97 protein-coding genes, 3 tRNA genes and 2 pseudogenes (1 of these 102 running past the window's edge) are annotated in these 115,343 nt (G+C 35.5%); 61 read left to right on the top strand and 41 right to left on the bottom strand.

Annotated elements, in window-relative coordinates; all coding sequences use genetic code 11:
- Together C8P65_RS07610 and C8P65_RS07605 are read left to right on the top strand one after the other, a co-directional pair.
- Positions 1-1,586 carry the 3' portion of an N-6 DNA methylase gene (locus C8P65_RS07610; RefSeq protein ID WP_107782288.1) on the top strand. The gene continues 613 nt to the left of window position 1, outside the view, so the window shows 1,586 of its 2,199 coding nt (coding positions 614-2,199); its start codon lies off the left edge, out of view; the stop codon is at positions 1,584-1,586.
- Complete coding sequence (locus C8P65_RS07605; protein WP_170069090.1) at positions 1,573-3,153, top strand: restriction endonuclease subunit S; 1,581 nt, start codon at positions 1,573-1,575, stop codon at positions 3,151-3,153. Before C8P65_RS07610 ends, C8P65_RS07605 begins: the two co-directional genes overlap by 14 nt.
- Here C8P65_RS07605 and C8P65_RS07600 read toward each other — a convergent pair.
- On the bottom strand, positions 3,150-3,749 hold the full coding sequence (locus C8P65_RS07600; RefSeq protein WP_170069089.1) for a restriction endonuclease subunit S: 600 nt from the start codon (positions 3,747-3,749) through the stop codon (positions 3,150-3,152). The two genes, C8P65_RS07605 and C8P65_RS07600, sit on opposite strands and share 4 nt — an antisense overlap.
- A gap of 69 nt (positions 3,750-3,818) precedes the next feature.
- On the opposite strand from C8P65_RS07600, the gene C8P65_RS07595 reads away from it, so the two are divergent.
- The 6 genes from C8P65_RS07595 to recN all read left to right on the top strand — a co-directional run bounded on the left by C8P65_RS07595 (position 3,819) and on the right by recN (position 10,281).
- Positions 3,819-4,418, top strand: a complete 600-nt coding sequence (locus tag C8P65_RS07595; RefSeq protein WP_107782285.1) for a master DNA invertase Mpi family serine-type recombinase — start codon at positions 3,819-3,821, stop codon at positions 4,416-4,418.
- Between the two features lie 92 nt (positions 4,419-4,510).
- Complete coding sequence (locus C8P65_RS07590) at positions 4,511-6,043, top strand: helicase HerA-like domain-containing protein (protein ID WP_107782284.1); 1,533 nt, start codon at positions 4,511-4,513, stop codon at positions 6,041-6,043.
- On the top strand, positions 6,043-6,591 hold the full coding sequence (locus C8P65_RS07585; protein ID WP_107782283.1) for a hypothetical protein: 549 nt from the start codon (positions 6,043-6,045) through the stop codon (positions 6,589-6,591). Before C8P65_RS07590 ends, C8P65_RS07585 begins: the two co-directional genes overlap by 1 nt.
- Before the next feature lie 16 nt (positions 6,592-6,607).
- Entirely contained in the window at positions 6,608-7,732 is a 1,125-nt protein-coding gene (gene ribB / locus C8P65_RS07580; protein ID WP_107782282.1) for a 3,4-dihydroxy-2-butanone-4-phosphate synthase, read from the top strand.
- 3 nt (positions 7,733-7,735) lie between these two features.
- Entirely contained in the window at positions 7,736-8,617 is an 882-nt protein-coding gene (porD, locus tag C8P65_RS07575) for a type IX secretion system protein PorD (RefSeq protein WP_107782281.1), read from the top strand.
- Between the two features lie 5 nt (positions 8,618-8,622).
- Positions 8,623-10,281, top strand: a complete 1,659-nt coding sequence (gene recN, locus C8P65_RS07570) for a DNA repair protein RecN (RefSeq protein ID WP_107782280.1) — start codon at positions 8,623-8,625, stop codon at positions 10,279-10,281.
- Positions 10,282-10,381: 100 nt separating this feature from the next.
- Here the strand turns inward: recN and C8P65_RS07565 are convergent, their stop codons facing one another.
- Positions 10,382-12,727, bottom strand: a complete 2,346-nt coding sequence (locus tag C8P65_RS07565; protein ID WP_107782279.1) for an ATP-dependent helicase — start codon at positions 12,725-12,727, stop codon at positions 10,382-10,384.
- A 57-nt stretch (positions 12,728-12,784) separates the two neighbouring features.
- Positions 12,785-13,255, bottom strand: coding sequence for a helix-turn-helix domain-containing protein (locus tag C8P65_RS07560; RefSeq protein ID WP_107782278.1), 471 nt, complete (start codon positions 13,253-13,255; stop codon positions 12,785-12,787).
- 377 nt (positions 13,256-13,632) lie between these two features.
- On the opposite strand from C8P65_RS07560, the gene C8P65_RS07555 reads away from it, so the two are divergent.
- The 21 genes from C8P65_RS07555 to rsmG all read left to right on the top strand — a co-directional run bounded on the left by C8P65_RS07555 (position 13,633) and on the right by rsmG (position 36,226).
- A complete protein-coding gene (locus C8P65_RS07555; RefSeq protein WP_107782277.1) occupies positions 13,633-14,691 on the top strand; it encodes a M14 family zinc carboxypeptidase in 1,059 nt (352 codons plus the stop codon).
- 94 nt (positions 14,692-14,785) lie between these two features.
- A complete protein-coding gene (locus C8P65_RS07550; RefSeq protein ID WP_107782276.1) occupies positions 14,786-15,265 on the top strand; it encodes an Lrp/AsnC family transcriptional regulator in 480 nt (159 codons plus the stop codon).
- A 218-nt stretch (positions 15,266-15,483) separates the two neighbouring features.
- The gene (locus C8P65_RS07545) at positions 15,484-17,181 is read left to right on the top strand and encodes an AAA family ATPase (protein WP_245887368.1); all 1,698 of its coding nucleotides are present in this window, start codon (positions 15,484-15,486) and stop codon (positions 17,179-17,181) included.
- Positions 17,162-18,478, top strand: a complete 1,317-nt coding sequence (locus C8P65_RS07540; protein WP_107782275.1) for a 5-methylcytosine restriction system specificity protein McrC — start codon at positions 17,162-17,164, stop codon at positions 18,476-18,478. Before C8P65_RS07545 ends, C8P65_RS07540 begins: the two co-directional genes overlap by 20 nt.
- A 12-nt stretch (positions 18,479-18,490) precedes the next feature.
- On the top strand, positions 18,491-19,186 hold the full coding sequence (locus C8P65_RS07535; RefSeq protein WP_107782274.1) for a class I SAM-dependent methyltransferase: 696 nt from the start codon (positions 18,491-18,493) through the stop codon (positions 19,184-19,186).
- Between the two features lie 77 nt (positions 19,187-19,263).
- Positions 19,264-20,898: an ABC-F family ATP-binding cassette domain-containing protein gene (locus C8P65_RS07530; protein ID WP_107782273.1), complete on the top strand. Its 1,635-nt coding sequence runs from the start codon at positions 19,264-19,266 to the stop codon at positions 20,896-20,898.
- 96 nt (positions 20,899-20,994) lie between these two features.
- Positions 20,995-23,229 carry an AAA family ATPase gene (locus tag C8P65_RS07525; RefSeq protein ID WP_107782272.1) on the top strand — a complete coding sequence of 745 codons (2,235 nt, stop codon included), beginning with the start codon at positions 20,995-20,997 and terminating at the stop codon, positions 23,227-23,229.
- A 204-nt stretch (positions 23,230-23,433) separates the two neighbouring features.
- Positions 23,434-23,574: a hypothetical protein gene (locus C8P65_RS12080; protein ID WP_170069086.1), complete on the top strand. Its 141-nt coding sequence runs from the start codon at positions 23,434-23,436 to the stop codon at positions 23,572-23,574.
- 70 nt (positions 23,575-23,644) lie between these two features.
- Entirely contained in the window at positions 23,645-24,085 is a 441-nt protein-coding gene (locus C8P65_RS07520) for a GyrI-like domain-containing protein (RefSeq protein ID WP_107782271.1), read from the top strand.
- Positions 24,086-24,107: 22 nt separating this feature from the next.
- Positions 24,108-25,166 carry a Fic family protein gene (locus C8P65_RS07515; protein WP_107782270.1) on the top strand — a complete coding sequence of 353 codons (1,059 nt, stop codon included), beginning with the start codon at positions 24,108-24,110 and terminating at the stop codon, positions 25,164-25,166.
- A gap of 21 nt (positions 25,167-25,187) precedes the next feature.
- The gene (locus C8P65_RS07510) at positions 25,188-25,772 is read left to right on the top strand and encodes a hypothetical protein (RefSeq protein WP_107782269.1); all 585 of its coding nucleotides are present in this window, start codon (positions 25,188-25,190) and stop codon (positions 25,770-25,772) included.
- Between the two features lie 12 nt (positions 25,773-25,784).
- A complete protein-coding gene (locus C8P65_RS07505; protein WP_107782268.1) occupies positions 25,785-27,134 on the top strand; it encodes a tetratricopeptide repeat protein in 1,350 nt (449 codons plus the stop codon).
- Positions 27,135-27,139: 5 nt separating this feature from the next.
- A complete protein-coding gene (locus C8P65_RS07500; RefSeq protein WP_107782267.1) occupies positions 27,140-28,588 on the top strand; it encodes a lipopolysaccharide biosynthesis protein in 1,449 nt (482 codons plus the stop codon).
- A 139-nt stretch (positions 28,589-28,727) separates the two neighbouring features.
- Positions 28,728-29,255: a hypothetical protein gene (locus C8P65_RS07495; protein WP_107782266.1), complete on the top strand. Its 528-nt coding sequence runs from the start codon at positions 28,728-28,730 to the stop codon at positions 29,253-29,255.
- 14 nt (positions 29,256-29,269) lie between these two features.
- Positions 29,270-30,433, top strand: coding sequence for a hypothetical protein (locus C8P65_RS07490; RefSeq protein WP_245887367.1), 1,164 nt, complete (start codon positions 29,270-29,272; stop codon positions 30,431-30,433).
- Positions 30,434-30,563: 130 nt separating this feature from the next.
- On the top strand, positions 30,564-32,039 hold the full coding sequence (locus tag C8P65_RS07485; RefSeq protein WP_107782264.1) for an SLC13 family permease: 1,476 nt from the start codon (positions 30,564-30,566) through the stop codon (positions 32,037-32,039).
- Between the two features lie 3 nt (positions 32,040-32,042).
- A complete protein-coding gene (locus C8P65_RS07480) occupies positions 32,043-32,723 on the top strand; it encodes an SDR family NAD(P)-dependent oxidoreductase (RefSeq protein ID WP_107782263.1) in 681 nt (226 codons plus the stop codon).
- A 16-nt stretch (positions 32,724-32,739) separates the two neighbouring features.
- A complete protein-coding gene (locus tag C8P65_RS07475; protein ID WP_107782304.1) occupies positions 32,740-33,027 on the top strand; it encodes a YciI family protein in 288 nt (95 codons plus the stop codon).
- A gap of 281 nt (positions 33,028-33,308) precedes the next feature.
- Complete coding sequence (corA, locus tag C8P65_RS07470) at positions 33,309-34,397, top strand: magnesium/cobalt transporter CorA (RefSeq protein ID WP_107782262.1); 1,089 nt, start codon at positions 33,309-33,311, stop codon at positions 34,395-34,397.
- Positions 34,398-34,429: 32 nt separating this feature from the next.
- The gene (locus C8P65_RS07465; protein WP_107782261.1) at positions 34,430-35,593 is read left to right on the top strand and encodes a class I SAM-dependent methyltransferase; all 1,164 of its coding nucleotides are present in this window, start codon (positions 34,430-34,432) and stop codon (positions 35,591-35,593) included.
- A gap of 12 nt (positions 35,594-35,605) precedes the next feature.
- Entirely contained in the window at positions 35,606-36,226 is a 621-nt protein-coding gene (rsmG, locus tag C8P65_RS07460) for a 16S rRNA (guanine(527)-N(7))-methyltransferase RsmG (protein WP_107782260.1), read from the top strand.
- A gap of 76 nt (positions 36,227-36,302) precedes the next feature.
- Here the strand turns inward: rsmG and C8P65_RS07455 are convergent, their stop codons facing one another.
- From C8P65_RS07455 to C8P65_RS07445, 3 genes are all read right to left on the bottom strand, one after another.
- Positions 36,303-36,827: a tetratricopeptide repeat protein gene (locus tag C8P65_RS07455; protein ID WP_107782259.1), complete on the bottom strand. Its 525-nt coding sequence runs from the start codon at positions 36,825-36,827 to the stop codon at positions 36,303-36,305.
- A 61-nt stretch (positions 36,828-36,888) separates the two neighbouring features.
- Positions 36,889-37,641, bottom strand: a complete 753-nt coding sequence (gene truA, locus C8P65_RS07450; RefSeq protein WP_107782258.1) for a tRNA pseudouridine(38-40) synthase TruA — start codon at positions 37,639-37,641, stop codon at positions 36,889-36,891.
- 92 nt (positions 37,642-37,733) lie between these two features.
- Positions 37,734-38,993 carry a tetratricopeptide repeat protein gene (locus C8P65_RS07445; RefSeq protein WP_107782257.1) on the bottom strand — a complete coding sequence of 420 codons (1,260 nt, stop codon included), beginning with the start codon at positions 38,991-38,993 and terminating at the stop codon, positions 37,734-37,736.
- A 433-nt stretch (positions 38,994-39,426) separates the two neighbouring features.
- Here C8P65_RS07445 and C8P65_RS07440 point away from each other — a divergent pair, with 433 nt between their 5' ends.
- The 4 genes from C8P65_RS07440 (at position 39,427) to C8P65_RS07425 (ending at position 44,477) form a co-directional block, all read left to right on the top strand.
- Positions 39,427-40,143, top strand: coding sequence for an ABC transporter permease subunit (locus C8P65_RS07440; RefSeq protein ID WP_095912825.1), 717 nt, complete (start codon positions 39,427-39,429; stop codon positions 40,141-40,143).
- A complete protein-coding gene (gene gldG, locus C8P65_RS07435) occupies positions 40,140-41,822 on the top strand; it encodes a gliding motility-associated ABC transporter substrate-binding protein GldG (protein WP_107782256.1) in 1,683 nt (560 codons plus the stop codon). Before C8P65_RS07440 ends, gldG begins: the two co-directional genes overlap by 4 nt.
- Before the next feature lie 63 nt (positions 41,823-41,885).
- Positions 41,886-43,079 carry a tRNA 2-thiouridine(34) synthase MnmA gene (mnmA, locus tag C8P65_RS07430; protein ID WP_107782255.1) on the top strand — a complete coding sequence of 398 codons (1,194 nt, stop codon included), beginning with the start codon at positions 41,886-41,888 and terminating at the stop codon, positions 43,077-43,079.
- A 117-nt stretch (positions 43,080-43,196) separates the two neighbouring features.
- Entirely contained in the window at positions 43,197-44,477 is a 1,281-nt protein-coding gene (locus C8P65_RS07425; RefSeq protein WP_107782254.1) for a glycosyltransferase family protein, read from the top strand.
- Positions 44,478-44,700: 223 nt separating this feature from the next.
- Here the strand turns inward: C8P65_RS07425 and C8P65_RS07420 are convergent, their stop codons facing one another.
- Complete coding sequence (locus C8P65_RS07420; RefSeq protein ID WP_107782253.1) at positions 44,701-45,963, bottom strand: site-specific integrase; 1,263 nt, start codon at positions 45,961-45,963, stop codon at positions 44,701-44,703.
- A 448-nt stretch (positions 45,964-46,411) separates the two neighbouring features.
- Here C8P65_RS07420 and porV point away from each other — a divergent pair, with 448 nt between their 5' ends.
- A complete protein-coding gene (porV, locus tag C8P65_RS07415; protein ID WP_107782252.1) occupies positions 46,412-47,512 on the top strand; it encodes a type IX secretion system outer membrane channel protein PorV in 1,101 nt (366 codons plus the stop codon).
- A gap of 75 nt (positions 47,513-47,587) precedes the next feature.
- Here the strand turns inward: porV and C8P65_RS07410 are convergent, their stop codons facing one another.
- From C8P65_RS07410 to C8P65_RS07370, 10 genes are all read right to left on the bottom strand, one after another.
- Entirely contained in the window at positions 47,588-52,192 is a 4,605-nt protein-coding gene (locus C8P65_RS07410) for a hypothetical protein (protein ID WP_107782251.1), read from the bottom strand.
- A 30-nt stretch (positions 52,193-52,222) separates the two neighbouring features.
- Positions 52,223-53,881 carry a hypothetical protein gene (locus C8P65_RS07405; RefSeq protein WP_107782250.1) on the bottom strand — a complete coding sequence of 553 codons (1,659 nt, stop codon included), beginning with the start codon at positions 53,879-53,881 and terminating at the stop codon, positions 52,223-52,225.
- A 7-nt stretch (positions 53,882-53,888) separates the two neighbouring features.
- Positions 53,889-55,241 (bottom strand): PKD domain-containing protein, encoded by a 1,353-nt coding sequence (locus C8P65_RS07400; protein ID WP_107782249.1) that lies wholly within the window; start codon positions 55,239-55,241, stop codon positions 53,889-53,891.
- A gap of 188 nt (positions 55,242-55,429) precedes the next feature.
- Positions 55,430-56,485 carry a hypothetical protein gene (locus tag C8P65_RS12265; RefSeq protein ID WP_245887365.1) on the bottom strand — a complete coding sequence of 352 codons (1,056 nt, stop codon included), beginning with the start codon at positions 56,483-56,485 and terminating at the stop codon, positions 55,430-55,432.
- Position 56,486: 1 nt separating this feature from the next.
- On the bottom strand, positions 56,487-56,795 hold the full coding sequence (locus C8P65_RS07390) for a chaperone HtpG (RefSeq protein WP_107782248.1): 309 nt from the start codon (positions 56,793-56,795) through the stop codon (positions 56,487-56,489).
- The gene (locus C8P65_RS07385) at positions 56,779-57,798 is read right to left on the bottom strand and encodes a hypothetical protein (RefSeq protein ID WP_107782247.1); all 1,020 of its coding nucleotides are present in this window, start codon (positions 57,796-57,798) and stop codon (positions 56,779-56,781) included. The genes C8P65_RS07390 and C8P65_RS07385 overlap by 17 nt, the downstream gene beginning before the upstream one ends.
- Before the next feature lie 3 nt (positions 57,799-57,801).
- On the bottom strand, positions 57,802-63,003 hold the full coding sequence (locus C8P65_RS12260) for a hypothetical protein (RefSeq protein ID WP_245887363.1): 5,202 nt from the start codon (positions 63,001-63,003) through the stop codon (positions 57,802-57,804).
- A 5-nt stretch (positions 63,004-63,008) separates the two neighbouring features.
- A complete protein-coding gene (locus C8P65_RS07375; protein ID WP_245887362.1) occupies positions 63,009-66,134 on the bottom strand; it encodes a T9SS type A sorting domain-containing protein in 3,126 nt (1,041 codons plus the stop codon).
- A 175-nt stretch (positions 66,135-66,309) separates the two neighbouring features.
- Positions 66,310-66,465, bottom strand: coding sequence for a hypothetical protein (locus C8P65_RS12075; RefSeq protein ID WP_170069088.1), 156 nt, complete (start codon positions 66,463-66,465; stop codon positions 66,310-66,312).
- A gap of 18 nt (positions 66,466-66,483) precedes the next feature.
- The gene (locus tag C8P65_RS07370) at positions 66,484-68,526 is read right to left on the bottom strand and encodes a fibronectin type III domain-containing protein (protein ID WP_107782245.1); all 2,043 of its coding nucleotides are present in this window, start codon (positions 68,524-68,526) and stop codon (positions 66,484-66,486) included.
- A 260-nt stretch (positions 68,527-68,786) separates the two neighbouring features.
- Here C8P65_RS07370 and C8P65_RS07365 point away from each other — a divergent pair, with 260 nt between their 5' ends.
- On the top strand, positions 68,787-72,410 hold the full coding sequence (locus C8P65_RS07365; RefSeq protein ID WP_107782244.1) for a YobI family P-loop NTPase: 3,624 nt from the start codon (positions 68,787-68,789) through the stop codon (positions 72,408-72,410).
- 867 nt (positions 72,411-73,277) lie between these two features.
- Here C8P65_RS07365 and C8P65_RS07360 read toward each other — a convergent pair.
- Positions 73,278-73,351, bottom strand: a tRNA-Ala gene (locus C8P65_RS07360).
- A gap of 86 nt (positions 73,352-73,437) precedes the next feature.
- Here C8P65_RS07360 and C8P65_RS07355 point away from each other — a divergent pair.
- From C8P65_RS07355 to recQ, 18 genes and pseudogenes are all read left to right on the top strand, one after another.
- Positions 73,438-74,208, top strand: coding sequence for an enoyl-CoA hydratase/isomerase family protein (locus C8P65_RS07355; RefSeq protein ID WP_107782243.1), 771 nt, complete (start codon positions 73,438-73,440; stop codon positions 74,206-74,208).
- Positions 74,205-75,311: an alanine racemase gene (gene alr, locus C8P65_RS07350; RefSeq protein WP_107782242.1), complete on the top strand. Its 1,107-nt coding sequence runs from the start codon at positions 74,205-74,207 to the stop codon at positions 75,309-75,311. Before C8P65_RS07355 ends, alr begins: the two co-directional genes overlap by 4 nt.
- Before the next feature lie 73 nt (positions 75,312-75,384).
- Positions 75,385-75,457: transfer RNA gene (locus tag C8P65_RS07345), tRNA-Met, on the top strand.
- Positions 75,458-75,692: 235 nt separating this feature from the next.
- Positions 75,693-76,160, top strand: a complete 468-nt coding sequence (locus C8P65_RS07340) for a hypothetical protein (RefSeq protein ID WP_146162926.1) — start codon at positions 75,693-75,695, stop codon at positions 76,158-76,160.
- A gap of 116 nt (positions 76,161-76,276) precedes the next feature.
- Positions 76,277-76,492, top strand: a complete 216-nt coding sequence (locus C8P65_RS07335; protein WP_198539592.1) for a hypothetical protein — start codon at positions 76,277-76,279, stop codon at positions 76,490-76,492.
- A gap of 15 nt (positions 76,493-76,507) precedes the next feature.
- Positions 76,508-76,606, top strand: a pseudogene (locus tag C8P65_RS12405) (guanylate kinase); the annotation flags it as partial.
- A 57-nt stretch (positions 76,607-76,663) separates the two neighbouring features.
- Positions 76,664-77,170, top strand: coding sequence for a hypothetical protein (locus C8P65_RS07325; protein ID WP_095912809.1), 507 nt, complete (start codon positions 76,664-76,666; stop codon positions 77,168-77,170).
- Between the two features lie 279 nt (positions 77,171-77,449).
- Positions 77,450-77,863 carry a hypothetical protein gene (locus tag C8P65_RS07320; protein ID WP_245887361.1) on the top strand — a complete coding sequence of 138 codons (414 nt, stop codon included), beginning with the start codon at positions 77,450-77,452 and terminating at the stop codon, positions 77,861-77,863.
- Positions 77,864-77,926: 63 nt separating this feature from the next.
- Positions 77,927-78,484: a hypothetical protein gene (locus C8P65_RS07315; RefSeq protein WP_107782240.1), complete on the top strand. Its 558-nt coding sequence runs from the start codon at positions 77,927-77,929 to the stop codon at positions 78,482-78,484.
- Between the two features lie 113 nt (positions 78,485-78,597).
- The gene (locus tag C8P65_RS07310) at positions 78,598-79,008 is read left to right on the top strand and encodes a hypothetical protein (protein ID WP_107782239.1); all 411 of its coding nucleotides are present in this window, start codon (positions 78,598-78,600) and stop codon (positions 79,006-79,008) included.
- Between the two features lie 492 nt (positions 79,009-79,500).
- The gene (locus C8P65_RS07305) at positions 79,501-80,064 is read left to right on the top strand and encodes a hypothetical protein (protein ID WP_107782238.1); all 564 of its coding nucleotides are present in this window, start codon (positions 79,501-79,503) and stop codon (positions 80,062-80,064) included.
- A 142-nt stretch (positions 80,065-80,206) separates the two neighbouring features.
- Positions 80,207-81,061 (top strand): YicC/YloC family endoribonuclease, encoded by an 855-nt coding sequence (locus C8P65_RS07300; RefSeq protein ID WP_095912807.1) that lies wholly within the window; start codon positions 80,207-80,209, stop codon positions 81,059-81,061.
- Positions 81,061-81,627 (top strand): guanylate kinase, encoded by a 567-nt coding sequence (gene gmk, locus C8P65_RS07295; protein ID WP_107782237.1) that lies wholly within the window; start codon positions 81,061-81,063, stop codon positions 81,625-81,627. The genes C8P65_RS07300 and gmk overlap by 1 nt, the downstream gene beginning before the upstream one ends.
- Positions 81,624-82,211 carry a nicotinate (nicotinamide) nucleotide adenylyltransferase gene (gene nadD, locus C8P65_RS07290; RefSeq protein WP_107782236.1) on the top strand — a complete coding sequence of 196 codons (588 nt, stop codon included), beginning with the start codon at positions 81,624-81,626 and terminating at the stop codon, positions 82,209-82,211. Before gmk ends, nadD begins: the two co-directional genes overlap by 4 nt.
- A 24-nt stretch (positions 82,212-82,235) precedes the next feature.
- Positions 82,236-82,703 (top strand): low molecular weight protein-tyrosine-phosphatase, encoded by a 468-nt coding sequence (locus C8P65_RS07285; protein WP_107782235.1) that lies wholly within the window; start codon positions 82,236-82,238, stop codon positions 82,701-82,703.
- A 1-nt stretch (position 82,704) separates the two neighbouring features.
- Positions 82,705-83,325 carry a recombination mediator RecR gene (gene recR / locus C8P65_RS07280; protein WP_107782234.1) on the top strand — a complete coding sequence of 207 codons (621 nt, stop codon included), beginning with the start codon at positions 82,705-82,707 and terminating at the stop codon, positions 83,323-83,325.
- A 15-nt stretch (positions 83,326-83,340) separates the two neighbouring features.
- Entirely contained in the window at positions 83,341-83,919 is a 579-nt protein-coding gene (locus tag C8P65_RS07275; protein ID WP_107782233.1) for a DUF3109 family protein, read from the top strand.
- 101 nt (positions 83,920-84,020) lie between these two features.
- The gene (recQ, locus tag C8P65_RS07270) at positions 84,021-86,210 is read left to right on the top strand and encodes a DNA helicase RecQ (RefSeq protein WP_107782232.1); all 2,190 of its coding nucleotides are present in this window, start codon (positions 84,021-84,023) and stop codon (positions 86,208-86,210) included.
- Between the two features lie 67 nt (positions 86,211-86,277).
- On the opposite strand, the gene C8P65_RS07265 is transcribed toward recQ, so the two are convergent.
- Together C8P65_RS07265 and dnaA are read right to left on the bottom strand one after the other, a co-directional pair.
- Positions 86,278-87,453: an alanine dehydrogenase gene (locus C8P65_RS07265; protein ID WP_107782231.1), complete on the bottom strand. Its 1,176-nt coding sequence runs from the start codon at positions 87,451-87,453 to the stop codon at positions 86,278-86,280.
- Positions 87,453-88,874: a chromosomal replication initiator protein DnaA gene (gene dnaA / locus C8P65_RS07260; protein ID WP_095912800.1), complete on the bottom strand. Its 1,422-nt coding sequence runs from the start codon at positions 88,872-88,874 to the stop codon at positions 87,453-87,455. The genes C8P65_RS07265 and dnaA overlap by 1 nt, the downstream gene beginning before the upstream one ends.
- 213 nt (positions 88,875-89,087) lie before the next feature.
- Between dnaA and C8P65_RS07255 the strand changes: the two genes are divergently transcribed.
- A complete protein-coding gene (locus C8P65_RS07255) occupies positions 89,088-89,507 on the top strand; it encodes an acyl-CoA thioesterase (protein WP_009392848.1) in 420 nt (139 codons plus the stop codon).
- Positions 89,508-89,635: 128 nt separating this feature from the next.
- Here C8P65_RS07255 and C8P65_RS07250 read toward each other — a convergent pair whose 3' ends face one another.
- Positions 89,636-90,538 carry a GYDIA family GHMP kinase gene (locus C8P65_RS07250; RefSeq protein WP_107782230.1) on the bottom strand — a complete coding sequence of 301 codons (903 nt, stop codon included), beginning with the start codon at positions 90,536-90,538 and terminating at the stop codon, positions 89,636-89,638.
- A 69-nt stretch (positions 90,539-90,607) separates the two neighbouring features.
- Here C8P65_RS07250 and pdxA point away from each other — a divergent pair, with 69 nt between their 5' ends.
- From pdxA to hemW, 6 genes are all read left to right on the top strand, one after another.
- Positions 90,608-91,666 carry a 4-hydroxythreonine-4-phosphate dehydrogenase PdxA gene (gene pdxA / locus C8P65_RS07245; RefSeq protein WP_107782301.1) on the top strand — a complete coding sequence of 353 codons (1,059 nt, stop codon included), beginning with the start codon at positions 90,608-90,610 and terminating at the stop codon, positions 91,664-91,666.
- 7 nt (positions 91,667-91,673) lie between these two features.
- Positions 91,674-92,564 carry a Ppx/GppA phosphatase family protein gene (locus C8P65_RS07240; protein ID WP_107782229.1) on the top strand — a complete coding sequence of 297 codons (891 nt, stop codon included), beginning with the start codon at positions 91,674-91,676 and terminating at the stop codon, positions 92,562-92,564.
- Complete coding sequence (locus C8P65_RS07235; RefSeq protein WP_009392855.1) at positions 92,561-93,523, top strand: KpsF/GutQ family sugar-phosphate isomerase; 963 nt, start codon at positions 92,561-92,563, stop codon at positions 93,521-93,523. Before C8P65_RS07240 ends, C8P65_RS07235 begins: the two co-directional genes overlap by 4 nt.
- A 145-nt stretch (positions 93,524-93,668) precedes the next feature.
- Positions 93,669-94,202, top strand: a complete 534-nt coding sequence (locus C8P65_RS07230; protein ID WP_009392857.1) for a hypothetical protein — start codon at positions 93,669-93,671, stop codon at positions 94,200-94,202.
- A 3-nt stretch (positions 94,203-94,205) separates the two neighbouring features.
- Positions 94,206-94,751, top strand: a complete 546-nt coding sequence (gene ruvC, locus C8P65_RS07225) for a crossover junction endodeoxyribonuclease RuvC (RefSeq protein WP_034540318.1) — start codon at positions 94,206-94,208, stop codon at positions 94,749-94,751.
- Positions 94,752-95,903, top strand: coding sequence for a radical SAM family heme chaperone HemW (gene hemW, locus C8P65_RS07220; protein WP_107782228.1), 1,152 nt, complete (start codon positions 94,752-94,754; stop codon positions 95,901-95,903).
- Here hemW and C8P65_RS07215 read toward each other — a convergent pair.
- The 20 genes from C8P65_RS07215 to C8P65_RS07125 all read right to left on the bottom strand — a co-directional run bounded on the left by C8P65_RS07215 (position 95,877) and on the right by C8P65_RS07125 (position 114,288).
- Positions 95,877-96,344 (bottom strand): hypothetical protein, encoded by a 468-nt coding sequence (locus C8P65_RS07215; protein WP_107782227.1) that lies wholly within the window; start codon positions 96,342-96,344, stop codon positions 95,877-95,879. The genes hemW and C8P65_RS07215 overlap by 27 nt on opposite strands.
- Positions 96,337-97,665 carry an exonuclease domain-containing protein gene (locus tag C8P65_RS07210; RefSeq protein ID WP_107782226.1) on the bottom strand — a complete coding sequence of 443 codons (1,329 nt, stop codon included), beginning with the start codon at positions 97,663-97,665 and terminating at the stop codon, positions 96,337-96,339. The genes C8P65_RS07215 and C8P65_RS07210 overlap by 8 nt, the downstream gene beginning before the upstream one ends.
- Positions 97,666-97,740: 75 nt before the next feature.
- Positions 97,741-98,088, bottom strand: coding sequence for a 50S ribosomal protein L19 (gene rplS, locus C8P65_RS07205; protein WP_009392866.1), 348 nt, complete (start codon positions 98,086-98,088; stop codon positions 97,741-97,743).
- A gap of 130 nt (positions 98,089-98,218) precedes the next feature.
- Positions 98,219-99,073 (bottom strand): glycosyltransferase family 2 protein, encoded by an 855-nt coding sequence (locus tag C8P65_RS07200; RefSeq protein WP_107782225.1) that lies wholly within the window; start codon positions 99,071-99,073, stop codon positions 98,219-98,221.
- Positions 99,073-99,756, bottom strand: coding sequence for an ABC transporter ATP-binding protein (locus C8P65_RS07195; RefSeq protein WP_107782300.1), 684 nt, complete (start codon positions 99,754-99,756; stop codon positions 99,073-99,075). Before C8P65_RS07195 ends, C8P65_RS07200 begins: the two co-directional genes overlap by 1 nt.
- A 26-nt stretch (positions 99,757-99,782) precedes the next feature.
- Positions 99,783-100,367: a non-canonical purine NTP diphosphatase gene (locus C8P65_RS07190; protein WP_107782224.1), complete on the bottom strand. Its 585-nt coding sequence runs from the start codon at positions 100,365-100,367 to the stop codon at positions 99,783-99,785.
- 67 nt (positions 100,368-100,434) lie between these two features.
- A complete protein-coding gene (locus C8P65_RS07185; RefSeq protein WP_107782223.1) occupies positions 100,435-102,252 on the bottom strand; it encodes a DUF349 domain-containing protein in 1,818 nt (605 codons plus the stop codon).
- A gap of 153 nt (positions 102,253-102,405) precedes the next feature.
- Positions 102,406-103,557 (bottom strand): cysteine desulfurase family protein, encoded by a 1,152-nt coding sequence (locus C8P65_RS07180; protein WP_107782222.1) that lies wholly within the window; start codon positions 103,555-103,557, stop codon positions 102,406-102,408.
- A 15-nt stretch (positions 103,558-103,572) separates the two neighbouring features.
- Positions 103,573-103,848: a DUF6722 family protein gene (locus tag C8P65_RS07175; RefSeq protein WP_107782221.1), complete on the bottom strand. Its 276-nt coding sequence runs from the start codon at positions 103,846-103,848 to the stop codon at positions 103,573-103,575.
- 56 nt (positions 103,849-103,904) lie between these two features.
- Positions 103,905-105,767, bottom strand: a complete 1,863-nt coding sequence (locus C8P65_RS07170) for an SLC13 family permease (RefSeq protein WP_107782220.1) — start codon at positions 105,765-105,767, stop codon at positions 103,905-103,907.
- Between the two features lie 23 nt (positions 105,768-105,790).
- Positions 105,791-106,291 carry a phosphoribosyltransferase family protein gene (locus tag C8P65_RS07165; RefSeq protein ID WP_009392882.1) on the bottom strand — a complete coding sequence of 167 codons (501 nt, stop codon included), beginning with the start codon at positions 106,289-106,291 and terminating at the stop codon, positions 105,791-105,793.
- Positions 106,292-106,424: 133 nt separating this feature from the next.
- Positions 106,425-107,474, bottom strand: a complete 1,050-nt coding sequence (queA, locus tag C8P65_RS07160; protein ID WP_009392883.1) for a tRNA preQ1(34) S-adenosylmethionine ribosyltransferase-isomerase QueA — start codon at positions 107,472-107,474, stop codon at positions 106,425-106,427.
- 62 nt (positions 107,475-107,536) lie between these two features.
- Positions 107,537-107,609 (bottom strand) — tRNA-Pro (locus C8P65_RS07155).
- A gap of 127 nt (positions 107,610-107,736) precedes the next feature.
- Positions 107,737-109,089, bottom strand: a complete 1,353-nt coding sequence (locus tag C8P65_RS07150; protein ID WP_034540320.1) for a peptidylprolyl isomerase — start codon at positions 109,087-109,089, stop codon at positions 107,737-107,739.
- 121 nt (positions 109,090-109,210) lie between these two features.
- Positions 109,211-110,359, bottom strand: coding sequence for a hypothetical protein (locus C8P65_RS07145; RefSeq protein ID WP_107782299.1), 1,149 nt, complete (start codon positions 110,357-110,359; stop codon positions 109,211-109,213).
- A gap of 58 nt (positions 110,360-110,417) precedes the next feature.
- Positions 110,418-111,590, bottom strand: a complete 1,173-nt coding sequence (locus C8P65_RS07140) for an AIR synthase related protein (RefSeq protein WP_107782219.1) — start codon at positions 111,588-111,590, stop codon at positions 110,418-110,420.
- 144 nt (positions 111,591-111,734) lie between these two features.
- Positions 111,735-112,343 carry a hypothetical protein gene (locus tag C8P65_RS07135; RefSeq protein ID WP_146162925.1) on the bottom strand — a complete coding sequence of 203 codons (609 nt, stop codon included), beginning with the start codon at positions 112,341-112,343 and terminating at the stop codon, positions 111,735-111,737.
- A 47-nt stretch (positions 112,344-112,390) separates the two neighbouring features.
- Complete coding sequence (locus tag C8P65_RS12070; protein WP_170069087.1) at positions 112,391-112,534, bottom strand: hypothetical protein; 144 nt, start codon at positions 112,532-112,534, stop codon at positions 112,391-112,393.
- A 2-nt stretch (positions 112,535-112,536) separates the two neighbouring features.
- The gene (locus tag C8P65_RS07130; RefSeq protein WP_107782217.1) at positions 112,537-113,400 is read right to left on the bottom strand and encodes a hypothetical protein; all 864 of its coding nucleotides are present in this window, start codon (positions 113,398-113,400) and stop codon (positions 112,537-112,539) included.
- Between the two features lie 27 nt (positions 113,401-113,427).
- A complete protein-coding gene (locus C8P65_RS07125; protein WP_107782216.1) occupies positions 113,428-114,288 on the bottom strand; it encodes a hypothetical protein in 861 nt (286 codons plus the stop codon).
- A gap of 137 nt (positions 114,289-114,425) precedes the next feature.
- On the opposite strand from C8P65_RS07125, the pseudogene C8P65_RS07120 reads away from it, so the two are divergent.
- Positions 114,426-115,260 (top strand): annotated as a pseudogene (locus tag C8P65_RS07120) (IS982 family transposase).
- Positions 115,261-115,343: the final 83 nt, after the last annotated feature.

The following is a 115,343-nucleotide window of genomic DNA, read 5'->3' as shown; positions in this document are numbered from 1 at the left end:
GACACCTCAATCCTTCAGAAGCTTTTGATGAATTGGATAAGCTCATATTTTGTAAAATTTGGGACGAGAAAAAAGATAGAAAAGAAGGAGATCCTTATGATTTTCAGATTATTACAGTTGATGCTTCTGAAATTAAGAATTTTGAAAAATTGGGTGAGGACGAGTTGATAAAATCTATTCAGGAAGAGGAAAACAAACGTTTGTTTAATAGAGTAAAAGAATTGTATGAAGAGGGGAGAAAAAAAGACCCTGAAGTTTTTAGAGATAATATCCGTCTTACATCTGAAAAAATTAGAACAGTAGTGGAATATCTACAAGATATTAACATTGGTGAAACTGACTTAGATGCCAAAGGCCGTGCTTTTGAGACCTTTATGAATTCTTTTTTTAGGGGTAATTTTGGTCAGTTTTTTACTCCTCGTGAAATTGTGAAATTTATTGTAGATGTATTACCTATTACAAATGAATCTCTTGTTTTGGATACCTCGTGTGGTAGTGGAGGCTTTCTATTATATGCTCTTAATAAAGTAAGACAGCAAGCTGATGAATGGTATCCTAATTATAAAACAAATATAAAACAATACCCAAAGCATTTTAGCCATTGGCATGACTTTGCTGAAAAAAACTTGTATGGTATAGAAATTAATGAGCAGATTTCAAGAGCTGCCAAAATGAATATGATTATTCACGATGATGGACATACTAATGTGATCACTTCTGATGGGCTTTTACCTCCTGAAGAAATAGAAAAAAAGACAGAAAACAGAGGTTTTAAATATAATCATTTTGATTTTATCATTACCAATCCCCCTTTTGGTAGTATAGTTCGCCAGACAGAAAAAGCCTATTTAAAAGAGTATAAATTAGGTAAAAAAGAAGAAGATTGGTTGGCTGTAAAGTCAGCTCCTGAAACTGTACGCGAAAACCAAAGTACTGAAGTCTTATTCATTGAGCAATGTTATAATTTTTTAAAAGCAGGAGGCTATTTGGCTATCGTTATTCCCGATGGCATCTTAACCAATAGCTCTTTACAATACGTTCGTGACCATATAGAAGAAACTTTTAGAATAGTAGCGGTAGTTTCTTTGCCTCAAACAGCTTTTGCTGCTAATGGGGCAGGTGTGAAAAGTTCTGTGCTATTTTTGAAAAAATACACTAAAGATGAAACGCAACAAATTAGAGACTTAAAGCAAAATTCAAAACATAGCTTACTATCTTCATATCAGTACAAGGAAAAGGTAAAACAATTAGAAAGTGAGAAAAAACAAGCTATAAGTGCCCTTGAAAAACAATATAAAGAAAAACACCCTTCCCTTGATAAAAAGGGGTTAGCCCCTCTTATGGCTGAAGAGAAGAAAGAAATACAAGAGGAGTTTTCAGAAAAAGTAAATAACCTTAAAGAGGAATTGCAAGATGCTTTCTTAACAGAAAAACAGAAAAAGCTAAAGGACTATCCTATTTTTATGGCAATAGCCGAAGAGATAGGTTATGATGCTACAGGCAAAAAAATTGCAGTGAATGAATTGGACGTTATAGGGGAAGAATTGGAACGATTTATAAATGCTATCAACAATGAAGAAATTTAAGCTATCAGAAAATATTAACTCTAACAAGGTTTTCATTATTAATCGTTTGGAATTGGGGGGGAGACTTGATCCTCACTTTCATAAAAAGGAGTATAATATTATAAAAGAAAAACTATCATTAATACCAACTTCTTCAATTAGAAATGAAAGTGTTAAAATATTTTCAGGAATAACTCCTTTAAGCGGAGGAGACGCATATACTGATAAAGATAATGGAATCCCTTTTGTAAGAAGTGGAGATTTTTCAGAAGATAATATTATAGATTTTAATAATTTAAATTTTATAAAACCCGAAATACATAATAAACTTATGAAAGGCTCCAAAATCTTAAGAAATGATTTACTTATTGCAATTGTAGGGGCTACAATAGGAAAAGTAGGTGTTTATAATTATGATTTTGAAGCCAATATAAACCAAGCGATTTGTGGTGTAAGATTTAAGGAAAATATTAACCCTCATTTTATCCATATTTTTTTTCTAACAGATTTAGGACAAAAAATATTAGATAGAATAAAGAGACCTGTAGCTCGAGCCAATATTAATTTAGAGGAAGTAGGATCTATTCCTATTCCATTACTAGATATTATAACTCAAAAAAAGATAGTTTCTTACTTCTATAATAAAATAATACAAAAGCAACAAAAAGAAGCTGAAGCTCAAAGGTTGCTGGATAGTATTGACGATTATCTTTTAGGAGAGTTAGGTATTACACTACCCAAAGAAGAAGAGTTTTTACCACAAAATACTGATAAAAATAGTAGCTATAACTTAGATAATGACAACCCGTTAGTAAAAAAGGGGCGTTTGTTTTTGACAAATCTATCAGAAGTAACTGGGAAAAGAATTGACTCCAAAGGTTATGATATTAAGACAAAATTACTAAAAAATAGTATTGATAATATTGATTCTAAAAAGTTCATTGCACTGCCTTTGAAATCATTCATTATTCAAAGTATAGCAGGTAATTGGGGAATTGATGAAAATGAAGAGATTGAGGAGAATGAAAAATATCAAAAGTGTTTAGTAATTAGAGCTACTGAATTTGATAATCAATATAATTTGAATTTAGACAATTCAAGAGTAAAATATCGTTTAATAAAGAAAAACATTTTATCTAAAATAGATTTAAAAGAAAATGATTTACTAATAGAAAAATCAGGTGGTAGTCCAGACCAACCAGTTGGTAGAATAGCCATTATAACACAAAATATAATTAAAAATAATATTTTGTGTTATAGCAATTTTATTCATAAAATAAGAGTTGATAATAAAAAAATCAATCCTAAATATTTGTTTTGCTTTTTAAAGATGATGCATAATATTAGACTCACGGAAGCGATGCAAAGCCAAACTAATGGGATTAGAAACCTTATTATGAGTACTTATCTTAACCAAAATATTGTTATTCCTATTTCTGAAAATGGAATAATAGATATTCAGAAGCAAACAGAAATTGCTAATAGAATTACAGCTATTAGAGAGGAAGCTAAAAAACTACAATTAGAAGCTATTAATATATTAGAAACAGCAAAAAGAGATATTGAACAAATGATATTAGGTGATTAATTACCTAATATCATTCGCTCTACTTCTTGCTTAGCTTGTTCCAAAATTTCTTTTCCTTCTTTCTTTAATGCGTTAGCTTTACTTCGTATTTTTGAGATATGCACAGCTATTTCATTTTGTTTTTGTAGTGAAGGAATAGGAATATTTATCTTTTCCAAATCTCTTGCATACACGTGAGGTTGTCCAGCTCCTTGTTGCAAATTGTAAATTTCCTTTTGTTTTAGTTTCAATATTTCAGATAAATATAAAGTTGTTATCTCTGATTCTTCTTTTGAAAAAACAACTGTGCAATCTGAAGCAAAAATAGGATAATTATGATACCAAACATATCCTGAATAAGCACCTGAAGCACTTATAGTAATAACATTTCCTTTAAAATTATACCGATTATGAGTATAAGGACTTATTTGTCCTCCTGCTATTACAGGATAATCGCCTTTTTTTATTTCATTTGAAGTAACACTTTGTCCTTTTAATAAATATGCTAAATGTTTCAATGTTTTATTAGGATAATTTCCATCTCCTAATTTTAGTTTTCTATTTTTTGTTTCAAAAGCATTCCAACGTTTCCCAGTTACTTCTGATAGATTTGTCAAAAACAAACGCCCGTCATTGTTTCATTGTTTTTGATTATATTTATTAGTTTAATCAAATTAATTTATACAATGATTTATGGATATATTCGGGTGAGTTCCGATAAACAAACTGTAGAAAATCAACGTTTTGAAATTAGTAATTTCTGTGAGAAAAACAGCCTAACTATTGATGTTTGGGTAGAAGAAACTATTTCGGGTATGACAAGAGTAGAGAATAGAAAACTCGGCAAACTCCTCAAAAAAATGAAAAAAGGCGATGTGCTTATTTGCTCAGAATTGTCGCGGTTAGGGCGTAACCTCTTGATGATTATGGGGGTACTTAATGAGTGTATGAACCGCGATATTCAGGTGTGGACAATTAAAGATAATTATCGCTTGGGGAGCGATATTAATAGCAAAGTGTTGGCGTTTGCCTTTGGACTCTCTGCTGAGATTGAACGTAACCTTATCAGTCAGCGTACCAAAGAGGCATTGGCACGCAAGAAAGCAGAGGGAGTAGTTCTCGGTCGCCCTAAAGGTAGTAAGTCCGCCAAAACAAAACTCACCGGACAAGAAAAACAGATTAAGGAGCTTTTAGAGAAAAAAGTATCGTATTCGGCTATTGGACGTATATTAGGAGTACACCGTCTTACAGTAAGTAGTTTCGTGAAAAAAATTGCGGATAGTTAGTTGTTATTTGAGATTTATTTTGTACCTTTGTGCCTTGAATTGTGCATTAACTATTCCTTACCCATTCTTAATCACAAAATCACTAACATCTGATGACTAAAATAGACGCTTTTAAAGAAACTATGATAGCAGGGTATACCTGCAAAGGGGAGTATATCACCGTAGGAGGGGCTGTGTATGAAGGGCAGCCGCTTGAAAATGTATACGTAAATATTCCTCTGAAAACCCTTAACCGTCACGGTCTGATAGCAGGAGCTACAGGTACAGGTAAGACAAAAAGCCTACAGGTGATGGCTGAACACCTTTCTAAAAAAGGAGTGCCTGTGCTGCTGATGGACCTTAAAGGCGACCTTAGTGGTATAGGTGAGTCGGGTGAGGTGAAGCCTTTTATATTAGAGCGACTTGGCAAAATAGGCTTAGACTTTCAGCCGCAAGCTTTCCCTACTGAATTGCTTACTATCTCTGAACAAAATGGGGTGCGTATGCGCGCTACTGTATCGGAGTTTGGGGCTACTCTCTTATCGCGTATCTTAGACCTTAGTGAGGTGCAAGAGGGGGTGTTGGCCGTAGTTTTTAAATATTGCGACGACCACGCTTTACCACTTTTAGACCTCAAAGACCTTAAGAAAGTATTGCAATATGCCACAGAAGAGGGTAAGTCGAGCTTTGAAAAAGAGTACGGAGCAGTATCAAAATCGTCTACTAGTGCTATTCTGCGCAAGATAGTAGAGCTTGAGCATCAAGGGGCTGAACGTTTCTTTGGCGAAGTGAGTTTTGACCCTGCTGATCTATTGCGTACTAATGGCAAAGGTGAGGGGTATGTGAATATCATACGCCTAACAGATATACAAGACCGCCCTAAAATGTTCTCTACCTTTATGTTGAGCTTATTGGCAGAGATCTACACCACTTTCCCAGAGGTAGGCGACCTACCTAAACCTAAATTGGTGATATTTATAGATGAAGCGCATCTTATCTTCAACGAAGCTTCGCGCACACTGCTCAACCAGTTAGAAAATATAGTAAAACTCATACGTTCAAAAGGGGTGGGGCTTATTTTCTGTACCCAAAACCCTACAGATATACCTGATGCAGTACTTTCGCAGTTGGGTATGAAGATACAGCACGCTATTAGGGCTTTCACCGCTAAAGACCGCAAGGCTATTAAGCTAACGGCTGAGAATTACCCCAGCTCTGATTTCTACGATACTGCGGAAACGCTTACTTCGCTTGGTACAGGTGAGGCTTTGGTAACTGCCCTTAACGAGAAAGGTATCCCTACGCCATTGGTGGCTACGATGATGCGTGCCCCTATGAGTCGTATGGATGTGCTTACTCCCGCAGAGATTGATGCACTTATAGCGCACTCTGAACTGGCACGCAAGTACAATGAGGTGATAGACCGTGAAAGTGCTTATGAGTTGCTAAACAAGAAGATAGACGAGATTCACACTGAAGAGGCAAAACAAAAAGAGGCTACTGTTACCGAAAAACAGTCCGCACCCAAGACTATCCAGACTAAGGGAAGGCGTTCTTCGGCACAAAATCCGTTGATAAAAATGGTTACCAGCGCTACCTTTGTAAGAGGGGTATTAGGAATATTAAACAAAATTATTAAGAAATAATGAGAAAGTACTTTATCGCAACTATGGTTATAATGAGCCTCATAGGCTGTAGTGATAACAAAAATGAGTTTTTAATTAGCAATGATAGAGTAGGGGGACTTCAGAAAGATACTCCTATACAGAAATTAGATTCTATTTTTGCTAAAGATTCTATTGTAAACTCTAACTTAGAGGGAGAATTGCGCTATGCAAGTACCGAACGCATCACTATTTTTAATAAAGAAGGGAAAGAACTGTTAGAAATAACTCCTAAAACCAATGATAAGGACGAAAAAGTAGTAGAAAGCGTCTTTATACTGTCGGAATTATACACTACAGATAAAGGAATATCGCTTAAAAGTACTTTTAAAGACGTAAAAGAGAAATACCCTGAGTTGGATATAGAACCTTCTATTAGCAGCGTAATAGTAACTCCTAAGGGGCAAAATTTCTATTTTACGTTTGATAAAACAGCCTTAAAAACCAATAATTTAGGGCTTTCTGATACTGTGACAGCTAATGATATAGACGATACCGCTAAAATCACTCGTATCAGTATTAATTTTTAGGAAAATAATAAAAAAAATGAACCATATTAAACTTAACAGCATTGAAGAAGCTGTAGAGGATATAAAAAAAGGGAAAGTAGTCATCGTAGTAGATGATGAAAACCGCGAAAACGAAGGTGACTTTATAGCCGCTGCTGAAAAGGTAACCCCTGAGATGATCAACTTTATGATTACTAATGGTAGGGGGTTAGTATGTGCACCGCTTACTGAAAAGCGTTGTGCAGAACTTGATTTGCCAATGATGGTACAAAACAATACTGTACTGCACGAAACACAGTTTACTGTATCGGTAGACCTCAAAGGCAATGGTTGTACTACAGGTATTTCAGCTTTTGATCGCGCTAAGACTATACAAGCCTTAGTAAACCCTGATACTAAGCCTTTTGATTTGGGTAGACCAGGGCATATATTTCCGCTTCGCGCTAAAGAAGGAGGAGTATTGCGTCGTACAGGGCACACAGAAGCTGCTATAGACCTTACTCGTATTGCGGGACTTTATCCTGCTGGTATTTTGGTAGAAATCCTAAATGAAGATGGTACTATGGCACGCCTACCACAGTTGGTAGAAGTAGCTAAAAAATTTGACCTTAAAATCATCTCTATAGAAGACCTTATTGCCTACCGTATGCGCAAAGATACTTTGGTGATTAAGAAAGAGGATTTTGCGCTACAAACTCCGTATGGAGAGTTTCGTTTGCGTGCTTATGAGCAAACTACTAATAAACAGATACATTTAGCCTTTACTAAAGGTTCTTGGAAGGCAGATGAGCCAGTGCTTACCCGAGTACATTCGTCATTTATCAGTAATGATATTTTGGAGGTATTAGCGGGTGATAAGGACAATCCGTTAGAGCGTATCTTTAAGAAAATCAACGAAGAAGGCAAAGGGGCTGTAATTGTAATCAACAAAGAAGGGTATTCTCAGAACCTGTTGCAGCGTATTACAGAGATGAAAGAGCACCAAAATGGACACCCACTGCCGCAACTAAACAAAGATACTAAAGATATAGGTATGGGGGCTCAGATACTCAACGATTTGTCTATTAGAAAGTTGCGTTTGCTCACTAACTCTAAGAGTGCTGCCAGCTACGTAGGTATGTCGGGCTACGGATTAGAAATTACAGAGGAAATACCTTATTAATATATGAAGAAAATACTATTTGTAGGGGCTTTGCTGTGCTGTATGTTTACTAGGGCTCAAGAACTTAATGCCTTAGTGACAGTCAATACACAACAGGTAAACCAAAGCAATCGTTCGGTATTTAAGACTTTAGAAAAATCATTACAGGAGTTTATCAACCAAACTCGCTGGACAGACCTAAAAGTACGTGAAAACGAACGTATACGCTGTAGTTTTACCTTAATAATCAATAAGTTAGAAAATTCACATTATGAGGCAAGTCTGTTAGTGCAGTCATCACGCCCTGTGTATAACACTGCTTATTACACACCAGTATTCAACCTACAAGACAAAGAGGTAGCTTTTGATTATCAAGAGTTTGCTCCTCTTACTTTCAACGAAAACACTTTTGAGTCAAATCTTACTTCAGTAGTAGCCTATTATGTCTACCTGATATTAGGGTTTGATGCAGATACTTTTTCTGAGAAAACAGGTCATCCATATTTTCTAAAAGCTAAACAAATAGCCACTGCTGCACAGAATAGTGCTTATGCAGGCTGGGCTGATAATGGTAAGAATAATCGTTATTTGCTGATAAATGAACTTATATCAGAAAACTATGATTTATACCATAAGGCTTATTATCAATATCACCGCTTAGGTTTAGATGTGATGAGCTCACAAGAAAAAGAAGGCAAAGAGACTATACAAAACGCTATATTGCTTTTGGAGAAAATACCGAGCTTAAGGCTTAATTCTTACGCTATGGTAGCCTTTTTTAGTGCTAAAACTGATGAAATAGCTGCTATTTTTTCAGGAGGAGCTATTTTTGATACTAAACAGCTGAAAGAAGCCTTGGTGAAGCTATCGCCAGCGCAAATGACCAAGTGGAATGAAATAAAATAAAGACTATGCTCACAGCACTATCTATAAAAAACTATGCGCTTATTGACGACCTAAAAGTTGATTTCCCTGAGGGGTTTATCATTATCACAGGTGAAACAGGTTCGGGTAAATCCATTATGCTTGACGCTCTTTCTCTAATATTAGGCAAACGCGCTGATATGTCGGCTTTGCGCAATAAAGAAGAAAAATGTATCATAGAAGCTGAATTTTCATTGCAAAACTATGAATTTCAGTCTTTATTTCAGGAGTTAGACATTGATTACGACCCACAGACAATTATAAGGCGCGAGATATTGCCTTCAGGTAAGTCGCGTGCTTTTGTAAATGATGTGCCAGCTACTTTAGAGGTGCTTTCTCGTTTAGGACAGGTATTGGTAGATATTCATTCGCAGCATCAAACGCTTGCTCTTAGTGATACCTCCTTTCAGTTTGCTATTATTGATGCAATGGCAAATAATAAGTCATTGCTAACAGAGTACGTACAACTACACCAGTTACTCAAAAAAGAGCAGAAAAAGTTAGAAGAGCTTATTGAATTTCAGAAAAATGCTAAAAAAGAGTACGATTATAATCTGCACCAGCTTAAAGAGCTCAAATCGGCTACTTTAGAAGAGGGTATTTTAGAAGAATTAGAAGAAAGTTATGAGGAAGCCTCTAATATAGAGGATATAAAAGAGAATGTATCGGAGAGTCTTTACTTACTAAATGATGAGAATATAGGTATTCTTAATAATTTGTGCGAACTTAAGCGAGCTTTCTCATCGCTTACTGAGTATAAACAGCTTTACCGCGATTTATATGAACGTATAGAGTCTGCTTTCTTAGAATTAGAAGATTTGGCTTCAGAAATCAGTGATATAGATGAGAGCATAGAGGCCGACCCTGATAACTTAGAGCAAATCTCTAAGCAACTAAATAAGATTTACTCTTTGCAAAAGAAGCATAGTGTAGCAACAGTAGAAGAACTGATAGCTATTCAGCAAGAGTTAGAAGAAGCAGTATCAAAAACAGAAAGCGTAGATATAGACCTTACTAAGCAAAAGAAGATAGTAGAGGAGCAGCATACAGCAACCCTCAAGAAGGCAAACCAGCTACACAAAGCGCGCGAGAAGGTTATCCCAACTCTCGACAAAAAGCTCACTAATTTTATGCACGAGCTTGGTATGCCTAATGGGCGTTTTTCGATTACCCTTACCACTGTTGATACTTTCTTTGCTAACGGCAATGACGAGCTTTCATTCTTGTTTTCTGCTAATAAAGGCGGGGATTTTGGACAGTTAAAAAAGGTAGCTTCTGGAGGAGAACTCTCTCGTATAATGCTGGCAGTCAAGGCTATTATGGCAGAACATACCGCTCTTCCTACTATTATGTTTGATGAGATTGATACAGGGGTTTCTGGTGAAATCTCTCAGAAGATGGGCGATATTATGAAGCAAATGAGCCAAAACCGACAAGTATTTGCTATCACGCATTTGCCGCAAATAGCAGCTAAAGGGGCTTACCATTTTAAGGTCTTTAAAGAAGATAGCAAAGGAAAGACCACAACTCATTTAAAACTCCTTACAGAAGAAGAACGTATTATAGAACTTTCTGAAATGCTTGAAGGTAAAAACAGCGGTGCTTCAGCTCGTAATCACGCTATAGAACTATTAAGAAAAGGATAGAAAATTTGATAATTTGTCAATTAACAAATAAAAAAGAGTCTATTAGTTTAAAATCTAATAGACTCTTTTTTATTAACTCATTGGCTAATTTACAAATTAGCTAATTGACTATAGTTAGCTTTGCAAATCTCAGCAGGATATTTTTAAGACCTCCTACCTCGAAGTTTATTTGTGCTTTTTTATCGTTGCCACTACCTTCTAAGCCAACCACTTTACCTTTGCCAAAACGCTCGTGATAGACATTAGTGCCTATATCTAAACCATTATAAACATCTTTGATAGCTAAGTTTTGCATAGCATTGATAGGCTTTAATTTGCGTAGCTTCTGTTGTTCTTCACCTGTAGGTGCATTTTTAGCAGGAGGTGTACCACTAATAGGCTTTTGTAGGCGTAACTTACTCTTATCTACTTCTCCAAATATATCTCTATTCACCAAAGGCTTATAACGATAGTTAGGATTAGATAGAGTAGGAGTGAGGTAACTCAAGTATTTCTCTTCTATTTCTTCTATAAATCTACTAGGTTCAGAGGGCGAAAGCTGTCCCCAGCGATAACGATTCTCTGCATAAGTGAGGTAGGCCTGCTTCTCGGCGCGTGTAAGTGCAACGTAGAATAAGCGCCGCTCTTCCTCTAACTCCTCACGCGATTGTATACTCTTAGCCAAGGGGAAAAGGTCTTCTTCCATTCCCACCACATATACGTATGGGAACTCCAATCCTTTAGCTAAGTGTATGGTCATCAGGGCTACACGGTCTTCATCACCTATCTCTTTATCAGAATCAGTGGCTAATGACACATCTTCTAAATACTCTGTTAGGCTGCCTGTGCTATCGGCTATATCCTCTTGTCCTGCAACGAAATCCTTAATACCATTTAGCATCTCCTCGATGTTTTCCATCTTAGCAATTCCCTCAGGAGTACCATCTTTCTTAAACTCTTGCAGCAATCCTGTTTTCTTAGCTACTTGTTCTGCTACCTCAAAGGCATTAGCCTCTTTGTTAAGCGCCTGAAAGTTGAGTATCATCACCACAAAGTCAGTTAGTTTCTGTCGAGTGGTGCTATTAATGTGCAAATCAGGTAGTTTATTGATATTGTACATCACCTCAAACAGCGATTTTTTATAATGATTAGCCGCTAAAGTCAGCTTTTCCATTGTAGTTTCGCCTATACCACGCGCTGGGAAGTTAATAATACGTACTAAAGCCTCTTCGTCATTGGGGTTAATGATAAGCCTGAGGTAAGCCAACACATCTTTTATCTCTTTTCGCTGATAAAACGAAAGCCCGCCATAAATACGATACGGAATATCCCGCTTTCTCAGCGCATCTTCTATAGCACGCGACTGCGAGTTAGTGCGATATAGCACTGCAAAACTGCCGTTGGGCAACTGATGCTGCATCTTATTCTCAAAGATAGACCCTGCCACAAATCGTCCCTCATCAGCATCGGTAGCACTGCGATGCACCTTTATAGGTTCACCCAACTCATTTTCAGTAAATACCACCTTATCTAAGCGTATTTTATTATGCTCAATTACGCTGTTGGCAGCCTCTACGATATTCTTGGTCGAGCGGTAATTCTGCTCCAATTTGTACTCCTTGGCTTCAGGATAGTCGCTTTTGAAGTTCAGAATATTGTTGATATTCGCCCCGCGGAAAGCATAAATACTCTGTGCATCGTCGCCTACTACGCATATATTGTGAAAACGGTCAGCTAAAGCCTTGACAATCAGATATTGAGAGTGGTTAGTATCTTGGTACTCATCTACCAATATATACTGAAATCTATTTTGGTATTTAGCTAATACTTCAGGGAAAACATTTAGCAACTCATTGGTTCTGAGCAATAAATCATCAAAATCCATTGCTCCTGCTTTGAAGCACCTATCTACATACTCTTGATAAATATCTCCAAAGCGCGGTTGTCGCCTAGCTGCATCTGCCTCAATCAGTTCCGGACTATTAAAATAAGCCCGTACAGTGATAAGATTATTCTTTAAAGACGATATTCGCTGCTGTATTTGCTTATATTTATACACATCTTTGTCTAATTCCTTCTCTTTTATAATACCATTGATAAGACGTTGCGAATCTTGCGTATCATAAATGGTAAAATTCTGCGGAAAACCCAACTTATCAGCTTCAAATCGCAATATTCTAGCAAAAACGGAGTGAAAAGTACCCATCCATAGGTTCTTAGCCTCGTTATTGCCGACTATATCGGCAATTCGCTTCTTCATTTCGTTGGCAGCCTTATTCGTAAAAGTAAGAGCAAGTATGTTGAAAGCGTCTACCCCTTGGCGCATAAGATTGGCTATGCGATAGGTCAGCACACGCGTTTTGCCCGAGCCTGCGCCTGCTATTACAATGATAGGTCCTTCTTTTTGAAGCACTGCCGCTCGCTGAGGAGCGTTGAGTCGTTCTAATTCCTTTGAAAATAAGTCCATAAGTAGTGTGTTCTAAAAGGCTGCAAAGATAGCAAAACAATTCCCAATTCGCAATGTTTAATTGTCAAAAACCTCAAAGTGATTGTCCTCGTAAAAGAAAATAATCCGTTTAATCTTCTTGTGCGTATCTGCCAGTGCAGAAAGTTTTTCTTCTACTATAGGAGCTGTAGCAGACACTTGTACAGCTTTCTCTTGCGCTGAAGCAGCTACAGTAGGCGAGGGGGTAGGAGCCATCTCTATTTCGGGTATATCACTAAATAGGTCTGGTTGCTTTCGAGGAGAAATGCTATGCGTCTCTTCCTTGCGCGGAAAACTTCCTTTGCCTTGTGTAATCCAATACATATCTACCTCAGGGAATTTTTCGATAAGCTTCAGAATAAAATCTAAGCTGGGCTTATTGCGCTCTGATAGTAAATGCGAAATGCCTGAACGCTGAATTTCTAAGCTATCAGCAAAGGCAGCTGCATTAAGTCCGTAATAATCCATTACTTGTTGTAACCTTTGTGCAAAATCTGTTGTGTTTAACATTGTAATTATTGTTTAAAAAGTTAAGAATGCACAAATGTAAATCAAAAAAATGAGATACACAACTATAAACATGACTATTTTTTAAAGGTATAAAGTATTAATTTACAAAACATATGTAACTAACTGATATAAATAAAGATACATTTTAATTATAAAAATAATCTATCACATTACAGTCTAATAAAATTCAGTAGTTACGACGCTAATCTATAGTTAATAATACTATCACTATTTTAAAATCTCCCGTAGGGCAAATAATTATAAATTACAATTGTAAAATATTATGAATTACAGTGTTTTACTTTTGTAACTTATATTTAATACAAAAATAATCAGTATATTTGCCTCATTTAATAGCTTATAAAATTTCAATAACTATGGTAACAGAACTTCACGGACGCTATATTAACTATCAGATGATAGCTCCTCTGCTTGCAGCATACCCCTTTCAGGAGGTTATTCCCCTTGGAAAATCAGTAAAAGGTACGCCTATCAATCTTTATAGAATAGGAAAAGGGACTAAAAAAGTGCTTATATGGTCGCAAATGCACGGTAATGAATCTACTACTACTAAAGCTCTTTTTGATGTTTTTGAGCAACTAAAAACAGCTGATTTTACCAAAAATCTGAGTATTTACGTTATCCCAATGCTCAATCCTGACGGCGCTGAAGTGTTCACACGTGTAAATTACAATCAAATCGACCTAAATAGAGATGCTTACGAGCTTACCCAACCTGAAAGCAAATGTTTGCGCAAAGCTTATGATTTAGTACAACCTGATTTCTGCTTCAATTTGCACGACCAGCGCACTATCTTCAGTGTAGCACAAACCTCCAATCCAGCTACAGTCTCTTTTTTAGCCCCAGCTTACAACGAAGAACGTAGTATAAATTCAGTCCGCGAGGCGGCTATGAAGCTAATTGTACTGATGTACCAATCCCTTGATATTCCTAATCAAATTGCCCGTTTTGACGATGCTTTTAATATCAATTGTACAGGCGATAGATATACAGCTCTCAGCACTCCTACCATACTGTTTGAAGCAGGGCACTTTCCTATTGATTACAACCGTGAACAAACTAGAAAATATATCGCGCAAGCTATTTTCGTAGGATTAAAAGGTATTGCTAATGATAGTTTTACAAATGTAAATCATAAAGATTACTTTTGTATACCTGAAAATGATAAGTGTTTTGTAGATATTTTGCTGCGCGATAATAATGCACATACAGCAGAGGTAGCCATTATGTATAAAGAAGTGCTAAAAGACAACCGTATTTACTTTGAGCCTTATATAGCTGAAATAGGAGATTTGTCGCATAAATACGGACATAAAGAAGATTTCTTAACGAATTTCGTAAAACCTCCTTTTGATAAAAATAGCATTGAAAAGCAGTTAGATTTGCATAATCCTTACTTCAAAGTAGCAGAATGATACGATTTATTTGAAAAATTATCTTATTTTATTTGGAATATTAAAAAAATAACTGTTACTTTGCGCATTATAAAATCATCAATCTTTAATAACTATGGCAAGATACAAATTAGACGAGGTAGATCATCAAATATTAGATTTGATGATAGACAACACCCGCACTCCTTTTACCGATATTGCTAAGCAATTAAATATTTCGGCTGGTACAGTGCACGTGCGTGTGCGCAAAATGGAAGAGATAGGCATCATTACGGGCTCTACCCTTACAGTCGATTATGACCGATTGGGGTATACTTTTATCGCTTATGTAGGTATTTTTTTAGAGCGTAACCATCAGGCGCAGTTCGTATTAGAGCGATTAGAAGAAATACCTTTTGTAACGGTAGCGCATATTACTTCGGGTAAGTACAATATTTTCTGCAAGATTAGAGCGAAAGACACCAAACACGCCAAAGAGGTGATTTATATGATTGATGATATACAAGGCGTAGCCCGTTCAGAAACAATGATTTCTATGGAAGAGGCCATCAACGACAAACGCCGCTTGCTACATAAAGCATTCCGCGAATTGTAAGTTTTTTTGAATCATATTTAAACACTTTGCCAGAGGTCGTAATTTATGACTTTTGGCAAAGTGTTTTTTTGTAAAGACATTTTTCTCCTGCTTCTTTACCCTTTACATTCGATATAAGATAGATATAGGATGGATATAGGAAGAGCGAAGGATAAGCGTCTTTTTCTTGTATATTCTAAAATAAATCGCTACCTTTGTTGCTTTAAAAAGTGAATACTATGATAGTTTATCAAAATATGAATAAGGAAAATGAAGATACTAAACATTATTGGCTATATAGCCCTGGAGAACAGGCTTCTAAATGGGAGGAGTTTTATAATGAAGGTATTATGGCTATTGGCTGGGACAAATTGGGAGATTTGGAAAATTACACGGATAGAAAATCTATTCTCGAAGCCCTAATAAACAATTATGGAGGAGGAGAAGACCAACGTAATAACGTTTCTGCTCTTGATGATTTTTGCAACGGAGAAAATAAAATAAATATAGGCGATATTGTCATTGCTAAAAAAGGAACAAAAACTTTATTAGGCTATGGCTGTATAACTTCTGATTATTATTATGACGAAGATAGGGAGGAATTCTTACATTGCCGTAAAGTTAAATGGCTTAAAAAGGGAGAATGGCAAACAGACGATAACTTAGTTCTAAAAGTACTTACAAATATAAAAAATAATCAAAAAGGCAAAAAATATTTGGATATTATGAATAAACAAGAGAATAACAATATAATAAACCTTCTCCGCTATAAACCTCAAATCATTCTACAAGGTCCCCCTGGTACTGGTAAAACTCGTGAGGCTAAACGTATTGTTAAAGCGTTATTAGGTTTAGGTGAAAATGATAGTTTAGAGGGCAATGAGCAATTCAAACTCATTCAGTTTCACCCCAGCTATTCTTATGAAGATTTTGTAAGAGGAATAGTCGCTAAACCTAACGAAGAGGGAAATGGTATTGTATATACTGCTGAAAATAAAATATTAGGGACTTTTGCTAAAGAAGCTTTTAATAATTGGCATAAAGCGCAACAAAGTACACAGACACTAAAAGAAGATGAGGTTTTTGAGGCTTTTATTGAACATATCAAAGAAGAATTAGCTCAAAGTGAAGACTACAAATATCCATTAACAGAAGCTGTTTATCTTTTTGATGCTGATGATAAGCGTTTTAAATATAAAGGTGATAATTGGGAAGTTCATAGTAATGGTTTGAATATGAATTATGCTGAAATTAAGCGTATTATCGAATCTGGTGTAAGAGATAGACAGGGGGTAACCAAATTGACGACTATAGGTGGTCAAGCCAGACAACACGCTTCTTATTTTCTGAGAATTGTAGAAAAATACTATGAGTTTAGAGAAAACTATAAGCCTACAGTTGATAAAATACCTCTTAAAAACTACGTTCTTGTCATAGATGAAATCAACCGCGCGAACTTATCAGCTGTACTCGGTGAACTTATCTATGCCTTAGAATACCGTGGCGAAGCAGTACAAAGTATGTACGCTATTGACGGAGAAAACAACCTTATTTTGCCCCCTAATCTCTATATCATTGGTACAATGAACACCGCTGACCGCTCCGTAGGACATATAGACTATGCCATTTGTCGCCGCTTTGCCTTTGTTAATATCTTACCTAAAGATTTAACAAATGAATTAGGCGACCAGTTTGAGAGTGCACTATTTGCTAAAGTGACTAACTTGTTCAATACTAATTTATCTCCTGAGTTCAAAAAGGAAGAGGTTCAATTAGGGCATTCATATTTTATTACTAAAAATACTCCTATCGACATCCGTTGGGAATACGAAATCAAACCTATTTTGTTCGAATATGTGAAAGATGGTATCCTCGTAGGAGAGGGAATAGAAACTACTATAAATAACCTTATCAACGATGAAAATAACGCTTTTTGAACATAAGCCTTATAGCATCAAAAAGGAGGGGGAGCCGCTAAAAATCTTTGAGGCAATACCTCAGATTTGTCCGTATATATTGAAAAAAGATCGACAGGGTAATCCTGTCTATCCTTTTGAAATTAAGCGTACAAATGAGGGTGAAGTATGTTTGCAGGCAGGCTATTATATAGGGGCGTTGTGGTTGGTAAAACATCACAAATTTGTATACATAGAGCCTAAAATGAATAAAAAAAAGGTAGCCGAAGGCCCTCCTATTCAAGAGGAAGAATGGGCAGAAATCGACTATTTAAAAATGCTTCTAAGTATTACAGGGCTTGATACTAAAAATACACAAGACCTCATCAAAATCTATTGGGACGAACCTCCAATTACTATCGAACAGCAAAAAGATACGCTCACGCCTTTTCTAATGGTGCAATTCCTTTTGCTACTGAAGCGTATTGTGCGCAAAGGACTTAAAAAATCGTATTACACGGTTGAGGAGAATCTTAATAGCCGTATCAAAGGTAAGATACAGTTAGCTAAACACCTCAAACAAAATGTTTTTAAAAACAAACTCACAGCCCACGTATGTAGGTATCAAGAGTTTGGAATGGATAACCTCGAAAATCGCTTTTTAAAGAAAGTTTTACAATTTATCATCAGTTTTAAGAATACGCACCCCAATTATTTTGCAGGTAATGACAAATCTATTTGCGAATTGATTACCTATTGTAGCCCACATTTTGAGTTGATTTCGGAAGAAATTGATGTTGAAAACCTCAAAAAACTTACTCCTACTACTTTTTTTAAAGAATATGAGGAAGCCATTCGCATTGGGAAGCATATCTTAAAGCGTTTTTCGTATAATATCACCGAAACAACCCAACAAAAAGTCACTATTCCACCTTTTTGGATAGATATGCCCAAACTTTTTGAACTATATGTCTATAAAAAGCTACAAGAACAGTTTAGAGATAGGGAAGAGGTACTCTATCATTTTATTGTCGATTATACCGAATTAGATTTCTTGCTCAACACTCCAGAATACAAAATGGTCATTGATGCCAAGTATAAGCCTATTTATGAAGATAGTAGAGTGATAGACGACATCCGCCAAGTGAGTGGTTATGCTCGCTTAGAAAGAGTTTATCAAAAACTTGGTTTAGAGGGTAGTAGTGAACTCATAGATTGCCTTATTATCTACCCTTCTTTAGATGAAAATACAAACTTTAACCTAAAAGATAAGAAAATCGCTGGATATAGAAATATCTATAAAAAAAGTATATCCATTCCATTAATTACTAATCTTTAATCATTCATTATTATGTCAAAATTCTACAACGAAATTGCGGAAAAATACGATTATATTTTTCCGCTATCACCAGCTCACCAAACCTTCTTTGCTAGTGAACTATGTGGCAAAACCGTTCTTGATGTAGGTGCTGCCACGGGCAACCTCACCGCTTACTTATTATCACAAGATTACGAGGTTACCGCTATTGACCTTAGCGAGCGACTCATTGCCGAAGCAGCCAAGAAAGGCATTGTGGTACAACCACTTAATATGCTTGATATTGAACAGCTGGCTATCTTCGACAATATCGTTTGTATTGGTAATACATTGCCGCACCTCGATAGTAAAACATCTGTACAGCTCTTTTTGCAAAAAGCCTATGGACAACTTGCTCAAAAGGGTAAACTTATCTTGCAAATAGTCAATTTTCAGAAGTATTTTGCCCAAAAGCAAGGCAATTATTTAGGTAATTTACCTCTGATAGCCAATGATAAGGTAAAATTTGAACGATTTTACTATCTAAATGACAGCGATAAAATCATCTTTAAGACTATTTTAGACGATACTATAGAAAATGAAGGGCTACTACAGTCTATTTTTGCTAACGAACTCACCGATTGGCTTATCAAAATAGGGTTTAAAAACCTTAAACTGTATGGCAATTTTAAGAAAGATCCTTTTGAGGCTGAAAAATCAATGGCGTTGATTGTCAGTGCTGAAAAATGAGTTTTGAACTAAGATTTTCGTATCTTACAAATATTGCGTATATTTGCACTTTTAAAATAATTAATAACAACTAGAAAATGTTATCAGTATCCAATTTATCTGTACAATTCGGCAAGCGTGTCCTCTTCGATGAGGTAAACGTAACCTTTACTCAAGGCAACTGCTACGGCATCATCGGTGCCAATGGAGCAGGAAAATCTACTTTCCTTAAAATTCTTTCAGGCAAGCAAGAACCTACTTCGGGGCGCGTTATCCTCGAACCTGGTAAACGTATGTCGGTGCTTGAGCAAGACCACTACGCTTATGACGATTACACCGTACTCGACACTGTCATTATGGGCAACAAAGTTCTTTCTAAAGTCAAAAAAGAGATGGACGACCTCTATGCTGACTACTCTGATGAGCACGCCGAGCGTATAGGTGAGCTACAAATGCAGTTCGACGAGATGAATGGCTGGAATGCCGAGAGTGATGCTGCTGCTTTGCTCTCTAACTTAGGTATTGCTGAGGATATGCACTACACTCTAATGTCCGAAATGGACGGCAAACTCAAAGTGCGGGTACTTTTGGCACAAGCCCTCTTTGGCAACCCCGATGTACTCATAATGGACGAGCCTACCAACGACCTCGACTTTGAGACTATTGGTTGGCTGGAGAACTTTTTGGCTAATTACGACAATACGGTGATTGTAGTCTCTCACGACCGTCACTTCCTCGATGCCGTTTGTACCCATATCTCGGATATTGACTTTGGAAAAATCAACCATTATTCGGGTAACTATACTTTCTGGTACGAAAGTAGTCAGTTGGCAGCCCGTCAGCGTGCGCAACAGAATAAAAAGGCGGAAGAGAAAGCCAAAGAGTTACAGGAATTTATTGCGCGCTTTAGTGCCAACGTGGCAAAATCAAAACAAGCGACCTCTCGTAAGAAGATGTTGGAGAAACTCAATATCGAGGAAATCAAACCGTCTTCTCGCCGTTACCCTGCCATCATCTTCGAGCGCGAGCGCGAGGCAGGCGATCAAATCCTACATGTGGAAAACCTTGCTGCGTCTATTGACGGGCAGGTATTGTTCCAAAATGTGGATATTAACCTTGCCAAAGACGACAAAGTAGCCGTGATTTCTAAGGATTCACGCGCCACTACTGCCTTTTATGAGATTCTTAACAACAACCTTAAGCCCGATGCAGGTACTTTTGCGTGGGGTATCACCACTTCGCAGTCTTACCTTCCCGTGGATAACTCCGATTTCTTCACCCAAGACCTTTCCTTGGTGGATTGGTTGCGCCAATGGGCAAAAACAGAGGAAGAGCGTGAGGAAGTATATGTGCGTGGCTTCTTGGGCAAGATGCTTTTCAGTGGCGAGGAAGCCCTCAAAAACTGCAAAGTACTTTCAGGAGGCGAGAAAGTGCGCTGTATGCTCAGCCGTATGATGATGTTGCGCGCTAATGTGCTAATGCTCAACGAACCTACCAACCATTTGGATTTGGAGAGCATCACCGCCTTCAATAACTCGCTGAAAAACTTCAAAGGCACAGTGCTTTTCACCACCCACGACCACGAATTTTCGCAAACCGTTGCTAATCGTATCATCGAGCTTACCCCTAGTGGCATTATCGATCGCTATATGACCTTTGATGAGTATATGGACGACAAAAATATTCAGGAATTGAGGGAAAAGATGTATAGTGCGAGCCGCACAAGCAATTAATAATAGCAATTACAATTGACTTTGACAAAGTTCTAAAGCTTTGTCAAAGTCAATTGTAATGAAAAATATGTAGTAAGAATTTAAAAGAACGATTTTATGATAAACTCTATTACAATAAGGAATGTAGCAACCTATGATAATGAAGGTATTCAGATCTATAATTTAAAAAAAGTAAATTTTATTTATGGAGCTAATGGAACGGGGAAAACAACTATCTCTAATTATCTTGCTAGTGATATTAAAATTAAAGAAGGTGATAGGTATAAAGAATGTTCTATTGAATGGAGAAATAATACTCCTATAAAAACACTCGTGTATAATAGAAAATTTCGTGAATTAAATTTTGGACAAGAAAAATTAAAAGGAATTTTCACTCTTGGTCAAGCTACTACAGAACAAATTGCTGAAATCAATACTCTAAAAGAAAAATTAAATTCTATTAGAGAGCAGGGGGTAATAAGAAGGGGACAATTAGAACAAACAGAACAAGAAAAACAAAATCTTGAAAATGAATTTGATGAGGATTGTTGGAATAACTTAAAAAAAGAATATGAAGATGATTTTTCAGAAGCTTTTTCAGGGTGGATAAAAAGCAGAAATAAGTTTAGAAACAAATTGGAAGATGAATTTAAAAGTAATAATTCAGACATATTGACTTATGAACAATTAAAAGAAAAAGCTAATATTCTTTTTAGAAAACATCCTCAAATGATAGAGTTAATAAATACTATTTCATTTGATACTATTTTAGAAATAGAAAATAATCCTATTTGGAAAAAGAAAATAGTAGGAAAAGCTGATATTGATATAGCAGGATTGATAAACCATTTAAATATTAGTGATTGGGTATATGAAGGAAAAAATTACTTACAAGAGGAAAGTGATATCTGTCCTTTTTGTCAAGAAAGAACAATTACAGAAGATTTTAGAGAAAAATTGAATAGCTTTTTTAATGAAAATTATATCAGTGATATCGCTTGTTTAAAAGAATTAAAACAAAAGTATGAGATGTCAGTCCAGAATCTTATAGATCAATTAAATATTATTGAAGCTAACCAGAAGAATATCAATTCTTCAAAATTAAATTTGGACATTTTTTCCACATATATAAGAACTTTAATTAGTCAATATAATAGCAATAAAGAATTATTAAATAGCAAACTAAAAGAACCTAGTAGAAGTATTGATTTAGTTTTTCTAAGAGAGCAATTAGAACTTATATTAAACTTAATCGTTTCAGCTAATAAAGAGATAGAAAATTATAATCGTACGGTTGAAAATTTTCAAACAGAAAAAAATAAATTAATAACTTCAGTATGGAAATATCTTGTAGAAGAATATAAATCAAAGATAGAGTCTTTTCACTCAAAAAGGAATGTCTTAGAAAAAGAAATAATAGGATTAAATAGTTCTTTAGAAAAAAATAGAAATGATTATAGAGAGATTGACAAAAAGATAAAAGAATTAAATCAAGATATAACAAGTATACAGCCTACTATAGATGAAATTAATAGACTTTTAAACTCGTTTGGATTTCTTAATTTTAAAATAGTACCTTCTACAGAGAATGGTTTTTATGAAATTCAAAGAGAAGATGGCTCTGACGCACAAAAAACGTTAAGCGAAGGAGAAATAACCTTTATCACTTTTTTATATTATTATCAAAAGGTTAAAGGAGGAGATTCTCCAGACGTTGTAAATGAGGATAAAATTTTAGTGATTGATGATCCTATATCAAGTTTAGATAGTAATGTATTGTTTATTGTTAGCACTTTGATAAAAGATTTGATAAAGGAGATGAAAGACAATGAATATAAAGGAAATATTAAACAAATTATTTTATTGACACATAATGTTTATTTCCATAAAGAAGTTTCCTATATGGATAGAGGAGCAGAAAGTGATAAATTAAATTATTGGATCTTGAGAAAAAATGGAAATATTAGTTCTATAGAACCATATGATAAAAAAAATCCTATAAATTCTTCTTATCAATTATTATGGAAAGAATTACAATCTAAAAGTGTAACATCTACAATAACAATACAAAATATAATGCGAAGAATTTTGGAAAACTATTTTAAAGTTTTGGGTTCTTATAAAGATGAAGAAAAAATTATAGAAGAATTTCCTAATTTCGAAGAACAACAAATATGTAGATCTTTATATTATTGGATAAATGATGGTTCTCATTGCTTTTCTGATGCTTTAGAAATAGATACACAAGATACAACTACCGAAATATATCAAGAAGTATTTAGAAAAATATTTGAATACTCAGGGCATATAGCTCATTATAATATGATGATGGGTATTTCTAAAAATAATTAATTATAAATTATTATACAATTCTTTTATTAACCCCATAGAACAAAAAATAAAGTCCGTAGAATACAAATTTAATTTTTTAGAATACAATATCAACCCTGTAGAATGCAATATTAACTCGGTAGAAACCAATATCAACCCCGTAGGACACAATATAAACTAGAAATTTACTAAAATTATTTTTTTAACCATTAAAAAGATTAGAAAATGGCAACAAGATTTATTTCATTTGAAAAATTCAAGAATTATTCCTTCATTTTTGAGAATATTTCCAAGAATGATGTCCTGAAAAAGGAATTAGCTGAGTACGGCTATGGTGATAAGGAAATCGCACAAGGCAAAGCCTAACTTTTAAAAAGTACCGACAAGTTTGTAAGGAGTTAGAGGAGATTTTTTTAAGAATAAAAGCACATAAAAAATGAAAATCATAGGAATTAGTGTACGTACTACCAATCAGAACGGACAAGCGATGCAAGACATCGGAAACCTTTGGCAACGCTTTTTTAGCGAGCAACTTTTGGCAAAAATACCCAATAAGGCAAGCGATGCTATTTATAGCATCTATACCGATTACCAAAAGGACTATACCGAGCCTTACACTTGTATCATAGGAGTAGAAGTTACCACACTCAGCACGATTCCCGACGGCTTAGAGGGCAGGGAATTTCCTAAACAAACCTTTCAAAAGTTTGTAGCCAAAGGCGCAATGCCTCAGGCAGTAGGGGCAATTTGGCAACATATCTGGGACAACGACGCTACACTCAATCGCACTTATCTATATGACTATGAGCGCTATACCGAGAAATCTCAACAAGATGATACCTCCGAAGTAGATATTTTTATAGGTGTAAAGGATTGATAAAAATTGGAAAAATAGTACAATGAATGACTTCGAGCAATATATAAGGGAAACTGAACCCCATCGTCGTGAAAAAGGTGAGGCGTGGCAGACAGCTATTGGCTTGCAGGCAGTAGATGGACTGAAACCCTCAGCTTATCTCGTACAAACGGCTAAGCAACATATTGAGGGAGATATTACTATTGAGGAAGCTAAGCATCTCATTGATAGTTACTACCAATCCAAAACCTTACGTCTTGATGATACAAAAGAACGCACCGAAGAAGCTGACAAAGTCTCTGCTCGTATCACTGAACTGCTCACTGAGTCAGCTTTTAGCTTTTCTCCAGTGGCATATATAGGCATTCATCGCAAGTTATTCACCGGTATTTACAAGTTTGCAGGCAAATTGCGTGACTACAATATCACCAAAAAGGAGTGGGTACTCGGTGGAGATACAGTTCTTTACGCCAGTGCACACAATTTGCGCGAGACTTTGGACTATGATTTTGAGCAAGAAAAGCATTTTTTTTATCAAGGCTTGCCTGTGGAGGAAGCTATCAAGCATATAGCCAAATTTGTCTCAGGACTCTGGCAAATACACCCTTTTGGTGAGGGAAATACGCGTACGACGGCGGTTTTCACGATTCAATATTTGCGTACCTTTGGCTTTGCGATGAGCAACGAAGCCTTTGCCTATCATTCTTGGTATTTTCGTAACGCATTAGTTCGTGCTAATTACAACAACCTTACTAAAGGGATAACAGCAACTGCTGAATACATAGAACGTTTCTTTAGAAACCTAATTTTAGGCGAGGAAAACGAGCTTAAAAATAGGTATTTATTAGTAGGGGATGAACTTCAAAGTGCAAAAGAACAAATTCCAAAGGGCAAAATTTGCACTTTGAATTGCACTTTGGAGGAAATGGCAGTGCTACAATACTTACAACAACACCCTACCGCTACCCAAAAGGTAATAGCTGTGCATATAGGAAAATCTGAACGTACAGTAAAGACTATTACAGCAAATCTGGTAGGAAAAGGACTTATCGAACGTAAAAATGGTAAACGTAATGGCTTTTGGGAAGTGAAAACAAATTAGAAACTACAAAATAATGAAACTATGGATTTAATGAAGGATTGGAATACCTACAAAGAGACTGAAGAGGCACAAAGGGTGATAGAACTTTTTGAAGAGGGAAGTCTGAATGATATTCTTCACACTTTTGTAAAGGAAGGGGCAGCTGAATTTCCTCTTTTTGAACATACTATTAAAAATGTGTTTGAATATTCGCTTATACCTTATGATGTGCCTATCAAAGACCTTTTTCTTTACCTTATCGATAGTGGATTAAAGGGCTATTTGGTAGCTTCAGACTTTGTATTCGACATCTTTTTGGCTGAAGAATACGATTTTCTCATCGAACGAATGATTCCTACTTCTATAGGTCTTTTTGGCTTGGATAGAGAGGAGGATAACGACTGTTATGTACCTTATCTTTTTTATCACAACTTTAGCAAAATCAAAAAGATAGCAGCCCTCTCGCAGGTGGAAATGCCCCCAGTACCCACTAAAGAACAAGAGAGAGAACGTGTGCTATATTATTTAGATTTTTGTAATGTATGGAACACCTTTCGCAAAAATAATAACCTCTCAATGGCTGAATTATGCACTTTTCTTTATAATTTTGCACCCCAATATATTTAATATACCAGTACGATGTATTTAGAAAACAACGAAGAAAGCTACGCGGTTGCCAAATTTGAATCGATGTTGAAAGAGAATAATATTCTCTTTTTTGACGTAGATGAATTTGAAGAAATAATAGAATATTACTTACAATACGGGCGTATTAGCAAGGCTAAGCGCGCCTTAGATATAGGACTTTCTCAGCACCCTTATGCCTCTTCTCTCAAACTTTTATACGCTGAAGAATTGGTGTTTGAAGATCGTTTAGACGAGGCTACCCAGTTGCTTAGCGAACTCGAAGGTATTGAGCCTATGAATGCAGAGGTATTTGTACAGAAAGCTAATCTATACTCTAAACTCAATCAACATCAGAAAGCTATTGAACTGCTTGTACACGCTGCTTCACTCACCGATGAGCTATCAGATGTATATGCGCTCATCGCTATGGAATACACCTACATAGAAGATTATCCACAGGCTAAATATTACTTCACCAAATGTTTAGAGTGCGACCCTCAAGACTATACTGCCCTGCAGCAGTTGCTCTACTGCTATGAGGTTTTAGGACAGACTGCTGAGGCTAAAGCTTTCTTAAATGACTACTTAGATCAAAATCCTTATTGCGAGATAGCGTGGTACTGCTTAGGTAAGCTCTACATTACTGATGATGACCTCAAAAATGCTCTTCGCTGTTTTGATTTTGCCATTATCAGCGATGATACTTTCACAGGGGCTTATTTTGAGAAAGCACGCATATTAGAGGCTATGGAGCAGTATGAAAAAGCTATAGAAAATTATAAAATCACTCTTACTTTAGACGACCCTTCTGCCTTAGTTTATCTACATATAGGGCGTTGCTACGAGAAAATGCGCAACGACCAAAAGGCAGAAGAATACTATTTTAGAGCTACTCACGAAGACCCTCAGCTCGGCAAAGCGTGGATTACTTTGGCAGACTTTTATTACCTGCGCCGCAAGCACGATAAAGCCCTTAAATACATTCAGAAACTGCTCTCTTTTGAACCTAACGAACCTTATTATTGGCGTAGATATGCTGAACTGAATTATTTTGAACTCGGAAATATAGATGAAGCTGAATATGGTTATCGCAGAGCCGTACAAAATGGTGATTACTCGTATGCTACCCTGATAGAATGGATAGACTTAATGCTACTTACAGAAAAATATCAAGATGCGCTACCTATCATCTCTGATGTGGTTTTTATTTATCCTACTGAATTGGACAACTATTACCGTATTGCCTTGGCCTACTATGGAACAGGTGATGAAGATAATGCTGAAAAATACTATCAGTTAGGGGTAACAAAAGCACCTCAATGGCAATCCTTTTTCGAAAGTAAATTTAATTTTAAGATGTAGTCATTATGGGAATAGTGCTCCGTCAATCGTTTAAGAATGTAGTGGCTACCTATTTTGGGTTTGCCATAGGGGCACTTAATACCCTTTTCTTGTTTATTTACTTTCTATCTAAAGCTCAATACGGCTTGGTAAGCTATGTTACTTCCACTGCTACTATTCTTTCTCCGTTTATTTCCTTTGGCGTACATAATACCTGGGTACGCTATTACTCCGCTTATACCGATAGGCAGGAGCAGGCTAAGCTCAATCTGATGCTTTGTTTCTTACCTTTACTCGTTATCTTACCTGCTACGCTTTTGGGCAGTATGGCTTACGAGCAAATCGCTCAGTGGCTTTCAGCTAAAAATAGTGAAGTACGTCCGTATGTATGGCTTATTTTCCTTACAGCAGTAGCAATGGCTTACTTCGAGATTGCCTACGCGTGGATGCGAGTGCAACTCAAAACAGTCTTTGGCAATTTTCTAAAAGAAGTATTCCATAGGGTAGGGGTGATGCTTTTATTAGTAGCTATTTACTTTGGTACTATTGATTTTCATCAGTTTATGTGGGGGGTATTCGGGGTGTATGCTTTGCGTATGCTTCTGATGATGGTCACCGCTTTCTATGTGAGGCGACCTGCCTTTGCGTGGGGATTGCCACAAGGTAGAAAGGAAGTCTTCTTATACAGTTTATTCATTATTCTATCAGGGTCGGTAGCTTCTTTGCTGATGGATATAGATAAGTTTATGCTGAATCAGTATTTGCCTATTAGTGAGATAGCCGTGTATAATGTGGCTATTTTTACGGCTACAGTAATTGCCATTCCCTACAGAAGTATGTACCAGATTGTAAGTCCGTTGACGGCTCAATTTATGAATCAAGGTAAGGCAGAGGAGTTGTCAGACTTATACAAACGCAGTACAATAAATACTTATTTTGTGAGTATGGTTATTTGTGTGCTTATCATTGTGAATGCTCAACAATGTTATGCTTTATTGCCTGATAAAGAGTACAGCACAGGGCTTGGGGTGCTCATTATCATATCTGTAGTAAAACTCTCTGACGCTTTAGTGGGATTTAACAATGCGGTATTACTCAATTCGCCTTACTATCGCACTGTGCTATTTTTGGGCGTTTTTTTGGTCATAGGCACTGTTTTGATGAATATGTGGCTTATTCCTCTTTACGGCATCAATGGGGCGGGAATAGCGACTCTAATTGCTTTCACTTCATACAATCTACTCAAGTCGGTTTTTGTGTATCGCAAATACGGCTTACAACCTTTTTACAAGGAAACGCTGCAAACCAGCCTCTTTGGTATTATAACTATAGGAGGTTTCTTCTTTTGGGATTTTCCATTTCACCCTCTTGTAAATATCAGCTCAAAATCATTGCTTGTAGTGGGGCTAAGTATTTTTTTTCTTCTTAAATTTAACCTTTCAGAAGAGCTTGTAAAGCTGATTAGACAACACTGATCCTACACTAATCTTACACTCATCCTATACTCATTGTTTGGTGGTGGTAAGGAATGGGTGGGGTTAAAAATTATTGTTTTTCCCTTTGGTAATTATTTATTATTTTGTAGTTTTGTGTAATGAAACTAACTATAACAAAATGACTTCAGAAGAAATAAAAGCCATTGTGTATTATATTCAAGGCTTACAAGTCCTTTGGAAAGAGGGTTATAATGCAGAAAAAGTAGCCCTTTACAGCTATCAATTTAACTTAAGAGCAGGAATGGATATGCCAGATGAGTTGCTTGATGTTATCGAAATGTTGGAGATGTGGGACGATAATTGGATATATGGGGCAGTTCCTCTTACTGAAAAAGAAGCAGCAGCGGTTATTCAAGAGGAATTAAACATTGATATATACCACCCAGAGAAAGATATTATAGCGTTGGTTACCAATGAATTCATTAATCAGCTAAAAAATGAGTGTTCCTCAAATAGAATAGTCGCTAAAGCCCTTGAAAATGCCCAAGAACTCATCACCTATAATGAATATCTTATAGCCCTTCAAAATGTATTAAACGAATTGCTCACTCATCACATCCGTATTCCAGCTCATATTTTAGCTATTATTGATGTAGTGGAAGACCCTCATATTCAGAGATTACAGGCTTCATTATGGGGAATATAAAAACATTATTGATTATGAAAAACATCACTACTTTAGAACTTCTTAGATATATGAAATATCGAGCACCAATGTATATTGGGAAGTATGATATATTTTACCTCAAAACTTTTTTCAATGGATGGACTCTTCGCTATAAAGGGGAAGATGTAGGGCTTCGATTGCTGCAACAAGGATTTTTCCCTTGGTTACAAGAAAAATACCCAAAGGATATTGATAATTGGGCAGAAAAGCTTTTTGTTATGTGGAAAAGTGAAAAAACAGCTTTGCTCTACTTCTTCCTATTATTCGATGAATTCTATAATAAGTATTTTTCTGAACATTCTCAGGATTTATCAATAGAGGAACTGATAGCTTTTATAGAACCTCACCCTGAGCTACATATTAGCAAAAAGAGTATTTTCGCTTTGGAAATATTTCTCAATGATTGGCAAGAAGCACACCCTGCAATACAAACAAAAGTATTAGGCGACTTTTATCTTTGGCTACAACAGATATATCCTAATGAAAAAACTAATAACTGGGCAAACTTGCTGTTTTCAGTTTTCAAAACAGAAGAGAATGCCTTAAAGCAGTTTTTCGAACTCTTTGGTGATTTTTGTTTAGAAAACAGTAAAAAAGGGAGCAACTCTTTGACATTGATTGAGCTAATTGAGCTTGTGAGAACTTCACCTGAGAAGTATATAGAGAAATATGATGTTGAATGTTTTCACGTTTTTCTAATAGGATATATGTTGCGAGATAACACCAAAATTCCTGGTGAAAAAATATTAACTGACTTCTACCATTGGTTACAGAAAAGGTATATTATTTATGATAGTAGAGGATGGTCAGGTATACTTCTGTTGGAAGCCAAAACAGGAGAAAAAGCATTAGATATGTTTTTTGAATTGTTTGATATTTTTCTTGGAAGAACTACAGAAGTAGTACCTCCTCCTCTAACACCTAAAGAAGTTGCCACTAAAGCAAAATATATACGAGGTTTGCAAAAAGTCCTAAAAAAGAAAGAATACAAACAAGGGGATGCTGAAACTTATACCTTATTCTTTGCAAGTAACCACAGAAAAACTGCAAGAGGATTACAGGTCATTATAGCTGATTTGTGTACGGATTATGAAAAGAAAAGAGATAAAGAAGAAATTGTACTTCTTGTTAGTGAGCGTTTAGGAATAGATATATAAACCTATCTTTATTGGGAACAACAAAATCCTATAATAAAACTATCACTTTTCTTTGGTAGGTTATTCTTTTTTATCTATCTTTGTCGGTGCTATTTGAAGAGTAATTAAATTTTAAACTTACCAAAATATTATGTCTAAAGAATTAGAAAATGTAATGACCAATCACTTTGAAAAAAAACACCTTATCGCCTTGGTGTGTATAGTGATTGTAACTGCTGTGGTGTGGAATCTCCCTACCGGAATTTTCCATATCAACGGATTGACAGTGGTTCACCAGCGTATTATCGCTATTTTTGTATTTGCTACCCTTATGTGGATTAGTGAGGCTATTCCTTCGTGGGCTACTTCACTGGGTATCATCACTTTAATGTGTTTGACGGTTTCTAACCACAGTTTGTTCTTCTTTAAAGGAGAAGAAAATGAGGTGTTTGGAAAACTGCTCAGTAGTAAGGAGATTATGGCAACCTTTGCCAATCCTGTGATTATACTCTTTTTGGGTGGTTTTTTCTTGGCTATTGCTGCTACTAAATCGGGATTAGATGTCCTGCTTGCAAAAAATCTAATACGTCCGTTTGGGCGTAAGAGTGAGAATGTGCTATTGGGCTTTTTGCTTATTACTGGGGTTTTCTCGATGTTTGTGAGTAATACGGCTACGGCAGCTATGATGCTCACCTTTCTCACTCCGGTTTTTGCAGCGTTACCAGCTAGTGGTAAAGGGCGTGTAGCACTAACGATGAGTATACCAATTGCGGCCAACTTGGGTGGTATGGCTACCCCTATTGGTACGCCTCCTAATGCAATTGCTCTACAAGCCCTCAACAACCCAAAAGGACTAAATATGGGCATTGATTTTGGAGAATGGATGGCGTTTATGTTTCCTCTGGTGCTTTTGTTGCTTTTCATTTCTTGGCGACTTATATTAAAATTCTTTCCTTTTACTCAAAAAACAATTAACTTACACATTCTGGGTAAAGTACATCACGGTTGGCGTATGTGGGTAGTAAGTGGCACTTTTATCCTTACCATTCTTTTATGGTTGATACCTAGTAATATGAGTGGTATTGATGCTAATACTGTTGCTTTAGTGCCTATGGGTGTTTTTGCTGCAACAGGAGTGATTACAGCTAAAGATCTACAGTCAATTAACTGGAGCGTTATCTGGATGGTAGCAGGAGGTTTTGCCTTAGGTTTAGGTATTCAGGATTCAGGATTAGCTAAATTGGCGATTGATACCATACCATTTGGGTCTTGGTCGCCTATTATAGTATTGATTGCCTCAGGATTTATTTGTTATCTTCTTAGTAACTTTATTTCTAACACGGCTGCAGCGGCCTTATTAATTCCTATTTTGGTAACTATTTGTCAAGGAATGGGGGATAGCTTAGGTGAAATAGGAGGTACTTCTACAGTGCTTATTGGGATAGCTTTGGCAGCCTCATCAGCGATGTGTTTGCCTATATCGACGCCGCCTAATGCTATAGCTTATTCTACGGGATTAGTAAAACAAAACGATATGCTGAAACTAGGACTTATAGTAGGGATAATAAGTATGGTAATAGGTTATCTTGTTTTGTTCTTAGTAGGTAAAACACACTTCTTAGAATAATAAATGAAAAACATTATCATCACAGGTACTAGCAGAGGCATAGGCTATGAACTAGTACAACAGTTAGCTGCGGGAGGGCATAATATTTTAGCTCTTTCGCGGCATAAAGCTACTATAGAGGCACTTAATCTGCCTAATGTGCATTGTATTCCTTTTGATATTACGTTAGCTTCTGATAGGGAAGCAGTAGGGCATTTTGTGAAACGACAATGGCAAAAGGTAGATATTCTTATTCATAACGCTGGAAAACTCATCAATAAACCTTTTGAAGAGCTTACTGAAGAGGATTTTTGGGAAGTGTATAAGGTGAATGTATTTGGGGTGGCTCAACTTACTCGACAACTATTACCCTTTATGGAGAAGGGCGCACACGTGGTAAGCATTAGCAGTATGGGCGGTATACAAGGAAGTTTGAAATTTGGCGGTTTGGCAGCTTATAGCTCGTCTAAAGGCGCTCTTATTACCTTATCGGAGCTTTTGGCAGAAGAATATAAAGAACGAGGTATTATCTTTAATACTTTAGCTTTAGGGGCTGTACAAACAGAAATGCTTGCTGAGGCTTTTCCTGACTATAAGGCTAATATTAGTCCCCAAGAAATGGCGCATTATATTGCTGATTTTGCCCTCAATGGTGGTAAAGTATTTAATGGAAAGGTGTTACAAGTTGCTAATACAACACCGTAATTATAAAAATAAATTTATGTATATCATTATTTTAACGTATCAAAAAGGCCTTTCAGAGGTTGAAAAACACTTAGAAGCACATCGCACTTATTTAGACAAGCATTACGCTTCAGGACATTTTATTGCATCAGGCGCACAAGTACCTCGTATAGGAGGTGTAATTTTGTGTAAGGCTGGCAGTAAAGGAGAGGTAGAGACTATCATTGCCCAAGATCCTTTTTATCAACACCAAATAGCAACCTATCAGATTATTGAATTTATTCCTACAAAATATTCTGAGGATTTTGGTAAAATACTTTTATAGGTAGTATCTAATATTTTATAAATATATTACACTGAAATAAAGTGTTTTACGATAAAAATATAAAGTGTTTGTTTAATGGTATATCTGTTTATAACCTTTATTCTGTAGTAAATATAGTTAAATTATATTGATAATCAGTTGTTTATATAGTATTTTGAGGAAACGAAAGGACTGTAAATAAAGATTAGTAACTATTTCATATAGGTTTTATTACTTATATTATCACTTTAAAATATTTATATAAATGTTTTATAACCAGTATTTTAATACAATAATAATATATGGGTAAAAATATTACTGCTACCACTAAGAAAAAACGCAGAACTAATCGTGCTAAGAAGGTCGGATTACCTGCTGGAAGTTTGGTGTATTTTGGCAACAAAGAAAAAGAAATTCATATAGATGTTATCACTTATAACGAGGCTTTCTGTCAGACTAAAAAAGTGAGTACTACAGAAGAGGCTATTGCTTGTATTGATGGGCAACACTTCACGTGGATAAATATCAACGGACTGAACAATATAGCTGAAATTAAAAAGATTGGAGCTTATACCCAACTAAACGACCTGCTATTAGAAGATATATTAGACACAGAGCATCGCCCCAAAGTAGAGCTTTTGGAAGATAGTTTATTAGTGATTATCAAGATGTTATACTATAGCAAAGAGGAATTGGTATCAGAGCATTTAGCCTTATTGCTCGGTAAAAACTATTTAATTTCTTTTCAGGAAAGTGAAGGTGATGATGTGTTTGAGCCTGTGCGCAAACGATTACAGTTTGCTGATAGCAGTCTGCGAAAAAAGAAAATGGACTATCTGTTATTCAGCTTATTAGATAGTATAATAGATAACTATTTAGTAGTGTCGGACAGTGTGAGTGATAAGATAGAAGCATTAGAAGATGAGATTATCACCCACCCGCGTGAAGAGATGATATCAGAAATACAAGAATTGAAGAAGAAATCTATTGTATTTTTGCAACGGACTATCATTCCGGCAAGAGAGGTAGTAAATCGCATAGAAAAAACGCCTCATCATCTTATAGAGGCTGATACTAAGCATTATTTTCGAGACCTCCACGACCATACTGTGCAAATAGTAGATACTCTCAGCACTTATCGGGATATACTTTGGGGTCTTACAGATACCTATATGGGGGCAATGAGCAATAAGATGAACAATATTATGCGTTTGCTAACCCTTATTTCTACAATTTTTATTCCGCTTACCTTTATTGTGGGCGTATATGGTATGAATTTTGACTTTATGCCAGAGCTGCGATGGTGGTGGGCATACCCTGCTGTATGGGTAGTAATGCTTGCTATTTCATTAGCGATGATAGTCTATTTTAGGCGGAAGAAATGGTTATAATAAGATTACAAATGGCAAATAAAGACTGACAAATGAGTACATTTACTGATTTATTAAAAAATGAAATACAGCTATTTATAAAAGAATATCAAGGAGTTACCACTGATTTACTGTTAAAGAGTAATGTGTTTACAGAAGTAACCAACAAAGAGTTAGTACAACAAATACAAGGTAGACGAGTGGCTGTTAAGAAATTGCCTTTTTTACTACGAGAAGGAATTATTTATCCTAAAAATTTAAGTTTAGAACAAGCCTCTTCTGAAGCTACCGCTCGTTATAAAGCACAAGAGTTACACGGAAAACGTTTTGCAGACCTTACTTGTGGTTTTGGTATTGATGCTTATTTTTTATCAGAGCAGTTTGAGGAGGTAACTTTAGTAGAAGAGCAATCTGAATTGCTCAGTATTGTGCAGCATAATTGGGAAGTATTAGGGCGTAAGGCTACTTTTGTAAATAAAAAGGCTGAAGCGTTCTTAGCAGATGCATCTCAACACTATGATGTTCTCTATCTAGACCCAGCCAGACGCGATGCACAGCAACAAAAGAAGTTTCTGTTAGAAGAGCTATCACCTAATATTTTGGAGTTGCAGTCTTTATTATTAGAAAAAGCTGACAAGGTGATTACTAAGCTTTCCCCACTAATTGATATACACTACTTACTTAATACCCTTAACAAGGTAGTGCGTATAGAAGTAATAGCCCTGCGCAATGAGGTAAAAGAAGTGTTAGTTATACAAGAGTCACACAGCGTTATTGATAAAGTAGTGATAAGATGTGTAAATTTGGAAAGTGAAGACCCAATTCTCTCATTTACAAATAGAGAATTATCAGCATCAGAAGTGAATTATAGTAGCCCAAAGAGTTATTTGTATATTCCTAACAACGCTTTGCTAAAATCAGGGGCGTTTAACTATATAGCAATGTATTTTGGATTAGAAAAACTAGATATAAATACTCACTTATACACCTCTACAGAACTGAAGAAGCCTTTCCCTGGGCGTATTTTGGAGGTAACACCGATTCATCATAAACAGATAAAGGCAAAAAGCCATTATAATATTATAGCCAAGAACTACCCGCTTTCGGTAGCTGAGCTAAAGAAAAAGTATCACCTACAAGAAGGAGGTAGTGATTATTTGATTTTTACTCGTTCTGTTTCTGGAATGGAAATGCTTTTAGGAAAGGAACAAAAATAATATATAGCAAATATGGAAATAATCAATAAATACTTTCCTCAATTGAGTGAGGAACAACAACGACAATTTGCACAACTTAAACCTCTTTACGAGGAATGGAATGCTAAAATAAATGTCATCTCGAGAAAAGATATGAGTGACTTTTATGAGCGGCACGTGCTACACAGCTTAGCTATAGCTAAACGAATTAACTTCTGCAAAGGTACTGATATATTGGATGTGGGGACTGGTGGGGGCTTCCCTGGGATACCTTTAGCAGTACTTTTCCCTGAATGCAATTTCACTTTGGTTGATTCGATAGGAAAGAAGATTAAAGTAGTGCAAGAAGTAGTAAATGCCTTGGGACTAAAAAATGTAACTGCTATGCAGATAAGAGCTGAGGAGCTAAAAGGCAGTTATGATTTCGTAGTAAGCAGAGCCGTAACCCAAATGCAGGACTTTGTGCCTTGGGTGAAAGGGAAGTTTAAGAAGCAATCGAAGAATGAGTTAGCTAATGGTATCCTCTACTTGAAAGGAGGCGACCTTACTAATGAGTTGGCTCCATTCCCTAAAGCAGAGGTAACTGCTATTAGTGAGTATTTTGAGGAATCTTTTTTTGAGACAAAGAAAGTAGTATATTTGATTTGTCAATGAGGCGATTTGCTGATTTAACTAATAAGAAAATGAAAAAGTGGTTAAGTACCGATATAGGTGCTAACCACTTTTTCATTTAAATCTTTTTGAGTTGTTGTTGTAACATCTTGATTTGCTCAGTCATCATATTTTGTTTGTCGAGCTTTTTAGCTTCTGTTAGTAGTTCTTGGGCTTCACGCTTTTTGCGTTTCTGAATCATTATGCCGGCTAAACTCATCTTAACCATTGCCTTGTCGTAATCCATAGTGAGACCTAATTGGAGCGCTTTGCGGAAGTACTTTTCAGCTTGGGTAAGGTTCTTGCGAGTGTAGATAACTCCGTACATATAGTTGTAATACCCCTGCTGTTTGCGCAATAAGGCAGTTTCAGGATCAACTATTTTGCTAAGCCATTTTTCCATTCCTTCAAAATCTTGTTTGCGCAAGCGCAAGAAAGTGAGAAGAATAAACTCGTTGCGAAAATAGAGCAATATAGGGAAAAGTGATAACAATATCAAGGCGATACCATTGCCTATATTGCCTTGTACAAACTGATATACAGCCCAAACTACTATAAGGGCAGCTACTACTAATTTCAGATATTTGTTCTGTAGATATTTCATTTCTATATAATTTTCTTAAAAGTTTGCAAAAGTACTCATTTTAGTTGAATAATGCTAATATTTAGTTACTTTTTTGTAAGAAGATCTCTTCTGGGTAGGTTACTTGAGCGAGGAACAGTCCACAAGCAGGTACTGAGGCTCCCGCCTTGCTACGGCTTTTGCTGATGATAATATCCTCAAAACCAGTGAGAGAGAGCTTTTGTAATCCGACATTGATAAGTGTACCCACGATAGCACGCACCATATTGCGCAGAAAACGATCGGCCGTAATGGTAAATACAAGTTCACCCTCTACCTTTACCCAATGAGCTTCATAGATTTTACAATTAAACGTCTTTACATCGGTATGGGTTTTAGAAAAACACTGAAAGTCAGTATAGTCAAAAAGTATTTGGGCAGCCTCATTCATCACATCGACATTGAGAGGGAGAGTGAGAGGCATACTGTAATCATACCTAAAAGGCGATTTTTCAATGCTTATATGGTATTGATAGGTGCGCTTTAGAGCATCAAAACGGGCGTGAGCATCGGTTTTTACCGCACGAATGCTATGTACTGCTATATCATACGGCAAGAAAGCATTGAGTTTCCGCACTAAATCATCAGAAAGTTCGCGTTCAGTATCAAAATGAGCGAACATCTGCAAGGCGTGTACACCGCTATCGGTACGACCTGCACCTATCACACTGATTTCTTCTCTGAGAATAGTAGTCAGAGCGTTTTGCAGTACCCCTTGCACAGTGATAGCCTTGGGCTGTAGCTGCCAGCCGTGATAGTTTTTGCCGTTATATGAGAATTCAATAAAGTAACGCATATCTCTTACAATTGTAATAAAAAAAGTAGGAATTGAGTTTATTCCTACTTTTTATTTTTAGGTATTACTAAAATAGTAATTCCTTTGATTTATTATTGTCCTAATAATTTTTTAACACGTTGGAAGTTAGCGCTATCGCCTAAAGCACCATAGATATTCTTAAGTTGCTCTAAGATATTTTCTACATTTCCGTTAGATTTAGTGAAATTCTCTAATATTTCAGCACCTTTTTTGAACAAATCATCTTTTTGGTCGCGTAACTCATTGAACTTCTTAATGTCAGCAGTAGAATTACCTAAAGCATTCATTTTCTCAATAAGTCCGTTACCTTCGTTGATATAAGTAGTTGAAATATTGAGGGCTGCATCGGCATAGCTTGGTTTAATTTTTAGAGCTTGTTCAAAAGCCTTACGCGCTTCGAGTACGTTGCCTTGTTGCATATTGATAACACCTATATTATAGTGTAAGTCAGCATTATTAGGGTCGAGCTGTGCAGCTTCTTGCATTAGTTCTTTGAACTTGTCTTTATTATCTAATTGCAAGTATACGTTAGCTTCTGCAAGGATGATGTTAGCATCTTTTGGATATGCTTTTTTAGCATCTTCGAAAGCTTTGATAGCGTCTTCAGTTTTGTGTTGCTCTACGTAGATAAACGCAATATTCTTAACGATGTCAGCGCGTTTAGAAGGTGTTTTTTCGGTACGTGGTTTTTCGTGTGTATTGGCTTTCACCATTAGGTCGCGTTGGTTTTTATCACCGAAAGTTTCTTCTTTTTTAGTTTGCTTATTAGTAGCAATATAAAGGGTTTCGCTACCATCGTATCCTAAATCTTTAAGCTCTGTATAGAGTTTTACAGCCTTGTCATAATCTTTACCTTCTACAGATACTACAGCAGCATTGTATAAGAAAACAGTATCTTGAGGGCTTAAACGGTATACTTGCTCGAAAGCGATAGCAGCATTCTTATAGTTTTTGCTTTTGTAGTTTTGGTCAGCTTGTTTGGCAGCGATATTGATAACATCATTAGACAATTCTTTTAGCTGAGAGGTGTATTTACCTTTACCACCTTCGAGTTGTCTTACTTTAGTAAATGCTTGCCCTGCTGCTTGTAAAGAGCCTATTACATTGGTATTTTTCTTAGCCATTTCAACATTGGCTTGCGCTTCTAAGAAGTAGTACTGAGGAGCAAACTCGGTACCTTCTACCGCTGTTTTTAGGGATTTTAAGCCAGCTTGAGCAGTAGTTAAATCGCCTTTACGGATTTGTTTTTCAATCTCTTTGAGTTCTTTTTTCTGTGCGAAAGCTGCTACTGAAATAAGTAGAGAAGCAGCAATTAATAATGGTTTTTTCATATTGTTTTGTAATTTTAACCTTGTTTTATACGTATTTCGAGTGGCAAATGTATTACATTTTTTTGAAAGTACCAAATTTTAATTAGGAAATTTGTCGATTTGCTGATTTGCTACTTAGGTTAATGGGAGGGCTGAGAGAATTGAGAAGTTTGAGAGGATAGGGTAAATAGGGTGGAGGTAGCATATTTTTCTGGTTTGGGGAGGATAATTAGACGTTTATACTTCGCTCATCTTTCGCTAATTGTTCGCTCTTCTTGTATCTTTCCTATATCTAAAGTAAAGGGTAGGTGTAAATAGAAAAATTTTCTGAGAAAGAGATTGGGAAGGCTGGAGTAAATTAGCAAATGAGCAAATTAGCCAATTGGAAAATGAGTAAATTTGCTCATTTGCCAATTAATTACTACTTTTGCAGCGCAATAGAATATTGATAACTATGTATGCATTATTCAAAAAAGAAGTCCGTTATTTTTTTACTTCGGCTATTGGGCTCACCATTATAGGGCTATTCGTAGTGCTTAACGGGCTGTTCTTATGTGTTTTCAAAACTGATTATAACCTTTTTAACGCTGGGTTTGCTGACTTACTACCCTTTTTTCGCCTCTCATCGTGGCTGTTCGTTTTCTTAGTACCTGCCCTGACGATGCGCAGTATTTCTGAAGAAAAACGCAGTGGTATGCTATCTCTGCTCTTCACTAAACCTGTTAGCACCCTGCAAATAGTACTCGGTAAGTATTTGGGCGTTCTCTTTTTGCTCTTTATCACCTTATTACCTTCTGTAATTTTCGTATATATGCTATGGGTGTTGGGTAATCCTGTGGGTAATTTGGGTATCGCTGAGACAGTAGGCTCGTATATCGCTCTGTTCTTGCTTATCGCTACTTTTGCCGCTATAGGGCTATGGGCTTCAGCTATTGGTAGCAGCCAGATGGTATCGTTTGTACTGGCTGCCTTTTTGTGCTTCTTTTTCTTCTTTGGCTTTGACCAATTGCTAAGTTTGCTGCTGCCTGATGCTACGGGTTATGGGCTGCAAGTGCATTTTGACGCTATTTCGCGTGGGGTACTTGACACTCGTAATATTATCTATTTTTTGTCTATTATACTATTTTTTATATATCTCACTACCTTATCACTCAAAGCCTATAAACGATGAAAAGATACTTTAATAATACGTTCAGTAGGGTAGGGGGGGCACTACTTTTGCTACTGGTTATCAACTATATAGCCCAACAATGGCACAGCCGTATCGACCTAACACAAGACAAGCGTTATACCCTATCGGAAACTACGCGCAAGACCCTAAGCCAAATACAGCAACCTTTAGTAATAGATGTGCTGCTGAAGGGTAATATTCCTACTGAATTTAAAAAACTACAGACTGAGGCGATACAGCTATTAGAGGAATATACGGCTGCTAATGACCACTTAATCGTGAATTTCGTGAATCCGCTTGAAGATGAACCCAACGCTGATGCTGCTATACAAAACCTTATAAATAACGGACTGCAACCGCTGCAGATAGCACAAACAGAAGCCGGTAAATCGTCAGTAGAATATATATTCCCTTGGGCTGTAATAAGCGATGGCAAGCGAGTAGAAAAAGTACGCCTATTTATCGACAAACTTGGCACTACTGACCAAGAGCGAGTGCAGAACTCGGTACAGCGATTAGAGTACAACTTGACTGATGCTCTACACAAATTCACTGTAAAAAAGCAAAAAAAGATAGCTATACTAAGAAGTAATGGGACTTTGGAGGACGTTTATCTATACGATTTCCTAAAAACAGCACGCGAATACTACTTTATTGCCCCTTTTACACTCGATTCGGTGGCTACTAATGCCGAAAAGACCCTAAAAGATTTAGAAAAGTTTGACTTGCTATTGGTAGCTAAGCCTACAAGTCCTTTTTCGGACGAACAAAAGCAGGTAATAGACCAATATATAATGAACGGAGGGCGAGTGCTATGGCTAATAGACCAAGTGAATGTATCATTAGAAGATATGTACAAAACAGGTGGGGTGACTATGGCAATGCCTCTTGACCTAAACCTTACTGATATGTTTTTTCAGTACGGTTTTCGCCTCAATTACACCTTAATAAACGACCTTTATTTTTCTGAAATAGTAGTGGCTACAGGAGATGGCTCGCAATCGCGGTATATGAATATCCCTTGGGTGTATAATCCTATGGTGCTATCGAGTAACAACCACTTAATAAACAGTAATTTAGATGCTGTAAGGCTACAGTTTGCCAACGGTATAGACACACTTAAAAACGGGGTGAAAAAGACGGTACTGCTCAGTAGTTCGCCTTTCTCTAAAGCTGATGGCACGCCGCGCGAAATCAACTTGCGTATAGACCCAAAAGCGATGAACAAAGAGCTTTACAAAAAGGGCAATATTCCTTTGGCTGTGCTATTAGAAGGGGAGTTCAAATCGATGTATAAAGACAGGGTACGCCCATTAGAACTGAAAGAAAACGCGACCCTAAGTCGCCCTACTAAAATGATAGTGGTATCGGACGGCGATATTATTAAGAACGATTTTGACAGTCAGCACAAAATGCCTTTAGAACTCGGTTTTGACCGTTGGACAAGTAAATACTATGACAATAAGGCTTTTCTGCAAAATGCCATGAACTATCTGTTAGACGATACCGAGTTTTTGACATTGCGCAACAAGAAAGTACAATTGGCATTTTTAGACAAGGAAAAAGTAGCTGAAAGTGCCCGAGCTTGGCAAATAAAGGTTTTCTTATATCCGCTTTTAGCATTAGTGATAGTGATGTTATTGTCGGGGTATTTTTATAGAAAGAAAAACAAGAGATAATTTGGCGATTTGACGATTTGACGATTAGGAAATTAGAGGACGTAAATAATTAAAATAAAAAATATGAAAAGAGTAGTAGTAGGACTTAGTGGAGGGGTGGACAGTAGTGTGGCGGCGTATCTGCTTAAAGAGCAAGGTTATGAAGTGATTGGGCTCTTTATGAAGAATTGGCACGATGATTCGGTAACCATTTCGGATGAATGTCCTTGGTTAGAAGATAGTAACGATGCCCTGTTGGTAGCTGAGAAATTGGGTATCCCTTTTCAGACAGTGGATATGAGTGAGCCCTATAAAGCACGCATTGTGGACTATATGTTTAACGAGTATGAGCACGGCAGGACTCCGAACCCTGATGTGCTGTGCAACCGCGAAATAAAATTCGACGTATTTATGAAACTCGCCCTTAGCTTAGGGGCTGACTATGTGGCTACAGGGCATTATTGCCGAAAAGAAGAAATCAGTGTAAATGGACAGCCCATATACCGACTATTAGCGGGTAAAGACGCTAACAAAGACCAATCGTATTTTTTATGCCAACTCTCTCAGGAACAGCTAAGTAAGGCACTTTTCCCGATAGGAGAACTGCAAAAATCGGAGGTGAGAGCTATCGCTAAAGCACAAGACTTAGTAACTGCAGATAAGAAAGATTCGCAAGGACTATGCTTTGTAGGAAAAGTACGTTTGCCAGAATTTCTACAGCAAAAACTACAGCCCAAAGAAGGCGACATTATAGAAATACCTAACGACTGGGAAGGTTATGCTGCTTTTGACCGTCCACGAGCTTTTGATACTTACGAGGGCGAATTGAAATACCAATCGCAACGCTTTGTGTATAAGCGAGAAGACGGCAAAAAAGTAGGTACCCACTCAGGAGCCCATTATTTTACTAAAGGGCAACGCAAAGGGCTGAATGTTGGTGGCACCAAAGAACCACTATTCGTTATTGAGACAGATATAGATGAAAATATTATCTATACAGGACAAGGGCACGCACATCGCGGGTTGTTTCGCAATGCTTTGTTTATAGCTGAATCTGACATTCATTGGATACGCGAAGATTTAGCCCTTAAAGAAGGAAAAACAGCTACGTATATGGTAAGGATACGCTACAGACAACCGCTACAACGGGCTGTGTTATACCGCGCTCCTAATGGCTTGTACATACACTTTGAGGAACCGCAAAGCGCTATCACTGAAGGACAATTTGCGGCGTGGTATACTGATGATGAACTTATAGGCAGCGGGGTTATTAATTAAAGATTAACTTAAGGCAGCAAGCTGTTCAGCCTAATTTCGGGCTATCTACGATTAATCTATAATGTATATTATGTAAAATAGTGAAGTAGAAAAGAGGGCTTTGCCTTAATAGCATATATGAAAAAAGTATTAATCATAACTTACTACTGGAAACCTGCAGGTGGCCCTGGAGTACAACGATGGCTGAAGTTTGCCAAATATTTGCGCGACTTTGGCATTGAGCCTATAATATACACTCCTGAAAATCCTACTTATCCGCTTATTGATGAGGCTATAGCAGATGATCTGCCGGAAGACCTACAAATTATCAAGCAGCCTATATGGGAGCCTTACGGCTTAGCATCGCTCTTTTCTAAGAAGAAAACCCAAAAAATTAGCGCTGGTATTATACCTCGCAAGAAAGTATCGGTATTAGAAAAGCTGATGCTGTGGATACGTGGCAATCTGTTTATACCCGATGCGCGCAAGTTTTGGGTAAAACCCTCAGTGAAATATCTCGCTGCTTACATACGCGAACAGCATATAGAAACGATTATTACCACTTCGCCCCCCCATAGCGTGCACTTAATAGGTTACCAACTAAAGAAACAATTACCTTATTTGCAGTGGATTAGCGACTTTCGTGACCCTTGGACTACTATTGGTTATTACAAAGACTTGCGGCTAACCCGATGGGCTGATGCACGTCAGCATTATTGGGAAAAGGAAGTGCTACAACTCTCAGACAAAATAATAACGACTAGTTTTAAGACTAAAAGAGATTTTCAGAAGCTGACTGATACCCCTATAACGGTGATTACCAATGGTTATGACCTTGAAACAACGGTAACCCCTCCCCTATCAGAAAAGTTTCTTATCGCCCATATAGGTTCGCTATTATCTGACAGAAATCCCAAAATACTATGGAAAGTATTGGCTGAAATGGTGCGTGAAGTACCCCATTTTGCTGAAGATTTTAGCCTCTGTTTTGCAGGTAAGGTAAGTGAAGAGATAGAAGAGGAAATTCATAATCAGGGGCTTACCCCCTATTATACTTATAAGGGATACATAAGTCATCAGCAGGCTGTACAATTGCAGAAATCCTCGCAGGTACTGCTACTCATAGAGATAGATTCGGAAGACACTCAGGGGATTATAGCCGGTAAGCTATTTGAATATATAGTTTCGGGGAGACCCATTATAGCCATAGGCCCTAAGGACTGGGATGTGACCCCTATACTTACAGAAACACAGACCGGCACCTTTGTAAGCTATGAGGATAAAACCCTGCTGAAACAACAATTAGAGGCTTATTACAAACAGTTTAAGGCAGGCACCCTTAGCACAACTCCCCAAGGCATAGAACGATACAGCCGAAAAGCCTTAACAGAGCAATTAGCAAGGCTGATAAATAATTAATAGCAAGATTTATAGTATAAAAATAAGGGACTAAATGCAATATTTAGTCCCTTATTTGTGGAGAAGATGGGACTTGTTCTCAATATCAATAAGGTTTAATAAAATACAAAATATCTAATTTTCAGTAAGTTACAAAAAATAAAATATCAATAAAGATTAATAAACAACAATGAACACAAGTATTTTTAGTCCCTACTTTTTTAATATGGGACTAAAATAAATACTATAATAAATTAAATTTTGACATTGCATTAGCTTTAGTTTCATCGGCTATATCAATATAGGGTTTCATAGCTTTATAATCACTATGTCCTGTCCATTTCATTACTACTTGAGGTGGTATACCTAATGAAAGTGCATTACAGATAAATGTACGTCTTCCTGCATGCGTACCTATCAATGCATATTTAGGAGTTACTTCATCAAAGCGTTCGTTTCCTATATAATAGGTCTCTCGAATTAATTCATTAATACCTGCTAGTTCAGCTAGTTCTTTTAGGTACTCATTCATTCTTTGATTAGTAATGACAGGTAAAGCTCTTCCTTTGCAGTCCTTATAGTCTTTATATTTATCTAAAATAGCCCTACTATATTGATTTAATTCTATTTTTAAACTATCACTTGTTTTCAGTGTAGTCACTTCTATAAAATCATCTTTTATATCATTTTTCTTTAGGTTTTCAACATCTGAATAACGTAGTCCTGTAAAACATTGAAACAAGAATACATCACGCACCCTTTCAAGGTATTTCTTTTGCTGAGGGATTTGATATTCTCTAAAATGTTTAAACTCTGTAGGAGTTAAGAAGATAATCTTTTTTTGAGTGTTTTTTAACTTAGGTTTAAAGCTCTCAAAGAAAGTGTTAGTATTATATCCTTTCTTATAACTCCATCGTAAAAACCATTTCACAAAGGATATATTTTTTGTAACAGTAGCATTCTTAAATTTTAGTTCTCCTTGTAAATAACTAAGATATTCAACTAATTTTTCTTCGGTAAATTTTTCAAACGTAAGTTTAGGGTTAAAATTAAATAAATGTTTTTTTATAACGCGAAGTTTCTTTTTGGTGCCAGCTGTCCACTGATTAAAAGTCCCTTCCTCAGCCATAAAATCATCATAATATTGAAAAAATGATTTTTCTAATACTACTTTTTTCTCCCTTCCAACATTAGAATTAAAAACAGATTGGAACTCCTCTTTAGTTGGTATTACATTTTGTACTTCAAAATATTTTATAGCATCTTCACAGGCTTGTTCAAATTGTTGCAACTTCCTATTAATTATATTGGCAGGAACTTTCTTTTTTCCGTGTGTTGTATTAGCTTTACATCGTTGAGTATCTTCGCTCCATTTATCTATATCTACACGATACCCTATATTAAAAGCGATAATATTCCCTTGCCACTTTATGCGATAACGTACACGGGCATCAGGTTTGTTTTTTTCTTTATCTAACAGAAATTGACAATGGTATTTTGATTTCATATTTATTGTTATTTTCTAACTTACACCTCTATTTTGCTTATTATACAAAAAAACTTTATTTCTAAAATATTGCACTACAATATTCCAATTGTTAATATTACAGCTTTTATAAAATAGAAATCATAGGTTGCTATAATACTCGGTTATATACTCTATCTATTGTTGATTTACCTAAATAAATTTAAGTATTAAGATAACATTTTTAGAAATTAAATTGAAATACTTTTAAATCTAAAATACAAATACATTTCTATTTGAATTGCAAATATAGAAATAAAAAAGGAACTAAGATATAAATTATTTTTTCTTTTTTTTTTCCTGTAAGAAAACGTTTTTTCATTATTCAAAATCACTAAGCAAACAGTATATCTTTTATCAATTTTAAATAAAACTATTAGAGGGTATATCAAAAAAGTGTAATTTTGCAAGATAAATATTTTTATCAACGATGAAGTATAAAAAACATTTAAAGTTCTATGCGCTTATAATCTTACTAAACTGGTTTAATAGTTTTTCACAAGAGAAAGAACATCCTATTATTACAGCATTTCCTTTTTTACTCATAAGCCCTGATGCTATAGCCTCAGGCAGAGGAGATATAGGGGGTGCTTCTTCTCCTGATATTTTCTCACAATATTGGAATTCATCAAAATATGTTTTCTCTCTGCCAAAATCAGGGATAGGAATGAGTTATACACCTTACTTAAATAAGTTATCACGTGATATTTTTCTAGCTAATTTGAGTTATTATAGAAAGGGGAACAGAAGTGCTTGGGGAGGTAGTTTTCGTTATTTTAGCATAGGAGCAATCCAACAGACTCAACTTTTCGGGAGTGAGATATACCGATTAGGCAGTTTTTTACCGTCAGAATGGCTGTTAGACTTGTCTTATAATCTGAAATTAAGCGAATATTATTCGATGGGAATTACGGCTCGTTACCTGCATTCTAATTTGCGATTACCTACAGAAGAAAAATCTACTGCACAAGGGATAGCTTTTGATATTTCAGGTTACTATACTTCTGAAAAACATCTTATAGGTAATTATTTGGGAAATTACTTATTTGGATTTCAAATTTCAAATATAGGAAGTAAAATAAAATATGAGGATTTAGGACAATCGTTTTTTCTACCTACAAACTTTAAAATCAGTGGAAGTTATACTCTATCTATAGATAATGAGAATGATATTTCTTTACTTTTAGAACTCAATAAATTATTAGTTCCTTCTGATACACAAAAACATAAAAAGACTGATTTTCTAGAGGGTATTTTTACTTCGTTTACAGATGCTCCCAATGGTTTTTCCGAAGAGATGCGAGAAATTTCTTGGGCTTTAGGGTTTGAATATAGCTATTTACAACACTGGTGTTTGCGTACAGGCTATTTCTATCAGCATAAAAACAAAGGGGATAAAAAATATTTTACTATTGGCACAGGCTTTAATATGCAACATTGGCAACTTGATTTTTCTTACCTTTTTTCTACTGTTTCAACGGTTAATCCCTTGAGTAACTCTCTTAGAATTTCATTACAGTACATTTTTTAATTACATTTCTCTTTTGATAATATTACAAAAACTCCTGCAAATAACAGGAGTTTTTGTAAAAATAAAGGAGTTATACTAATCATCAATAGGATTTTTAAACATCTGTAATGCTTCTGATGATTTTTTATCACCTGGTAAGGTATATGTAAGCTTGATATAATAATCACCTTTTCTCATAGGTGTAAAAGTATTTTTTAGAAATTGATGGGCAGGGCTTGAGAAAGATATCATTCCTTTGCTTACATCATTAGAAATTTGATTGATAATATCTACAAAATCCATCTTATAAGCCAATGCTAAATCATATTGATATGGAAAGTAATTATCTACTCCTTGCGAGAAAATTTCATTTTGTACACTAGTTAGGTAATGATTATCAATAGAAATTGCCTTTGAGGGTATTTGTCCCCACTCTTTTGTATCTCTTCTTAATTGATATTTTCCAGCAATTGGTAATTGGCTATACAAAGTAGGATTTATGTATTGTTTAAAATAAGCATCCTGTAAAGTAGCTTCTACTGCAATTAGAGGTTTTTTCTTAGAGTACTCATTACCTACAAGGTCTACTACTTCAAAAGGTTCTGATTTTTGAAGGTTATTAGCAAGAGAAATTACATCAGAGTAATGTATAATAAAGTTGTAATAAGAAACTTTGATAGCTTTTATTTTTTCATTAAACGTTTTATACTTACTAGTACTAAAATCATACGCTAATCGTTCTATTTCGCCATCTTTACTTAATGATTGAGCTTGTTTTTGTAAAACCTCATAATCATTACCCTCTTCCTGAGTTCTCTTTACATTTTCAGTAACTTCTCTCTTCTCATCTTTTGCATTAGTTTTTACAAGTTTACTGAAAAAGCTAACTTTATAAGCTGACTTTGTTTGTATTTTAGGCATAGCGAAAGTAATCTCATTAGCATCATTGTTATAAACAAATGCCACCTCTTGTGCTTTATGAGTTTGATTATCTATAATTTTCACTCCATTTTCCCATTGATTACCTTCAAATAGATAGTCTTGTCCTTGTTTAAGTTTTACATACCCTTGTTCAAACTCATCTTTTAAGAAAAATTTTTGTGATACTACGGGGTAAGCATATTCTATATTTTGTAATGGAATATAATTAGGAGCTGTACCTGTTGTAAATGTGCGTTCTTCAAGTTCTTTAGCTACTTGTCCGTTTTGGGTGATAGGTCTGAATATACCTCCCTCTTGTTTTTGGAAGCTAACTTCTACTTGCACTTTAAATTTCTTTTGAGGAGGTAAAATATCTTCAGGAATAAAGTTAGCTCTATCTTTTAAGTGTGACCACTCTAATCTACCTTTAACTTGTTGATTTTTATCATCAAGGACATTAAATTTTTCAAGTACTACTCTATAAGTACTTTTTCCATTATCTTCTGGAATTTCAAAAGGTTCATTTACTTTCATTGAAAATGTAGCCTGAGGTACAGCAAATACATCTACATCATTACTATTATTTTTAGGAGATACATCGGCGATGAGCTTCATTCCTTCAAAAGCACCAGCTGCTCCCCCGAAGTCACATTGTTCACCTATAGTTACTTTGAAATTGAATTTTCCTTTGATAAGTCCTCCTAATACATTCATTTCACCTCCTACATAACCTCGCAACCATACAGGATTAGGCAATTTAGCTTGCATTAATACAGCTGCTCCAGCTGAAATGATAGGGACTCTCATATTAACAAAAAGCAATTTTACACGCACTCCTAATTCACCTTGCAAATAGGCATAAGATTGTCCGTTAGCATACCAACCATCTATACCTACCTGTTCCCCTGTATTTCTACACGCTGCTTCTCCATAATTCTTAAGCATTATATCATATCCAACACCTGCTTTGAAATTAGCATAGAAAATTAGGAATGATAAATCACCAGTATCTATACTTAAATCTGAACCAAAGGCAAAACCTCCTGCATTAGCTAATGCATTTTCATCCCGCATATAATTGAGTTCCTGTGCTTCTACTCCTAAAATACTTGCTACATTGGCAGGAGGCGGTGGAGAAGCAGGTAATTTTGTACCTGTCATAAGATAAGAAGTCGTTCTAAGCGAAACACCTGCTACCCCCATTTTTATACCTATTCTATCATCAGGTGTACCAATGTGTAAATACCAATCATTAGGGTCTTTATGAAAAACAGCCCATCCTGCTCTACCTCCTTCACCTACACCTGATATGAACCCAGCATTGATATACACATCAAGAGTACCGTGCGTAGTTTGATTGGCTATATCAAACTGAATAGCTGTCTTAAATTGAATAGTAGCCTTATTATCAGCAGTAGTAGGTATTGCTTTTTCAGCAAGGGGTAAGAAGCGTTTTTCAAAACTACTGCGTTTTTCATTATTAGTTTCTAAACCTAAGAAGGCTGCTTTATTTTCTAAACTCTTTGATACTTTTGAAACTAAATTCTGTATGTTTTCCATTCCTGGAATATTAGCCAAAATATTTCCTTTTCCATAAATAGCAGAAAAATCTAATCCTCCATTTTTGTTGAATAACATTTCAAAAGCAGCTTCTCCATTGAAAGCCTTGTCTGAACCTATTGCAAAACTCACTAATGCTTTTAGTCCTAATCCTCCTTCTTGATAAGGTTCATACGTAAGTCCTGAGGGAGAAAATTCAGTAGGGGCAGCGAGTGCATTTCGTTTCATATTGTAATAAGCACCGCCTCCAAAGCCATTGATAAAATAGCCTGTTGAAATCTTAGCACTAGCATCAAAATACCAATATCTAAATTCTTTTTTTCCGAAAATAGCTTTAGCTTTTACCTCACAAGCCCCTTTGATTTCTACTTTTAAATCGGCATTAAATCCGTTACCATATATAGGGTGATTTTCGAGTAAATCAAGCTGACCATCCATAGAAAATCCACAAAAAGAACCTTTTATAGCTATAGCTGAAAGGTCTAAGCCTTTGAATTTATAGTTGTAGGTATGATTTTCTGAAGTTAGCTCTCCTAAAATACCAATATTAGCTCGAGCAGAAAGTTCACTTTTATCCATTAGGTTTAGTGCTACATCAAAATACACATCCGCTCTATTATCTAAAGTTCTCACTTCTATACCTTTGATACTTACGGGAAAATTACTAAAAGAAGCATCATTTTTATACCCCATACTTCCTACTGAAATCATAGGAGAAATGGTTTGCAATTTCAAGTTTTCAAAAGTAATTCCTTTAAAATCTACAATATTATTTGCCTGCTGATTTTCTTGTGTTTCTTTTTGTACTGTTTTGTTGGCAGCAAAGTTCATATTACCGTGTAAAACAGCTTTAGGAATAAAATGATTATTTTCTACTTTGAACTCTATGGAACTATTTTTATAAAGAGAGGCTTTAGCTTGCCAAAGGTCAAATTGTATCTCATCAGTTGTTATTACATTTAAACTATATTTTTCCTCTGAAATCAACCCATTGTATTGCAAGCCCAATTGCTCTATATTTTTGTTTTCAGAAGCATTGGTAATAGGGAGCAGTATTTTTCCATTAAAATTAGCTTTTACAAACTCACCTGTTTCTATTTGTATCTCAATATGGTCTAATGAATATGCCCAAGCATTATTTTTATCAGTAATACCTTCTTTCAAGGGGAATATATTATCTCCAGAAAAGACCCCTGAAACACCAAACTTATCAATGATAAGACCTTTAGCTGAAAATTCAATACGCTTTCCACTTTCAGCTGTTGATTTTGTTTTAAATTCAGAAGGAAGTCCTATTGAAAAATTATCAATATACACTCCTTTCCAACTCTCTTGTGCTGGAAATAACAAACCTTTGGTGTTGTACACATTAGGAAAAACAACAGAAGGGTCATTTTTTATATCACTTACATCAAGTACAGCTTTTGAGACTAAAAACTGAAAATTGCCATTGTAGTCTGTTCCATTCTGTTTTTTAGCCAATACAAAAGGAGAGAGAGATACATTCATTATCAAGTCATTCCAAGCAGATGCTGTAATACTAAAATCACCTCTTACTCTGTTAGGAGCTTCTATAACACGTCCATTAGACAAAGTTACTGCTACGGTTTGTTTAGCTTCATTCACTATTCCATTTTCTATAGGGAGAATGAGCTCTCTTGAGAACTCAACGGCTCCTGATAGGTGAAACTCTTTAAACCCATCACAGTCTATTATTGCATAAGTTAAATCTTCACTTTGTCCTGTTTCTTTATTAAAACCTCCGTAAAGAGTAAGTTGCCAAGCATCTTTATGGATAGGAATAGCTATGTCGCCGAGCAAAGCTAATTTGGCATCTCCTATGATACCTCCACTGTGAGAAAGTTTGACATTGTTTGCTCCAAAAAATAAAGAAATAGGACGACCATCCTCTCCTTTTTGAGGAATATCTACTTTAGCAAATACCTGTAATTCAGTATAGTCAGAATGTAGTTCTGCCTTTATAATCCCTATTGAGTAGGTAGCATTATCACCTCCCTTACGAGTTTTTATACCAATAGGTAGAGAGGTAATATTTTGAGAAGATAAATTATCTACCCACAATCCTTTCCTTTCTATTTTCTGCATTTGTTGAGCAGCATTCTCAGGGGTAAGGTCATTGTTATTAGTATTCTGCCCCAAGAGTAAAGAACACCATAGACTAAAAAAAACAAAAGATATAGATGAAAATATATTTCGCATTGTATTCTATTTTTTTAAGGTGAAACCATTTTAAAAACTATAACTATAATTTACATTTAGTGTTATATCTTCAGCTGATTTTTGCTGAGAACTTCTAAACATCTGCATTCCATAAAATGAAAAATTGTGCTTTTCAAGCAGTACATACGATACATTGCACTTGATTCCTAAAACACTATTCCCTAAGGAATCATTCGTTCGATTATAAAGAGTTCCTAAACTTGTATTAAGTTTATTTTCGAAAAACTTTTTGGCTACTGTAACACTTCCTCCATAAAAATTGGTACTATCTCTACCCACTTTATTTTGAGTGTAGTTAGCAGAGGTATTCACATTCATTTGCAGAGAAGAAAAGCTAATGGTATGAGCTGCATTATAATTTTGCACTAAACTAGCTTGCCCTCTACCTATAATACCTCCTTGTTCATTGGCTTGTCCTGCAATAGAATAGTTGAAATTAACATTCTGATTTTTATCTTTTCCAAAAACATAATTCATATTCACATTTCCGTTTTGAGAAAGCTGACGATAAGTAAGTGTATCGGCAGGATTCATATTCGGGTTGTTGATATAATCGAACTCGTTTAAACGACGGTTAGTAGTGGATGTAAAATTAGAGTATGAACCTGATACGTTTAGTTTTTCTGAAATCTTTGCGTTTACATTAGCACTTCCTACTAATCTCACAGCTGTTTGATTTTTCTGTTCTTTTAAATTGTCGCGTTGGTATCCTAATTGTGTGGTAATACTCACTCTGTCTTTGAAAAACGGACGGGCAAAGGTAAGAGAGATATTCTCCAAATCATTATTGAAATACATAGCTCCAAAAGTACGATAAGTAGGATCGATATTCTCGTATACAATTCCTACATTTGCTTTTCCTATCAGATAGTTTAAATGAGCATCAAAAGCCCTACTTTTGGAGGTGGAAAGCAAATAGTCTAATGAATTATCCTCAGCTCTAAGAGGGGTCTTTTCCTGAATGATAGAAAGCGCATATTGTACTTCTAAGCTCAAGTTTTTTATAAAAGTTGTAGCAAACTTTAACGTATTAGCATAATTAGACTTAGGAGAAATATCAGTAGGATGTTCTAATGAATTTTTAGCATCCCAAGCATATAAGCTACTGTATTCTACCTTATATTTTTCTTTGTCAAAATTGACCTTTATAGCTGAACCATATCTCTCAAAAACTGCTGCTTGCCCTATATTTTTATCTTCTTCTACCGCTTTGAGTAAGCGTCCTCCCATTGTACTAAATTTCAACGCTCCTTTAGGTGTTAATTCTATTCCTACTCCACGAAAAGGATGTCCGTTGAGCGTATAAGGAGAGTAAGTGAGCGTGTGGTCGCCTAAGTACAATTTTATCCATTTGTATTTAGGAGCAATACTAAATCTATTAAAGTCAAAAGGGACTTTATAGTTCAGAGCATTTCCTTGATTGGTAATAGAGTAACTCACTGGCATTGAAAAGGTAAGAAAACTAAAATTCAAACTTCCTGTAAGCATATAAGTAAAGGTACTTTTTTCAGCGGAAGAACTGAAAAACATAGCATCAGCATTGATGCCTCCACTTACTTTAAACTTTGTATCTTTAGTCATTGCCTCTATGTCTAAATCTTGTGCATTGCTACCAAAAGATATACATAAAAGTCCTCCCAAAAGCATATACTTTAATAATAGTTTCATTATCTATTTATTTTTGAACTTTTATATCACACAAAATATATGAATTTTCTGCACCTTTGCTTACAAATTGCTTTATTTTGATAGCTCCTTTTCTACCATCGTGGGTTTGAAATAACACTATTCGAGGCAGCGTATTGGTAAATGCTTGTGCTCCCGCTGCCGAATGTGTAATGGAAAGTGCACGTAAAGGGGTATCATTTGTCATTGCATTGAAATTTTCTTCAGTAAAATTGAGCCCGCAATTACATATTTCTTGTGAATTGACAAAAACAGTTGTTTTTGCTCCTGTAATAGGAAAGAAAGCATATTTTTGTGCCTCAGTTGGAGATACAAATTTATTGCTTGTAAAAGTAGGGCTACCTCCTTGAAAAACTATATCTATCAAAGGCGCATTTTCAGCTGTAATATCTTTAGAGAAAAAAGATTTCTTCAGTTTTGTGGAATAGAAAGCTGCTACTTTTTCGCTGTTATGGGCGTAATTAATTCCTAATTTCACATTTTCTAATACATAAATACCAGTATCAGGATATACTGTAATTTGTTTCTGTAAAGTTTGAGTTGTTTTACCATTAGAGGCTACAAGTATTATAGTATAAGTACCAGCATTAGTATAGGTTACTTTAGGATTTACTTCAGTAGAAGTATTAGGAGTGCCACCCTGAAATGTCCATTGATATGAAATAGCATTTTCAGTTCTATTTTGCAAGGTGATATTTACAGGCACTTGTAAATCCTCATCCTCAATAGGTGTCTGCCAAGAAAAAGCAGGTTTAATAGCAGGTTTTACCTCTACAAAATCTGAAAAGGTTTGACGATCATACCCATTAGAAACTTCTAAAGTTATTTCGTGTTTGCCTTCTGTAGAAAAGACCACTGTAGGAGGTGTTTTACCTTCAAAAGTTTCAGGGATGCCTCCTTTAAAAAGCCATTTATAAGTGAGGTTCTCTCCCTGAGTAGTATTAGTAAACTGCACCGTTACAGGAGGGTAGCTATTCATTACAATCTCTTTTGTAAAGCTTGCTTTTTTGATAGCATCTTTTATTGTGATAGTTTGCTCTTGAGTATCTGATTCTTTATATTCGTTAGTAACTGTTAGCTTTACTTTGTATGAGCCGTGTTGTGTATAGAGCACTTCAGGAGATTTTTCAGTAGAGGTACTAGGCGTACCACTTTCGAACTCCCACTGGTAATGCTCTCCCCCTGAAGAGGTGTTGTTCATCTTTACATAAACGAGTACTGATTCATCGCCATTTTTAAAACTCATTTGAAAAGAAGCCTTTACAGGAATTTCTGTCTCTCGATAACAAGAAACTACTACAAAAGCTATTAAACAAATGGTAAAATATCGGTATAAACTCATAGTTATTGTTTTTTGATTTTATTTGTTATTTCTTTTGTCCGTTCTAAAATTAGTTAGTCCGTAGATTTTCAAAGAAGTAGTAAGCTACTTTCTTTGTTTATTGTATATCTTTAGCCTTTGCTTTTAAGACTTATCACTGTAATCTTATTTCAGGACAAGACGCTTTATATTGTCCTAAGTTTTGGTAGTTATTCTTCTCTTTCAAAAATGTACAAATTATCTTTTATATCTTTGATATACAACTTATTACCACTCATATATAAGGGTTGGGGGGCAACTAAACGATTGCGAGTAGCTTTTCTTTCTTCAAAAGGAAGAAGTTCGTATTCCCATACTAACTTTCTCGCCTTGTAATCAAAAATACCTATCCAACCTATCCCTCCATATTCTTTATGTTTAGAACCTAAAAAGGTGAAATAATCACCTTGAAGGAGAGGGGTGTAAACAGACTCATATTGCACCATTCCTTCGGGGTCTTCCTCGCGAAAATTATATTCTTCTTTTATGGCAAATATTTGAGTATCTATAATGGTAACCATATTATATGACATACAATACAAATTTCCGTCTTCTTGTTTTATATAAATGTATCCAAAAGCTTTGTTTAAATGATAATTATATTTCTCATCTGTTGTATGAGGAGAGGCTACTTTTTGGACTTCCCCTGTCTGTATATCTAAGGCAATAAGTCGACCTAAGTTGGTTACTATCCATAGATAATTGTTAGTAATGCCTAAAAATTCTCCGATTCTATCCTCTTCATCAGGATAAGGAGAACCGCCTAAGGAAGCAATGGTAAATTGCCAAAGAATTTTATCTTGAAAATTTAGCTTTAACACTTTATTTGTGTCATAAGCAAAACCGCAATCTTCTGCTATTATATTAAAAAAGTAACTTGATGAAAATAGATTTTTGAAAGATAAATCTTTATAATAATATATGTCATTTTCATCATCATATATCAAGATATTATCTTTTAATGCTGTTATTTGCTGATTTTCTTCTATTTGTGTTACTTCTCTTGTGTTTATGTTGTATGAAAAGCTACCTTTCTCTCCCCATTTATTGAAAAGTATAGTATCTTTCATAAAAAAATAATCTGAAAGACCTTTTAAGCCTATAAGTTCATTATTCATAAACAATATATGCTCTTGCAATTGTTTTCCTGAATCAAAGAACAAAAAGTTGTCTTTTAAGAAATAAGTAGACACATTATTGATAGTGGAAATTTTTGAATATTTCATATTACTTTGTTATTAAAATTGAATCAAATAGCTTGTAACTTTTGTTATCTATAGAGTTTGTAAAATCTTTCAGTGCTTTCTCTCTTTTACTATTATTAAATAATGTGGTTCTTAAATTTTCATTTTTCCAGATTATTTCAAAAACATCATTTATTTCTTTTTTAATAGCACTTTGTAATCTTTTTACAACATCCTCTCTAGTAACACCTCTACCTCCTTGTTGGATAATATATAGCTGGTCAAAGTTATTAATCTCTCTTAAATATGCTTTATATTGCCCTAAGTTTTTGAAGCTATTCTTCTCTTTCAAAAATGTACAAGTTATCTTTTATATCTTTGATATACAATTTATTACCACTCATATATAAAGGTTGGGTAGCCGCTAAGTGATTGCGAGTATTTTTTCTTTCTTCTTCAGAAATGAGTTCGTGTTCCCATACTAATTTTCTCGCTTTGTAATCAAAAATACCTATCCAACCAATACCCCAATGTTCCTTAGGTTTAGAACCTACAAATGTAAAATAATCTCCTTGCAGTAAAGGGTCAAATATAGATTTATATTGTCCCATATTGGGGTCTTCTTCTGAAAAGAAGTAACTCTCTTTCACTGTAAGTGTTTGAGTATCTATAACTGTCCAACCGTTTGAAGCGATAGAAAAAATATTTTTAGTAACTTCATCTAACTGAACGCCAAAGCAATCAGTATGGTATTGTACATTTCCTGTTTCAATATCTAAGGCAATTAAACGATACAAATTGGTATAAACCCATAGATTTCCGTTTGCAATACCTACTATTTTATCTATTCTATCCTCCTCATCAGGATAAGGAGAATCCCCTAAGGAAGCAATGGTAAATTGCCAAAGTGTTTCTGTATCGGTATTGATACGCTTTATCTCTCCCTCGAAAATATCATACGCTATAATGATATTTTTTTCTACATATAGCTTATATGGGATATACTCTTTGAAAATTAGCTGGTTGATTTCTAAATCAAGAATATTGAAGTAATTTTTGTAATCTTTTTTATCAAGATAATACTTCCAAACCCATTTATCATTAGAAGGAGATAATAAATCTGCTTTTTCAATAGTTTTTAAAAGTATCCCATCTTGCCATATTTTTAAACACCTTGCTCCATCTACTGTGAAGATTTTTTGACCTATTGCTATTATGTCTAATGGTACTTTTTCTAAAGGTATAAAGACCTCATTAAAAAGTATTCCTTTAGTAGGTTCATCTACTGAATACACCTCTGTTTTTGGGTCAAAAGCTTTTACTTTTTGGATTTCTTTTATTTTTCTAAACTTCATAAATTAAAATGTTACTTTAATACTTTCTTGAAATGAACTATATTTAGTAGAAGTTGATAATTTTTTAGTTTTTGCGAAGTCTCTTAAGTCTTCGGCTGATTCAATACCCATATTTAACCAAATAGATTTTTTAGCATCAAATACAGCTTCAGCATCTTTAGCTATAGCACTTTCAAGTTTTTTAATGATATCTTCTTTTGTAATACCTCTACCTCCTTGTTGAATAATATACAGCTGATCAAAGTTATTAATCTCTCTTAAATATGCTTTATATTGCCCTAAGTCTTTAAACATATTGCCTACTTTAGAATAGTTTTTAGTATCTATGAAGATACTAATTTCTCTCTCTTGATTAAATTTATCCAAAGTTTTAGCCTGCCACTTGATATCAAACCTAAAATCACCTGCCTCATCTGCATAAGAAATAAGGTCTTCTAATTCTAATTTTTGCAGGGTGCTATGGAATTTAGCGGGTAGGTAGGATTTGATATTTCGGATTACCTCTAAAGAGGTAGCACCTGCTTTAAACTTATCACCAGTTTCTAAAAGCTCGTTTAAGAAAGCTACTAATTGTCCTTCAGGAATCTCATCTATGTGGTCTGTAAATAGATGCTTAAGGTCGTCCATAAGGTCATCTATAGCTTTTACGGAATTTTTATGTACTTTTTGATAGAGTTCTTCAAAACGTTTTGCAAAATCATCTACCTTGTTGAACTTAGCGTTTAGCTTCTTAATCAAGCTCACCAGACGGGCATCATTGGTTAAAAAGTCTTTTAACCTATCAACATCTTTAATATCATCTACAAAGCCTAATAATTTCCAGCCCTCTTCTTGCCCTTCTAACAACTTCTTTTCATTATCAGCAAGTTTCTCAAATTTCTTTGATGTCTTGAGCTGTCCTATTCTTCTTTTCCAATCTTGATAACTTTTAACGAGTTGAGTTCTTAAGTTTCCATTCTTCTGGAGAAGATTTTTTGTAGTTTGTGGTAGGTTCTTCGCAAACTTATAACCTACTTGTCCGAGATTCTTGATCCCGATAGTTCCCATTGCAATATTATAAATATCGACAATTTCTCTTAACTCTTTATTATCTCCATTTATTTCTTTAATTGTATTTGCTGTTATATTCCCGACAGCTCCTACTACTTCTGCCAGTGCCCAAGCACGACGTACCCAATGCACTTTGGTTGCCAAAGCGGTTCCTCCACTAAGCGCTATTGTTGCTATATCTAAGGTAGTGAAAACTCCTGTCTCTATATAATCATTGAGAATCTTATCATCATTATACTTTAAGAAAATTGCAGGTACTATATATACTTCATTCCCTAAATCATTCCCTTCCAATGCTGTTTGTATCAAAGGAACTTTGTTCTTATCAGGGATGATAATAAGTGGTGTTAATGGAGAAACTTCTCCTATAGGTTCTTCCTTCGAAGTGGAAAATTGTCCCGTTCCTTTGCTGTCAAAAGTATTATAAGTATGGGTATCATAAACATCATAAAGCTTAATCCTTCCCGTCGAAGCTATGTATTCTCCCTTATTATTTTTTAAAGTATACTCAAAATGCCAAGAGGATTCCATATCTTTACTATAAGTAATAGGGTTTAAGTTGAGTGTTCTTTTGACAAAATCATCTTCATTTTTACCCCACCTATCTTCAATAGAGGCTGGGTTATGGTTAAACATCCACACCAAAGCTCCTATAAAGTTAGTGTAGTTTTTCCCTCCACTATTTCCTCCTGCTGAACCTATAAAAAAGTAGCTATCATCTATTTGATCAATAAGATGTCTTATTAAGTAGTTGTTATTAGCCTCTAAATGATTGAAAAAGTTGGCATAATCACTTTCAGAAAGAGCATTCATCAAACGCAAGATAGCTAATTCTGAAATGTTTTTCAACTTCTCTTGTGAAGCTATAAGGTCTATAAAGTATTGTTTCTTTTGATAAGATAGATTTCTCAAGGCTGACAGACAGCTATTATTTATAATGTCTACCGCTTTTTCAGGAGTTTTAATAGATTGATTTAATATTTTTGATACTTCATCTATTTCTTCTTTAGAGCATTCTTCTCTATCTTTTTCTAATATATCTAATATGAAATTCTTTGTGCAAGATTTTTCTGCATCAAGAAGGTATTTAGTTTTCCATTTAGACGATTTTATTTCACCAATACTATCTGAAGGTTTATAATCTATCTCTGCAAACCGATATTTACAATCATCTATGACTTGATAAATATAGGTTTTGACAGATTCTTTAGCAGAGTTATACACAAGTTCTATAGCACTTGTCTCTGCTATACTTTTAGAGGTTGCAGTGTTTACAAAATCTGTCCCATCCCAAATGTATGACTCGTTTTCAACACTATTACCAGCCTCATCATATAGTTTAATACCATGAATGTAATAATCTCCATATTCAATGCCAAAACGAGCTTTATACCCAGTTTTAGTAGTGTTGATCTCAACTATAACTTTTCCATTAGGGGCAATTCCTTTATTATGTCCTGATATAAAATATTTTTCGGAGACTCTTAAACCATCTTTCTGTCCTTGAAATATTCCCACTTTAAACGCAGGATCATTGATTTGCTTCCAATCAGCAAAAAGTAAATCCTCATCAGTGGTGTAGTCCATTAATGAGGGGACATTGCCTTGTTGTTTTTTCTTGAATGGGTGTGCTAGTTTAAATATTCCGTGACCCAATTCGTGAGCAAGGGTTCTTTCGGTTTGGTCGAATACAAAACCAAACTGTCCACCGAGTGCCATATAGCCTCCTTGTCCGGTACTGCTTTTGGCATTGGTAATAAATACGTAATAGGTATCATTGGCTACCTCACCTGTGGCTTTATAGGCGTTGATAATCTTTTGTTGCGACAAACTGTAGTCGGTAAGGTCGCCAAATACATCTTTGGTTTCCAATACACCATCACTCAAATAAGGGGTAATGTCAAAAGGTGCTGCCCAAGTGATATCTAAAGTTACTCCTATTTTGCTGTAAATAGCCTTTACCCTATCTGTATCGATAGAAAGGTTTTTGGCAGTAGGTACAAGGACTACTTTAGCAGTTTTAGGTGAAAGATGTACCAAGTTAAACACCCCTGCGATTTGATACTTTTTACCTTGTTTGATAGTAGCTTGTACTTGTTCTACAGCAAAGCTATGGAAACCTTTGAGGGTAAGCAAAAAGTCGTCAGAACCTTCTATGCGTTTAGATTCGATGAGTGCGCCTTTATCGGTTTTGAAGATAAGACTATCAGCGCTAATATTCTTATCGGTGATATGTATTTTGGCTAAGAAAGGTTCTGTTTCGCCTTTTACTACTGCTTTAAATGGAATGTACTTACCATCCATCTTTTGGTAGTCCTTACTATAGGCTTTGGTAGGAACTTCATAAGCGTATTTAGAGTCGGCTGTATTTTCAAAAGTTACCTCAATACCTTTGGCGGTAAGGGCTGTTACTTCGCCTTCTTTGGTAACACCATTGGTATTTTCTTTGGTAGGTTTACCTCCTTGTGCTACAGCTTGGGGAGTAGATACTTTACCGTCTTTATCTATGTGATATATCTTTTCTTCGGTAGTGGTTACTCCATTGGTAGTAGTGGTAACTTTTCCTTTAACAGAAGAATCATTACCTGCAAATGGAAATACTTCTTTGCGACCGTCTTTACCTATAACTACTATTTCACCATTGCGAGTTTCTACCTTTTCAATCTCGAAAGGTACATCAATATCTTTGGATTTTTCACCTTGACCTATGAGGTTTTCTGCAAACTGTACACCTTTCCAATCGCTATCATAGGTAGTTTTTACAACACCATCGGTAAGTTGATAGTCGGCATTGATTTTTATATTTTCAAACTCTACAGCTAACTTTGTATCGTTCAGGTAAGGAACTTTTATAAATCCTTTACCTGAGAAAATACCATTATTACCACTCACTTCCAAAATGGTAACCGAGAAATCACCTGCTACAAACACTTCATTTGTTACCAAACTGCCCAAAGGTTTTTGATTGGTAATCGCTATTTTAGGTACAATACCACAGTTGTAGGCTGATTCGGTAGTACTTTGTGTTTTTTCTATTTTAAAAGTCTGTATATCAGAATACACATAGCTGGGGTTTATACCATAGCGTTCTGTTTCACAAGTTGCTCCTACACGAAACTCGTACTCTCCCGCCTCTAAGTCGGTGATAAGAGTTTGGGTATTGCGGGTAAAGGCTTCAAACCATTGAGCATTAGCTACTCCTTTTTTGCGGTATTGAATATGGTATTTTTGGTGCAGTGTATGACCTTGCCATAACAGCTTTGTACGGTTTTTTCCCTGTTGTTGGCTGAGTAAGAAGAGCGGTTTGCTACAATTTACTGCATAGACAAACGAATGTACCTCGCTATAACCATTGTTTTTAAAGACACTATTTTCTGCCAATCCTCCTGTGGAGATAGCTCTTACTCGCCACGCATAGCGTCTGCCAGGGATGAGGTTAGGTTTACTCACATCATAGACGAAAGTGGTCATTCGCAAATCCTCTTCTTTGAGTATGCGTCGGCTTACTTCGAAAGCAAAACGAGGGTCGAGGGCAGGGTCTAAAATCTCACGTAATTCAAAGGAATAGGTTATATTAGTTGCATTAATTTGACGCGGTGTCCAACTAAAAATAATGTTTTGAAAGTCGGTTACAGCTACTTGCTCATTATCAGTAGGAATATTCAGTATTGGAGGGTCATTGAGCATTAGATAGGCAATAGCACAATGACTTTGTGAGAGCCAGCGACCACTAAGCACATCCTTTACCCTAAAACAGAACGAGTACATCCCATCGGGCAAGGCGGAGGTGTATTGTTGTGAGGTGATACCTTGCAAGTTGCGCAACTGAAAGTAGCTTGCCAGCTCGGCATTGGTCAGGCGGAGAATTTCGCCTCCATTGATACGCAAAGGTGAAACACCTGAAAGCACAGGGGCTGAGGCTGCTGTAAGTCCATTGCCTTTAATCTCTACATATAATTGCACGGAGCGGTTCTGCACACTCAAGTCAGTAGTGATGAGTTGCAGTTGTACCCTATTAGCCATTGGGTTGGCATAGTCGGCAATCTTACTGCTATACGGAGGTGTGAGCATAGGTACTACCTGCACAGGATAGGTTTGTGCTATAAGTTGCCACGTTGTGAGCAGAAAAAGGAATATGTAAGAGAATAAACGCATCGTACTTAAGGAATGATAATGATTTTTTTACTTAATCGTTGGTAAGGTGTTTCTAAAACCAATATATAGGTAGCCGCAGGTAGCGGGTCTTGAAAATCAACCCAGTGTTCAGTAGCTGAAGCTGAGTTTTTCTCGTTTACTAATTGTCCTGTGATACTATATAAGCGGAATTTGATAGCCCCTGCTTTTTCTAAAACTACTTTGGCTTTGAACTTACCATTGTTAGGGTTAGGTGCTACTTCAAATTCTCTTACATAAGCCTCATTAGTTTTTTCAGTTTTAGGTAAATCTGTAGCGGGTTCTACAATAATATTCTTGTAGAATAACTCAAAGCAATTACCTTGTGTTTGCTTGATACCTATGCGGTATTCACCTTTTGCTTTGAAGATAAGAGAGATATAGTCATCACTTTTATTGGTGATTTCAATGGCTTCATTTTCGGGTACTAACCACTGGGTAGTTTCCCCTTTAGGATTACTGGTATTTACTAATATTACCTCTTCATTCTCATAGGCTTGGGTAGTGAGTAAGAATTCAGAAGCTATTTGAGTATTTGCACTTTCAATAGTAATAGCATCTGTTGCTATACAACCATCTTTAGTAGTTACTGTAGCTGTATAAGTACCTTTCTCAGATAAAGTTACCTGAGGCGTATTAGAAGAAAAACCATTGTCACCAGTCCATAGGTAAGTAGCTTGTGGATCATTAATAGCTATATTTAAGGTAAGTGTTTGTCCGTTGCAAAGCGTGCGATTCTCTCCTAAGTCAATCTCAAATTTAGGAGGGTTTTCAATAATAAAAGTTTTGAAGTAAGCACAGCCTTGAGCATCAGTTATTTTTACCTTGTATTCTCCTGAAGGAAGATTACTTATATTTGAAGTCGTAGCTCCTGTATTCCATAGGTATTGGTAAGGTGCTGTGCCTCCTTGTACAGCAAGAGCTATAGCGGCATTAGCGGCATTATGGCAACGAAGCGGGGTGATAGTACCTGTAACCGTAAGGCTATTGGGTTGCATAACAGCTGTACTTCCTTGCACAATACAGCCTGCCTCATCTTTGATTTCAACCGTATAAGGCATAGGTAGCAAGTCTTCAATGGAGGCAGTAGTAGCCCCATTAGACCAAAGATAAGTATAAGGAGGGGTACCTCCAGCAGGAATAGCAGTAATTTTACCATCATTACCCCTGCAAGTGGCATCTGTTTTTTGGAGTGTAAGAGTTAGTTTAGCAGGTTCTTTGAGTTCATAAACCACATCTATCACTTTGGTTACTGTATGAGTGTTGTATTCACCCAATACAATACCATTAGCATCTTGTATATTAATAGCGTATTTACCTTCAGATAGGTTTTTAGCTGTATCAGTGTCGTTATCTAAAGTAACCCAATTCCCATTTTTATCTTGTTTTTTCCAAGTGTATATGTAAGGTTTGCCTCCATTTTGAGTGCCTGTAAAAGGCGCACCTCCTGAAGCTTCAATTTCTAATATCCCATTTTGACTCTCATCTCGCTGACCGTCATAAGGGGTTTTATCCTCTTCGTTACCAAATTCATTTTGAGAGTTGCAGGAGATGGATTTGGGATGTTTAATTTTAGCCGTTAAAAGAGGAATAGCTTTTAGTTCGAAATGACTATCTTCAACTAAACAATTAGCTCTTTGTGAGGAACTATTATGGTTTATATCTTTAACTGTTAAATAGTAATTTCCTTGAGGAAGGTTATCCACCGTGATATAATATTTTTTCTCTGTTGTATCATAGTGAGTCCTTGCACGTGAAGTAATATCTTCTTCTGTATTATCTTCTTTCTTTCGCTTCCAAGAGAAAAAGTATTTCTGAATAGGATAAACAGTGCCTCCCTCAACAACCGCTGTTATACTTCCTTGAGTAGATTTAGGAAATTTAGGTCTTATTTGTAATGCTACAGGATAAGAAATTTTTATAGGTAAAGGAGATTTCAGCTTTACCACCATAGCTTCAGTATTTTGATTTTTAACTTTTCCTATACATCCATTTATATCTCTTACACTAATTGTATAAGTACCTTCAGAAAGATTTGAAAAAGTATGTTTATTCCCACTAGAAAAATTAGTCCATTCCTCATTATTTTTTCTAATTTGGTATGAACCTTTTCCTCCTTGAGCTAGAATAGTAATGCTACCATCATTTCCTGCAAAACAAAAAGGAGATATAATAGCTTGGTTATAAAATTCTACTTGTGTAGGATTTTTGATAGTAAATACAAAAGGATGCCCATCTGTGTAAGGAGTATAAGTATTTGCTGAGCCATTTCCCAAATAAGAAACGGCATAAGTTCCTGCTTCTAAATTTTCAAAAGTAAAAGTATTGTCCTCATCTAATTTTTCTTTATTATTATAAGAAGCTAATAAAGTTCCATTCTTTTTGATATTGAAAGACATTTTTTCACCTTCTTTTAAAGGGCGATCAAAGCGTAGCGTATAGTTAGCTTTATCACCATAACAATTAGTTATGATAACATCGTTATTATCATTTTTAAGAATTGGGAGAGAATTTTTGATGTCATAAAGTACAAAATCAGATCTATATTGCCCTCCGCAAGAAGATTTTGTTCTAATTTTAATTCTATTTCCTATAACAGAAGTAGGTAAAAAATCTCTTAATCTAATTTTAGGATTCTTTTTTCCTTGATATTCAATAGGTAAATCATTCCACCCATTAAGATTACGGTTGGATTCAAGAATATACTCATACTTAAATAGTTCAGAAGGTAGATTTTTACTATCATTATCTATTTCTAAGGTTAGATAATCATTATACCCTATCTCATAAGAAGTCTGAGTAAGTACAGTAACTGGACTTATTTCATAATTGAATGATATGTTTAGATAAGCAGCCTCGCCATAATCTTTCCCATAACCACTACTTACATAAAAATCTTTCACACAAGATTTTACAGGTATTTTAGAATTAATTGAAGCTGTCCCGCCTTCACAAAACCACCCTGCGCTACTATGTATAAAAGAATGAAATATTATAGATTTGATAGGAATATCATATCTTTGAGGTATGTAATAACTTTGTTTTTTGGTTTTTCCTCCATTTCCATCTATTCTATGCTTGCTACCATTTATCAATTCAATTTCTAACCACATTTCATTAGTTCCACACCTACTTGCTGTTGTACGAGCCCTATAATCAAAGTTAGATATCCTAACCTCATATTGTTGTGAAAAACAATATGAGGTGCATAAAAATATTATGAAAAATGTATAACGTCTCATTCTTTTAGAATCTTATTTTTGAAAAATCCAATGTATTTTTGATGTTTTACTGGGCTACAATAAAAAGATGTTTCCACTTCCCAATCAGTTTTTGTTCAAGGGTGTTAGGTTGTTCTTGAGGTTTAGTATCATCTTTTTTTGCACAAGCATTGCTTGCAAATACAGTCGCCATTAGGGCGATTAACAAAAATACTTTTTTCATAGTGTAAGTGTTTAAAAATTAATAATTAACTTCTACTTTTTCACCTTGTGCGGGTTTGCCATTAGCTAATGAAGGTAAAAAGTAATATTCATATATCGTATTGATATGTATTTCTTTATCGGTGATATGTTGTTGTTTTGGGGTGAGCACTTTCCAGAGCGAGGATGGTGTGCCTTTTACATTTTTGTAAATCTGAATCTCGATTACTTTGGCATTTTTTTGATACTTCCAGAACAAAGATATAGAACGCGTTTCCCTATCAGTTACAAAATCTATACTTTTCATTACTTTGTCAGCTCTTATAGGTGCTTTTATGGTTATGGTTGCATTGTCTGCACTTGACCATAATCCTGCTTTATCCTTTGCTTGAATGAGATACTCATATGTTTTGCCACCTTCGGTAGTTTCATCAGTAAATGTATTGGTTTCCTTGTTAAATACTTCTAGTGATTGCCATTTTTCACTTCCTTTTTCTCTTCTACTTAGTGTATAACTTTCTACATCATCACTTGAACTGCTTATCCAATAGAGTGTTATATTTCCGTTTTCCGTAGTGAAATTATTAAAAATAGGAGCTGTAGGCGGGGTTTTGTCAGGTTTTTCAACTACTATTACTTCAGAAAGAAGAGAGCGATTGTAACGCAAATCTTCTGCTAAAATTTTGTAATACACTTTTTTATTAGAAAGAGAGAAACTCACCGTATCACGGGCTGTATTTTCAGTGATGATATGATTAAAAATATCTACAAATTCTTCTTTATCAGTATTAGCTCTGAGCACTCTATAGCCAGCTAAATCAGCTTCTGTATTAGCTTTCCACGAAAGAGTAATCACACCTAAACTATCTATTTTCCCTTGTAAACCAATAGGTTGGGCAGGAGGAATAGAATCGGATGGTTGCACTAAAGTGCTATGCGAAAAATGTCGCTTTTGTTGCTTATCAACTGAGGCTATTTTGAAGTAGTTAGACGCTGAAAGTTTCTTATATACGAGTGTCCTATCCTCTTTTTTGATGTTGTCTAATACTTTTTGATAGTTCTCATCTTCTTTAGTATTGTGCCAAAGTTCAAATTTTTCAGTAGCCTTTTCAGCTTCTTTAGGGTATTCCCAAATAAGTTCTACCCCTTCGTTAATGAAATTATAATCGGATATACGAGGGACAGCTGTAGTAGCAGAGATACCTTGTACTTTTATAGGTGCTGAAGGAGTACCCTTTTCGCCAAAGGCATTGATACCATAAATGCGAAAGAAGTAAGGTGTATCATTTGTTTCTAAAGTAGCTGCATAAAACATTTGTTTTTTACTTGTTCCATTCATATCTACAATAGGCGTAGAAGAAATAGAATGAAAGTCAGTGCCATTTTCAGAACGTTCTATGATATAAGAAGTATATATATCTTTTAAATAGGTAATTCCCCAAGAAAAAAGTACCTTTTTATCATCAGGAATAGCAGTGAAATCGTGAATCTTAGGAAGTGTTTCAACATCAGAAAGCCCTACCATTACAGCTGAAGATTCTACTTCAGGCATTCCGAGAACTTCTACCTGATAAATATAGGTTTCTCCTGCTTTTACATCGGTATCTATAAATCCCCAACCTGCTTTTTGAGCTGCTACAAACGACATATCTGCTGCAAAAAGGGCAAAAGTATGACGCTGATTTAACTCTTCTGCCATATTTACAATCTTAGAAATACCATTTTTACTATCTTGTTCTACAGAAAAGGATTCACCATATAATGCTTGAGCAATGATAGCTCCATAATTATCTTTTTGAATGAAGTCTATCCAATCTTCTTGTTTATTAGGTTTTAGAGTGGCTATAGTTTGTTTTTCAGGATTTTCGAGAAGATTACCATCTTTTTTGAGGAGTATTTTGTGAAGAACAAAACCTTTTTGATTTGCTTTCTGCCATTCAATAGGAGTACTTACTGCCCAACGGAGCAGTATTTTATCTTTTTGAACATAGGACTTGAGCATTACTGAAGGAGTAGTATCAGGTAATTGAGCAAAAGACCAACTTGCTACCCATAAAAAGATAAGAAATAAGGCTTTTTTCATACTTATAGCATTTCAAGTATAATAATATCTTGAGAGCTACAAAATTATACATTCATTTTTAAATTGCAAATATATTCTCAAATAAAATTGAAATATATTTTAATTGAAAATCTCAATGCATTGTGTATCAATAAAATAAAAATCACTTCTTATTCAAAAAAATATAATTATTCATCTCTAAAAATGTTTCATAAGTGTGTTTTTTTTAGAAAAGTACTATCTTTGCCGTAGAATCTACTAATTTACAAAACTATATTACAATGAAAAGTCTTTTAAACTTATTTAAGCATAAAGAGAATAAGGAAAAACTCTCTATTTCTCTTGCTCCTAAAGTCATAACAGAAGAAAGCGAAAAAGAGAAAATAAAACCTTATTTAGATGCTCTTATAAAAGCTGTAAATACTAAAGATATTAATAATATTGCTATTACGGGGAGTTATGGTTCAGGGAAAAGTACCATTTTAAAAACCTTTCAAAAAGAGTATAAAAGTTGTTTCCGTTTCTTAAATGTTTCCTTAGCTTCATTTAATAAAATAAATGATGAGAGTAATGAAGATTCTGAAAAATTAGAAAGGTTATTGGAAATTAGTATATTACAACAAATTATTTATAGTGTAAATCCTGACAAAATTCCTGATTCACATTTTAAGAGAATACAAAATATTCCCTTAGGGAGAAAAGTAATAATAGCTCTTTCCATAACGCTTTGGTTTCTTTGTTTACTACTGTTTTGGCAGAACAACTATATAGAAATAGTCAATCCTAAGAACTGGTCTATTGATAAAAATCCTGACTGGGAAGGAATAATTATTTCAGTTATATCCTTTTTTGGAATATCTATTATATTTTATAAAATCATAGAACTTTTTAGAAATTCAAAGATAAGCAGAGTTAGTATACAAGGAGAAATAGAACTTAACAACAAAGAAATTGAAGATAAGTCCATCTTTAACCAATATTTAGATGAAATAATATACTTTTTTCAAAAGACAGAACATAACATCCTAATCATTGAAGACTTGGATAGGTTTGAAAATACAAATATCTTTACAAAACTTCGAGAAATAAACATCTTATTAAATAATTCTAACCTAATAAAAAAGAAAGTAAGTTTTATATATGCTATTAGTGATGATTTTTTCACAGATAAAAGAGAAAGAGTAAAGTTCTTTGAATACATTATTCCTATCATTCCTTTTGTAAATTATTACAATGCAGAAGAACAACTAAAAAAGCTAATAGAAGAATCTGGATTAGAGAAAAATATTTTTTCTGATGATTTTATATCTGATATCACACTTTTTATAGATGATATTGATATGCGTTTGTTAGTCAATATTTTTCAAGAATTTTTGGTTTATAAGGAAATTGTGGGTAAAATCAATCCTACTAATGAACAATTATTTGCTATTATCACTTACAAAAATATAGCTCCTGAAGATTTTAATAAATTAGGAAGTAAACAAGGATTTTTATTTTCTTTACTCAATGACAAAGATAAGTATACAAAGGAATTTATAGAGAAAATTGATGAAAAAATTAGTGAAAAAGAAAAAAATGTTGAAAGAATTAACAATCAATATTTTGAAAATATAGAGGATTTAAAAAAAGTATATCTATTTCATATTTTTAAAGAAATAAGATCTTTTGAAGGTAGTGATATCCAAATAGCTCTTAAAAATTTTGATAGTATTATTAGAGATGGAATTGTTAAGTATAATGATGATAGCTACTATAATAGTAGTAGGAGAGAAAGTGATGATTATTCTTTTAATTTTTCAGAAATAGAAAAGCAAGTCAATTCCAATCTATCATATGAGGAAAGAAAAGAACTAATACAAAACAAGCAAAATGATGAAGTAGAAAGAATAAAAGACGAAATAAAAAGACTACAACAACAGAAAAAAGCAATTAAAAACTGGAGTTTAAAAGAAATTTTTAAAGAAGATGTAGTAGATATTAATGATTATATTCCCTTAAGAACAGAACAAGAAGGTAGTATTGTTAATAGACTATTGAGAAATTTAATTACACAAGGGTATATCAATGAGAATTATATTGATTATATCTCATTGTTTCACGAGGGGACGATATCCCAAAAAGACAAAGCCTTTGAAGTAAAGGTAAAAAGTAGGGAAATGTCTGAATTTAATTATAAATTAGAAAAAGTAGAAGGAGTGGTTAAGAAAATTGGAGAGAAGTATTTTGAAAGGAAAGAAATCTTTAACTTTGATATACTTGATTTTTTACTAGTCAATCAATCAATATATAATAGTAAATATAAACTCTTTATAAAATTACTTTGTAACGAAAATGAAACATCTCTCAGATTCATTAATGAATATATTGCTCAAAGAGAAGATAAAAAGAATTTCTTAACTGCACTTCTTAAAGAATGGCCAGAATTTTGTGAGTACATTTTTGAAAAAAGTAATTATTCTATGAATGAAAAGTATGGACTTTTTGAGCAAATCCTTTTATGTGTAGAAGATATAAAAGAATTTTTACAAATACAAGGAAAAGATCTGATAAAAAAAATGGTAGAGAATGATGTTATGTATCTATATAAGCCTGAAAATAATAACCCATTCGAATCACAAGCTGAAGATTTATTAGAATTATTAGAGGTTAAAATCAAAAAAATAGAAAAACCAGAAGATGGATACAAGTATTTGTATGGAACAATTTGTTTCAAGAATTACTACAAAATAACAGAAGCTAACATTTCTCTTATACTAAAAGAATTTGGTAGAGTAGAAAATTTTAAAGAGGTTAATTATACCGTAATCTCAAAATCAACCCATAAACCCTTAAAAGACTATATAAATTCAAATATTCAAGAATATATAAAAGAAGTATATCTCAAATTACCAGATGTGCAACAAGAAGATGAATATAAGTTTAAGGAACTTTTAAAGAATAAGAATCTTGACGAAGAAATAAAGGTTCAAATTATAGAAAAAGTAGAAACATCTATATCGGAGTTAAAAGATTTAAAAAGTTTACCTATTAAAAAAGCTCTCTTAGAAAATAAAAAAGTACTTCCTACTTGGGAAAATATTGAAGATTACTATAAATCTTGTCAAAATTCATTAAAAGAAGAGTTAATAAACTTTTTGAGCAATAACGATGTTTATTCAGCTTTATCAGATAAGAAAATCAACACGTCTTATAAAGACTTAGAAAGTGATATATTAGTTTGTAATGATATTTCTGATGAAGCATATCATAAAATTATTAAAAGTTTTGAAGGAGTATATGAAAGCTTAGACTTTAAAGATTTAAGTGAAAATAAAGTAGATTACTTATTAGAAGCTCATAAATTTTCAATGTCTAAAAACAACTATGATACATTAAGAAAGAGTTTTCCTAATAAACATATCGTATTAGTAGAAAACTATTTTGATTCTTTTCTTGAGGATATAGACAATTTTGAGTTAGATGAAGAAGATGTGTTATTAATTCTAAATTCAGAGGGAATAAGTATAGAACAGAAACTCATCTATATACCTACAATAGAAGAAGAATTTATTTTAAGAGATGATACTATCAGTAAAAAAATAGCAGAATTAATCATCAGTAAATCACATAAATTTGATTTTTCTTATGATGTTATAGAGTCTTTGTGCAAAAATACAGCAAAAGAAGAAGATAAAATAAAACTTATCATTCTCTATAATAAAGATATTGACAATGAAGAAATGAAAGAATTAGTAGGAGGTATTGGACAAGAATATGAAAAATTATTTTTACCCAAAAAAAGACCTTGTTTTCAAGATACTGAGGACAATGAAGCTTTGCTAAAATTTTTGTATGATAGAAAGCTAATAAAAAAATATAAGAAAGAAAAAAACAAAATAAGAGTTCTAGCATTTTATCAATAGACTTCTTTATTAGAAAAAACGAGTTCCGAAGTTTTTTCCTCTTTTTAGTCCTCTTTCACGAAAATGCAGCCAGAGGTAAGTTTTTGAGAAAGAGGACTAAAAAGCAAGATGCGCCTTTGTATACCGTTTTGCTAAAAACTGTGTATATACAAAGACATATCTTGCTCCTAAAAAACGAGATTATTTAAGAGCTCCGCAAAAATCTGATTTACAATCAGTTACTAAAAATAAAATAAATTATACTCTCGGATTGGGTAAAAAAAATGCAGAAAAGAAAATTTTGCGTGTGTCTATTTTTATTTATATAAATATATATATATATAATATAGGGAAGAAAAGGGCTAAAAACACACCTTTTAACATAAGTTATTGTATATCAGATTATTAATAAATAATAACCTTGCAATATTTTGGCTACCCTTAAGAATGACCTTGCAATATTTTGGCTACCTTCAACAATGACCTTGTAATATTTTGGCTACCCTCAACAATGACCTTGCAATATTTTGGCTACCTTCAACAATGACCTTGCAATATTTTGGCTACCTTCAACAATGACCTTGTAATATTTTGGCTACCTTCAACAATGACCTTGTAATATTTTGGCTACCCTCAAGAATGACCTTGCAATATTTTGGCTACCTTCAACAATGACCTTGTAATATTTTGGCTACCTTCAACAATGACCTTGTAATATTTTGGCTACCTTCAACAATGACCTTGTAATATTTTAGCTACCTTCAAGAATGACCTTGCAATATTTTGGCTATCTATTTTAGTCTTTAATGAAACAAGGACTAAAATATAATTTTAGTCCCTGATTTAGTCCCTCATCAACTATAAACAACTGATAATCAGTATTATTTGTGGAGAAGATGGGGCTCGAACCCACGACCTTTTGGCTGCCAGCCAAACGCTCTAGCCAACTGAGCTACATCCCCAATTGTGAGGGCAAAGATAAATATTTTTTTTGATTAAACAACCTATTTGCAAAAAAAATTATACTTTTGCCACAAAATTTGTAACTATGACAACTGATAGACAACAAGGTTCTTTATACACAAAGATAGATAACCAACTGGCAATCATTACTTTTGGTCACCCAAATGCTAATGCTTTTCCATTGGTGCTCTTGGAAAGGCTAACGCAAGAAATTGATGTTTTGTCAGAAAACAATGCGGTGAGTATTATCCTTTTAAAAAGCGAAGGCGATAGAGCGTTTTGTGCAGGAGCTTCATTTGACGAACTTTTGGCTATTACTAATGAGGCTGAAGGTTGTAAGTTTTTTGAAGGGTTTGCACATCTTTTCTTAGCTATGCGCCGTTGCAAAAAGCTGATTATCGGAAGAGTACAAGGGAAAGCTGTAGGTGGCGGTGTAGGGTTATTAGCTGCTTTAGACTATGTATTTGCTACTGAAGCTGTGAGTATAAAACTCTCTGAACTTTCGCTTGGTATAGGTCCGTTTGTGATTGCTCCAGTTATCTTGCGCAAAGCAGGACAGGCTGCCTTAAATGAGCTTTTTATGGCACCAGACCAATGGAAAAATGCCTATTGGGCACAGCAAAAAGGACTTATAGCACGTGTGTATGAAACAACTAAAGAGATGGACGAAGCTATTGACCATTTTTTAGTTACCCTACTAAAATCTAACCCACAGGCATTATCAGAGATGAAACGCGTAACCTGGCAACATACGGAACACTGGGAACGAGAACTTATAGATAATGCGGCTATTTCTGGCAGGTTGGTGCTTTCAGAACAAACAAGATTAATGTTAGAAAAATTGAAAAATAAATGAAAACTGAAGAAACAGTATTAGAAATTGACCTTACCGCTTTAGAGAGAAACATACAATATTTGAAAAGTAGGCTAAAACCTACTACTTGGTTTTTGGCAGTAGTAAAAGCCTCATCATACGGCAATGAAGCTACCCAAATAGCTGCATATATAGAGAAAAAAAAGTTAGCTAACTATTTTGCGGTAGCCTATACTTCTGAAGGTATCGCACTACGCAAACGCGGTATTAACTTGCCTATCATAGTACTGCACCCACAAAGTATTAATTTTGATGATATTATAAAATATCAATTAGAACCGACTCTTTACTCACTTAGAACAGCACATTTGTTTTTAGAATATGCTGAAAAGCACCAATTATCTGACTATCCTGTGCACCTTAAATGCAACACAGGGCTTAACCGGTTAGGTTTTGATTTCAATCAAATAGACGAAGTGCTTAGTTTGTTAAAAAACAATGCTACTGTAAAGGTAAAAACAGCTTATTCGCATCTGGCTGCCTCAGAAGATATGAATGAGAAAGTATTTACCGAAAACCAGATACAGCGTTTTATCGCTTTTCAGGAAAAGATAAATCAGACTTTTGCACATAAAGTGATTTACCACCAGTGCAATACTTCAGGGATACTCAATTATCCTGAAGCACAGTTTGATATGGTGCGCAGTGGTATAGGGATGTATGGTTTTGCTAATGACGCTGCTCTTCAGCCTTATTTGACCCCTATAATGTCGTTAAAAAGTGTAATTTCGCAAATTCACCACCTTGAAATAGGTGATAGTTTAGGCTACAACAGAGGTTACATAGCAGATCATATCACTAAGACCGCTACTATACCTGTGGGACACGCCGATGGTATCAACCGAATTTACGGCAAAGGAAAGGGATTTGTGTTTATACACGGGAAAAAAACCCCTATTCTGGGAAATGTATGTATGGATATGATAATGGTAGACATCACCCATATCGATTGTGAAGAAGGAGATGAGGTAATAGTGTTTGACAAAGATCATACAGCAGAGACTTTAGCAGAATCAGCAGGTACAATATCATATGAATTGATGACCTCTATGGCGCACAGAATCAAGCGTTTATATATAGAATGATAAAAAATATTAAAAAAAGTTGCTAAAAAGTTTGCTATATAAAAAAAAGTTTGTACTTTTGCACCCAGAAAATCGCGGGATAGAGCAGTAGGTAGCTCGTCGGGCTCATAACCCGAAGGTCACTGGTTCGAGTCCAGTTCCCGCTACAAAATTTAGATAGCTGAAAAAGAGTGGTTTATATGCATAAATCACTCTTTTTTTATGTCTGAATTTAGTAAGAAATTGAAAAACGAATACGCTAACGCATACGGAAACGAATACGCTATGAAAAACAAAGGTGTGGCAAACGGTACTTAATTTAATTTTTTATTAAAGTAATTTCTGTAAGGGGAAGTAATCCTCTTCATGTCTTAATAAAAAAGAGAGAAAATGTTAAAAAAGATGAGACAATTATCAAAAGTTAAAGAAATTATAATCATAATTCTTTTTCTTTTTTCTTGCCAATATAACAAGAACCAAGAAAGTTTTTACATCCAAAGTAGAATAGAAATACGTAATTCTACAAGTTTTTCAGAGTATGAAATGTATTATTTTAGAAATAAAGAATATGCTGTAAGAGAGAAAATATATTTTAATTCTTTTGGAAAAGTAGATTCAGTAATGATAAGTTCAGGAATATGGTTTTATAGAACTCCTAAGGAAAAACAACTTTCTTTTTCCTTTAGTAATAATGAGGATAAATATCAAAAATATAGTATAAAATTAAACACTTTAAACCATTCTATTATAGATGGGATGGATACAATATATAATTTTAAACAAAAAGAGGGAAAACTATATTATGAAGACAAAAAGAGAGGCTCTTTTTATATTTATGAGATAGGACTTCTCTTTAACAAAAAAATATGACACTATAGCAAAAGTGTATGGATTCGTTTGTACAAGCTCCCCAATATCGAACTCCTTTTTATTTTTTTAAGCAATGACTTCTCTAAAAAAAGATACGCAATGATATAACTAATTTTGTGCTAACAGATAGCAAAATCTATTTTGCAAGTCATTTTAATAGTAAAATAGGAGCGTTAGATAGAGTTACCAAAAAACTCATTTGGGAGTATGATTTTAAAAAAGAAGAAGGTGCAGAACCGAGAATTATGGAGCTTCAAGGTAATGAAAATCTATTAGGAGTCTTAAGTTCTCAAGGAACTTTATATATTTTTGAAAGAGAAGGAAATACCTAGACTGTATAAAAGAAAGATGTATGGGAAGAAAGAACTCCTATAAAAGGGTTAAAATTTGAGGAAGAACCTATTGTCTATCTCAAGAAAAACGATGTCTGGTTAGTTGAACATTAGAGCAGAAAAAGTGAATAATACAATAGAGAGAACCTTATCTAAAAATATTATAATAATATGATTACTAATGTATTATGGCGAAAAAAAGAAAATAATAAAGATTATTATTTCAATTATAAAAATCCTAATGAAAAAGATCAAGCATTACAATTTGGCAATAGAATGACAATTGATGCTATTGAATGGAATTATAAGAATAAGAAATATGAAATATCTTTTGCGGCAAAAGAATTTGGAGATGTTCTTATAGAAAAAGATAAGATTTTTATCCAATATCAAACGGCAGAAGCATCTTTCCCTGCTCCAAATAACATTGTAATATACACTCCTACAGCAGAAATAGAGAAGGTACTAACAACGCCTATATTACCTAATGGTAAAAAAGGAGGAGGTTTTTTACAAATAAATAAGATAATTTCAAATAAGAATAATAATCTTATTAGAGAATTTGAGAATCATTTAGAGGTGTGGGTTTGGGAAGATGAACGAAGCCCGTGGATTTATCATTATTTTTTTAATATTGATACATATGAATTCATTTTCAGATTAAAAAGTAGATACTAAATATTTTTTAGTAAATAAAGTTCCTTGACATGAACCCCTTTTTGATATTAGAAATGGCAAACTATTTAGATGCGCTATTATTAATAGATGAAAAAACAGTAATTGACCTGCAATTTATTGAAGAATTGGAGGGAAAACAATAAAAGCTATTTAATATGTCTGGGAAAAATATAACGAATCTGTTAACATTTTGGCAAAAAGAACTCTCTAAGAAAACAAGAGAAACAGAAATTAAATTTGAAATTAGAGCATTAGCATTAGAAGAGTTTATTGAATAATATGAAAAAGATAAAAATAGGTAGATATAGTTTTGTTAATATAACAAAGGATGGCGATATTGATTATAAAAGATGGATTGATTTTATAGAATCTCATAAGGATTATTTTATCTGGTATGAAGATACAGAAGAAGGAAAAAAAATAAGAGAAAGGATAGATGAATTTTCCCAAAGAGTAAAAGAAGGAGTTTTGTATAAATTAAACAAGACAAATGTTTATTGCACAAAAAAACTTTCTAAAAATTCTTGGGATTGTATAATCTCATACAATATAGAAAACAATATTTCAGTTCATTTGGAGAAAAAAATCACTAAAACAATAGCTGAAATTCTATTAGAAATGGCTAATTATTTAGAAGCTAAAATTATCATTGATGATAAGAAAGAGTTTATTAGCTTAGAACAATTGGATTAGGAAAAGGAAAGACATTAGAGACTTTTAATGAGAATATTATTAATTTTGAAATAATAAAATAAAATGGGAATAACAGAAAAAGATAAAGAACTAATACTTTTATTATGTGAAAGAAAAATTTCTATTGAAGATTTTAAAACTCTTACAAAATTTATAGCAAATAAAGAAATCTTAAAGGAATTATTATATGAAACAAAGAATAGAATTAATGAGTATAATGACAATAATTACTTTGAGGCTCTTTTTTGGCGTTTACCTAAAATTTTGACTTTTACAGAAAAAGAGGAAATATACCAAGAGTTTTTATTACAAAAGTTTCACCATGAACACGAAGAGATGGCAAGTGCTTTTCAGACTATTTTTAACAACAATACTGAAAATATACCTATTCTATTAAAAGCGATAGATAATATTCCTGAGTATTTAGAGCCAGAAGATTTCAAATATCCTTATGTACGAAAAATCATTTATGCTATAGGAGCTCAACCACAGCCTGAGAGTCTTTTAGCTTTAGAAAAATTAGCATCTGAGACTAATGATACCGAAATAAAGAAGTTAGCCTTGCACCAGTTAGAAAAGAGAAAAGAATTGGGACGATGGGAGTATGAAAAGAATAGATGATTAGAGTTTAAACTATTGTATTTCTTGTCAAGGAGTTATTCAAGATTTTTCAAATATGTTTCCAAATGTAAAAATTTATTTAGTCGATGGTTTAAAATATAAGCACAAAGAATATGATTAAAATAGAAAGAAATACTAAGCCTTTTTGCTTAATTAAAGAAAAAAAGATGGATTGGGGAGAAAAATATGATGAATATTCTCCAATGTTTAATATCATATTAATATCTAGTAATTATTCTCTTGAAGAATCTATTGTGTTCTTTGGGGAAAACAATTTTAAAAAGCAATTGCTTTCATTGTATAATGTTATAAATAACAAAGAGGAACAAGAGCGAATTATAAATTATAATAATGAAAGAATTGAGAATCGTCCATACATATTAGATTTAATAAAGTTCTATATTGAAAAGAATAAAGACATTCTATCTCCTTGGGAGAAATATGATTTAGGGCTTAAAGAACTTGACTTTATTAAAATAATTATTTATGAAATGGAGAAAGAGCTATATTATGTGAATGAATAAAATTAATAAAGAAAAGAGTTCGTTCCTAAATTAGTTGAAAAACTTAATTTAGGTAAGTTTATAAGAAGATAGGTGATTATGAAGTTTATAAAAATGGAGAAGTACCTTTCCCTAAAATAAGTTTACCATAATAAGCCCTAAGAGTAATAAAAAAACAATTAAAATGTCCATTACATTATTCGCAACGTTTTATACTTTTTATCGCATATCTTTCATTCATATCTTAGACGGCAATTAGACGGCAACCAAACGGCAACTAGACGGCAACAAAAACACAAAATAGCATTATCAAAAATGCAATAAAAAAGCAAAAACATTGAGAATAATTCAAAACTAATTCCTTGCCTAAAATAAAAATAAAATAAAATTTTCTACTTTTTATTTGCTAGATTCAAAATTAAAACATAACTTTGTCACGTATTCAATTAACCAACAGATGAATATAAAATGAAGAGTGATTAATAATGTATTGAATTTTAAATTATATAAACAATGGCTAGAATTAAAAATAACTTCGCTATGGTTGGTATAACTGGTAAAGTAGGTGATATTTTCGTATACCGACAAAGAAATGGAAAAACTATCGTTGCAAGAACGCCTAATCGTACTGCTCCTTTAAGTCAGAAGCAAAAAGACCAAACAAAACGCTTTAAGGCTGCTATAACGTATGCACAAAATGCCCTTTTAGACCCCTCTCTAAAAGAATATTACAACGATGAAGCTAAGAGAAAAACTAATATGTCACCTTATAACGCTGCAGTTGCTGACTATCTAACTACTCCCATTATTATTAATGTAGATACTTCTCAATATACTGGAGAAGCTACCGCTCAAAAAATAACTTTTGAAGTAGAAAATAGCAATAAAGTTATTTCTGTAAAAGTATCCATTATTGCTAAAAACAAATCTACTATAGAAGAAGGTATTGCTACCCTATCAAAAGGAAAATGGACATATAGCACTACCTCCATTAATACTGAAAAAGAAGGGACAAAAATTATTATCAATGCTACCGACCGACCAGGAAACACTGCTAAAAAGGAAATAGTATTGTAGATTTATAAGAAAGCTATTTAAAAAGAGTATTTTTAGATAGCTTTCTTGTTTTTCAAAGGTATGCAAAAACAAAAAATATCTTTCAATTATAGTTGCTAATTCTTAATTATTTACTATCTTTGCACTTATAAAAAACGATGTTATGATACAATCAATGACAGGCTTTGGAAAAAGCGTTATATCACTTGCTGATAAGCACATAAGTGTTGAAATCAAATCATTAAACAGTAAGAGTATTGATATTAATACCCGCATACCACTGATTTACAGGGAAAAAGAATTAGACTTTAGAAAACTCATAGCAGAGCAATTGCTACGCGGAAAAGTAGACTTTACTATTCTGGTAGAGAATATTGGCAACCAAACCCCCTCAAAGATTAATGAAAACATCGTAAAAGCGTATATAGAGCAAATGCGAAATATAGTTGATGGCGATCGTACAGAACTGCTAAAAATGGCAGTGCGTATGCCTGATGCGCTACAGACCTCTACTGAAAGCATCACCGAAGAGGAGTTTGCTGCTATTTTTGAACATATTGCTATCGCTATTGCCGACCTTCAGAATTTCCGTTTGCAAGAGGGAAAAGTATTAGAGAAAGACTTCCTACTTAGGATACAAAATATCAACCATTACCTACAACAAGTACAAGCCTTAGACAGCGAACGTTTGCTACTAGTGCGCGAGAGACTAGAAAAAGCTGTAGCCGATATACAAAATGTAGATGCTAATAGGTTTGAACAAGAACTTATTTTCTACTTAGAAAAACTGGACATTACAGAAGAAAAAATACGTCTTAAGAAACACTTAGACTACTTCATTGAAACTCTTCAATCTGAAGACTCTAACGGACGAAAATTGAGCTTTATAGCCCAAGAAATAGGTAGAGAAATAAATACATTGGGTTCAAAAGCTAACTTTGCCCCTATGCAGCAGATAGTAGTGCAAATGAAAGATGAACTCGAAAAGATTAAAGAACAGGTACTGAATGTATTATAATGAATAAGCTTATTATTTTTTCAGCTCCTTCGGGGAGTGGTAAGACTACTATCGTGAAGCATTTGCTTTCACTGGCTCCGCTTAATTTAGCGTTTTCTATTTCGGCAACCTCGCGTGCCCCTCGTGGTGAGGAGGTACACGGTAAGGAATATTATTTTCTTTCAGCTGAAGAGTTCAAACAGCGAATTGCTGATAACGATTTCTTAGAATGGGAAGAGGTATATCAAAACTACTTTTACGGCACCCTAAAATCGGAAGTAGAACGGCTGTGGGCTATGGGCAAAAACGTAGTATTCGATATTGATGTAGCAGGAGGATTGCGCATCAAAAAGCAATTCCCCGACCAAACCTTAGCTATCTTTGTCGAACCTCCTAGCATAACTGTATTAGAGGAGCGTTTGCGAGCTCGACAAACAGAGACTGAAGAGAAAATACAGATGCGCTTAGACAAAGCAGCACAAGAAATGGCAACAGCTCATCTTTTCGATGTTATTATCAAAAATGATGACCTACCGCGTGCCCTGCAAGAGGCTGAAAACCTTGTAACTGATTTTATTAACAAATGAGAAAACAAATAGGTTTATTTTTTGGGTCATTCAACCCTATTCATATTGGGCATCTCATTTTGGCAAACCACTTGGCAGAGCATAGTGCACTGCACGAAGTATGGTTAGTAGTAACACCTCAGAATCCGTTCAAGGAAAAGCAATCGTTATTAGACAATCACTTACGCCTTGAAATGGCTGAGTTGGCCGTAGATGATTATCCTAAACTTCGCACTTGCAATATAGAGTTTCATTTGCCACAACCCAATTATACAGTCAATACATTAGCTCACTTAGGTGAAAAATACCCTGACGTAGACTTTGCTCTGATTATGGGAGAAGATAATCTGAAAAGTTTTCACAAGTGGAAGAATTACGAGCATATATTAGCTAACTATCAGCTTTACATCTATCCGCGTATCTCTGAGGGAATAGTGGCTGAAGCGTTGGGCAATCACCCGCACATTACTCGTATTGCAGCTCCGATTATAGAATTATCAGCCACCTTTATTCGCGATGAAATAAAGGCGAGACACAATGTGCGTCCGCTGCTACCTGAGAAAGTATGGCAGTATATTGACAAAATGGGATTGTATTTGAAATAAGAAATAAAGTAATAAAAAAGAAAAATGAAGAAAACAAAAATATTAATGGTTTGCTTGGGTAATATCTGCCGCTCACCATTAGCTGAAGGAGTTATGCGCAGCAAACTTCCTGTTGATTCTTTTGAAGTAGATTCAGCAGGAACAGCTAACTATCATATAGGTGATGCTCCTGACCCGCGTAGTATTGCCTCAGGTAAAAAGCACGGAGTAGACATCTCGATGCTTCGAGGAAGACAATTCAGCATAACTGATTTTGAAGCTTTTGACTATATTTTCGTAATGGATAGAAGTAATTATCAGCATCTTATCCGTTTAGCGAGAAACGAACACGATTTAAACAAAATCTCATTTCTTGGTGATGCTCTTGGCAAGGTAGCCAAAGCTGAAATACCAGACCCTTATTACGGTAGTGAAGCTGATTTTGAAAAAGTATATCAACTTATAGATGCTGCTTGCGACAAAGTAGCACACAAACTAACAACTAACAGCTAAATTGGACTTTTCATCAAAACTCTTAGAGAATGCAGTATATGAGATTGGACAGCTACCAAGCATAGGCAAACGGACGGCTCTGCGGTTAGCTTTGCATCTGCTCAAACAACCAGAAGAACAAACGCTACAGCTGGCACAGGCATTGGTAGCCCTACGCACTCATATAGTGTACTGCAAAAATTGTCATAACATTTCGGATGTAGAAATATGCGAAATATGTGCTAACCCCGTGCGCGACACAGGGGTTATCTGTGTAGTAGAAGACTTTCGCGATGTGATGGCAATAGAAAACACAGGACAATTTTTTGGTCAGTATCACGTATTAGGGGGCAAAATATCACCTATTGATGGTATTGCCCCTTCTAATTTGCAAATAGCCTCTTTAGTAGAAAAAGTAAAGCAAGGCAAAGTGAATGAGCTTATTTTAGCTCTAAGCAATACTATGGAGGGTGACACTACTAATTTCTATATTTACAAGCAAGTAGAACCTTATAACATCACAATTTCCACTATAGCACGCGGTATAGCGGTAGGTGCTGAAATAGAATATACTGATGAGGTAACATTAGGGCGTAGTATTGCGCACCGAATACCTTTTGAAAAGGCAATTAAAGCAGTTTAAAAGAAAACACAAAAAATGATACAAGTAGCTAACACTATTATTTCGGAAGATATTATAGATAACGAGTTTGTGTGCAACCTAACTTCCTGCAAGGGAGCTTGCTGCATAGAAGGCGATGCAGGAGCTCCTGTAGAAGAGAGTGAGCTAAGAATAATGAAGCGTATTTATCCGGAAGTAGAACCTTATCTAACTGATGAAGGTAGGGCTGCTATTGAGGCTCAAGGGGTATATGTGAAAGGAGAAGACGGCGATTGGGAAACACCTCTTATCAACGGAGGAGAGTGCGCTTATGTAGTTAGAAATGAAAACGGATGGGCGCTATGTGCTATTGAGCAAGCCTATAATGACAAGAAAATAGATTGGAAGAAGCCTATTTCGTGTCACCTCTACCCTATCCGACTACGTGAATATAGTTCATTTACAGCGGTTAATTACCATCGTTGGTCACCTATATGCGATGACGCTTGTGCTTTAGGCAAAGAACTACAAGTGCCTATATATAAATTTGTAAAAAATGCTCTTATTAGAAAATTTGGAGAAGAATGGTATGAAGAATTAGAGCTAATTGCTGAGCACTTAAAAGAAAAAAAATAATTTTTTGTATTTATTTTGGGGTTATCAGAAAAAGTTGTATATTTGTAAAATAAAATTGGATACAGAATAACTCAGCACTAAAGAAACAAGAAAAGTTAAATATGAAAATGACAAAGAATGATTTACACGATGCGCTGAAGCATTACTTCGGTTTTGAAGCGTTTAAAGGGCATCAAGAAGAGATTATTACCAGTGTGATTAACAAGGAGAATACCTTTGTTATAATGCCCACAGGTGGTGGTAAATCATTGTGCTACCAACTACCTGCTTTAGTTTTAGAAGGCACTGCCATTGTGATTTCGCCTCTGATTGCTCTGATGAAAAACCAAGTAGATGCGATGCGTGGTATTTCGTCTACTGATAGTATTGCACACGTACTTAATTCATCACTTACCAAAAATGAAATTCGCGAAGTGATGGAAGATATTAGCAATGGCAAAACCAAATTATTATATGTAGCTCCTGAATCTCTCATCAAAGAGGAATATGCTAATTTCTTAAAGACAGTGCCTATATCATTTGTTGCTGTAGATGAAGCGCACTGTATCTCAGAATGGGGACACGACTTCCGCCCCGAATACCGAAATATAAAAACTATTATTGAACGATTGGGCAGTAATATCCCTATAGTAGCCCTCACGGCTACAGCTACCCCTAAGGTGCAAGAAGACATACTGAAAAACTTAGGTATGTTAGAAGCTAATGTATTCAAATCGTCATTCAATCGCCCTAATTTATACTACGAAGTACGCCCTAAGACTAAGAATGTAGATGCTGATATTATCCGATTTGTAAAGCAAAATCCTAAAAAATCTGGCATTATATATTGTCTTAGCAGAAAGAAAGTAGAAGACCTTGCTCAAACACTACAAGTAAATGGTATTTCGGCAGTGCCATACCACGCGGGTTTAGACGCTAAAACACGCGCTAAACACCAAGATATGTTCTTAATGGAAGAAGTAGATGTAGTCGTGGCTACGATTGCTTTTGGTATGGGTATTGATAAACCTGATGTACGCTTTGTTATTCACCACGATATTCCTAAAAGTATTGAGAGTTATTATCAAGAAACAGGACGTGCTGGGCGTGATGGTGGTGAAGGACATTGTTTGGCTTTCTACTCATACAAAGATGTTGAGAAGTTAGAGAAATTTATGATAGGCAAACCTATAGCTGAACAAGAAATAGGCCAAGCCTTACTACAGGACATAGTAGCATACGCAGAGACCTCAAGTTCACGTCGCAAGTTTATATTACACTACTTTGGAGAAGAGTTTGACGAAGTGAATGGTGAAGGTGCTAATATGGATGACAATGTACGTTTCCCTAAAGAAAAGAAAGAAGCTAAAGATGATGTAGTAAAGCTACTGAATGTGATTATAGCTACTAAACAGAAATTTAAAGCTAAAGAGATAGTAAATACACTCATTGGCAAAGTAAGCGCTCTCATAAAAGCACACCGCATAGATGAACAAGATTTTTTTGGTATAGGCAAAGATAAAGAAGATGCTTACTGGATGGCACTTCTACGCCAAGTAATGGTAAATGGACTTATCCGCAAAGATATTGAAACATACGGAGTGATGTTCATCACAGAAAAAGGTAAAGAATACCTTAAAAATGTAACCTCATTTATGATGACTGAGGACCATACTTTTGAAGAAGAACCAGAAGATCCTAATAATGGTAATACTTCAGTAGCAGACCCAGTACTATTAGAAATGCTTAAAGATTTGCGTAAGAAAGTAGCTAAACAAAAAGGAGTGCCACCATTTGTAGTGTTCCAAGATCCTTCATTAGAAGATATGGCACTGAAATACCCAATTACTATTCAAGAACTTACCAATGTTCACGGTATTGGAGAGGGTAAAGCAAAGAAATTTGGGGCTGAGTTTGTAAAACTTATTGAACGTTATGTAGAAGAAAATGATATTGTTAGAGCTGAAGACCTTATAGTAAAAACTACAGGCTCTAACTCGTCACTAAAGTTATTTATCATTCAGAATATAGACCGTAAATTGCCATTACCTGATATTGCTAAGGCTAAAGGTTTAGAAATGGATGAGTTCTTAAAGGAAATGGAACAAATAGTATATAGCGGTACTAAGCTAAACATTGATTATTGGGTAAATGAAATCTTTGATGAAGAACAACAGGAAGAACTACATGAATATTTTATGGAAGCAGATAGTGATAAGATTTCAATAGCTTCAAAAGAGTTTGGTGGTGATTATGAAGATGATGAACTAAGAATCTACCGACTTAAATTTATTAGTGAAGTAGCAAATTAAGAATACTTACATAATACAGAAAATAAAAAGAGAATTAAGCAAAATGACTTAATTCTCTTTTTTGTATCTAATAAAACAACAAATGCAAAGGTTTACAAGGTATTGCAAACCATTTAGAAATAGTAGTATCAGTAAGGATACCGCGATAAAGATAAAGCCCATTGCGTAAGCCTTTATCTATCTGTAAGGTATTTTCTATACCTCCCTCCTCCCCTATTTTTAGTAAATAAGGCATTACAATATTGCTCAATGAGAAAGAAGCTGTACGTGCATAACGCGAAGGAAGATTAGGCACCCCGTAGTGCAGTACATTATACTTTACATAAGTAGGATTATCTAAAGTAGTAACTTGAATAGTCTCTATGCAGCCACCTGTACCAATGCTTGTATCTACTATAACAGCTCCTTTTTTCATCAGCTGTACCATATCTTCGCTTACTACTATAGGTGAGCGTGTCTCTCCACGCATTGCCCCTATAAGCACATTACAGCGCATTAAGGCTTTCTTTAACAATTTAGGTTGTAATGCTGATGTATATACTGAAGCTGGCAGATGTCGCTTAATTTCTTTTAACTTGGTAAGCGATTTTGCAAATATTTTCACATTAGCCCCCAACCCTAATGCAGTTTTAGCTGCAGCTTCTGTTACTTCATTAGCCCCTAATAATACTACTTCTATAGGAGGAACTCCCGTAATATTGCCAAATAACAATCTACCTCTTTCAGAAATAAGCTCTGCAGCTATCAATACAGAGGCTATCCCTGTGATTTCGCTAATTGACTCGCGTATGGGGTAGTTGTCTTCTTCATCTTTTATATGCTCGAATGCTAATGCTGTGATTTGCTTTTCAGCAAGTGCTTCAAAATACGCTTTATCTTGTGTATTTATCTGTAATCCTGAGATTAGAGTAGCCTTGTGGCTGAGATAATCTATTTCTTCATACGTAGGCGGCTCTACCTTTAATACTATTGGACAAGAAAAAACTTCGCGCGTATCATATATAATCTCTGCACCTGCCTCGCTGTAATCTTTATCTGAAAAGTTAGCCTCATCACCCGCACCTGCCTCAATAAGTAGTTGATGACCGTTAGCAACAAGCACCGCTACATCATCAGGAGTTAGACAGATACGCCTCTCCTGAAATACACGTTCTTTGGGTAGCCCTATCTTTAACGATTTTTGCTCTGTGACTACTGCTAAACGTTCTTCTTGCGGTATAAGTTGTGTTAATGACGATTGCATTAGTCTGAAAATTTAGTTTCTAAATCGCTTACATACTTTTTGAACTCTCTATCAGTTTCTATCAGATTTTCAACTGTTTTGCAAGCGTGTAGCACTGTAGCGTGGTCGCGTTGACCTATCTGACTACCAATGGTTGATAACGAACTTTTGGTGTATTTCTTACTGAAAAACATCGCTAATTGGCGCGCTTGTACCACATTACGCTTACGGGTCTTAGAGTGTAATGACTCAATATCTAAATTGAAATAATCAGCTATAATTTGTTGTATGTGGTCTATCGTTAGGTCGCATTGACTATTCTTTACCGATTTTTCTATGATGCTCTGAGCCAACTCAATAGAGTATTCTTTGCGGTTGAAAGCTGCCTGTGCTATGAGTGAATTGCTCACCCCCTCCAATTCGCGAATGTTAGTACGTATATTTTCGGCTAAATAAGCTATAATATCCTCACTTATTTCAGCCCCATCAGTATAGAATTTATTTTGTAATATCTTATAACGGGTATTATAGTCAGGGGTAGTGAGCTCGGCTGAAAGTCCCCATTTGAAACGCGAAAGAAGTCGCTGTTCTATATCGAACAAATCGACTGGAGCTTTATCTGAGGTTAGAATGACCTGCTTGCCAGTTTGGTGTAAGTGATTGAAAATATGGAAGAAAGCATCTTGCGTCTTCACTTTTCCTGAAAGGAATTGTATATCATCTACAATCAGCACATCAATAAGCTGATAGAAGTGAATAAAGTCGTTGAGGTTGTTTTTGTCTTTATCTTTGGCCGTAGAAGCACTAATGAACTGCTGGGTAAACTTTTCAGCTGACACATATAGTACTTTCTTTTTAGGGTATTTCTCTTTAATATCTACCCCAATAGCGTGCGCCAAGTGCGTCTTGCCTAATCCTACTCCCCCGAAAATAAACAAAGGATTGAACGCCGTTCCCCCTGGTTTATTGGCTACAGCTATGCCCGCAGAACGCGCTAATCTATTTGATTCGCCTTCTACAAAATTATCAAAGTTTTGGTGCAAATTTAGTTGTGGATCGACTGTTATCTCTCGAATACCTGGGATTACAAAAGGGTTCTTAAGCTCAGGGTCTTTGGCCTCAGTAGCTAACGTCAAAGACTGTTTAGCTAACTCTGGTCGGTTAGTACTTGGCAGCTGCTTTTTATCAACAGGAGAGTCGATAATATATATTAATCGAGCCCCTTCACCTAAAGTGTAGGTCATAGCCGACTTGAGCAATCCTATATAATTATCTTCTAACCACTCGTAAACGAATTGGCTTGGCACTTTGATTTTAAGCGTTTTTCCTTCTAAAGTCACAGGTACTATAGGAGCGAACCACGTGAGAAATGGTTGCTCATCAATATTGTCCTTTATAAATTCGAGGCACTTAGCCCAGACTTTTTTAGTTGCTTCTTCCATAATTCTGAACTATTTTTAGGCAGCTGCTTTCACCTAAAACTTTGATTATTAGATTTTTTTACTAATTTTGCACGAAATAAATATGTTCTTATTTCAGTGAGCAAAATTGTGAATATTTTTTGAATAAAAAAAATATTTAACACTTGTTTTTGCTATTTCTTTTTCGTATGGGAGAAATTTTTAATCAATATAAAATAGCATATCTATCTAATTATGAAAGAATTACATTTTGATTATACTTTGCGTACTCGCTACGCTGAAACTGACCAAATGGGGGTAGTATATTACGGCAATTATCCTCAATACCTCGAATTAGGAAGAGTAGAGTGGCTACGGGCTATTGGTCTCACCTATAAAGAGATGGAAGCCGAAGGTATAATGATGCCCGTAGTTTCGCTTCAAATTCAATATAAAAAGCCGGCACTATATGACGAACTCATCACTATACGCACCAAACTTAAAGATTTACCTTCTACTAAAATAGAGTTTGATTACGAAATTCTGAATGAAAAAGGAGAATTACTCTCTACGGCTAACACCATTTTAGTATTTGTAGATGCTAAAACTTTTCGCCCTGTACGTTGCCCCGAAAAAGTATTAGACCTGATTAGAGGGGCTCGTGAGGGAGCATAGCATATTTTTCTAGTCAGAGGATAATTATTAGTCGTTTATTCTTCGCTGATTGTTCGCTTAGCCTTCGCTCTTCCTGTATCCTTCCTATATCGTTTGTATAGGGTAGGTATAAGGAGGATATTTTTCTTTTAAATTATCATTTCGGCGTAAGAAATACATATAGGATACCCTTTAGAGGCAAAATAGGTCGGTACATCTTCTGTTTCGGAGATTGCTAACACAAAATCACCGCCCCAAGCTCCTAAACTCTTAATTGTACCTTTAAAATCAGTAAAAAGTCGCTCTTTCACTGTAGGAATACCTAAATATTGACTAATAGTGGCTTCGTGCTCGTTCAAAAGAGTACAAAAATCGCTAATAGTATGCGCTAAAATAAGTTGTTCGGTAATTTTAGTGATGCTTTCAGCTAATTTAGGCTTGCTTTTCGTAACGGTACGATAACGTTTGATGCCCTCTTTGCTATTTTGCTTTTGGTTGAGATATACAAAATAAATGCGGTTAGTGTGTGGAAAAAGAAGTTGCAAAGGGTAACTATAAGGTCTGCCCTCTTGCAATCGGTATAACAAAGGTGTAGATGCCTTGGCACAAGCAATGTCGTAGCCACTACCTCCAAAACTCTTAAAAAGCAATTCGTACGGATTGACTTCTGCCCATTGGGCGATGTTATTGATAAGTGTAGAGGAAGAACCTAAGCCCCAAAAACGCGAAAACTCTAACTGAGTGGTTACGCTACTACGGCGATATTTTTGTTCAAAATTAGGGTTGAGAGCTGCTGCTGTACTGAGTATTTTCTGAAGTGTTTCCCACACTTTTTGGTCGGCTTCAGTGCGTATAGCAGTGCTATCGAACCACAATTGCTGGTCAGCATCAAAGGCTTTCCACACTAAGTCATTATCTGAAATAGTAGCCTGTAGCGACTGCCCTTTGGCCGTAGGTAACGCTAAGCTAAGAGCGCCATCGAGCACTGCATATTCGCCCGTGATGAGCAGTTTGCCGTGACTATGATAAAAATAAGTTTGTGTTTGTTCCATATTTTTTTATTATCTTTGCCTTTTGAAAAAACAAAAGTAATAATTATTTATCGTTCAGCATACTATTCTATGAAAGAAAAATTGATAAAAGTAGGCATTCCCGTTGGAGATATCAACGGTATTGGGTTAGAAATTATACTGAAAACCTTTGAAGATCACCAGATTTTGGAGCTTTGTACCCCTATTATCTTTGCTTCTAACAAATTAGTTTCTTTTCAGAGGAAACATTTTAATATAACCACCAATTTTCAGGGAATTGACAGCATTGGGGCTGCCCTTGAAGGCAAATTGAACGTGTTAAACTGCTGGAAAGAGACGCCAACCGTAACTTTTGGGCAAGAAACTGAAGAGGGTGGCAAATATGCTTTTTTATCGCTGCAAGCCGCTACTGAAGCCCTTAAAAACAACGAAATTGATGTATTGGTAACTGCACCTATCAACAAAAATAACATACAATCAGACGATTTTCACTTCCCTGGTCATACCGATTATTTGGCAGAACAACTAAAAGGCACCAGCTTGATGTTTATGGTAAGTGAAGACCTAAAAATAGGGTTACTGACCGACCACGTGCCGTTGAAAAATGTGTCAGCCTTAATCACTGAAAAACTGATAATGGAGAAAGCGCGCCTAATGAATGAGTCGCTCATCAAAGACTTTCGTTTGCAACGCCCTAAAATAGCTGTATTAGGTATTAATCCGCACTGTGGCGATAAGGGCGTGATAGGCACTGAAGACGATGATATAGTACGTCCGGCACTTAAAAAACTTTACTTTGATGAGAATATTTTGGTGTTTGGACCTTTTGCTGCCGATAGTTTCTTTGGGTCGCAAACCTATCGCAACTACGATGCAGTGCTCGCCCCTTATCACGACCAAGGGCTCATCGCTTTCAAAACGATTGCTTTTGGCAATGGGGTGAACTATACCGCAGGGCTTAGCAAGGTGCGCACCTCGCCTGACCACGGTACAGCCTACGAAATAGCTGGTAAAGACATCGCTGACCCTCAGTCGTTCAGGCAGGCTATTTACACCGCTTTAGATGTATTCAGAAATCGTGAAGAATATACTGAACTAACTAAAAACCCACTGAAAATCCGTACTTTAGAATTAGAAAAAGATAAATAACACCACTATGGACATTAAAAAATTAGCAGCAATAGATATTGGCTCTAACGGGGTGCGACTGCTCATCTCTAACGTGTTAGAAGAATCCGGTGAGAACCCTAAATTTACAAAAGCCAGCTTAGTGCGCGTGCCTATACGTTTAGGGGCAGACGTGTTTATTGACGGACTTATTTCGCCTGAAAATACTGATCGTCTTGCCGATGCTATGGAAGCGTTTAGACTGCTGATGAAGGTAAATCAGGTAAAAGCATACCGCGCTTGTGCTACTTCGGCTATGCGAGAAGCTACTAACGGACAAGAGGTAGCTGATGAGATTTTGAAGCGTACAGGAGTGCAAATAGACATCATTGACGGGTCTGAAGAAGCTGAAATTATAGCTTCAACTGACATTTCGAGCTTCATAAAGAGCGACAAAAACTATTTATACATAGATGTAGGGGGTGGTAGTACCGAATTTACTGTCTTTTCTAACGGAAAAATGAAGAAATCGCGCTCTTTCCCTATAGGAACAGTACGTTTGTTAGACAATAAAGTGAGCGATAAGACCTGGAAAGAGGTACAAGAGTGGATTGAGAAGCACACAGCCGACTGTCAGCCTATAGAAGCGATAGGTTCGGGGGGTAACATTAACAAAATACACAAAAACTCTAACAGCCGTGAGGGCGACCCTCTGACCTACGAGTACCTAACCGATTATTACACCTATGTATCAGGCTATACTTATGAGGAACGCATTAGGTTATTGGGCTTCAACCCTGACCGTGCCGATGTTATACTATACGCCTTAACTGTGTTTATAAACGCGATGAAATGGAGCAAAGCCCCTATTGTACACGTACCGCGTATTGGGTTGGCTGATGGAATCGTTAGAACTATTTACAACAAAGAAAACCAATGAAAACAGAAGATATTATAAACATTGCCCGACAAACTATTACAGAAGAAGCGGCGGCTGTAGCGAAACTAACGGACTATATAGACGATGATTTTACCCAAGCAGTTGATTATATACTCCACTCTAAAGGGCGTGTGGTCATCACTGGTATAGGCAAAAGCGCTATTATAGCCAATAAAATAGTGGCTACGATGAACTCAACCGGTACTCCGGCTATCTTTATGCACGCTGCTGATGCTATACACGGCGATTTGGGTATCATTCAGCAGGAAGATGTAGTGATTTGCATCTCGAAAAGCGGTAATACCCCCGAAATAAAGGTATTAGTACCCTTGCTAAAGCGCGGTAATAACAAATTAATAGCTATAACCTCTAATAAAGGGTCGGTTTTAGCACAACAGGCTGATTGGGTGCTTTATGCCCACGTAGAAAAAGAAGCCTGCCCCAACAACTTAGCCCCAACAACCAGCACTACTGCTCAGTTAGTGTTAGGCGATGCGTTAGCCGTTTGTTTATTAGAAATGAAGCATTTCGGAAGTAGTGATTTTGCTAAATATCACCCAGGAGGCGCGTTAGGCAAACGCTTGTACCTAAAAGTTTCGGATATAGTAGTGCACAACCAGAAACCCGAAGTAAGTCCGGATACAGACATCAAAAAGGTAATCGTGGAAATTTCAGCCAAAATGCTGGGAGTAGCTGCCGTGATAGACCAAGGTAATATAGTAGGTGTGGTAACTGATGGCGATATACGCCGAATGCTCAGCAAAACTGACACTATAAAAGGGCTAACCGCTAAAGATATAATGAGCGTACGCCCTAAAACTATCGATTTTGACAGTTTGGCTATTGATGCCTTAAACCTGATGGAGAAAAATAAAATCACCCAACTATTGGTGACCCAAGATGGTAAATACGCAGGTATTATACACCTGCATAACCTTATACAAGAAGGACTGTTATAATATGATTATCAACACTTTATAAACTACAATTACTATTAATATCATTAGGTAGCTTATTTTATTTGATAAAAAAAGTATGATTTATTTTCATAAGTCGTTTTTTTGTAATAATTTTGAGCCGTAAAAATACTAATATTTTTTGATTATGAAATTTTACTTTTGGTTTTTAGCCCTTTCAATGGCGCTTATTTCTTGTAAAAAGAACTCACAACAACTCACTCCAGAACAGCAACAAGCCAAACTACAAGAGCAATTAGATTCTATTGCTAATATAAAATTTACTGAAATTGTAAAAGAAGATGTAGATACTTATCCTATTTTTAAAGGGGTTTGTGACTCTGCTACTACTAAAGCAGGGCAGAAAGAGTGTTTTGAGAAGACCTTTGCAGCTTTGTTTCAAGAACGCCTGAAAAAAGACCCTTATGAGGTAACAGAACCTGTAACAGAACGTATTCTCCTAAATATAAGAGTAGATAATACCGGTAAAATAGTGCTGCTTGATATGCAGGCTGACGATCGTACTAGAGAGTTATTAAGCACTGAAAATGAGAGCTTTGAAGATTCGTTGCGCGCTAATCTTTCGGTACTTTCAGACAACGATGCTATCAAACCCGCTACTAAAAACGGACAAAACGTAAGCACTCAGTTTAAACTTCCTGTTGAAATAAACGTAAAATAACTCTTGGAACGTATTATTTTAGGTATAGACCCAGGTACTACTATTATGGGTTTTGGTATTATAAGGGTAGAAAACCAACAAATGAAGCTGCTACAGCTTAATGAGTTGCAGTTGAGCAAATACAACAATCACTACATAAAGCTAGGAGTTATCTTCAATCGTACTCTTGAGCTTATTGACACCTATCACCCTGATGAACTGGCAATTGAAGCCCCTTTTTTTGGCAAAAACGTGCAATCTATGCTGAAATTAGGGCGTGCCCAAGGAGTTGCTATGGCTGCGGGACTTTCACGTGAGATTCCTATTACCGAATATGAACCTAAAAAGGTGAAAATGGCGATTACTGGCAATGGGGCTGCTTCTAAAGAACAAGTTGCCAAAATGCTGCAACAGTTATTAGGACTAAAAGAACTACCTAAACACTTCGATGCTACTGATGGCTTAGCCGTAGCAGTATGTCATTACTTCAATACTGGAAGAATAGAAAAACAGCAAAGCTATAGCGGTTGGGAGGCATTTGTAAAACAAAACCAAGACCGTATTAGTTAAATGTATAGTCTATACCTTCATATACCTTTCTGCCGCCAAGCGTGTCACTACTGCGATTTTCATTTTTCTACTACCTTAAAACGAAAAAGCGAAATGGTAGATGCTCTTTGTAAAGAGTTGATAATGCGAAAAGAAGAAGCTGTTGGCTCTGAACTACGAACGATTTACTTGGGTGGAGGTACCCCCAGTATACTAACATATGATGAGCTAAAGCAACTCTTTGATACTATCTATAGCCATTATAAGGTAAGTCCGACAGCTGAAATTACTATAGAGTGCAATCCTGATGATTTTTTTAGGCTACATACCCCTGAGCAGTTATTGCAACAGTTGACTTCATTAGGTATCAATCGACTCAGTTTAGGAGTACAATCGTTTTTTGAAGAAGATTTACGTTTGATGAACCGTGTGCATACTACCACACAAGTTACTACTTTATTGCCTATTGCCTCTCAGTATTTTGATAATATTACCATTGATTTAATTTATGGTATCCCTATGATGAGCAATGAGCGTTGGGAAGAGAATATTTATAAAGCACTTTCTTTTGGAATTCCTCATATTTCGGCATACGCTCTGACAGTAGAAGAGAAAACAGCTTTACATAAATTTATAGCTACAGGGAAAATACCTCCTATTGACGACACTCAGGCCTATACTCATTTTCACACTCTAATAAATATTTTAGAAAAAGAAGGTTTTATACAATATGAGTTCTCTAACTTTGGCAAACAAGGGTATTTTAGTCAGAATAATACAGCTTATTGGTTTGGCAAACCTTATATGGGTATAGGGCCCTCAGCGCATAGCTTTAGTGGCAACAAACGCAGTTGGAATATAGCTCATAATATTAAATATATACAGCAAATTCAGCAAGGAATATTACCCCAAGAAGTAGAAATACTCACTCCTGATAACAGGTATAATGAGCTTATCATAACGCGTATTCGTACTATGGTAGGTATTGATTTAGAAGAAGTAAATAATGTTTTTGGAAAGGAATATCAGCAGTACCTACTAACTCAAGCGAAGAAATATATTAGCAAAGGACTGTTATATATAAAAGAAAACCATCTGAAAGTAACTAAAGAAGGTAAGTTTCTTTCAGATGGTATAGCTTCTGATTTATTTAGGGTGGATAACCTCATCTAAGGTTTTAAAAGTAGGTTTCTGATTGCCGTCTATGTGGTACTCTAGTAATAAATCGCCCCAGAGCTCTCCATCACTAAACTCACATATCACCCATTTTTCATTCAGTATTCTAATTTTGTTAATCAGAAATCTGCCATTGCTCTCTGATTTTATATAAGGATTCTTCTCCTTAATATTTAATTCCATTAAAGCATTTATCACTATCTGTGATGGATTGACAATCTTCAAGTCCTCAAAATACTGTTGTGATAGTTCATTTGTCTCAAGACTAAAATTAAGAGCCTCATCGCGTTCATCTGTTAGTTTTCTGATAGAATCAGTTAGTTTACTTATTATTTGAGCTGTTTCATTTAGTTGCGTTGCACTCATCTGAGGTTGAGAGTTATTACAGCCTACTAAAAGACTCATTGTTCCTAATAAGGTAATAAATTGTTTATTCATTATGAAAAGGTTTTTGTTCTTTTAAATTAAGTACTTTTATATGAGGATGAGTACGCAGATACTGATCTAATAGATGTCTGTTAATTAGCGTATTAGGCAGCGGCGTAATGATATTCTCTAAAAAAACTAACTGAGTGAGTTGATAGTTTAAATGGAAAAAACCATAGCCTTTGATTTGCCCATCTACAAGCAGAATAACACTCTTCTCTCCTACTCTCCTACCCTTATCAACTATAGCTACATTTTGATGCCAAAAACCATATTTAGTTAATATTTTACTAGCACGTGTATTGTAAATCTCTACAGGTTCTCCATTGAAATCTACTTCATTCAGCTCAAATTCTGATGTTATTTTTTTTAAAAAACTCTTTGCTTGTGATTGTGTTTCAAAGGTTGTTATAATTTTTTTCTGAGTAGCCAATAACTCAATTGAAAAGCACAGATACCCTTGCGGATTATAATGAGAAGTAAGTATATACACTATCTCAGAAGAATTATGTATATTTCTACTATTGCATTTAGGCTTATTGAGCTGAATAACCTCTATTTCTTTCAAAGTAGCTATAAGCTCGTTACCTGTCTCTTCATATGTTACTTTATAAGTATGCCGCTGCAAATACCTATCTCTTTTTGAGAGACTAGTAAATAGCTGGTTTACTCTCTTTTTAATATTTTTATGCTTCCCTATGTAAATAATCTTTCCCTCTTCATTATGCATATACAATACGCCTAACTTTTCTGGCAGCTCATCAAGTATTCTCAGATGACGTGAGTTCATCTCTATGCGCACATCATTCTTTACTGAAGCAGTGATAATGGTCTTTTTAGTATCTTTTTCGAGTAGATATTTAAATAGATTGAGCGTTGCTAAGGCATCTCCTGAAGCACGATGCCGCTCACTCATTGGTATACCTAATGACCGTACTAATTTTCCTAAACTATACGATTCTTTTTCAGGAAGAAGTTGTTGCGAGAGTTCTACTGTACAAAGAGTTGTCCTTATATAGTCATACCCTAATCGGCGAAATTCTGTTTGCAATATACGATAATCAAAAGCTGCATTATGCCCTACGATAATAGTATCTTGTGTGATTTCTACAATGCGCTTAGCTACCTCATAAAACTTCGGAGCATTTCTAAGCATCTTATTATTAATACCTGTCAATTTTGTCACAAAGTCTTGTATGGGGCGTTCTGGATTGATAAGCGAGATAAATTGGTCAGTAACTTCTTGTCCATCAAATCGATAGATAGCTATTTCAGTGATACCTTCCTCATCATACTTTCCTCCAGTAGTTTCTATGTCTAATATTGCATACAAATAATATAGTCTTTTACAAAAAAAGCAAAGAGAAGGCAGTCCTTACTCTTTGCTTTTATAAGATAATTTAACTAATTAGCGAACTTCTTTTATACGAGCTTTCTTACCTGTAAGTCCTCTAAAGTAGTAAATACGAGCACGTCTTACTTTACCTTTCTTGTTCACTTCAATTTTTTGAAGAGCAGGCATATTCACTGGGAATATACGCTCTACACCTACTGTTCCTGACATTTTGCGGATAGTAAATGTAGCTGTTACTCCGTGTCCTTTGCGTTGAATTACTACGCCTTTAAAAAACTGAGTACGTTTTTTGTCTCCTTCCTTGATTTCATAGTATACAGTGATAGTATCACCTGCTGAAAAATCAGGAAAATCTTTTTTCTCAATAAAGTTGTCTTGTACGTACTTTAATAGTGGTTCCATAAAAAATTAGATAAATTATTGTTATCATTGGGCAACATTCACGACTCTCGCCAGAGGTTACTCCAAATCGGGGACAAAGGTACTACTTTTTTTTGAATTGACAAATAGTACATTCATTTTTATTTTATTTTCAGCTCTTATATACTTTCTTTGCAATACCTCTCCAGCGATAATCTCTCACCCATCTCCCCTCTTCTTCGCTAAGCAAATAGGGTTGTTGTTCTCTTTTAGTTTTCAAATAACCTCTCAAATAATCAAAAAATAGGGCTAAACTGCGCTTTCTAATAGCTAATTTAGCTGCGGCAAGTAGCGTTAAAATTATACCATAGCGAAGTCGGTAAAATACACTCCCTTGCAAATATTTAGCATTACTTTTATAACCTGCTCCTGTAGGACGTAAGTGTTTTACTTGTAGACTCTCATTAGTCTGTACCTCCCAACCGTGGTAACGTGCCAAAAGCTCGTCTGCAGTATCCCACCCCATAGCTGTTTTAAGTCCACCAATAGCCTCAAAACACGCTTTTCTATACGATTTTACTGCTCCGCGCAAGTGGTCTTTATTAGTAAGGTTCTCAAGTACCCAAGCATCACCTTGCTTTATATAGCAAAAACCACCATACATCCCTAACTGCTGATTTTCAGTGTAATGCATATTCATTACCTCAAAGTAATTAGCAGGAAAAACCAAATCCGCATCATACTTACAGATAATATCTACCTCTTTTTTGAGGTAAGGAAGTCCAAAGTTAAATGTTTGCACTATTTTAGCCCCAGGCTGATGCTCTCCTTTCTCTTTGCGTTGCACTAACTGTATCTGAGGATGCTGAACTGCCATTTCGCTTACTAACTGAGCTGTATTATCGGTCGAACCATCGTCTACTACTATAATTTGATAAGGAACAAACGATTGATTTATAAGCGATTGCAGAGTAAGTACAATACTCTTTTCTTCGTTATAAGCAGGGATAATAATTCCAAAGTTCATCAGTTTTTTGCGTTATCAGTTTCTATTAGCCCGTCTTTTAGCCGGATAATACGATGTGCATATTGGGCTATATCTTCTTCATGGGTTACCAATATAACTGTATTACCTTTCTGATAAATCTCATCAAAAAGATTCATTATTTCATAAGAAGTTTTTGAGTCAAGATTTCCAGTAGGCTCATCAGCCAAAATAATAGAAGGGTGATTTACTAATGCTCTTGCCACAGCTACCCGCTGTCGTTGCCCCCCTGATAGTTCATTAGGTTTGTGTAGCATTCGGTCTTCCAAGCCCACCATTTTAAGCACTTCTTTAGCGCGTTCGTGTCGCTTTTCACGATTCACCCCTGCATATACCATCGGCAAGGCTACATTATCTAAAGCGGTAGTACGTGGCATTAGGTTAAAGGTCTGAAATACAAATCCTATTTCTTTATTGCGAATGTCAGCCAATTCAGCATCGCTCATTTTGCTCACATCTTTCCCATTGAGTATATATTCTCCTGAAGTAGGCGTATCTAAGCAACCTAATATATTCATCAAAGTCGATTTCCCTGACCCCGATGGCCCCATCAGTGCTACATACTCGCCTTTTTCGATAGTTAAATTAATACCTTTTAGCACGTGTAGCACCTCTGACCCTAATCTAAAGTCGCGTTTAATATCTTTTATCTCTAATAGACTCATTTTTATTAGTGTTTTTTTGGTTATAATCAATTAGATGACAACTCTCCCAATGCCTCAATCAGTTTTCCAAAAGCTTTAGCGCGATGACTTATGCGGTTTTTCTCGGCTGCCGAAAGCTCTGCAAAGGTCTGCGAATAGCCTTCTGGCACAAAGATAGGGTCGTAGCCAAATCCATTAGTACCTACAGGCTCTTTTGTAATATGCCCTTTGGCTATCCCTTCAAAAGTACGTACTTCATCACCCATACATAAAGCGATAACTGTTTTAAAATGGGCACTTCTGTCCTGTTGGGCTTCCATATTTTTCAGCAGTAGTGCCATATTGTCAATATCACTCTTTTGTGCACCTGCATAGCGTGCCGAAAATACCCCTGGCGCCCCCCCTAAAGCTGTCACTTCCAAACCTGTATCATCAGCAAACACATCATAATGATAGTGTTTTTTCACATACTGAGCTTTTAATAGGGCATTCCCTTCTATGGTAGCTGCTGTTTCTGCTATCTCCTCATTACAACCTATATCACTTAGGCTTAGTAGCTCTATTGTTTGAGGCAATAAGGCTTGAATTTCTTCCAGCTTATGAATATTATGGGTAGCAAATACTAATTTCATCTTTCTAAAATGCTAAAAAGAGGTTACAAAAAACTATAACCTCTTTTCAATCTATGAAAACAATTAACTATTCTTTTTCTTCTTGCGAGGCTGTGTCTTCTGCTTGCTGTGTCTTCTGCAAGTTCTTCAGTTCGCGCAGCTTGTTCTCCCAAGTTTTGAGGTTTTCTTTTTGGTTGTGAATGTTCTTAACCACATCGCGTACCAATGGGTTTTTCTCATCTATTTTTCCAAAGAAAGCCAGATTATTCTCTAACTGTAGTACCTCCGATTTAATCTCATCTATACGGCGTTTCACAAAGAGCACCTCATTGTTAAGCGAGTTTTCATTATCGTCATTAATAAGTCGTTCTAACTTATTGTTGTACTTAATAATCTCTATTTCCTGCTTATCAAAGTTAAGTTTTTTATAGAGCGCATCTATAATCTTGTGGAACTTAAGGTCTATCGATTTCTTTGAATAGGTGCTATTACCTATCTCATTCCACTGATTTACAAATTGTTGTAAGGTCTCTATTTCTTTTTCTCTATCAGTGCCTAATTGATACTCTTTTAGCTTGTCTAAAAACTCTTTCTTTCGTTGCAAATCGTCTGTTGCCTTATTCTTAGTGGCTTGTACAGCCTCTGCATAGCGAGAGAAATACGTATCACACGCTTTTTTGAACTCCTTCCATATCTTTTCAGTGTTCTTAAGCGGCACGCTACCTATTTCTTTCCACTCTTTCTGAATATTTTTCATCAGATCGGTAGTGTTTTCCCAATCAGTACTATCTTGGTTAGCTTTAGCTATTTCTACTAAAGCCATTTTTTTAGTCAGGTTATCTTGTTGTTCTTTCTTAAGAGTCTTGTAGAACAAATTCTTCTTCTTATTGAAAGAGCGTAAAGCTACATTAAATGCTTTCCATACCTCATCGGCTTGGGCTAAAGGCACTTTACCTATATTTAGGAACGATTGACGTAACTCTTCTACCTGTTTAGTGAGTTGTTTCCAAGTATTGTGCGAGGTAACTTCCTTTTCGCTAATAGCCTTTATACGAGCTATAATATCGTTTTTCTTCTTCGCATTTTCCTCGTATATCTTATCCAAATTCTTTAGGTAGAACTGACGTTTATCGTGTATCTGTTTGGTCAGTTCGCTAAAGCGTTGCCAGATAGATTCACGGTGCTCTTTATCTACAGGGCCTATTTCCTCTTTCCACACGCGGTGCAGTACTTGTAGCTCACGCGAAGCCAGAAGCGCATCTACATCATCTTTTACTAACTCTTCAGCACGCTGAATAATCTTTTGTTTCTCTTCTAAATTTCGCTTAAAATCTATATCGCGTAGGTCTTTACTTAAGTGGATAAAGTCATAAAAGTTCTCCACGTGGTGGTGATAGGTATTCCACAAATCTTCATACTCAGCATTTGATACAGCCCCCGCTTTGCGCCAACGCTCTTGTAATTGCTGAAATTGCTTAAAGGTAGTACCTATATGCTCCTCTACATTGATGAGATTTTTAAGCTCTTCTATAATCTCCTTACGTTTTTCGAGGTTTTCTTTGTACGACTTTTCTAATTCCTTATGATACTGATTGCGCTTTTCGCGATATTCGTTAAAAGCCGTATAAAATTCTTTATACACAGGATTTTCATACTCAAATTCGTAGGGTTCTCCCCCTTCGCTAAGGTACTCATCTCTTTTTTCTTCTACGAGTGCCTCATATTTCCTATCAAACTCTTCTCGTATTGACTCTACAGAGCGTCTGATAGACTGAATTTTATCGGTATGGAGCAACTTTTTCAACTCTTTGGTAAGTTCACTCAATGACATAGCTTCATAGTTCACCAATGAAGTTTCTTCTAAACCATTTTCCTCTACGGGCAAAGTATTTTTTTCCTCTGACATAGCTAAGATTTTATACTAACGATTATTAAAAAACGCTACTAAATTACAACAATATATTGAAACTCCTAATATTTTTTGTATTTATTTTTATTATTTTTCAGCGAGCATCACATAACTCTCTAAAAATCAAACCATAAGCAATACAAATATTTTTTAGCGTCCTCCTATTTCTCTTAATATTTTTATAAAAATATCTATCTCTTCCCTTGTGTTGAAGTGCGAAAGCGAGAGTCGTAATGAGGGATACTGCAATTGCTCTTTAGGAAGAAAAGCCGATAGCACGTGCGAGGTTTGCACGCTACCACTCTGGCAAGCACTCCCTTTAGAACAAGCTACTCCTTTTAGGTCTAACTCAAACAGCAAGGTATCATTCTTCTCTTTCAGCGACGGAAATCCTACATTTACAATAAGGTAAGAGGCTTTTTCTTCCCCTTCTGCTGAACATCCATTAAAAACAGCCTCTGCAAAATGTTGTTGTATTTCTTCTATCAAATACTGCTTCAACTGCCTTACCTTATGGGTGGTCTCTTCCATCTTCTCGCACGATTGGGTGAGAGCCGCAGCCATTCCTACTATATTGTGCAAGGACTCTGTACCTGCCCTTAGCCCTTTCTCTTGTGCGCCTCCATATATCAGAGGGTGTAGAGTGATACCCTTGCGTATAAAGGCAAACCCCACTCCTTTAGGCCCGTGAAATTTATGGGCTGAAGCAGTAATAAAATCCACCGGTATCTGCTGCAAATCTATAGGATAATGCCCTACCGACTGAACAGTATCTGAGTGAAAATAAGCCTTATATGCCTTGCAAAGCATTGCTACGCGCTCTATAGGCAATATATTACCTATTTCATTATTGAGGTGCATCAGGCTAACCAATACTTTCTGTGTAGCGTGTTGTGCTAAGGCAGCTTCTAAGTCTGAGAGCTGTATCTCTCCCTTATCAGTAAGGGGTAAATAGACTACTTTTATAGGATATTCTTTTGCCAATGCTTCAAGCGTATGCAGCACCGCGTGGTGCTCTATAGTGGTAGTAATAACTACTTGCACACCTAAATCGCGAATACAACCTCTCAATATCAAGTTGTTAGCCTCTGTACCTCCAGAGGTAAAAATAAGCTCTGAAGGTTGTGCGTTTAGCCATTTGCTTATACGTTTGCGCGTCCCCTCTATCAGTACCTTTGCACTGCGCCCAAAAGCATGGGTCGATGACGGATTGCCATAAGTATGTTGCAATACTTCTGTCATCTGGGCGAGTACCTCTGGGTAAAGAGGAGTTGTAGCAGCATTGTCAAAATAAATGTTCATCGGGCTAAGAAATTATTACGCTTTGGCTTGAGGTGCGTTATTCTTATTGTTGTTATTTTTATTAGGACGATTGTTTTTGTTGTTAGGACGGCTGTTATTATGCTTATTCATACCTCCCTTTTTCTGCTTAGAAAAAAACAACGATACTAACAGAGCTATCACTGCAAAAACAGCAGCTAACCAAAAAGCTCCTCCATCACAAACATTAGCATTAAAAAGAGGTGCAATAAATACCCCCGCCAATACGTATTTTGATACGTCAAATAAATAATCTGAAATTCTTTTTTTCATTCTTTACTTTTAAAATTTGGCGCAAAGATACAACTTTTTATCGGTATATAAAAATTTTAGTGGTGAAACGGAAATAACAGCGGCAATACTAATACCATTACTACTCCCATTATAATTTGTAGCGGAAGCCCCACTTTCACATAATCTATAAAAGTATATCGCCCTGCCGACATCACTAAGGCATTAGGCGGAGTTGAAAAAGGCGAAGCAAAACACATACTCGCCCCTACAGCCACCGCAAACAGAAAAGGCTGAGGCTGTAAACCTAATGATATAGCTGTTTTCATAGCGATAGGAGCCAAAAGTACTGCAGTAGCCGTATTGCTGATAAACATCGTCATTAGCGAAGTGGTGAAATACACTCCTGCCAAGAGTATATACGGACTCTTATCGCCCAGACTGCTCACTAAAGTATTAGATACTAATGCCGAAACGCCTGTCTTTTCTAAAGCTAATGCCATAGGCAGCATACCAGCAATCAATACAATACTCTCCCAGTTAATAGTTTTATAAGCAGCTTCTATATTGCGCAGGGCTCCAGAGATAACCATTAGTAACGAGGCGATAAGCACTGCCGTTACAGGGGCTATCGGTATAAAGTCAAACATCATCGCCACCACCATTGCTACCATTATAAGGGCAGCTATAGGGGCTTTGTGCGTCAAGGTTACCTTAGAGGCTTCTACTAATGGTTGCCCTAATACTACCAGCTGACTGCGCTCGGCATCAAGCTTAGCAATATGTTCCCAAGTACCTTGTACTAATAAGATGTCGCCTGCGTGCATCTTCTCATCTTTCAAATTCTGAAGTATATAGCTATCTTTACGCTGAATACCCAATATATTCAGCCCAAAGTGTTCACGTAGCTTACTGTCTTTTATAGGCGAATTTACAAGTTTTGAAGCGGGCATAATTAGCAGTTCTGCTATGCCTATATCGTGAAAATGAAGTTCGTTAGGCAAACGCTGTTCAGGGTGATGGGCATCTAAAAAACTCAAATGATTTTCAGCATTCATCTGTTCTATTGCCTCAAACTCACCGCGCAAATACAGTATATCACCTTCATTTATTACCGTATCAGCATTTACCACCTCTTGCGTGCCTGTCTTAAAAAACGGATTGTTAGTAGTCGATTTCCGCCTAATCTCTAATACCGAAATGTGGTATCGCTGCGATAGGTTTATCTCTTTGAGGGTTTTCCCTCTAAAAAGCGACTTTTCAGACACTAATACTCTATATAAGTTTTTAGAAAGCTGGTATTCGCCCACCAAATCATTAAGCGATTTACCTCCTTTTTTAGTATCTGATTTTGAAGTTCCTTTCTTTGAGAGGAAAAATTTGCTGGCGGGTATAAGTACCAACAAACCCACTATAAGGCAGATGATGCCCACAGGAGTAAATGAAAAGAAAGTAAGTTTTTCATAACCGTTTTTCACTAGCTCCCCCTCTATTACCAAGTTAGGAGGTGTACCGATAAGAGTCATCATTCCGCCCATACTGCTGGCAAAAGCCATAGGCATCAGCAGTCGGCTACTGTTGATATTACCGCTCATAGCCATACTAACTACTATAGGCATCATAAGGGCTACAGTACCTGTATTGCTAACGAAAGCCCCTATAAAAGCCGTTACGAGCATTACTAATATCAGTAGTTTCACTTCGCTATCACCTGCCAAACGGAGTATTTTGCTACTTATCATTTTAGCTAACCCTGTCTGAAAAATAGCCCCTCCTACTACGAATAACCCTATCATCATCACTACCACCTTGTCAGAAAAGCCCGACAAAGCCTCTTCAGGCGAAAGAATACCCAATAATACCAATAACACCAAAGAGCACATCGCTACTAAGTCAGAGCGCACCTTACCACTCATAAAGAGCAGCGATGAAACGAGTAATATAATAAGGGTAGCGTACATAATTTTACAGATTTGCTAATTCCTTAATTTGTCATTGACAAATTTACCGAGTAGTTCCCTTCCTCAAAAACCACTGATATATGTTCTTGTAGTGAGGTAGAGAGCGAAATACCTTTAAAATCTGCTTTTATAGGATATTTCTTGTGGTTTCTATTCACCAAAACAGCCGTAGTAAGCTGTTTAAGAGGTACTTCTAAGAAGTGTTTCACCCCATAAATAAGGGTAAGACCAGAATTGAGTACATCGTCTACCACTATCACCGACTTATGGGTATATGCTTCAGGGGGTACTGAAGTAGTAATACCAGCCAATGGATTTTTCTTATCCATCATCACCTTGCAGAGGGTTACTTTCAGAGGGGCAATGGTAGCCAGTACCTCGTTGAGTTTCTCAGCGAAGATAAAGCCATTGCCATTAATCCCTGCCAGTACAATCTCTTCTTCATTTAAGTGGTTTTCGTATATCTGATAAGCGATACGCTTTATTTTACGTTCAATATCAAGATGGTTTAGTATCTGAGTCATCGTCTAAATAATTTTGTTAAAACAACGCGCCAAAGATACAAACTATATTTATAAAAAGCAAAAAAACTTTGCCAAAGTTCTACCTTTAGCAAAGTTTTTCTATCGTCTTTTGTATTTTATCTCTCGTCTCTATTTACAGTATCAGCATCGCATCTCCGTAAGAGTAGAATTTGTATTTTTGTTCTACCGCCTCTTTATAAGCGCGCATTATTAGGTCGTGACCCGCAAAAGCTGATACCATCATCAATAGGGTAGATTTAGGAGTATGAAAATTGGTTATCATCGCATTAGCTACACTAAAGTCGTAAGGCGGGAAGATAAACTTATTCGTCCAACCATCAAAAGGATTTACTAACCCATCTGCCGATACCGAACTTTCAAGTACTCGCATTACAGTAGTACCTACGGCACATACTCTTTTTTTCTTTTCTTTAGCAGCGTTTATAATATTAGCTTGGTCTACAGGTATATGTATTTCCTCGCTATCCATTTTGTGCTTCGATAGGTCTTCTACCTCCACAGGGTTAAAAGTACCTAAGCCCACGTGTAGGGTTACTTCAGCAAAGCTAATCCCCTTTATCTCAAGGCGTTTCATCAAGTGTTTAGAGAAATGCAAACCTGCTGTAGGGGCTGCTACGGCTCCCTCGTGTTTGGCGTAGATAGTCTGATAACGCTCTTCGTCTTCAGGCTCTACCGGACGCGAAATATATTTAGGCAGCGGTGTCTGTCCAAGCTCTACCAAGCGTTGTCTAAACTCCTCATAAGTACCATCGTAAAGAAAACGAAGCGTACGCCCACGCGAGGTAGTGTTGTCAATTACCTCGGCTACTAAGTCACCGTTTTCGCCAAAGTACAACTTATTGCCTATACGTATTTTGCGGGCTGGGTCTACAAGCACATCCCAAAGACGCTGCTCAGCGCTGAGTTCGCGTAGCAAAAAGACCTCTATTTTAGCCTTAGTTTTTTCTTTATTTCCATAAAGGCGGGCTGGGAACACTTTAGTATTGTTAAGCACAAATACGTCGCCATCGTCAAAATAGTCGATGACATCTTTAAAGAGTTTGTGTTCTATTTTGCCTGTTTTTCGGTGTATAACCATTAGCCTTGCTTCATCGCGGTTTTCGCTTGGGTATTCAGCTAATAGCTCTTTTGGAAGATCAAAATTAAAGTTTGAAAGTTTCATAATATCTTTTTAAAATCCGAAGTAATCCCCTTCCTTGTAGTTATTTTCTCTAATAAAAAAAGTCGGGATGACTGGACTCGAACCAGCGACCACACGCACCCCATACGTGTACGCTACCAACTGCGCCACATCCCGATTTTTATTTTTCGGCGGCAAAAGTACAACCTTTTTGCTAAACCACCAAATTTTTCATTTATAAAATTAGCTCATCATCAAATCGTCAAATCGACAAATTGGCAAATCGCCAAATTAGCTAATCGTCTTATTTTTTCAACCAATTATTCTCAAATTTGCAATTCCTATACTCGCCATTAATCGCTATATAGGTCTTTTCTATGTGCTCTTTCATCCATTTAGCAATAGCTTTTAGCTGTTTTTCTTTCAGCGCTAAATCCTGTATCTTCACATAGTCCTTAGTAAAATCAGCTTGGTGCTCCTCTATACGATTGGTTATCTTATAGATGCGATAGCTTTTCTTACCAGTGCGGTCTTCATCAAGGAAAGGCACTGATACTTCGTCATCTTTCAAGTCAGATATACGAGCATAAAGACTTGGCTCTATACGGGTAAGTTCAAAACGAGATGATAGGTCTTCAGGGTTAATAAGTTGCCCACCATCATTGCGGGTTTCTTTTTCATCAGAAAAATTACGGGCAGCCTCGTCAAAGGTAAGTTCTTTATTCACTATTCTATCGCGTATTTTAGCTATTTTCTCTTTAGCCTCATCAAGAGCCTCTTGCGGAATATCAGGCATTATAAGTATGTGGCGCACACTCACCTCTTTTCCTCTAATCTTGTCCATTTGTATAATGTGCCAACCAAAACTCGATTCAAAAGGCTTAGATATTTCGCCCTCGCGTAGGGTGAAAGCTACATCTTTAAAAGCCTTGTCAAAAGCCGAATTACGGTTGAAAGTCAGTAGCTGACCTCCTGTAGCACGGTCTTGCGAGTAAAGTATTGCTTTAGTGGCAAAGCTCATACCGTTTTCCTCTACATCTTTCTTAATGTCGTTTAGCAGGTCTATTACCTTTTGCACAGCACTTGGGGGGGCTACTGGGTTCACCACTATCTGAGCTATCTCAAGCTCTGTACCAAAGTGCGGACGCTCATCGGCAGGTATAGCGTTAAAAAAGTTACGAACTTCTTCAGGGGTTACCTCCACATCTTTCACTATCTGCTGACGCATACGTTGGGCTAAGGTATTCACTTTAAAGAGCGTAAAAAGCTCCTCGCGCATCGATTGCTCGTCGTCTTTTTTATAAAACTCTAATAGTTTCTTTATATCACCACCCAATTGTGCTGTAAGGTATTCTATACGTTGGTTTACCTGTTCGCGCACTTCGGCATCGGTTAGCTTCACACTGTCTTGCACAGCTTGGTGAGCGTAAAGTTTGTCCTCCATCAGCTTGCCAAGCATCTGGCAGCGAGTGATATTTTTTGTATCTACCTCTTGCTGTTTTAGGTCTATGTACGCCTTGTCTATATCCGATTCTAAAATCAAATAATCACCTACTACAGCTGCCACGCCGTCTACTTTCTTGCGTTCAGACTGCGCCCAAAGAGGGGTAGTAAGCAACAGAAGTGCCAGAACTGATAAAATTTTTGTTTTATTCATACATTTGTTATTAACATTAGTGTTATACTTAATCTTCATCTTCTTACGCAAAATATATGCCTAACTGCATTATACAGCCGGCAAAAATAGTATTTATTTCATAAAAACGAAACTTTCTGCCTTATTTTATTTTGTTTCCTCCTATCAGCCAACCTACTGCAGAAAAGTAAAACAAAGCCGTTGCTGCCCACAAAATCTCATAGAAATAGGGGAATATGTAGTATTGCCACCATACCGCAAACCCTTTATAGGCTATCAAAAGTTCTGTAACTACAAAGGCAAACAAAAACAAATATACCAACCATCGATTTACCTTATACACTTCTTCTAAAAAGAATAACAACCCTATTAAGATAATTCCTAAAAAGTTAAAATGCAAGTAAGCTATTAGCAAATCAATATTTTGAAAAAGATAAGGAGTAAGCTGCGGAAAAGCTCCCGTAAACATCATCAACAGCTTTAGTATAAAAAGAGAGATAAATATCGTAGGCAACAAGCGCAAAGGCTTCGTCTTAAAATATAGATATGCTAAGGTTGCTACGGCTCCTAACCATAACAATACCGAAAGTCCGCCCAATATATAATAAATAGGGTAACTAAAATAGCCTACCCACGAAATAAATAGCGACCCTAATACGCCTGCCTGAAAAACGATAAACACACGCTTAATAAGGTTCGGATACTGCGCTTGCCAGCCCATTTTATGCACTAACAACCCCATAAGACTGCTAAGCATCCAGCCGTTGTACTGGAAATGCAAGAAAAAAGCAATGGCACACATATACATTCCTGAGAACTTGCCAAACTTCACAATCGTCACAGGCATCATCCATATCCCTATGCTCGAGAGTATAAGATAGAAAATCCCCATTTTCACAAAAGGCGATGGTTTAACACTGTTTTTCAGAAAAAAATGCGCATAGAAATAAGTGCAGATAACAAAAACAGACGAAAAAGTGATAGACACAAGCCCATATCCCTGAAAAGGGAAGCTAAAAAGCATTCCTAATACCGAAATTTGGGTTACAGCAAACAAAATACGATAGCGAAACAGAGGTTTATGCCGTATTTTTACCGATAAATACGCACTATCAATCACCGTATGGGGCTTTTCCTCTTTAAACCTGACAAAATAGTGTAGCAAAAGGCTCGATAACAGTCCGTATACAAAACCCAAAAGAGCTAAATGCGAATGGGTATGCACTATATAGCGGTAATTGAACTCAAAAGGGTAAGTAACTACGCCTACCGACCGCATAAAAATACCCAAAAGTACCGCTATAAAGAAGTAAGCAAAAGCCCAACGTATGTCCTTTGATATGTCTGGTTTAATATTCAAAAGTACCGTATTCACTCTTAATAGTTAAACGTTTATTATCAGAAGCCTCTACCCTACCGATTACCTTAGCAGGTACGCCAAACGACTCCGAGATAGCTATCAAATCAGCCGCTATAGCCTCAGGTACGTACAACTCCATACGATGACCACAGTTAAACACTTGGTACATCTCTTTCCAATCAGTTTTTGATTCCTCTTGTATCAGTTTGAAAAGGGGCGGTACCGCAAAGAGGTTATCTTTTATAATATGAAGATTATCAACAAAATGCAGTATTTTAGTCTGAGCACCGCCGCTGCAGTGTACCATACCGTTTATTTGCGTATTGTCGTATTTTTCTAAAATCTTCTTGATGATAGGTGCATAAGTACGTGTAGGCGAAAGCACTAACTTACCAGCGTCTAACGGACTGCCCTCTACCCTATCGGTCAGCTGCTTAGTGCCCGCATATACCAATTCTTCAGGCACTGAAGGGTCAAAACTTTCAGGAAAACTAAGGGCTAACGCTTTAGCAAATACATCGTGCCGTGCCGAAGTAAGTCCGTTGCTACCCATACCACCGTTATAAGCCGTTTCGTAAGTAGCCTGACCGTATGAGGCTAAACCTACAATCACATTACCCGCTTTTATATTAGCATTGTCTATCACTTTGCTGCGTTTCACACGTGCTGTAACGGTAGAATCTACAATAATAGTGCGCACCAAGTCACCCACATCAGCCGTTTCACCTCCTGTTGAGTGAATATGCACCCCGTGGGCAGCCAATTCAGTTATAAGCTCTTCCGTGCCATTGATAATAGCCGAAATCACTTCTGCTGGAATAAGATTTTTATTGCGCCCTATGGTAGACGAAAGCATAATATTATCAACAGCCCCTACACATAACAGGTCGTCAATATTCATAATAAGCGCATCTTGGGCGATACCCTTCCATACGCTTACATCGCCAGTAGTTTTCCAGTACATATATGCCAATGACGATTTAGTACCCGCTCCATCAGCGTGCATCACAAGGCAATACTGGTCATCGCCTGTCAGATAGTCAGGCACAATCTTACAAAAGGCTTTAGGAAACAGCCCTTTATCTATATTTTTAATAGCTTTATGCACTTCATCTTTAGCGGCAGAAACCCCGCGCTGTGCATAGCGTTTACTCACTTCCATTATAAGAAAATTTAGATATTGTTTTTTCAGAGCGCAAAGATACTAAATAATTTTGAATTGCGAATTCTGAATTAGGTTTTAATACCTAAACTTCTCCCAACCATTGCCAATATACTCCTAAAAAAACATATTTATTTGTTATAATTACCATATTTCATTATCTTCAAATATCCAAAACTCTCCATTACAAATCCATTCCTCACGTTCCCCTACTTTTAAACGAACATTGACATCTGTCTTTGTTTCATTGACTTCTATAATAAGTTCGCCAGCCTTATCTTCTTGCCCTTTAAATGCCTTTTCAAAAACATCCATTGCCTCCTTTATATTAAATTCAACACCTACCCTATAGATAACATCTTTTTCATCATAAAACTTAATATTCACCATAGTAGGTACTGCTCTTGGGGCAAGCAATGTATATCGAAATCTTTCAGGAATGTGATATTTTTCTATTTGATTCTCTTTCCAAGTACGCTCTCCAAATAATGTTTCCAATTCACAGTTAAGCCCTGAGTAACGATAGGAGTGAATATACTTACTTTTATCTTTAGTAATAAGCGTCATCTTCCAAAGATAACGCTTGCGAAAGCTATCCCATAATCCATAAGGAATGTTACAAATATCTTCCATTGTAACAAGAGTATCTAATGCTTGAGGGGTACCCCACTGAGCATATTCCATTAGTATTTTGCTCTTAGGCATTCCTAACTCTATAGCATAATCTCTTCGTTCTATAGTATGCTCATCCAAAATAACATCTCCTGTTCTTTTATAATATTCGTCTGCTTCTTTTCGGGTTACAAAATATAAGTTACTATAGGGTAGCCCGCTACTGGTTTTACATAAGCCACCCAATGATATTTTTTATTCATATCTTCTTTTTCTTTACAAGAAGTTAATGATAAAAGTAAAACTAATAGGGTTATGATTATATTTTTCATCGCTATTTTTTTATATTTTCCAGATTCATCCTATTCTGATCAAGGCACTTCTTATCCCTTCTAGCTTGGTATTTTTCCCATTGCTCTTGTTCAAAGGCTTTCCTCTCTTCTTCAGTGGAGGTTTTGCCTTGGAAAGTTTGATAAGAAGAGTTATTATTTAAAAAAGGATAAGATTCTTCAAAATTTGGAATAATATCTTTATACTTTTTTATATCATTAATTTTTACTTCCTCCCTTGTATTAGCATCTATATAAAGACTTTTTCCTTCTCTTAAAGTTTCATTTCCACTAATAGAAAAAGATTTCCCTTTATAAATAGTTATACTCCAAAGTCTTTTTTTAAAATCAGGAGAATAGAAAAAATCAACTTCAACATTCTCTCTGTTTTTTCCATTTTTTAAGTTGATATATTTTTTGTTTTCTAAAAAAATTAAGATATCTTGCGAAGAAAAGTTACCAAATTTTAATTCCTCATCAACAGTTCTAATCAGATTTCCCCTTTCATCAAAATAGTACCACTTTCCAATTTTAATGCTTTTTACATTTAATTCAAAAAGACCAAAATAATGTCCTTTTTCCTTAATGTTGCCATTTTTGTAGAAAGCCTTGTACCCTACATAAAAATCTTTTTTAGGTAAGACAAACATTTCCTCATTATCGGCAAGTACTTTTGTACCATCATCAAAAGTAAATTCCTCTTCAAAGCCATCTTTATCAATGCCTTGATATTTCTTATTTTGCCTCTCAAATTCTGAATAATTAAAAGTCTCAAACATATCGTTTAATAAATTAAATTCATACCCCTTTTTTTGTGCTTTACATCCAAACACTAATAAAGAACTAAGTATATAAATATATATTTTCATTTTTCCTAAGATATTTTAATATTTACCTTACACCACTGCCAAAACCAAGTTGATATCCCAAAAACCTTTCTTATTTCTCTTAGCTTGGTACTTTTCCCATTGCTCTTGTTCAAAGGCTTTCCACTCTTCTTCAGTGTAGGTTTTACTTTGGAAGGTGTGGGTAGTATCTTTTTTATAGTTTTTATCCGTTTTATCGGGGAGTACTATTTTTATAATGCGCAAAGGTAATATAGGGTCTTTAAGCAAAATTCTGTGCGATAGTATTTCACCTGTTTGAGCATCTAACTTTATCTCATCTGTTTGTTTAAAGTATTCAGAAGAGTAGATAAACCAATATTTTCGACCGTTCTCAGACATTTTTATGATACTCATCTCCTTAAAGGTATGTTCATCGTATTTGTCTTGAATGAACTTTACAACTTGTTCATAACTAAAACCCCATCCCTCATCATAGTTTATCTCTTTAGTAAGTTTACCCGCTTCATCAAATTCATATCCTTTATTAAAATGTATTGTAGAACCATTGTTAAACTCTGCACCTACAAATTTATTCCAAATGGAAAAATTAGGATAAAAACGTTTAAATATGAAGTAATTATAAGGAAATGACTTTATTTTCTTTTCATATGTAAATCCATAGGTATAGTCTCCCTCTACAATTATAGTATAGTCTGGCGTTTCTTCCTTGTATATATATACTTTTTCTGATGGATCTGAGCTACTAGGATAATGAATAGTAAAATTCTTTTGATACAGTTTGATGTTGAGATGCTCAACTTTATTATCAATAATAGGGCGTTTAACCTCTGTTATCATTGCATTTACTTTTATTTGTGTATAACCGTTAGCACTTACCAACATACTAATTAAGATTAGAATGTATTTCATAACTGTACTCTACATTGAAATATGCAACCAATAAATAGTATTAATAATTCAACTTGCTAGTTGAAAAGTTAAAAAAATAAAAAAGCAAAGCAAAAGATTTGTATATTTGTAATTGCAAAAAAATAAAAACAACTCCAATGCTTTGCAAAGACAAAATTACATCAATTTTTTGTATTATCGATGATATTTTAAAAGAAATTAATCATTCTGAAGATATTCGCCGAAAAGTATCTGATAGTGAGATTATTACAACGGCATTTATAGCTGCTACAAGTTTCTACGGAAACTATCGTTCGGCTATCAAATTTGTTAAACAATATAACCTATTCCCCAATATGTTAGAAGAAAGTAGGTTTAATAGGCGCTTACATAGTTTGGGAAATATGCTTTATGAATTATTTCATTTGATAGCCTCTTTTTATAAAGAGATTACTTGTGAAATGAATTATATCATAGATTCATTTCCTATACCTATTTGTCAAAACATTCGTATTAATAGATGTAAAATAGCAAAAGGTAAACAATATAGAGGCTATACAGCAAGTATGCGGTCTTATTTTTATGGGATTAAAGTTCAGTTAGTTACAACAGGAGAAGGCATACCAATTGCATTTCATTTTACCGTAGGAAAAACAGCAGATGTGAAAGCCCTAGATAAGATTATAGAGATTTTTCCACCAGAGGCAAAACTTTATGGGGATAGTGCTTATACAGATTATCAAATAGAAGATTATCTACTTGAAAATAAATGCGTTGAGTTAAAAACACAGCGAAAAAAGAATAGCAAAAGACCCGACTCAGAAAAACAAAGTAGACAGAAGGTAAAGATGAGAAAACGTGTAGAAGTAGCTATAAGTGATATTAAAAAGATGTTTCCTAGAACAATACATTCTGTTACTTTAAAAGGTTTTTTTAATAAAGATTACAATGTATATCTTTGGATTACAGTTATTTAAAATTAAACGTGTTTAAACTTTTTTGAGGAACTTGGAGATAAACCCTAATAAAAGCATTCCAATCCAAGTTACATCAAGATACTCGTATCTCATTATCAA

Origin of the sequence: Capnocytophaga leadbetteri, assembly GCF_003054025.1 — a bacterium.
Lineage (GTDB): Bacteria > Bacteroidota > Bacteroidia > Flavobacteriales > Flavobacteriaceae > Capnocytophaga > Capnocytophaga leadbetteri.
This window is presented reverse-complemented; position numbering and strand designations above follow the sequence as displayed.

What these genes read in the sequence shown, in the direction of transcription:
- C8P65_RS07605 (WP_170069090.1), top strand. Translation starts at nt 1,573, where the DNA reads ATGAAGAAATTTAAGCTATCAGAAAATATTAACTCTAACAAGGTTTTC.
- C8P65_RS07595 (WP_107782285.1), top strand. Translation starts at nt 3,819, where the DNA reads ATGATTTATGGATATATTCGGGTGAGTTCCGATAAACAAACTGTAGAA.
- C8P65_RS07590 (WP_107782284.1), top strand. Translation starts at nt 4,511, where the DNA reads ATGACTAAAATAGACGCTTTTAAAGAAACTATGATAGCAGGGTATACC.
- C8P65_RS07585 (WP_107782283.1), top strand. Translation starts at nt 6,043, where the DNA reads ATGAGAAAGTACTTTATCGCAACTATGGTTATAATGAGCCTCATAGGC.
- ribB (WP_107782282.1), top strand. Translation starts at nt 6,608, where the DNA reads ATGAACCATATTAAACTTAACAGCATTGAAGAAGCTGTAGAGGATATA.
- porD (WP_107782281.1), top strand. Translation starts at nt 7,736, where the DNA reads ATGAAGAAAATACTATTTGTAGGGGCTTTGCTGTGCTGTATGTTTACT.
- recN (WP_107782280.1), top strand. Translation starts at nt 8,623, where the DNA reads ATGCTCACAGCACTATCTATAAAAAACTATGCGCTTATTGACGACCTA.
- C8P65_RS07565 (WP_107782279.1), bottom strand. Translation starts at nt 12,727, where the DNA reads ATGGACTTATTTTCAAAGGAATTAGAACGACTCAACGCTCCTCAGCGA.
- C8P65_RS07560 (WP_107782278.1), bottom strand. Translation starts at nt 13,255, where the DNA reads ATGTTAAACACAACAGATTTTGCACAAAGGTTACAACAAGTAATGGAT.
- C8P65_RS07555 (WP_107782277.1), top strand. Translation starts at nt 13,633, where the DNA reads ATGGTAACAGAACTTCACGGACGCTATATTAACTATCAGATGATAGCT.
- C8P65_RS07550 (WP_107782276.1), top strand. Translation starts at nt 14,786, where the DNA reads ATGGCAAGATACAAATTAGACGAGGTAGATCATCAAATATTAGATTTG.
- C8P65_RS07545 (WP_245887368.1), top strand. Translation starts at nt 15,484, where the DNA reads ATGATAGTTTATCAAAATATGAATAAGGAAAATGAAGATACTAAACAT.
- C8P65_RS07540 (WP_107782275.1), top strand. Translation starts at nt 17,162, where the DNA reads ATGAAAATAACGCTTTTTGAACATAAGCCTTATAGCATCAAAAAGGAG.
- C8P65_RS07535 (WP_107782274.1), top strand. Translation starts at nt 18,491, where the DNA reads ATGTCAAAATTCTACAACGAAATTGCGGAAAAATACGATTATATTTTT.
- C8P65_RS07530 (WP_107782273.1), top strand. Translation starts at nt 19,264, where the DNA reads ATGTTATCAGTATCCAATTTATCTGTACAATTCGGCAAGCGTGTCCTC.
- C8P65_RS07525 (WP_107782272.1), top strand. Translation starts at nt 20,995, where the DNA reads ATGATAAACTCTATTACAATAAGGAATGTAGCAACCTATGATAATGAA.
- C8P65_RS12080 (WP_170069086.1), top strand. Translation starts at nt 23,434, where the DNA reads ATGGCAACAAGATTTATTTCATTTGAAAAATTCAAGAATTATTCCTTC.
- C8P65_RS07520 (WP_107782271.1), top strand. Translation starts at nt 23,645, where the DNA reads ATGAAAATCATAGGAATTAGTGTACGTACTACCAATCAGAACGGACAA.
- C8P65_RS07515 (WP_107782270.1), top strand. Translation starts at nt 24,108, where the DNA reads ATGAATGACTTCGAGCAATATATAAGGGAAACTGAACCCCATCGTCGT.
- C8P65_RS07510 (WP_107782269.1), top strand. Translation starts at nt 25,188, where the DNA reads ATGGATTTAATGAAGGATTGGAATACCTACAAAGAGACTGAAGAGGCA.
- C8P65_RS07505 (WP_107782268.1), top strand. Translation starts at nt 25,785, where the DNA reads ATGTATTTAGAAAACAACGAAGAAAGCTACGCGGTTGCCAAATTTGAA.
- C8P65_RS07500 (WP_107782267.1), top strand. Translation starts at nt 27,140, where the DNA reads ATGGGAATAGTGCTCCGTCAATCGTTTAAGAATGTAGTGGCTACCTAT.
- C8P65_RS07495 (WP_107782266.1), top strand. Translation starts at nt 28,728, where the DNA reads ATGACTTCAGAAGAAATAAAAGCCATTGTGTATTATATTCAAGGCTTA.
- C8P65_RS07490 (WP_245887367.1), top strand. Translation starts at nt 29,270, where the DNA reads ATGAAAAACATCACTACTTTAGAACTTCTTAGATATATGAAATATCGA.
- C8P65_RS07485 (WP_107782264.1), top strand. Translation starts at nt 30,564, where the DNA reads ATGTCTAAAGAATTAGAAAATGTAATGACCAATCACTTTGAAAAAAAA.
- C8P65_RS07480 (WP_107782263.1), top strand. Translation starts at nt 32,043, where the DNA reads ATGAAAAACATTATCATCACAGGTACTAGCAGAGGCATAGGCTATGAA.
- C8P65_RS07475 (WP_107782304.1), top strand. Translation starts at nt 32,740, where the DNA reads ATGTATATCATTATTTTAACGTATCAAAAAGGCCTTTCAGAGGTTGAA.
- corA (WP_107782262.1), top strand. Translation starts at nt 33,309, where the DNA reads ATGGGTAAAAATATTACTGCTACCACTAAGAAAAAACGCAGAACTAAT.
- C8P65_RS07465 (WP_107782261.1), top strand. Translation starts at nt 34,430, where the DNA reads ATGAGTACATTTACTGATTTATTAAAAAATGAAATACAGCTATTTATA.
- rsmG (WP_107782260.1), top strand. Translation starts at nt 35,606, where the DNA reads ATGGAAATAATCAATAAATACTTTCCTCAATTGAGTGAGGAACAACAA.
- C8P65_RS07455 (WP_107782259.1), bottom strand. Translation starts at nt 36,827, where the DNA reads ATGAAATATCTACAGAACAAATATCTGAAATTAGTAGTAGCTGCCCTT.
- truA (WP_107782258.1), bottom strand. Translation starts at nt 37,641, where the DNA reads ATGCGTTACTTTATTGAATTCTCATATAACGGCAAAAACTATCACGGC.
- C8P65_RS07445 (WP_107782257.1), bottom strand. Translation starts at nt 38,993, where the DNA reads ATGAAAAAACCATTATTAATTGCTGCTTCTCTACTTATTTCAGTAGCA.
- C8P65_RS07440 (WP_095912825.1), top strand. Translation starts at nt 39,427, where the DNA reads ATGTATGCATTATTCAAAAAAGAAGTCCGTTATTTTTTTACTTCGGCT.
- gldG (WP_107782256.1), top strand. Translation starts at nt 40,140, where the DNA reads ATGAAAAGATACTTTAATAATACGTTCAGTAGGGTAGGGGGGGCACTA.
- mnmA (WP_107782255.1), top strand. Translation starts at nt 41,886, where the DNA reads ATGAAAAGAGTAGTAGTAGGACTTAGTGGAGGGGTGGACAGTAGTGTG.
- C8P65_RS07425 (WP_107782254.1), top strand. Translation starts at nt 43,197, where the DNA reads ATGAAAAAAGTATTAATCATAACTTACTACTGGAAACCTGCAGGTGGC.
- C8P65_RS07420 (WP_107782253.1), bottom strand. Translation starts at nt 45,963, where the DNA reads ATGAAATCAAAATACCATTGTCAATTTCTGTTAGATAAAGAAAAAAAC.
- porV (WP_107782252.1), top strand. Translation starts at nt 46,412, where the DNA reads ATGAAGTATAAAAAACATTTAAAGTTCTATGCGCTTATAATCTTACTA.
- C8P65_RS07410 (WP_107782251.1), bottom strand. Translation starts at nt 52,192, where the DNA reads ATGCGAAATATATTTTCATCTATATCTTTTGTTTTTTTTAGTCTATGG.
- C8P65_RS07405 (WP_107782250.1), bottom strand. Translation starts at nt 53,881, where the DNA reads ATGAAACTATTATTAAAGTATATGCTTTTGGGAGGACTTTTATGTATA.
- C8P65_RS07400 (WP_107782249.1), bottom strand. Translation starts at nt 55,241, where the DNA reads ATGAGTTTATACCGATATTTTACCATTTGTTTAATAGCTTTTGTAGTA.
- C8P65_RS12265 (WP_245887365.1), bottom strand. Translation starts at nt 56,485, where the DNA reads ATGAAATATTCAAAAATTTCCACTATCAATAATGTGTCTACTTATTTC.
- C8P65_RS07385 (WP_107782247.1), bottom strand. Translation starts at nt 57,798, where the DNA reads ATGAAGTTTAGAAAAATAAAAGAAATCCAAAAAGTAAAAGCTTTTGAC.
- C8P65_RS12260 (WP_245887363.1), bottom strand. Translation starts at nt 63,003, where the DNA reads ATGCGTTTATTCTCTTACATATTCCTTTTTCTGCTCACAACGTGGCAA.
- C8P65_RS07375 (WP_245887362.1), bottom strand. Translation starts at nt 66,134, where the DNA reads ATGTGGTTAGAAATTGAATTGATAAATGGTAGCAAGCATAGAATAGAT.
- C8P65_RS12075 (WP_170069088.1), bottom strand. Translation starts at nt 66,465, where the DNA reads ATGAAAAAAGTATTTTTGTTAATCGCCCTAATGGCGACTGTATTTGCA.
- C8P65_RS07370 (WP_107782245.1), bottom strand. Translation starts at nt 68,526, where the DNA reads ATGAAAAAAGCCTTATTTCTTATCTTTTTATGGGTAGCAAGTTGGTCT.
- C8P65_RS07365 (WP_107782244.1), top strand. Translation starts at nt 68,787, where the DNA reads ATGAAAAGTCTTTTAAACTTATTTAAGCATAAAGAGAATAAGGAAAAA.
- C8P65_RS07355 (WP_107782243.1), top strand. Translation starts at nt 73,438, where the DNA reads ATGACAACTGATAGACAACAAGGTTCTTTATACACAAAGATAGATAAC.
- alr (WP_107782242.1), top strand. Translation starts at nt 74,205, where the DNA reads ATGAAAACTGAAGAAACAGTATTAGAAATTGACCTTACCGCTTTAGAG.
- C8P65_RS07340 (WP_146162926.1), top strand. Translation starts at nt 75,693, where the DNA reads ATGAGACAATTATCAAAAGTTAAAGAAATTATAATCATAATTCTTTTT.
- C8P65_RS07325 (WP_095912809.1), top strand. Translation starts at nt 76,664, where the DNA reads ATGATTACTAATGTATTATGGCGAAAAAAAGAAAATAATAAAGATTAT.
- C8P65_RS07320 (WP_245887361.1), top strand. Translation starts at nt 77,450, where the DNA reads ATGAAAAAGATAAAAATAGGTAGATATAGTTTTGTTAATATAACAAAG.
- C8P65_RS07315 (WP_107782240.1), top strand. Translation starts at nt 77,927, where the DNA reads ATGGGAATAACAGAAAAAGATAAAGAACTAATACTTTTATTATGTGAA.
- C8P65_RS07310 (WP_107782239.1), top strand. Translation starts at nt 78,598, where the DNA reads ATGATTAAAATAGAAAGAAATACTAAGCCTTTTTGCTTAATTAAAGAA.
- C8P65_RS07305 (WP_107782238.1), top strand. Translation starts at nt 79,501, where the DNA reads ATGGCTAGAATTAAAAATAACTTCGCTATGGTTGGTATAACTGGTAAA.
- C8P65_RS07300 (WP_095912807.1), top strand. Translation starts at nt 80,207, where the DNA reads ATGATACAATCAATGACAGGCTTTGGAAAAAGCGTTATATCACTTGCT.
- gmk (WP_107782237.1), top strand. Translation starts at nt 81,061, where the DNA reads ATGAATAAGCTTATTATTTTTTCAGCTCCTTCGGGGAGTGGTAAGACT.
- nadD (WP_107782236.1), top strand. Translation starts at nt 81,624, where the DNA reads ATGAGAAAACAAATAGGTTTATTTTTTGGGTCATTCAACCCTATTCAT.
- C8P65_RS07285 (WP_107782235.1), top strand. Translation starts at nt 82,236, where the DNA reads ATGAAGAAAACAAAAATATTAATGGTTTGCTTGGGTAATATCTGCCGC.
- C8P65_RS07275 (WP_107782233.1), top strand. Translation starts at nt 83,341, where the DNA reads ATGATACAAGTAGCTAACACTATTATTTCGGAAGATATTATAGATAAC.
- recQ (WP_107782232.1), top strand. Translation starts at nt 84,021, where the DNA reads ATGAAAATGACAAAGAATGATTTACACGATGCGCTGAAGCATTACTTC.
- C8P65_RS07265 (WP_107782231.1), bottom strand. Translation starts at nt 87,453, where the DNA reads ATGCAATCGTCATTAACACAACTTATACCGCAAGAAGAACGTTTAGCA.
- dnaA (WP_095912800.1), bottom strand. Translation starts at nt 88,874, where the DNA reads ATGGAAGAAGCAACTAAAAAAGTCTGGGCTAAGTGCCTCGAATTTATA.
- C8P65_RS07255 (WP_009392848.1), top strand. Translation starts at nt 89,088, where the DNA reads ATGAAAGAATTACATTTTGATTATACTTTGCGTACTCGCTACGCTGAA.
- C8P65_RS07250 (WP_107782230.1), bottom strand. Translation starts at nt 90,538, where the DNA reads ATGGAACAAACACAAACTTATTTTTATCATAGTCACGGCAAACTGCTC.
- pdxA (WP_107782301.1), top strand. Translation starts at nt 90,608, where the DNA reads ATGAAAGAAAAATTGATAAAAGTAGGCATTCCCGTTGGAGATATCAAC.
- C8P65_RS07240 (WP_107782229.1), top strand. Translation starts at nt 91,674, where the DNA reads ATGGACATTAAAAAATTAGCAGCAATAGATATTGGCTCTAACGGGGTG.
- C8P65_RS07235 (WP_009392855.1), top strand. Translation starts at nt 92,561, where the DNA reads ATGAAAACAGAAGATATTATAAACATTGCCCGACAAACTATTACAGAA.
- C8P65_RS07230 (WP_009392857.1), top strand. Translation starts at nt 93,669, where the DNA reads ATGAAATTTTACTTTTGGTTTTTAGCCCTTTCAATGGCGCTTATTTCT.
- hemW (WP_107782228.1), top strand. Translation starts at nt 94,752, where the DNA reads ATGTATAGTCTATACCTTCATATACCTTTCTGCCGCCAAGCGTGTCAC.
- C8P65_RS07215 (WP_107782227.1), bottom strand. Translation starts at nt 96,344, where the DNA reads ATGAATAAACAATTTATTACCTTATTAGGAACAATGAGTCTTTTAGTA.
- rplS (WP_009392866.1), bottom strand. Translation starts at nt 98,088, where the DNA reads ATGGAACCACTATTAAAGTACGTACAAGACAACTTTATTGAGAAAAAA.
- C8P65_RS07200 (WP_107782225.1), bottom strand. Translation starts at nt 99,073, where the DNA reads ATGAACTTTGGAATTATTATCCCTGCTTATAACGAAGAAAAGAGTATT.
- C8P65_RS07195 (WP_107782300.1), bottom strand. Translation starts at nt 99,756, where the DNA reads ATGAGTCTATTAGAGATAAAAGATATTAAACGCGACTTTAGATTAGGG.
- C8P65_RS07190 (WP_107782224.1), bottom strand. Translation starts at nt 100,367, where the DNA reads ATGAAATTAGTATTTGCTACCCATAATATTCATAAGCTGGAAGAAATT.
- C8P65_RS07185 (WP_107782223.1), bottom strand. Translation starts at nt 102,252, where the DNA reads ATGTCAGAGGAAAAAAATACTTTGCCCGTAGAGGAAAATGGTTTAGAA.
- C8P65_RS07180 (WP_107782222.1), bottom strand. Translation starts at nt 103,557, where the DNA reads ATGAACATTTATTTTGACAATGCTGCTACAACTCCTCTTTACCCAGAG.
- C8P65_RS07175 (WP_107782221.1), bottom strand. Translation starts at nt 103,848, where the DNA reads ATGAAAAAAAGAATTTCAGATTATTTATTTGACGTATCAAAATACGTA.
- C8P65_RS07170 (WP_107782220.1), bottom strand. Translation starts at nt 105,767, where the DNA reads ATGTACGCTACCCTTATTATATTACTCGTTTCATCGCTGCTCTTTATG.
- C8P65_RS07165 (WP_009392882.1), bottom strand. Translation starts at nt 106,291, where the DNA reads ATGACTCAGATACTAAACCATCTTGATATTGAACGTAAAATAAAGCGT.
- queA (WP_009392883.1), bottom strand. Translation starts at nt 107,474, where the DNA reads ATGAAACTTTCAAACTTTAATTTTGATCTTCCAAAAGAGCTATTAGCT.
- C8P65_RS07150 (WP_034540320.1), bottom strand. Translation starts at nt 109,089, where the DNA reads ATGAATAAAACAAAAATTTTATCAGTTCTGGCACTTCTGTTGCTTACT.
- C8P65_RS07140 (WP_107782219.1), bottom strand. Translation starts at nt 111,590, where the DNA reads ATGGAAGTGAGTAAACGCTATGCACAGCGCGGGGTTTCTGCCGCTAAA.
- C8P65_RS12070 (WP_170069087.1), bottom strand. Translation starts at nt 112,534, where the DNA reads ATGAAAAATATAATCATAACCCTATTAGTTTTACTTTTATCATTAACT.
- C8P65_RS07130 (WP_107782217.1), bottom strand. Translation starts at nt 113,400, where the DNA reads ATGAAAATATATATTTATATACTTAGTTCTTTATTAGTGTTTGGATGT.
- C8P65_RS07125 (WP_107782216.1), bottom strand. Translation starts at nt 114,288, where the DNA reads ATGAAATACATTCTAATCTTAATTAGTATGTTGGTAAGTGCTAACGGT.